Annotated in this window: 90 protein-coding genes and 4 pseudogenes; 52 read left to right on the forward strand and 42 right to left on the reverse strand. The window is 70.8% G+C overall.

What is annotated here, in order from left to right; genetic code table 11:
- Positions 1–147 precede the first annotated feature (147 nt).
- From ACFYML_RS19400 to ACFYML_RS19410, 3 genes are all read left to right on the forward strand, one after another.
- Entirely contained in the window at positions 148–834 is a 687-nt protein-coding gene (locus ACFYML_RS19400; RefSeq protein WP_387421938.1) for an alpha/beta fold hydrolase, read from the forward strand.
- Positions 835–992: 158 nt separating this feature from the next.
- Positions 993–1,559, forward strand: coding sequence for a GNAT family N-acetyltransferase (locus ACFYML_RS19405; protein ID WP_387421939.1), 567 nt, complete (start codon positions 993–995; stop codon positions 1,557–1,559).
- A 31-nt stretch (positions 1,560–1,590) separates the two neighbouring features.
- Positions 1,591–2,385 (forward strand): HEAT repeat domain-containing protein, encoded by a 795-nt coding sequence (locus ACFYML_RS19410; protein WP_387421940.1) that lies wholly within the window; start codon positions 1,591–1,593, stop codon positions 2,383–2,385.
- Positions 2,386–2,462: 77 nt separating this feature from the next.
- Here ACFYML_RS19410 and ACFYML_RS19415 read toward each other — a convergent pair.
- Positions 2,463–2,711 (reverse strand): annotated as a pseudogene (locus tag ACFYML_RS19415) (aldo/keto reductase); the annotation flags it as partial.
- Between the two features lie 219 nt (positions 2,712–2,930).
- On the opposite strand from ACFYML_RS19415, the pseudogene ACFYML_RS19420 reads away from it, so the two are divergent.
- The 3 genes and pseudogenes from ACFYML_RS19420 to ACFYML_RS19430 all read left to right on the forward strand — a co-directional run.
- A pseudogene (locus ACFYML_RS19420) lies at positions 2,931–3,482 on the forward strand (oxidoreductase); the annotation flags it as partial.
- 180 nt (positions 3,483–3,662) lie between these two features.
- Positions 3,663–3,950: a DUF2277 domain-containing protein gene (locus ACFYML_RS19425; protein WP_387421941.1), complete on the forward strand. Its 288-nt coding sequence runs from the start codon at positions 3,663–3,665 to the stop codon at positions 3,948–3,950.
- A 222-nt stretch (positions 3,951–4,172) separates the two neighbouring features.
- Positions 4,173–4,637 carry a hypothetical protein gene (locus ACFYML_RS19430; RefSeq protein WP_387421942.1) on the forward strand — a complete coding sequence of 155 codons (465 nt, stop codon included), beginning with the start codon at positions 4,173–4,175 and terminating at the stop codon, positions 4,635–4,637.
- 89 nt (positions 4,638–4,726) lie between these two features.
- Here the strand turns inward: ACFYML_RS19430 and ACFYML_RS19435 are convergent, their stop codons facing one another.
- The 5 genes from ACFYML_RS19435 to ACFYML_RS19455 form a co-directional block, all read right to left on the reverse strand.
- Positions 4,727–6,538 carry a glycoside hydrolase family 15 protein gene (locus tag ACFYML_RS19435; RefSeq protein ID WP_387421943.1) on the reverse strand — a complete coding sequence of 604 codons (1,812 nt, stop codon included), beginning with the start codon at positions 6,536–6,538 and terminating at the stop codon, positions 4,727–4,729.
- A 1-nt stretch (position 6,539) separates the two neighbouring features.
- On the reverse strand, positions 6,540–7,016 hold the full coding sequence (locus ACFYML_RS19440; protein ID WP_387275750.1) for a hypothetical protein: 477 nt from the start codon (positions 7,014–7,016) through the stop codon (positions 6,540–6,542).
- A gap of 378 nt (positions 7,017–7,394) precedes the next feature.
- A complete protein-coding gene (locus tag ACFYML_RS19445; RefSeq protein WP_387421944.1) occupies positions 7,395–8,582 on the reverse strand; it encodes an ArgE/DapE family deacylase in 1,188 nt (395 codons plus the stop codon).
- Positions 8,583–8,715: 133 nt separating this feature from the next.
- Positions 8,716–9,990, reverse strand: coding sequence for a Zn-dependent hydrolase (locus tag ACFYML_RS19450; RefSeq protein WP_387421945.1), 1,275 nt, complete (start codon positions 9,988–9,990; stop codon positions 8,716–8,718).
- 82 nt (positions 9,991–10,072) lie between these two features.
- Positions 10,073–11,188 (reverse strand): diaminopropionate ammonia-lyase, encoded by a 1,116-nt coding sequence (locus tag ACFYML_RS19455; RefSeq protein ID WP_387421946.1) that lies wholly within the window; start codon positions 11,186–11,188, stop codon positions 10,073–10,075.
- A gap of 111 nt (positions 11,189–11,299) precedes the next feature.
- Between ACFYML_RS19455 and ACFYML_RS19460 the strand changes: the two genes are divergently transcribed.
- On the forward strand, positions 11,300–12,229 hold the full coding sequence (locus ACFYML_RS19460) for a LysR family transcriptional regulator (protein WP_387421947.1): 930 nt from the start codon (positions 11,300–11,302) through the stop codon (positions 12,227–12,229).
- A 149-nt stretch (positions 12,230–12,378) separates the two neighbouring features.
- Here the strand turns inward: ACFYML_RS19460 and ACFYML_RS19465 are convergent, their stop codons facing one another.
- Genes ACFYML_RS19465 through ACFYML_RS19475 form a run of 3 tightly spaced genes read right to left on the reverse strand, consistent with a single transcriptional unit; the run spans position 12,379 to position 15,977 of the window.
- Positions 12,379–13,344, reverse strand: a complete 966-nt coding sequence (locus tag ACFYML_RS19465; RefSeq protein ID WP_387421948.1) for an ROK family protein — start codon at positions 13,342–13,344, stop codon at positions 12,379–12,381.
- A gap of 4 nt (positions 13,345–13,348) precedes the next feature.
- The gene (locus ACFYML_RS19470) at positions 13,349–14,818 is read right to left on the reverse strand and encodes a M81 family metallopeptidase (protein WP_387421949.1); all 1,470 of its coding nucleotides are present in this window, start codon (positions 14,816–14,818) and stop codon (positions 13,349–13,351) included.
- A 13-nt stretch (positions 14,819–14,831) separates the two neighbouring features.
- The gene (locus tag ACFYML_RS19475; RefSeq protein ID WP_387421950.1) at positions 14,832–15,977 is read right to left on the reverse strand and encodes an ROK family transcriptional regulator; all 1,146 of its coding nucleotides are present in this window, start codon (positions 15,975–15,977) and stop codon (positions 14,832–14,834) included.
- A gap of 291 nt (positions 15,978–16,268) precedes the next feature.
- Between ACFYML_RS19475 and ACFYML_RS19480 the strand changes: the two genes are divergently transcribed.
- The 5 genes from ACFYML_RS19480 to ACFYML_RS19500 all read left to right on the forward strand — a co-directional run bounded on the left by ACFYML_RS19480 (position 16,269) and on the right by ACFYML_RS19500 (position 22,868).
- Positions 16,269–18,074, forward strand: a complete 1,806-nt coding sequence (locus ACFYML_RS19480; protein ID WP_387421951.1) for a peptide ABC transporter substrate-binding protein — start codon at positions 16,269–16,271, stop codon at positions 18,072–18,074.
- A 77-nt stretch (positions 18,075–18,151) separates the two neighbouring features.
- Positions 18,152–19,111: an ABC transporter permease gene (locus tag ACFYML_RS19485; RefSeq protein ID WP_387421952.1), complete on the forward strand. Its 960-nt coding sequence runs from the start codon at positions 18,152–18,154 to the stop codon at positions 19,109–19,111.
- Positions 19,108–20,031 (forward strand): ABC transporter permease, encoded by a 924-nt coding sequence (locus ACFYML_RS19490; RefSeq protein ID WP_387421953.1) that lies wholly within the window; start codon positions 19,108–19,110, stop codon positions 20,029–20,031. Before ACFYML_RS19485 ends, ACFYML_RS19490 begins: the two co-directional genes overlap by 4 nt.
- A 12-nt stretch (positions 20,032–20,043) precedes the next feature.
- Positions 20,044–22,158, forward strand: coding sequence for a dipeptide ABC transporter ATP-binding protein (locus ACFYML_RS19495; RefSeq protein ID WP_387421954.1), 2,115 nt, complete (start codon positions 20,044–20,046; stop codon positions 22,156–22,158).
- Positions 22,155–22,868 carry a copper homeostasis protein CutC gene (locus ACFYML_RS19500; RefSeq protein WP_387421955.1) on the forward strand — a complete coding sequence of 238 codons (714 nt, stop codon included), beginning with the start codon at positions 22,155–22,157 and terminating at the stop codon, positions 22,866–22,868. The genes ACFYML_RS19495 and ACFYML_RS19500 overlap by 4 nt, the downstream gene beginning before the upstream one ends.
- 17 nt (positions 22,869–22,885) lie before the next feature.
- On the opposite strand, the gene ACFYML_RS19505 is transcribed toward ACFYML_RS19500, so the two are convergent.
- The 5 genes from ACFYML_RS19505 to ACFYML_RS19525 all read right to left on the reverse strand — a co-directional run bounded on the left by ACFYML_RS19505 (position 22,886) and on the right by ACFYML_RS19525 (position 29,421).
- Positions 22,886–24,937, reverse strand: coding sequence for a glycogen debranching N-terminal domain-containing protein (locus ACFYML_RS19505; protein WP_387421956.1), 2,052 nt, complete (start codon positions 24,935–24,937; stop codon positions 22,886–22,888).
- Positions 24,938–24,939: 2 nt separating this feature from the next.
- Complete coding sequence (locus tag ACFYML_RS19510) at positions 24,940–25,302, reverse strand: SCP2 sterol-binding domain-containing protein (protein WP_387421957.1); 363 nt, start codon at positions 25,300–25,302, stop codon at positions 24,940–24,942.
- 105 nt (positions 25,303–25,407) lie between these two features.
- The gene (locus tag ACFYML_RS19515; protein WP_387421959.1) at positions 25,408–27,861 is read right to left on the reverse strand and encodes a pyruvate dehydrogenase; all 2,454 of its coding nucleotides are present in this window, start codon (positions 27,859–27,861) and stop codon (positions 25,408–25,410) included.
- Entirely contained in the window at positions 27,858–28,535 is a 678-nt protein-coding gene (locus ACFYML_RS19520; protein WP_387421960.1) for a phosphoribosylanthranilate isomerase, read from the reverse strand. Before ACFYML_RS19520 ends, ACFYML_RS19515 begins: the two co-directional genes overlap by 4 nt.
- Positions 28,536–28,563: 28 nt before the next feature.
- A complete protein-coding gene (locus tag ACFYML_RS19525; RefSeq protein ID WP_387275717.1) occupies positions 28,564–29,421 on the reverse strand; it encodes a MurR/RpiR family transcriptional regulator in 858 nt (285 codons plus the stop codon).
- Positions 29,422–29,527: 106 nt separating this feature from the next.
- Here ACFYML_RS19525 and ACFYML_RS19530 point away from each other — a divergent pair, with 106 nt between their 5' ends.
- From ACFYML_RS19530 to ACFYML_RS19580, 11 genes are all read left to right on the forward strand, one after another.
- Complete coding sequence (locus ACFYML_RS19530) at positions 29,528–30,823, forward strand: ABC transporter substrate-binding protein (RefSeq protein ID WP_387421962.1); 1,296 nt, start codon at positions 29,528–29,530, stop codon at positions 30,821–30,823.
- 68 nt (positions 30,824–30,891) lie between these two features.
- Positions 30,892–31,797, forward strand: coding sequence for a carbohydrate ABC transporter permease (locus ACFYML_RS19535; RefSeq protein WP_387421964.1), 906 nt, complete (start codon positions 30,892–30,894; stop codon positions 31,795–31,797).
- On the forward strand, positions 31,794–32,690 hold the full coding sequence (locus tag ACFYML_RS19540) for a carbohydrate ABC transporter permease (RefSeq protein WP_357436170.1): 897 nt from the start codon (positions 31,794–31,796) through the stop codon (positions 32,688–32,690). The genes ACFYML_RS19535 and ACFYML_RS19540 overlap by 4 nt, the downstream gene beginning before the upstream one ends.
- Before the next feature lie 38 nt (positions 32,691–32,728).
- Positions 32,729–33,907, forward strand: coding sequence for a trans-sulfuration enzyme family protein (locus tag ACFYML_RS19545; RefSeq protein ID WP_387421965.1), 1,179 nt, complete (start codon positions 32,729–32,731; stop codon positions 33,905–33,907).
- A gap of 75 nt (positions 33,908–33,982) precedes the next feature.
- Positions 33,983–34,921, forward strand: a complete 939-nt coding sequence (locus tag ACFYML_RS19550; protein ID WP_387421966.1) for a pseudouridine-5'-phosphate glycosidase — start codon at positions 33,983–33,985, stop codon at positions 34,919–34,921.
- A 14-nt stretch (positions 34,922–34,935) separates the two neighbouring features.
- The gene (locus ACFYML_RS19555) at positions 34,936–35,916 is read left to right on the forward strand and encodes a carbohydrate kinase family protein (protein WP_387421967.1); all 981 of its coding nucleotides are present in this window, start codon (positions 34,936–34,938) and stop codon (positions 35,914–35,916) included.
- 221 nt (positions 35,917–36,137) lie between these two features.
- Positions 36,138–36,539: a hypothetical protein gene (locus tag ACFYML_RS19560; protein WP_387421968.1), complete on the forward strand. Its 402-nt coding sequence runs from the start codon at positions 36,138–36,140 to the stop codon at positions 36,537–36,539.
- A 118-nt stretch (positions 36,540–36,657) separates the two neighbouring features.
- On the forward strand, positions 36,658–37,599 hold the full coding sequence (locus ACFYML_RS19565; protein ID WP_387422128.1) for a DUF817 domain-containing protein: 942 nt from the start codon (positions 36,658–36,660) through the stop codon (positions 37,597–37,599).
- Positions 37,600–37,934: 335 nt separating this feature from the next.
- The gene (locus ACFYML_RS19570) at positions 37,935–38,738 is read left to right on the forward strand and encodes a tryptophan 2,3-dioxygenase family protein (protein ID WP_387421969.1); all 804 of its coding nucleotides are present in this window, start codon (positions 37,935–37,937) and stop codon (positions 38,736–38,738) included.
- On the forward strand, positions 38,735–39,865 hold the full coding sequence (locus ACFYML_RS19575) for an aminotransferase class V-fold PLP-dependent enzyme (protein ID WP_387421970.1): 1,131 nt from the start codon (positions 38,735–38,737) through the stop codon (positions 39,863–39,865). The genes ACFYML_RS19570 and ACFYML_RS19575 overlap by 4 nt, the downstream gene beginning before the upstream one ends.
- Positions 39,862–40,884 (forward strand): methyltransferase, encoded by a 1,023-nt coding sequence (locus ACFYML_RS19580; protein WP_387421971.1) that lies wholly within the window; start codon positions 39,862–39,864, stop codon positions 40,882–40,884. Before ACFYML_RS19575 ends, ACFYML_RS19580 begins: the two co-directional genes overlap by 4 nt.
- A gap of 7 nt (positions 40,885–40,891) precedes the next feature.
- Here ACFYML_RS19580 and ACFYML_RS19585 read toward each other — a convergent pair whose 3' ends face one another.
- Genes ACFYML_RS19585 through ACFYML_RS19620 form a run of 8 tightly spaced genes read right to left on the reverse strand, consistent with a single transcriptional unit; the run spans position 40,892 to position 48,961 of the window.
- The gene (locus ACFYML_RS19585; protein ID WP_387421972.1) at positions 40,892–41,617 is read right to left on the reverse strand and encodes an aspartate/glutamate racemase family protein; all 726 of its coding nucleotides are present in this window, start codon (positions 41,615–41,617) and stop codon (positions 40,892–40,894) included.
- The gene (locus ACFYML_RS19590) at positions 41,614–42,891 is read right to left on the reverse strand and encodes an NAD(P)/FAD-dependent oxidoreductase (protein WP_387421973.1); all 1,278 of its coding nucleotides are present in this window, start codon (positions 42,889–42,891) and stop codon (positions 41,614–41,616) included. Before ACFYML_RS19590 ends, ACFYML_RS19585 begins: the two co-directional genes overlap by 4 nt.
- Before the next feature lie 15 nt (positions 42,892–42,906).
- Positions 42,907–43,782 carry a family 3 encapsulin nanocompartment shell protein gene (locus ACFYML_RS19595; RefSeq protein WP_387421974.1) on the reverse strand — a complete coding sequence of 292 codons (876 nt, stop codon included), beginning with the start codon at positions 43,780–43,782 and terminating at the stop codon, positions 42,907–42,909.
- A gap of 18 nt (positions 43,783–43,800) precedes the next feature.
- Complete coding sequence (locus ACFYML_RS19600) at positions 43,801–44,640, reverse strand: class I SAM-dependent methyltransferase (RefSeq protein ID WP_387421975.1); 840 nt, start codon at positions 44,638–44,640, stop codon at positions 43,801–43,803.
- 22 nt (positions 44,641–44,662) lie between these two features.
- Entirely contained in the window at positions 44,663–45,493 is an 831-nt protein-coding gene (locus ACFYML_RS19605) for an SDR family NAD(P)-dependent oxidoreductase (RefSeq protein ID WP_387421977.1), read from the reverse strand.
- 5 nt (positions 45,494–45,498) lie between these two features.
- Positions 45,499–46,473 carry a sulfotransferase domain-containing protein gene (locus tag ACFYML_RS19610; RefSeq protein WP_387421978.1) on the reverse strand — a complete coding sequence of 325 codons (975 nt, stop codon included), beginning with the start codon at positions 46,471–46,473 and terminating at the stop codon, positions 45,499–45,501.
- Positions 46,470–47,642 carry an MFS transporter gene (locus tag ACFYML_RS19615; protein WP_387421979.1) on the reverse strand — a complete coding sequence of 391 codons (1,173 nt, stop codon included), beginning with the start codon at positions 47,640–47,642 and terminating at the stop codon, positions 46,470–46,472. Before ACFYML_RS19615 ends, ACFYML_RS19610 begins: the two co-directional genes overlap by 4 nt.
- Entirely contained in the window at positions 47,639–48,961 is a 1,323-nt protein-coding gene (locus ACFYML_RS19620; protein WP_387421980.1) for a DegT/DnrJ/EryC1/StrS family aminotransferase, read from the reverse strand. The genes ACFYML_RS19615 and ACFYML_RS19620 overlap by 4 nt, the downstream gene beginning before the upstream one ends.
- A gap of 644 nt (positions 48,962–49,605) precedes the next feature.
- Here ACFYML_RS19620 and ACFYML_RS19625 point away from each other — a divergent pair.
- A complete protein-coding gene (locus ACFYML_RS19625; protein WP_387421981.1) occupies positions 49,606–52,845 on the forward strand; it encodes a S8 family serine peptidase in 3,240 nt (1,079 codons plus the stop codon).
- Positions 52,846–52,907: 62 nt separating this feature from the next.
- On the opposite strand, the gene ACFYML_RS19630 is transcribed toward ACFYML_RS19625, so the two are convergent.
- Positions 52,908–53,963: a S8 family peptidase gene (locus tag ACFYML_RS19630; protein WP_387421982.1), complete on the reverse strand. Its 1,056-nt coding sequence runs from the start codon at positions 53,961–53,963 to the stop codon at positions 52,908–52,910.
- Between the two features lie 417 nt (positions 53,964–54,380).
- Positions 54,381–54,953, reverse strand: coding sequence for a histidine phosphatase family protein (locus ACFYML_RS19635; protein ID WP_387421983.1), 573 nt, complete (start codon positions 54,951–54,953; stop codon positions 54,381–54,383).
- A 154-nt stretch (positions 54,954–55,107) separates the two neighbouring features.
- Between ACFYML_RS19635 and ACFYML_RS19640 the strand changes: the two genes are divergently transcribed.
- Complete coding sequence (locus tag ACFYML_RS19640) at positions 55,108–55,845, forward strand: hypothetical protein (RefSeq protein ID WP_387421984.1); 738 nt, start codon at positions 55,108–55,110, stop codon at positions 55,843–55,845.
- 64 nt (positions 55,846–55,909) lie between these two features.
- Here ACFYML_RS19640 and ACFYML_RS19645 read toward each other — a convergent pair whose 3' ends face one another.
- The 4 genes from ACFYML_RS19645 to ACFYML_RS19660 form a co-directional block, all read right to left on the reverse strand.
- Entirely contained in the window at positions 55,910–56,302 is a 393-nt protein-coding gene (locus ACFYML_RS19645) for a phosphotransferase (protein WP_387422129.1), read from the reverse strand.
- Between the two features lie 164 nt (positions 56,303–56,466).
- Positions 56,467–57,369, reverse strand: a complete 903-nt coding sequence (locus ACFYML_RS19650) for a carbohydrate ABC transporter permease (RefSeq protein ID WP_387421985.1) — start codon at positions 57,367–57,369, stop codon at positions 56,467–56,469.
- A complete protein-coding gene (locus ACFYML_RS19655) occupies positions 57,366–58,208 on the reverse strand; it encodes a carbohydrate ABC transporter permease (RefSeq protein WP_387422130.1) in 843 nt (280 codons plus the stop codon). Before ACFYML_RS19655 ends, ACFYML_RS19650 begins: the two co-directional genes overlap by 4 nt.
- Before the next feature lie 183 nt (positions 58,209–58,391).
- A complete protein-coding gene (locus ACFYML_RS19660) occupies positions 58,392–59,657 on the reverse strand; it encodes an ABC transporter substrate-binding protein (protein ID WP_387421986.1) in 1,266 nt (421 codons plus the stop codon).
- A gap of 273 nt (positions 59,658–59,930) precedes the next feature.
- Between ACFYML_RS19660 and ACFYML_RS19665 the strand changes: the two genes are divergently transcribed.
- Positions 59,931–61,097 carry an ROK family protein gene (locus ACFYML_RS19665; RefSeq protein WP_387421988.1) on the forward strand — a complete coding sequence of 389 codons (1,167 nt, stop codon included), beginning with the start codon at positions 59,931–59,933 and terminating at the stop codon, positions 61,095–61,097.
- 6 nt (positions 61,098–61,103) lie between these two features.
- Here ACFYML_RS19665 and msrB read toward each other — a convergent pair whose 3' ends face one another.
- Complete coding sequence (gene msrB, locus ACFYML_RS19670) at positions 61,104–61,547, reverse strand: peptide-methionine (R)-S-oxide reductase MsrB (RefSeq protein WP_387421989.1); 444 nt, start codon at positions 61,545–61,547, stop codon at positions 61,104–61,106.
- A gap of 252 nt (positions 61,548–61,799) precedes the next feature.
- Between msrB and ACFYML_RS19675 the strand changes: the two genes are divergently transcribed.
- Both ACFYML_RS19675 and ACFYML_RS19680 read left to right on the forward strand, forming a co-directional pair.
- The gene (locus ACFYML_RS19675; RefSeq protein WP_387421990.1) at positions 61,800–62,462 is read left to right on the forward strand and encodes a class I SAM-dependent methyltransferase; all 663 of its coding nucleotides are present in this window, start codon (positions 61,800–61,802) and stop codon (positions 62,460–62,462) included.
- 212 nt (positions 62,463–62,674) lie between these two features.
- Positions 62,675–63,841: a hypothetical protein gene (locus tag ACFYML_RS19680; protein WP_387421991.1), complete on the forward strand. Its 1,167-nt coding sequence runs from the start codon at positions 62,675–62,677 to the stop codon at positions 63,839–63,841.
- A gap of 391 nt (positions 63,842–64,232) precedes the next feature.
- Here the strand turns inward: ACFYML_RS19680 and ACFYML_RS19685 are convergent, their stop codons facing one another.
- Both ACFYML_RS19685 and ACFYML_RS19690 read right to left on the reverse strand, forming a co-directional pair.
- A complete protein-coding gene (locus ACFYML_RS19685) occupies positions 64,233–67,424 on the reverse strand; it encodes a patatin-like protein (protein ID WP_387421992.1) in 3,192 nt (1,063 codons plus the stop codon).
- A gap of 237 nt (positions 67,425–67,661) precedes the next feature.
- A complete protein-coding gene (locus ACFYML_RS19690) occupies positions 67,662–69,629 on the reverse strand; it encodes a BTAD domain-containing putative transcriptional regulator (protein ID WP_387421993.1) in 1,968 nt (655 codons plus the stop codon).
- A 98-nt stretch (positions 69,630–69,727) separates the two neighbouring features.
- Between ACFYML_RS19690 and ACFYML_RS19695 the strand changes: the two genes are divergently transcribed.
- The 5 genes from ACFYML_RS19695 (at position 69,728) to ACFYML_RS19715 (ending at position 74,418) form a co-directional block, all read left to right on the forward strand.
- Positions 69,728–70,606, forward strand: a complete 879-nt coding sequence (locus ACFYML_RS19695) for an alpha/beta fold hydrolase (protein WP_387421994.1) — start codon at positions 69,728–69,730, stop codon at positions 70,604–70,606.
- A gap of 65 nt (positions 70,607–70,671) precedes the next feature.
- Positions 70,672–71,121, forward strand: a complete 450-nt coding sequence (locus ACFYML_RS19700; protein WP_387421995.1) for a helix-turn-helix transcriptional regulator — start codon at positions 70,672–70,674, stop codon at positions 71,119–71,121.
- 33 nt (positions 71,122–71,154) lie between these two features.
- On the forward strand, positions 71,155–71,505 hold the full coding sequence (locus ACFYML_RS19705) for a VOC family protein (protein ID WP_357436226.1): 351 nt from the start codon (positions 71,155–71,157) through the stop codon (positions 71,503–71,505).
- On the forward strand, positions 71,502–71,954 hold the full coding sequence (locus tag ACFYML_RS19710) for a pyridoxamine 5'-phosphate oxidase family protein (RefSeq protein ID WP_387421996.1): 453 nt from the start codon (positions 71,502–71,504) through the stop codon (positions 71,952–71,954). Before ACFYML_RS19705 ends, ACFYML_RS19710 begins: the two co-directional genes overlap by 4 nt.
- 64 nt (positions 71,955–72,018) lie before the next feature.
- A complete protein-coding gene (locus ACFYML_RS19715) occupies positions 72,019–74,418 on the forward strand; it encodes an ATP-binding cassette domain-containing protein (protein WP_387421997.1) in 2,400 nt (799 codons plus the stop codon).
- A gap of 148 nt (positions 74,419–74,566) precedes the next feature.
- Here the strand turns inward: ACFYML_RS19715 and ACFYML_RS19720 are convergent, their stop codons facing one another.
- Entirely contained in the window at positions 74,567–75,697 is a 1,131-nt protein-coding gene (locus ACFYML_RS19720) for an FAD-dependent oxidoreductase (protein WP_387421998.1), read from the reverse strand.
- 24 nt (positions 75,698–75,721) lie between these two features.
- Here ACFYML_RS19720 and ACFYML_RS19725 point away from each other — a divergent pair, with 24 nt between their 5' ends.
- The 3 genes from ACFYML_RS19725 to ACFYML_RS19735 all read left to right on the forward strand — a co-directional run bounded on the left by ACFYML_RS19725 (position 75,722) and on the right by ACFYML_RS19735 (position 79,204).
- Positions 75,722–76,447, forward strand: a complete 726-nt coding sequence (locus ACFYML_RS19725) for a TetR/AcrR family transcriptional regulator (protein WP_387421999.1) — start codon at positions 75,722–75,724, stop codon at positions 76,445–76,447.
- 388 nt (positions 76,448–76,835) lie between these two features.
- Positions 76,836–78,260 carry a rifampin monooxygenase gene (gene rox / locus ACFYML_RS19730; RefSeq protein ID WP_387422131.1) on the forward strand — a complete coding sequence of 475 codons (1,425 nt, stop codon included), beginning with the start codon at positions 76,836–76,838 and terminating at the stop codon, positions 78,258–78,260.
- A 95-nt stretch (positions 78,261–78,355) separates the two neighbouring features.
- Positions 78,356–79,204, forward strand: coding sequence for a GNAT family N-acetyltransferase (locus tag ACFYML_RS19735; protein WP_387422000.1), 849 nt, complete (start codon positions 78,356–78,358; stop codon positions 79,202–79,204).
- Here ACFYML_RS19735 and ACFYML_RS19740 read toward each other — a convergent pair.
- Positions 79,140–81,809: an AMP-binding protein gene (locus tag ACFYML_RS19740; protein ID WP_387422001.1), complete on the reverse strand. Its 2,670-nt coding sequence runs from the start codon at positions 81,807–81,809 to the stop codon at positions 79,140–79,142. The genes ACFYML_RS19735 and ACFYML_RS19740 overlap by 65 nt on opposite strands.
- Before the next feature lie 83 nt (positions 81,810–81,892).
- On the opposite strand from ACFYML_RS19740, the gene ACFYML_RS19745 reads away from it, so the two are divergent.
- From ACFYML_RS19745 to ACFYML_RS19755, 3 genes are read left to right on the forward strand one after another with little or no spacing between them, the layout of a single operon-like run.
- Entirely contained in the window at positions 81,893–82,930 is a 1,038-nt protein-coding gene (locus ACFYML_RS19745; RefSeq protein WP_387422002.1) for an iron ABC transporter substrate-binding protein, read from the forward strand.
- Between the two features lie 53 nt (positions 82,931–82,983).
- Entirely contained in the window at positions 82,984–84,504 is a 1,521-nt protein-coding gene (locus tag ACFYML_RS19750) for an ABC transporter permease (protein WP_387422132.1), read from the forward strand.
- Positions 84,501–85,529, forward strand: coding sequence for an ABC transporter ATP-binding protein (locus tag ACFYML_RS19755; protein WP_387422004.1), 1,029 nt, complete (start codon positions 84,501–84,503; stop codon positions 85,527–85,529). The genes ACFYML_RS19750 and ACFYML_RS19755 overlap by 4 nt, the downstream gene beginning before the upstream one ends.
- A gap of 25 nt (positions 85,530–85,554) precedes the next feature.
- On the opposite strand, the gene ACFYML_RS19760 is transcribed toward ACFYML_RS19755, so the two are convergent.
- The 3 genes from ACFYML_RS19760 to ACFYML_RS19770 form a co-directional block, all read right to left on the reverse strand.
- Positions 85,555–86,031, reverse strand: coding sequence for a DUF4279 domain-containing protein (locus tag ACFYML_RS19760; RefSeq protein WP_387422005.1), 477 nt, complete (start codon positions 86,029–86,031; stop codon positions 85,555–85,557).
- Positions 86,032–86,113: 82 nt separating this feature from the next.
- Positions 86,114–86,521 carry a contact-dependent growth inhibition system immunity protein gene (locus ACFYML_RS19765; protein WP_387422006.1) on the reverse strand — a complete coding sequence of 136 codons (408 nt, stop codon included), beginning with the start codon at positions 86,519–86,521 and terminating at the stop codon, positions 86,114–86,116.
- Between the two features lie 140 nt (positions 86,522–86,661).
- Positions 86,662–92,199 (reverse strand): carboxyl transferase domain-containing protein, encoded by a 5,538-nt coding sequence (locus ACFYML_RS19770; RefSeq protein WP_387422007.1) that lies wholly within the window; start codon positions 92,197–92,199, stop codon positions 86,662–86,664.
- A gap of 329 nt (positions 92,200–92,528) precedes the next feature.
- Here ACFYML_RS19770 and ACFYML_RS19775 point away from each other — a divergent pair, with 329 nt between their 5' ends.
- The gene (locus tag ACFYML_RS19775) at positions 92,529–93,089 is read left to right on the forward strand and encodes a GNAT family N-acetyltransferase (RefSeq protein ID WP_387422008.1); all 561 of its coding nucleotides are present in this window, start codon (positions 92,529–92,531) and stop codon (positions 93,087–93,089) included.
- Between the two features lie 13 nt (positions 93,090–93,102).
- Here the strand turns inward: ACFYML_RS19775 and ACFYML_RS19780 are convergent, their stop codons facing one another.
- Positions 93,103–93,960 (reverse strand): hypothetical protein, encoded by an 858-nt coding sequence (locus tag ACFYML_RS19780; protein ID WP_387422009.1) that lies wholly within the window; start codon positions 93,958–93,960, stop codon positions 93,103–93,105.
- 144 nt (positions 93,961–94,104) lie between these two features.
- On the opposite strand from ACFYML_RS19780, the pseudogene ACFYML_RS19785 reads away from it, so the two are divergent.
- The 5 genes and pseudogenes from ACFYML_RS19785 to ACFYML_RS19805 form a co-directional block, all read left to right on the forward strand.
- Positions 94,105–94,937: pseudogene (locus ACFYML_RS19785) on the forward strand (ThuA domain-containing protein); the annotation flags it as partial.
- A gap of 143 nt (positions 94,938–95,080) precedes the next feature.
- Positions 95,081–95,431, forward strand: a complete 351-nt coding sequence (locus tag ACFYML_RS19790) for a YciI family protein (protein ID WP_387422010.1) — start codon at positions 95,081–95,083, stop codon at positions 95,429–95,431.
- Between the two features lie 23 nt (positions 95,432–95,454).
- Entirely contained in the window at positions 95,455–96,708 is a 1,254-nt protein-coding gene (locus ACFYML_RS19795; RefSeq protein WP_387422133.1) for an RNA polymerase sigma factor, read from the forward strand.
- A 4-nt stretch (positions 96,709–96,712) separates the two neighbouring features.
- On the forward strand, positions 96,713–97,849 hold the full coding sequence (locus tag ACFYML_RS19800) for a P1 family peptidase (RefSeq protein ID WP_387422011.1): 1,137 nt from the start codon (positions 96,713–96,715) through the stop codon (positions 97,847–97,849).
- A gap of 117 nt (positions 97,850–97,966) precedes the next feature.
- Positions 97,967–98,719, forward strand: coding sequence for an alpha/beta hydrolase (locus ACFYML_RS19805; protein WP_387422012.1), 753 nt, complete (start codon positions 97,967–97,969; stop codon positions 98,717–98,719).
- A 79-nt stretch (positions 98,720–98,798) separates the two neighbouring features.
- On the opposite strand, the gene ACFYML_RS19810 is transcribed toward ACFYML_RS19805, so the two are convergent.
- On the reverse strand, positions 98,799–99,347 hold the full coding sequence (locus ACFYML_RS19810) for an alpha/beta hydrolase (RefSeq protein WP_387422013.1): 549 nt from the start codon (positions 99,345–99,347) through the stop codon (positions 98,799–98,801).
- A 255-nt stretch (positions 99,348–99,602) separates the two neighbouring features.
- On the opposite strand from ACFYML_RS19810, the gene ACFYML_RS19815 reads away from it, so the two are divergent.
- Positions 99,603–101,006: an N-acetylmuramoyl-L-alanine amidase gene (locus ACFYML_RS19815; RefSeq protein ID WP_387422014.1), complete on the forward strand. Its 1,404-nt coding sequence runs from the start codon at positions 99,603–99,605 to the stop codon at positions 101,004–101,006.
- Between the two features lie 79 nt (positions 101,007–101,085).
- Here ACFYML_RS19815 and rho read toward each other — a convergent pair.
- Positions 101,086–102,225 (reverse strand): annotated as a pseudogene (rho, locus tag ACFYML_RS19820) (transcription termination factor Rho); the annotation flags it as partial.
- Positions 102,226–102,953: 728 nt separating this feature from the next.
- A complete protein-coding gene (locus ACFYML_RS19825) occupies positions 102,954–103,658 on the reverse strand; it encodes an SH3 domain-containing protein (RefSeq protein WP_357436257.1) in 705 nt (234 codons plus the stop codon).
- 109 nt (positions 103,659–103,767) lie between these two features.
- Here ACFYML_RS19825 and ACFYML_RS19830 point away from each other — a divergent pair, with 109 nt between their 5' ends.
- The 3 genes from ACFYML_RS19830 to ACFYML_RS19840 all read left to right on the forward strand — a co-directional run bounded on the left by ACFYML_RS19830 (position 103,768) and on the right by ACFYML_RS19840 (position 108,347).
- The gene (locus ACFYML_RS19830) at positions 103,768–104,496 is read left to right on the forward strand and encodes an NBR1-Ig-like domain-containing protein (protein WP_387422134.1); all 729 of its coding nucleotides are present in this window, start codon (positions 103,768–103,770) and stop codon (positions 104,494–104,496) included.
- Between the two features lie 379 nt (positions 104,497–104,875).
- Positions 104,876–106,261: an FAD-dependent oxidoreductase gene (locus tag ACFYML_RS19835; RefSeq protein WP_387422015.1), complete on the forward strand. Its 1,386-nt coding sequence runs from the start codon at positions 104,876–104,878 to the stop codon at positions 106,259–106,261.
- Between the two features lie 103 nt (positions 106,262–106,364).
- Positions 106,365–108,347: a potassium transporter Kup gene (locus ACFYML_RS19840; RefSeq protein WP_387422016.1), complete on the forward strand. Its 1,983-nt coding sequence runs from the start codon at positions 106,365–106,367 to the stop codon at positions 108,345–108,347.
- A gap of 96 nt (positions 108,348–108,443) precedes the next feature.
- Here ACFYML_RS19840 and ACFYML_RS19845 read toward each other — a convergent pair whose 3' ends face one another.
- On the reverse strand, positions 108,444–109,532 hold the full coding sequence (locus ACFYML_RS19845) for a hypothetical protein (protein ID WP_387422017.1): 1,089 nt from the start codon (positions 109,530–109,532) through the stop codon (positions 108,444–108,446).
- 340 nt (positions 109,533–109,872) lie between these two features.
- Here ACFYML_RS19845 and ACFYML_RS19850 point away from each other — a divergent pair, with 340 nt between their 5' ends.
- The 3 genes from ACFYML_RS19850 to ACFYML_RS19860 all read left to right on the forward strand — a co-directional run bounded on the left by ACFYML_RS19850 (position 109,873) and on the right by ACFYML_RS19860 (position 114,797).
- The gene (locus ACFYML_RS19850; protein WP_241825544.1) at positions 109,873–110,211 is read left to right on the forward strand and encodes a hypothetical protein; all 339 of its coding nucleotides are present in this window, start codon (positions 109,873–109,875) and stop codon (positions 110,209–110,211) included.
- Positions 110,208–111,848, forward strand: a complete 1,641-nt coding sequence (locus tag ACFYML_RS19855) for an amidase (RefSeq protein ID WP_387422018.1) — start codon at positions 110,208–110,210, stop codon at positions 111,846–111,848. The genes ACFYML_RS19850 and ACFYML_RS19855 overlap by 4 nt, the downstream gene beginning before the upstream one ends.
- A gap of 360 nt (positions 111,849–112,208) precedes the next feature.
- Complete coding sequence (locus tag ACFYML_RS19860) at positions 112,209–114,797, forward strand: M14 family zinc carboxypeptidase (protein ID WP_387422019.1); 2,589 nt, start codon at positions 112,209–112,211, stop codon at positions 114,795–114,797.
- Between the two features lie 69 nt (positions 114,798–114,866).
- Here the strand turns inward: ACFYML_RS19860 and ACFYML_RS19865 are convergent, their stop codons facing one another.
- Complete coding sequence (locus ACFYML_RS19865) at positions 114,867–115,301, reverse strand: methyltransferase domain-containing protein (protein ID WP_387422020.1); 435 nt, start codon at positions 115,299–115,301, stop codon at positions 114,867–114,869.
- Between the last annotated feature and the right edge of the window lie 42 nt (positions 115,302–115,343).

Consider the following 115,343-nt stretch of genomic DNA (forward strand, 5'->3'; position numbering starts at 1 on the left):
CGGAAAGATCCACTCGGGCCGGGCTGCGGAGATCACCTGCACCCAAGCATCCTCGATGATCGTCCTTAGCGGACAGACGTCGGGGTTACGAGACGTCCCTTAGCGTGATGTCCGTGATCTGACCGCACCGGAAGAAGGGAACTGATCATGGAGATCCTGCTCGTCGCTGGCCTGTGGCTCGACGGATCCGTCTGGGACGACGTCGCGTCCGCACTCGAGTCACTCGGCCATCGCCCCGTACCGCTCACCCTCGCCGGCCAGGGTGACGGATCCCCGTCCGCCACGCTCGAGGACCAGGTGGCAGCGGTCGTCGCCGCCGTGGACTCGGCATCGGGGAAGCCGATGGTGGTGGGGCATTCCGCCGCCTGCACCCTGGCATGGCTGGCCGCTGACGCGCGACCGGAGCGGGTCGGCAAAGTCGCCCTCATCGGGGGCTTCCCGTCCACCGACGGGGAGGCCTATGCGAACTTCTTCGAGCTGAAGGATGGCGTCATGCCTTTCCCCGGCTGGGGACCATTCGAGGGGCCAGATTCTGCGGACCTCGACGAGGAGGCCAGGCGAGCCATCGCGTCCGCGGCGATTCCGGTCCCCGAGGGGGTGGCCAAGGGCGTGGTGCGGTTGGCCGACGAGCGGCGGTTCGACGTCCCGGTCGTGCTCGTGTGCCCCGAGTTCACCCCTGCTGAAGCCAAGGAGTGGATCGAGGCCGGTGACGTGCCCGAGCTCGCGAAGGCCAAGCACCTTGACTTCGTCGACATCGACTCCGGCCATTGGCCCATGGTGACCAAGCCGGTCGAACTCGCCCGTCTCCTGGCCGCAGCGGCTGCCGAGAGCTGACCACCGCGGCGCGGCGGCTGGACACCTGGCGTGCCCTGCTGCCGGCTTTGGCCGCGTTTCTCGAAGTCATGGCAGTGCATCGACCGACCATGCGGCAAGCGGTCCTGGGCGTTCAGGTCGCGGGCCGGGAAGATGTGACGCGCGAAAGGATCCACCCGATGTCATACACGGTCCGACCCCTGGACGCCTCGACGTGGGACGCATTCGCGGAGCTTGTCGAGCGCAACAACGGAATCTTCGGTGGGTGCTGGTGTATTGGCTACCACCCCGAGTGCGGCCAGAAGGGGATCAGCTACCGCGCGGCCAAGGAGGACCGGGTCCGGACTGGCCGGGCTCATGCCGCGCTCGTCCTCGACGAGGACGGCGCCGCGCAGGGGTGGTGCCAGTACGGCAGCCCCGAGGAACTACCGGGCATCAAACACAGGCGCGAATACGACAAGGCTGCACCGCCGCGCCCGGACTGGCGGATCAGCTGCTTCTACGTCGACAAGAAACATCGCCGGCACGGCATCGCCCGGGCAGCGCTGGAAGGCGCCCTCGACCACATCGCCCATGCCGGCGGCGGCCTCGTCGAGGCTATCTCCGAGGTGACCACCGGCCGTGAGGCACCAGGCCGTTTCCTGTTCAGCGCGACCGTCGAACTGTTCGAGCAGTTCGGATTCACCCGCGGCCGGCAGGTTGGCAAGCACGCATGGGTCGTGAGCAGGGTGGTCGACGCGGTGTGAATATCCGCTTCCGTGGCGCGCTCGAAAATTCGTGATCATCACCGCCGCCGGCCGGCTATCATCCCCGGTGATGGCGGAGTTCGTGCACATCACCACGGCGCGATCGGCTCGACGCATCGCGCGCTCGGGAATCGCCGCGCGCAGCCGTGGGCGGGCCGGTGAACCGGGCGTGTACTGCATGCCGGTGCTGCCGTCGTTCACTCTCACCTATCAGTGGGTGCGCGAGCTGCGGCGTTGGCACTCGGGCGTGCTGGTCGCGGTGCAGCTTCGGCTGCCCGACGACGAGCCGGTCACCGTCGGGCGATACTCTGCCCCACCCCGCGAGGCCACCGCCGCCCAGGCGGTCGCGGCGGTGCGCGAGCTCGACGATCCGCGCGGCTACGAGGTGTTCGTGCCCCGCGCGATCGTCGACACCGAGGTGCGCCGGATCCGTGACGTTCCGCAGGGAGTCGGTTGGCGGTACCTGCCGGCGGCCCACGGCCGGCGGCCCTGCCCGTGTCCCGCCTGTCTGCCGCGCGGTGCGTACAAGGTGGCCAACCTGCGTCGCCGGTTCCCCTACGACGAGCCGCCCAGGCCGAAGAGCGAGCTGATGACGCGGCTGCGGGCGGCGACCACCGCCGACGAGATCATCGACGTGCTCGGTGAGCTGGGCCGTGGCTGGCGCGGCGGTGCCGAGGAGCTGGCGTACCTGGCCGATCATCCCGATCCGGACGTACGCGACACGCTCGAAGGCATCCTGCGGGCGTACCGCGGCCGCGAAGCGCGGCGACTCCGCGAGCGGTTGCAGCTCAGCGGTTCATCGGGGTCAGATCAGAACAGCTGCTGATCTCCGTGCGGCCCAGTCGGGCTCATAGGATGTCAGCAATGGCTAACCGGGGTCGAGTGTCGCCCGGAGCCGCCGAGCGCCCGGGGCCAGTTTCCCTCGGCGTCACGCAATGATCCGACCTTCGTCACGATGTGCAGATCGTCCGGGTATGGGTGCAAGGCTTCCCTGATGATCTCGTTGGTGACGTACGGGCCGTAGAAGTCGGCGGTGTCGATGTGGTTGATGCCCAGCTCGACGGCCTCGCGCAGCACGGCCACCGCCGCGTCTCGGTCGGTCGGCGGGCCGAAGACGTGCGGGCCGGCCAACTGCATCGCGCCGTACCCCATCCGGGCGACCGTCAGATCCCCCAGCGTGAACGTCCCGCCGGGAAGCGTCGATGTCACGAGAAATCCCTCTCCATGTGGTCGCAAATCTTCCCGCCGACGCCGCCACCAAACCGCGGCGGCGTCCAGCCGGCGGTCCTCGGCGCGGTCGCTGGTGCCGGCGCCGACATGGTCGGTCTCGAAGTCATGATTGATACGGTGCCCCCACCTGGCCGGTGCCACGCTCCCGAGCGGCTGCGCCAAGCCGTGCACGACAACCTGGACCACCTCGGGCTCGATGTGCTCGACGTCGTCAACCTGCGCGTCGGCGGGTTCGACCGGCCCACTCCCGGCTCCATCGCCGAGCCGTTCACGGCCCTCGCGCAGCTGCAGCAGGAGGGCCTGATCAAGCATCTCGGTCTCAGCACCGTCAACGGCGAACAGTTCGCCGAGGCGCAGTCCATCGCGCCGGTCGTGTGCGTGCAGAACTACTACAACATCGCAAACCGGGACGACGACACCCTGATCGGCTCCCTGGCCGTGCAGGGCATCGCCTACGTGCCCTACTTCCCGCTCGGCGGCTTCTCCCCATTGCAGTCGGAGGAACTGAACGCTGTCGCCGCCCGCCTCGACGCCACACCGATGGCCGTCGCGCTGGCTTGGCTGCTCAAGCGCTCCCCGAACATCCTGCTCATCCCCGGCACCTCATCCGTCGCGCACCTGCGCGAAAACGTCTCCGCTGCCGCGCTGGCCCTTCCCGAGGACGCGTTGACCGAACTCGACCGGATAGGTTGACACTCAGCGGCGCCACCGCGACGATCTCGGTCAACGCCGCGCTGTGCGAGATCACCGCAAGCCAGCTGGCGATTTCCTGCGGTCCGCGCGGCAGCTCGGGCAGTAGCCGAACAGCGACGCAGACCCGAAACGAAGCCCCAGGGAAGGTCGCGGTGGCCAAGGCCGTGGCATCGTGGAGGCATGTGCCGGAACATTCGAGTGCTCCACAACTTTGAGCCACCTGCGACCGATGACGAGATCGAGGCGGCCGCCATCCAGTACGTGCGCAAGGTCAGCGGCGCGACGCGGCCGTCCGCGGCCAACGAGGAGGCGTTCGACGAGGCGGTCCGCGCTGTCACGGCGGCCACCCGAACCCTGCTGGACACCCTCGTGACGAAGGCGCCTCCCCGCGACCGCGAGGTGGAGGCCGCGAAGGCCAAGGCGCGCGCGGCTGAACGGTACGGGGTTCGAGCGACGGCCTCGGGCTGACGGCCAGGGCGGGCGGATCAGGGTCAGCGTCAATCCGGTTCGGCCGCCATCGACACAGCCAAGGGCAGCCGAAGCCGCGGACGACGCCGAAGATCCGGCCGTCCACCTGTCCACACTCCGGGCGCAACGGCCACCGCAGCACGCTGGCGGTGCGCCGGCATTCTGATGAGCCGCGAAGTGGGTGTTCGAGCAATGTCGCACCCCTGTGGTGGAGTGCTCGCCGTGGGCGTGCTGTTTGACTACTTCCGGGCAAAGGATGACGCTGCGGCTGTCCGAATGATGGAGGATCTCGGTGGCGGGCCGGCCGCCGCCAGCGGAGACGGCGCAGCTGCCGATGCGATTGACCTCAAGGGCATCGAGCCGGCAGTGACCCTCGGCAAGCTCGTGAGCTTCGTTCGAGGGGTCGACTGGGAGGTGAATCTGGTCGATCTCAACCTGCTGTGGAGCGCGGACGACCAGGAAGGACCGTGGCTGGTGTCCCTCGACCGCGCCACGCGGGACGCCCTCGCCTCGATCAACGACGGGCAGGTGCGTGAGTTGTCGGCGCGATGGGGCCGGATCGAAGAGCTGGCGTGGAGCGGCCCGTTGCCTGAGGACGAGATGTCGCCCGTCATCGAGGAGGTCGCCGCCCTTGCCCGGCGTGCGCGAGACGCGGGCGAGGACCTGTACTGCTGGTGCTGCCTGTGACTCGTGCAATCGAGCCGCTCGCCGCCTGATCCGAGGAGTCGCGGACGTAGTCGCTCTGGTCTCGCGCTGGCGAAGGGCGGTTCCAGCGGTCAGCCGGATCCAGGACCAAGTGCGGGGGCGTCTCGAATTGCCAGTGCGGCCTGGACGAGCGCCGCGTGGGTCAGCGTCTGGGGATAGTTGCCGAGGTGGGCGCCGGTCGCGGGGTCCAACTCCTCGGCGTAGAGGCCGAGTGGGCTGGCGTGGTGGAGCATGGTCTGGAACAGTTCCTCCGCTTCGAGGCGGCGTCCGGTACGGGCGAGGGCTTGAACGAGCCAGAACGAGCACGGCAGGAACGCGCCCTCGGTGCCGGGGAAGCCGTCACGCCCCGGCGGGTAGCGGTAGAGGAGCGGACCGCCGGCGGAGAGCCGGTCCCGAATGGCCTCGATGGTGCCCCGCACGCGGGGCGAGTCGACGCTGTCCATGTCCAGCAGCGGCAGGACGAGCACGGCCGCGTCGAGGTCCTGGGAGCCGTAGCTGCGGACGTAGCTGCCCATCGTCGGGTCGAAGCCGTGCGTCCGGACCTTGGCGGCGATGGCGTCTCGTGCCTGCTGCCAGCGTCGACGTTGGCGCTCTGGCAGCGGGTGGGTGTCGGCGATGCGCAGTGCCCGATCCAGGGCGAGCCAGCCCATCAGCTTGGAATGTACGTGTTGGGCGGGCGAGCGGACCTCCCAGATCCCGGCGTCGGGCTCCTGCCAGCACTGGGCGACCAGGTCGGCGAAGCCGCGCACCGCCCGCCACGTCTCCGGGTAGAGGAGGTGCCCGGCCTGCGCGAACGCCCAGGCGGCGTCGATCACCCAGCCGTAGCCGTCGAGTTGGTGTTGGCCGGCGGCACCGTTGCCGAGCCGCACCGGGGCGCTGCCGAGATAGCCGGGCCAGCCCGGTACTTCCCGTTCTGTCGGTACGTGGCGGCCATGAAGGGTGAGCAGTGCCGGCAGGCGTGGCCGCTGCAGTCGGCTGGCGTGCAGCAACCAGGCGAGGAAACCGTGAGCCTCCTCGGGCTTGCCGACGCTGAGGAACGCACTGACGCCGATGCTGGCGTCACGGGGCCAGACATAGCGGTAGTCCCAGTTGCGTACCCCGCCGGGATCCTCGGGCAGTGACGTCGTGGGTGCGGCCACCGGGGCTTGCGAGGGCGAGTAGGTCAACAGCCGCAGGATCAGCAGGCTTCGTGCGACGTGCTCCCGGAAGGGCAGCGATTTGTCGATTTCGGCGGTCCAGGCCCGCCATCGGTTCTCGTCCTCGACGAGCAGTTCCCAGGCCGCTGCCGGCTCGACGTGGATCAGAGGTTCGCGGTGGGCCACGGCCAGCACGAAAGTGACCGGACGGCCTGGCCCGACCGTGATCGAGGCAGGCCGACCCGGTTCGATGGTGAGCCCGGGTGCGCTGCCCAGCGAGACCGCCAGCGACCCCCACTCACACACCAGGGCCTGGCGCCGCTGGTGGACTCGGGGTCGGCGGTGCCGTACGCCGAGGCGGGGATCGAACTCGACGACGGCGTCGACCGTTTCCACCTCGGCCGAGAGGCGCCGCACGATCAGTGTCGTGGGCAGCAGGTGGCCGCTGATCTCGGCCACCATGCCCTCGGTGAGGGTGAGGCGGCCGTTGCCGACCGCCCAGGTCGTCTCCAGAGTGGCGGTGTTCTGCCGGTAGCGCCGTTCGACGACCGCAGCCGGCCGGGCCGGCCCGACTCGGAACGTGCCCGCCTCCGGGCCCCCGACCAGCCGGCCGAACAGGGGCTCACCGTCGAAGCGGGGCACGCAGAGCCAGTCGAGTCGGCCGTCACTGGTGACGAGGGCGGCGGTGCGGGTGTCGCCCAGCAGCCCATAGTCGCTGATCGGCGCCGAGGGCGGAGGGCTCGTCACGTCAATCGGCCTTGAGGAGCAGTCCGAGGACGATCCCGAACATGACGTGGACGACAGCCGTGACCGCGGGAGTCTGGATGCCGTAGTTGAGAGCGAACAGCCCGGGTGGCTCCAGCACGGCGGTGCTGGCCAGGCCGGCCCGCTGCGAGGCCATGCGTGGGTGGACACCCGGAAGCAGCGGCAGGAGCACCGTCAGTGCGATCCCGACGTGGAGCAGCCCGAGCAGCGCGCCGATCCACCAGGTGGCGCGGTGCAGCAGGGCGAACGTGGCCGCGTAGCCGAGGGCGAAGCCCTGGCCGGCGCAGAGGTGGATGAAGAACCCGGCGACCCGGGCCCGGTCGGGATCCTCCGTGACGAGGGTCCCGAGCACCAGGGGAAGGTCGAGGCGAGTGAGGCCGGCGAGTTGAGCGGTGATCAGCGCCGCGGTGAGCGCCGTGGTGGCGACCAGCCCGAACAACGCCCATCCGGCCCAGTCCATCTCAGCGGTGGTCGACGCCGCGGGCGTTCCGCCCGACGAGCCTGCCGACGTGGGCGGCACCAGCATTGGCGATGCCGGGTCGCCCGGCGTCGGTCATGGCGACACCGGCGCCGGTCGGCCGCGCAGATGGCCGGGTCTGAAGTGCCGAGCAGCGGCTGCGCGCCGCGGGCATCGGGCTCGGCGACGTCCTCGCAGTCATCGGTCCACCCTTCGGCTGGACAACGTGAAGGTTCTACTGGCTTGATCGGGACGCCTGCGTCGCCCGCAGCTGCGACTACAGTGGCCATTCCGGCTTTTCACCATAAGCCACCGCACCTGTGACACCGGCCCGCTTGCCGAGATACAACCTGGGATGCGCAGCCGGGGTCTGTCGACGGCTCAGGAACAGAAGTCGGCGATGGTGCTGGTGAGGATGTCGGTGAGGTGGTCCAGGGAGGCGAGGTCGACGTATTCGGTGGCGGCGTGGGCACCGGCGCCGTCGACGCCGAAGAGCAGGCAGGGGATGCCGGCGCGGTCCAGGAGGGCGCAGTCGGTCCAGAAGGCCTCGGCGCGCACCACGGGCGGGTGCCCGAGAATCCTTTCCGCGTGGCGGACCAGGGTGCGGACTACGGGTGCCTCCGGGTCGGCCTCGAAGGGCTCGCGGTGCAGGCCGCGGGTCAGCCGGTAGCGGAAGTCGGGGACCGTGGCGGCCAGGCGGTCGAGCACGGCGGTCAGTTCGCGCTCGACGCGGTCGGGACTCTCGCCCGGGACGGTGCGGCGCTCCAGGGTGAGGCGGCAGTGCGCCGGGTAGGTGGAGGCCTCCTCGCCGCCCTGGATGACGGAGGCGTGCACGGTGCCGGTGCCCAGGAGAGGGTGTGCCGGGCCCGCCATGAGGCGCTGGCCCAGTTCCTCCAGCGCGACCAGGAAGTGCCCGGCTTTGGCGATGGCGTCGATGCCGAGTTCGGGCCGCGAACCGTGGGCGGCGCGGCCCTCGATCTCCACCTCGAACCAGACGAAGCCCTTGTGGGCGAGCGTGACTTCGAGTTGGCTCGGCTCGGTGACGATCGCCGCGTCGGCGGTGACGGACTCCAGCACCTCCTCGGTGCCGGAACTGCCGTGTTCCTCGTCGGCGACGCAGGCGAGTATGACGTCACCGCGCAGTGGCCCGCGGGCGGCGCGGGCCGCGGCGACCATCATGGCCGCGAGGCCGCCCTTCATGTCGAAGGCGCCGCGGCCGAACATCTTGCCGTCGCGGATCTGCGGGTCGAGCGGGTCGCCGTCGTAGTCGGCCGCGCCCACCGTGTCGAGATGGCCGTTGAGCATGAGTGACCGGCCGCCGCCGGTGCCGCGGGCGATCGCGACGAGCGAGGGCCGGCCGGGGCGCTTCTCGAGTCGATGCACCTCGAAGCCGCGAGCGCCCAGCCATGCGTCGCAGAAGTCGGCGATCTCGGTCTCGCCGGCGCCACCGGGAACGAGGTCAGGATTGACGGAGTTGATGGCGATCAGCCTGGCCAGCAGGCCGCTGGGATGATCATCCGGGTCCAGGGCATCGGGGGCCGCGGGAGTGGTGGGAGTCTCGAAAAGCATCGGGGACCTTCCATGGTCATCAGGTTCCGGACGGGCGCTCGGACCTGCAGGTCCGGAGGGAGTCGGAAAGCGTCCGGCGGCTCTTCCCGGACCAGCTGCGCACTGCTCGGGTCGTTGCCGGGGTGGCGGGCGCTCAGTCTTGGTTGGCGAGGCGCAGGAGAGTGGTGGCCAGGACGTCGATGCCGTGGGTGCAGGCCTCGGGGGTGGAGTATTCCCGGGGGTTGTGGCTGATGCCGTCGTACTCGCCGCGGACGAAGATCATGGCGGTGGGGCAGAGCGCGGCGATCTCCTGGGCGTCGTGCCCGGCGCCGGAGAGCAGGGAGACGTGTGCCAGGTCGTGGTCGTCGGCGGCCTGCGCGATGACCTTCTGCACCCCGTCGTCGAAGGGGACGTAGGCGGTCCTGGCCATCCGACGGGTGGTCAGCGACAGGCCCGGCTGGCTGCCTTCCAGGTCGTTCAGGAACGCGGCCAGGGCCTCCTCGGCGCGGGCCATCTGGGCGTCGTCGGGGTTGCGCAGGTCCACGGTCATCTCGGCGCGGGCTGGGACGATGTTGGTCAGGTCCGGGTGGACGATGAGGTGGCCGACGGTGGCCCGCAGGTCGCCGTAGTCGCCGGAGTCGACCAGGGACCGCAGGTGGACGATGATCTGGGCAGCGGCGAGCCCGGCGTCGGCGCGCAGGTGGGTGGGGGTGGTGCCGGCGTGGGCGGCGCGACCGTGGATGGTGATCTCCTGCCAGGAGATGCCCTGGACGCCGGTGACGACGCCGATCTCGACCCCGTGCTCGGCGAGGACGGGGCCCTGTTCGATGTGGCATTCGACGTAGGCGTGCGGCGCGTCGAGGCGTACCTCGACGGGGCCGTCGGAGCCCGTGCGGGCGAGTTCACCGCCGAGGGTGCGGCCGTCGCGGTCCGTCAGCGCGTGGGCGTACTCCACTGTCAGGCGACCGGCGGCGACGGCGCTGCCGAGCATGTCGGTGCCGAAGCGGACGCCCTCCTCCTCGGTGAAGATGCCGACCTCGATGGGGCGGCGGGTGGTGATGCCGCGTTCGTTGAGGATGCGGATGACTTCGATGCCGCCCAGGACGCCGAGACAGCCGTCGAAGGCGCCGGCGGTGGCGACGCTGTCGATGTGTGAGCCGGTCAGTACGGGGGCCGCGGTGGGGTCGGTGCCTTCGCGGCGGCCGTAGATGTTGCCCATCTGGTCGATGCGGACGGCCAGGCCGGCCTGTTCCATCCAGGCGATCACCTGGCGGCGGCCGGCCGCGTCGGCGTCGGTCAGGGCGAGGCGGTTGACGCCGTGCAGGCCGGTGCGCTCGTCGTGGTACGCGCCGATCTCGGCGAGGTCCATCAGCGACTGCCACAGGCGTTCGCCGTTGACGGTGATCTTGCTGGGGGTGAGGCTCGTCAAGGTCTGTCTCCCAGGAGCTGTCAATGACGGTGGAGTTGGGGGGCGAGCGGGTCGACCGGTGGCGGTCGCGGGCTGCGGACGATCAGTGATCGAGCGTGGAGTGCGGGTTGGCGGCCGGGCCCTCGGTGCTCAACAGCACGACCACCGAGGCCGAATCGAGTCCCAGTGCCGTTCGGCGTTCTCCGGCCCCGACGCCGGTGAGCACCGCACGTAGGCCGGCGAGCGCTGCCGCCCCGCAGGGGCCCGCGTAGACACCGACAGCGGCGAGGTCAACGGCCGCGCGGGCGCTGTCGGGGTCGGGGATGGCGACGGCGGCGTCCAGCCCGCTGTGCAGGTAGGGCCAGGCGATGCTGGACGGGGTGCCGCAGTTGAGCCCGGCCATCGTGGTGTCGCCGGTGGTGACGCTGACCGGTGCGCCGTGGGTGAGGCTTTCCAGGACGCAGGCGGCGGCCGCCGGCTCCACCGACAACAGCGCGGGCGCCCGTCCGGACGGGCGGCTGCGGTAGTGGGTGATGACGGCCTGGGCCAGCGACCCGACGCCCACCGGTACCGCGACGAGATCAGGCCCCGCGACGATTCCCTCGGCGGTCAGTTGTTCGTCGATCTCGACGCAGAGGGTGGAGTAGCCCTCGACGATCCAGCCCGGGATCTGCTCATAGCCGGGCCAGGCGGTGTCCTGGACCAGGACCGCCGCCGGCGCGGCAGCGGCCTCCGCCGCCAGGCGGACGGCCTCGTCGTACGGCCCGGCGACCTCGGTCACCTCCGCCTGTTCGGCGACGATGGCCGCCACCGCCTGCGGATGCACACCGTGCGGCACGAACGCGTGGGCGTGGTGCCCGAGCAGGCGCGCCGTGCGGGCCACCGCCCGGCCGTGGTTGCCATCGGTGGCGGTCACCAGGGTGACCGGTTCGTCACCGCGCACGGCCCGCGCGGAGAGTGCGCGGTGGACCGCCCAGGACGAACCCAGCGCCTTGAACGCGGGCAGCCCCAGCCGGCACGACTCGTCCTTGACGAAGACGCGGCCCACCCCCAGCTCCGCTGCCAGCGGCGGGAGTTCGGTCAGCGGCGTGGGCGAGTAGTCGGGCAGGGTGGTGTGGAAGCTCCGCACCTCGGCAGGTGCGGGTGTGCACCTCCAGGCGCGGGCGCCGGGCCGCGCGAGCCACGGCATCAGCCCGGGGGAGGAGACATTCTCGGTCACGGCTCCAGGGTGCGACGGACTCCTATGATCGGTCCAGCGAATGTTTCCGACCTATACTCATCGAGAAAACCGATCGTTGCGGGTTGCTGCGCGACGGCGAGGAGAGCGTCCATGTTCGACCTGCATCGCCTGCGCCTGCTGCGCGAGCTCAAGCACCGCGGCACGCTGGCCGCGGTCGCCGCCGCCCTGTCCTACGCCCCCTCCTCCGTCTCCCAGCAGCTCTCGCAGTTGGAAGCGGAGGTCGGCGTCCGACTGCTGGAACCGGTCGGGCGGCGGGTGAAGCTGACCGAGCAGGCCGAGATCCTCGTCGCTCACACCGAAGCGGTTCTCGAACGCCTGGAGCGTGCGGAGGCGGAGATCGCCGCCTCCCTGACCGAGCTGACCGGGACCCTGCGCATCGCCTCGTTCCAGACCGCCGCCCTGGCCCTGGTCCCGGCCGCGCTCGGCCTGCTGCGCGACCAACACCCGCACCTGCGCGTCCACGTCACGCAGCTGGAACCCGAAAAGGCCCTACCCGCCCTGCAGGCCCGTGACTTCGACCTGGTCGTGGCCGAGGAATATCCCGGCAACCCCAACCTGCGCCCCGCCGAACTCGAACAGGAAGACCTGCTCGACGACCCCCTGCGGCTCGCCCTGCCCGATGACGGCCCGGACACTCACGACCCCATGGCGACGCTGCGCTCACTCGCGGACCACCCCTGGGTGATGGAACCCGAAGGCACCACCGCGCGGCACTGGGCCGTGACCCTGTGCCGCAACGCCGGCTTCGAACCCGACGTACGGTTCGAAACCACCGACCTCCTGCTGCACCTTCGCCTCGTCGAGCAGGGGCACGCTGCCGCCTTCCTGCCCGACCTCGTCTGGAGCGGACAACCGCCAACGGTCACGCTGCGACAACTTCCCCGGGATCAGCGCACCCGCCGGGTCTTCACCGTCGTACGCCGCGGCCGCAGCCGGCACCCCGCCGTCCAGGCGTGCCGGGGCGCCCTCCGTCAGGCGGTCACCCTCCGCTCGAGTCAGGCACCGGGGCGGCAGAGCTGACCGCTGTCCGCTCCGTGGCAGCCACACCCGGGGAGCGGGGCGAGGCGAGGCTGCGGGTCCGGCTGCCGGCCGGGCCGCATCCGGGTGTCAGTCGGCCTGCGCGGGCGTCGCCCCCGGCGTCCACGACGCCGGGTCGCGGTCGGTCGCCGTCACACAACAGGCGGCACGAGCTCGGGTGCGCCCCAGCCGTCAGGAACGGGCAGGCCGGCCTCCCGTCGGGCCATGGCGGCCGCGCCGACCTGTGCGGCCTGGGCACCGAAGGCGGAGCGCAGCACCGGGGGCGGGGTCCGCCAGGCGAGAGCCGCCCGGAGGGCGTCGCGTACCGGGTCGAAGAACAGCGCGCCCGCGTCGGCGAGCCCACCGCCGAGAACGATGCGGGCCGGGTCGAGGGTCAGGGTCAGGGTGGCCAGGGCCGTCCCCAGAGCCTGGGTCGCGTCGTCCCAGACGGCGCGGGCCACCCGATCGGTGGCCACCGCCTCGGCGATGCCCCGGCTGTCCAACCCCGGGGTTCCGCCGAGCCGGGCATAGCGGCGGGCCAGCCCGCCGGCGGAGGCGTACACCTCCAGGCATCCCCGCTGCCCGCAACTGCACGGCTCCCCGCCGGGGTAGACCGGCATGTGGCCGACCTCGCCGGCCGAGCCGGTCGCGCCCGGCACCGGCGCACCATGCACCACCACCGCTGCGGCGATGCCGGTGCCCAGCGGTAGCAGCAGGAAGTTGTCCAGTCCGCGGGCTGCTCCGGCCACCGCCTCGGCGACGCCGGCCGCCCGTGCGTCGTGCCCGACCGCCACCGGCAGACCGAGATCGTCCCCGATGAGGGCGCGTAGCGGCACGTCCCGGAACCGGATGTTGGCGGCGTACCGCACCACCCCGTCGATCTCGTCGACGAGGCCCGGTGTGACCACGCCGATCGCGGCGGGTGTGGTGCCGAGGGCGAGCGCGTCGTCGCGCAGCTGGAGGCACAGCGACCGGACGGCCTTGACCGGGTCGTCGTCCGCCCGCGACGGCACGGTCAGCGAGTGCCGGAACTGGCCGTCCTCGCCGACCACGGCCCCCTTGATGGTCGTGCCACCGACGTCGACGGCGAGGACGCACTGGCCTTCGGGCTGCGTCACGCGATCACCCGGTCACCACGGTGAGGTCCGCGGTGAAGTCGCGGTCCAGGGGAAACACCGGTCGCACCACACGCTGGTACGGCAGCCGCGCGAGGTCCTGGTCGACGCCGCCCGGGGTCAGCGCGAGCAGCCAGTCGCCGGCCGCGTCGAACAGTTCGGGTTCGAGGTAGCCGATCTTCACCACGACGAGATCCATCTCGTCGACCGCGATCCCCAGCCGGGCGTAGGAGTCCAGCAGGCGGTACTGCATCCGGCGGGACGTGACGAAGACGCTCAGCCCGCCGACCCGTACGCTGGCGCACCGCCCACCGTCGGGATCGTCGGCGACCGCCTCAAGGATCCCGTCGAGCGGCAGCGGGCCCGGGTCCCGGGAGTCGATCCGCCCGCCGACCGCCACCCGTACCGGCGAGCCGAGCGGCTGGTCGGCGATCTGCGCCACGGCCTGCGGGTCGACCAGCGAGGCGAACACGGCGCGGCGGGAGCCGTCGCGGATCTCGGGGCGGGCCAGCAGCCGGTCCAGGGCGAAGGTGACGTCGTCGGCACCGCCGGCGCCAGGGTTGTCGCCCGAGTCGCTGATGAAGAAGGGTCGCCGGGCCGGATCCGCGACCGCGGCCAGGGCCGCGTCGAGGCACTCGTCCATCGAGCCGGTGGGGGCGACGAAGGTGAACTCGTCGCGGGCCGCCCAGAAGTGCCCGCCGAGCTCGCGGGCCGCCTCGGTGGTGGCGGTGGCGTCGGTGCCGGTGACGACGACCGCGCCCCGGCAGCGCGGCTGGTCGGCCCAGGCGAATCCGATCCAGATCGCGGCGTCGACGATGCCGTCCCGGGCCTCGACCTCGGGGATTCTCGCGTAGAGCCCCCGGGCCGGCTCCTCGCGGGTGCTGGTCATCTCGCCGGGCAGCAGGATCGGCACGTGGACCAGGGCCTTGTGCGGGCGCCGCTGCCGGCGCAGCGCCTCGACCAGGTTCCGGGCGGCGCGCTCACGGGTCTCCCACACGTCGATGTGCGGGGCGGTGCGATAGCAGGTGAGCAGGTCGCAGGCGTCGAAGAGCACCTGCGAGACGTTGCCGTGCAGGTCCATCGCCGCGGAGACGAACGGCTCCGGCCCGAGCACCGACCGGATGGCGGTGACCAGGTCGCCCTCCGCGTCGTCGCGTCCGACGACGCTCATCGCACCGTGGATGTCCAGCAGCATGCCGTCCACCGGGCCGGCGGCGGCGAGCTGCTCCGCCAGCTCGGTGGCCCAGGCCTCGTACGTCGCCGGGTCGACCGCCCCGCCGGGCAGGGCCCGGGCGTGCACGAGCGGTATCCATTCGACGTCAGCGGCCCAGGGCTGGGCGGGGGAGAGCCAGTCGTAGCGCGCCAGCAGCGCATCGCCCCGGGTGACCTCGAAGTCGTGGGCGGTGCTGAGGTGGGGCGAGAAGGTGCTGGATTCGATGTGGATGCCGCCGATGGCGATGCGGAGGGGACGGGGCACGGGTGGTTGCTCCTCAGGAGGGTCGTACGTCGGCCGTCGTGCGCAGCAGGTGCCCGAGGCCGACCAGGGCCGCATCGGGGCCCGCGACGCTGGCTTCGATGGTCAGGGACTGGGTCATGGACGGTAGGCAGCGCTCGTAGAGCATCCCCCGGGTCGCGGCCACGTAGACGTCGAGGCTGGACAGCGCGCCGCCGATGACGACGGCGTCGGGGTTGAGGAAGTTGACCAGGCCGGAGAGCGCCACGCCGAGCAGCCTGCCGGCGTGACGCACCATGGTCACCACGGTCGGGTCGGCGTCGCTGACCGCTGCCATGATGTCCCGGACGGTGGTCGCCGATGAGCCCTGATCGGCCAACTGGCGGGCCAGGGCGGCGCCGCTGGCGACGGTCTCCAGGCAGCCCCGGCTGCCGCAGGAGCACTCCCGCTCGCCACTGTCCGCCACGCGTACGTGGGTGACATCGCCGCTGAGGCCGCGACCGCCCCGGTAGACCTGTCCGCCGCTGACCAGGCAGGCGCCGATGCCGGTGCCGGCCTTGACGTAGATCATGTCGCCGAACTCGTTTCTCCGGGTGACGTACTCGCCGATCGCCGCCGCCTTGGCGTCGTTGTCGACGGCCACCGGCACCTGGAAGCGCGCGGCGAGGTGGTCCCGCGCGTCGACGCCGCTCCAGCCGGGCATCCGGGCCGGGCCGACCAGCCGGCCGCCGGGGAACTCGACCGGGCCCGGTAGGGCGACGCCGACCCCGAGCAGTTCCTGGCCCGGCGCGGCCGCCGCCTGGAGCCGCGCGAATGTCGCCGCGACGACGTCGAACACCTCTTCGGGCCCGGCGGCGATGTCGAGGGCCACCTCCTCGGTGGTGCGCAGCCCGCCGTCGGGCGTGCACAACCCCACCCGGGCGTGCCGGCCGCCCAGTTCGGCGACGGCGAGGACCCCCTTGGTCTCCCGCAGGCGCAGGATCCGGGGGCGCCGTCCCCCGGTGGACCGGCCCACTCCCTCCTCCAGGATGACGCCCTCCTCGAGCAGGCGGCGTACCACGCTGGTGACGGTCGAGGGGGCGACCTGCAACGCCTCGATGAGGTCGGCGCGCGAGGTGGCCGCGCCGCTGGCCAGCAGGTCGAGGGTCTGGTCGCGCAGGGTGGCGGAGATCGATGGTTCCAAGGTGCTTCTCCTTGTTTGGGCGGTCCTCCGGCGCCGCCTCAGTGTGTCGCAGTGCCACGGCCGGGTGCGCTCCGGAGCCCACGCGAAGAGTATCGGTCGATGCTTCGCCGACTTCGATCGTACCCTGGCCAAAGTTGCCGAATAAAGAGGGTAACTTTCGTTGACTCAGCACTTCGGCGCGGTTACATTCTCCGCGTCGAACGTCGAGGAGCAGCACCTGGCGGCGGGACGCATGCCGATGCCGCCGGCGCCCGGAGACGCGGGGCACGTGCACATCAATCGAGGAGACTCATGAGGAGCAGATTTCCCGGGCGCGCCCTCCGCGGCGCCGTGGCGGTAGCCAGCGCGGTCGCCCTCGGGGCGGGCCTGGTCGCCTGCGGTGGCGGCGGCGGTTCGTCGAAGGCGGGCGGGAGTCAGGGCAAGGACACCGTGACTGTCGCCTTCCGTACCCCCAACTGGATCCTGCCGATCTCGGCACCCGGCTTCACCCAGGGCGAGAACGCCATCTTCGGGCAGGCGCTGTACCGGTCCCTGTACCAGTACAAGCTGGACGGCACCGCGCAGTACAACATCGACCCGCAGCGCTCGATGGCCGAGCCGCCGGTGGTGAGCGACGGCGGCAGGACGCTGACCATCACGCTGAAGGACAACACCTGGTCCGACGGCAAGCCCGTCACCACCAAGGACATCCAGTTCTGGTACGACCTGGTCACGGCGAACAAGGACAAGTGGGCGTCCTACCGGGCCGGCGGCCTCCCGGACAACATCGCGCAGTGGTCGGTCAAGGACGACAAGACCTTCTCGATCACCACGAAGGAGGTGTACAACACCGCCTGGTTCGTGGACAACCAGCTCAACAAGATCACCCCGATGCCGGAGCACGCCTGGGACAAGGACTCCGCCACCGCGGCCGTGAGCAACCTGGCCAGCACGCCGGAGGGCGCGAAGAAGGTCTTCGACTTCCTCACCGCGGCCTCGAAGGACCCCAAGACGTACGACTCCAACGAGCTGTGGAAGGTCAACAGCGGCCCGTGGAAGCTGGCGAAGTACGTGCCGAACGGCGAGGTCACCCTCGCCGCCCAGCCGAACTACTCCGGGGTGGACAAGCCGAAGCTCGCCAAGGTCGTGCTCCGGCCGTTCACCGGCGACGATGCCGAGTTCAACGTGCTGCGTGCCGGTGACATCGACTACGGGTACGTGCCGGCGGCCAACCTGTCCCAGGAGGGCTACCTCAAGTCCAAGGGCTACACGGTCTCCCCCTGGTACGGCTGGTCCGTCACCTACCTGCAGCTGAACTTCAACAACCCGAAGACCGGGGTGCTGTTCAAGCAGCCGTACCTGCGGCAGTCGATGCAGATGCTGATCGATCAGCCGACGATCAGCAAGGTGATCTGGTCCGGCACGGCCGCGCCGACCTGCGGCCCGGTGCCCGCCAAGCCGGGCACCAACGGCACCGACGCCGCCGGCTGTGTGTACTCGTTCGACCCGGCCAAGGCCAAGGAGTTGCTCGAGAGCCACGGCTGGCGGGTGACCCCGGACGGGCAGACCACCTGCCAGACGCCGGGCACCGGACCGAACCAGTGCGGCGAGGGCATCGCCGCCGGCACGGCGCTGAGCCTCACCGTGACCAGCCAGACCGGCTTCGCCGCCACGACCAAGATGTTCGCCGAGATCAAGTCGCAGATGGCCAAGCTCGGCATCCAGCTGACCATCAAGGAGGTGCCCGACTCGGTCGCGGTCACCCCGGCCTGCAAGTCGACGGATGCGACCTGCTCGTGGGACATGTCCTTCTTCGGCTCGCAGGGCAGCTGGTACTACCCGGCCTTCGCCAGCGGCGAGCGGCTCTTCGCCACCGACGCCCCGGTGAACCTGGGCAGCTACAGCAACCCGGAGGCCGACAAGCTCATCGAGGCCACGCAGTTCTCCGGCGACGAGAGCGCGCTCAAGGCGTACAACGACTTCCTCGCCAAGGACCTGCCGGTGCTCTGGATGCCGAACCCGGTGTTCCAGGTCTCGGCGTACCGGGCCGGTCTGCAGGGCGTCGAGCCGCAGGACCCGATGAACTTCATGTACTTCCAGGACTGGTCCTGGAAGTAATCGATCACTGATCGTCCCGGCTCCGGCGGCGCCCACCGCGCCGCCGGGGCCCCGACCGGGGAGGAGGAACCGCCCAGGTGGTCCGGTACCTCATCACGCGCTTGGGTCAGGCCCTCATCGTCGTCGTGCTCGTCACGGTGATCGCGTTCCTCATCCTGCACCTGCTGCCCGGGGGCGCGGCGCGGGCCACCCTCGGCAAGGAGGCGACGCTGCAGCAGTTGGCGGCGTTCAACCACGAGATGGGCTACGACCGGCCCTGGATCCAGCAGTACGGCATGTACGTGCAGCGCCTGCTGCACGGCGATCTCGGCTACTCGTACCAGCTCAACCAGTCGGTCGTCGAGGCGATCAGCCAGCGGCTGCCGAAGACCATGGTGTTGTCGCTGCTGTCGACGCTGCTCGCCATCGTGCTGGCGATCCCGCTCGGGGTGATCCAGGCGGTGCGCCGCAACCGCTGGCCCGACTACACCATCACCTCGCTGTCGCTGCTGGCGTACGCCACGCCCATCTTCTTCATGGGCCTCATGATGATCATCCTCTTCTCGCAGGTCTGGCCGATCCTGCCGCCGGAGGCACCGCAAGGGTTCACGGTGGCGGAGGTGCTCGCCGATCCGGCCGGGCTGGTCCTGCCCACGGTCACACTCGCGATCGTCACCATCGCGGTCTACTCGCGGTACGTACGCTCCGCCATGGTCGACAACCTCAACGAGAACTACGTCCGCACCGCCCGCAGCAAGGGCCTCTCCGAGCGGCGGGTCGTCCTGCGGCACACGCTGCGCAACGGGTTGTTCCCGGTCATCACACTGCTCGGGATGTACCTGCCCGCGCTGTTCAGCGGGGCGTTGGTCGTCGAGTCGCTGTTCAACTTCCCCGGCATGGGGCAGCTGTTCTGGCAGGCGGCGCTGAAGCGTGACTTCCCGATCCTGCTCGGGGTCACCGTCATCATCTCGATCGCGACGGTCGTCGGCGCGCTCGTCGCCGACCTGCTCTACGCCGCCGTCGATCCCCGGGTCCGACTCCGCGGGAGCGCGTCATGACCACCCTCTCCCCGGCGGCCCGTCCAGGCGCCGCCCCCGACCAGCCGGCGGACGCGGCCGAGGCGCCGGTGCGCGGCCTCTGGCGGCAGGGGCTGGTCGTCTTCTGCGAGAACCGGCTCGCCCTGGTGGGCCTGGGCCTGTTCGTCCTGCTGGCCGGGATCTGCTTCCTCGGCCCGCTCTTCTACCACACCGACCAGGTGCACACGGACCTCACCGCCGTACACCTGGCCCCGGGTGAGCAGGGGCATCCGCTCGGCACCGACGGGGTCGGCTACGACCAGTTGGGGCGGCTCATGCTCGGCGGTCAGACCTCGATCATCGTCGGGCTCGCGGCCGGGATCCTCGCCACCGCCGTGGGCACGCTCTGGGGCGCCGTCGCCGGGTTCGTCGGCGGGTGGGCGGATTCGGCGATGATGCGGGTGGTCGACGCGATGATGTCGATCCCGTCGCTGTTCCTCTTCATGCTGCTCGCCGCCATCGTCACCCCGAGCGTGTCGATGCTCATCCTCATCATCGGCGCCTTCGCGTGGCTGGGGCCGGCCCGGCTGGTCCGGGGTGAGGCACTGACGCTGCGCTCCCGCGAGTACGTCCAGGCCATGCGGGCGATGGGCGGCACGGGTGGCCGGGCGGTGCGCCGGCACATCGTGCCGAACGCCATCGGGACCGTGATCGTCAACGCGACCTTCCAGGTCGCCGACGCGATCCTCTACGTCGCGTACCTGTCGTTCCTCGGCCTCGGTGTCCCCCCGCCGGCGGCGAACTGGGGCGGGATGCTCTCCGACGGCCTCGCGGACACCTACAGCGGCCACTGGTGGCTGCTGTATCCGCCCGGAATCGCCATCATCCTCATCGTTCTCGCCTTCAACTTCATCGGCGACGGGCTGAGGGACGCCTTCGAGGTCCGCCTCCGGCGGCGGTAGCAGGAGCAGATAATGAGCGAATCGACCGTTCGGAAGTCGTCGGCCGGGCAGCCGGCAGCGGTTCAGCCCTTGCTGGAACTGCGCGATCTCGACACCGACATCGCGCTGCGCCGCGGCACGGTGCACGCCCTCGACGGGGTCAGTCTCGAGGTCATGCCGGGGGAGACCCTCGGCGTCGTGGGTGAGTCCGGCAGCGGCAAGACGATGACGGCGCTGTCGATCATGGGGCTGCTGCCGCCCGGCGGTCGGGTGTCCGGCGGGCAGATCCTCTTCGAAGGCCGGGACCTGCGATCGTTGCCAGCAGACGAGGTACGCCGGATCCGTGGTGTCCGGATGGGCATGGTCTTCCAGGACCCACTCACCTCGCTCAACCCGACCATGCGGATCGGCGTCCAGGTCGCCGAGCCGCTGCGGGTGCACGAGCGAGTCGGCAGGGCGGAGGCCCGGGAGCGGGCCATCGAGATCCTGCGCCGGGTCGGGATGCCACGCCCGGACCGGATCGTCGACAACTACCCGCACGAGTTGTCCGGCGGGATGCGGCAACGGGTCGCCATCGCGATGGCACTGGTCTGCTCCCCGCGCCTGCTCATCGCCGACGAGCCGACCACGGCGCTCGACGTCACCACGCAGCGGCAGATCCTCGAACTCATCGACGACCTGCGGGAAGAGTTCGGGATGGCCGTCATCCTGGTCACCCATGACCTGGGGGTGATCGCCGGCCGCGCCGACCGGGTCGCCGTCATGTACGCCGGACGGGTGGTGGAGACCGCGGCGACCGAGCAGCTGTTCCGCTCGCCTCGGCACCGCTACACCGAGGCGCTGATGGAGGCGCTCCCCGAGTCGGCGATCCGGGAGAGCGGTGCACACGCCCGGCTCTACAGCATCCCGGGATTGCCGCCGGACCTGTCCCGACCCCTGGCCGGCTGCCGGTTCGCGCCACGCTGCCGGCACGTCACCGACGAGTGCCGGACCACCGAGGTGGCCCTGTCGGTCGGCGAGCACCGGCACGCCTGTCTGCACCCGGTGCCCGCCGCACCGGTCACCCTGCCGCCCCGGGTGCGGGTCGAGCCGGCGCCCGAGCCGGTCGACTCGACGGCCGGAGCGGACCAGCCGGCGGCGGCCCCGGTCCTGTCGGTGCAGGCGCTGGTCAAGAACTACGCGGCGCACGGCCGCGGGCTGCTGCGCCGGTCCGCCGGGCAGGTGAGCGCCGTGGCGGGTGTCTCCTTCGAGGTCGGCCCGGGGGAGACCTTCGGGCTGGTCGGCGAGTCCGGCTGCGGCAAGTCCACCGTGGGACGGCTGGCCGTCGGGCTGGAACGGCCGACCGCCGGGCAGATCCTGCTGGACGGCACGGACATCGCCAGCCTGGCCGGGCGGGAGCGCCGCCGGATGCACCGGCAGGTCCAACTGATGTTCCAGGACAGCTACGCCGCGATGAACCCGCGGATGCGCGTCGACTCAATCCTCGCCGAGCCGCTCGAGATCCAGAAGGTGGGCGACGGGGCAGCGCGGCGGGCGCGGATCGCGACGCTGCTCGACCAGGTGGGGCTGTCGCGGCGGGTCCTGGAGCGCTACCCCCACGAGTTCTCCGGCGGCCAGCTGCAGCGCATCGGGCTGGCCCGGTCGCTGGCCCTGCAACCCCGGCTGATCGTCGGCGACGAACCGGTCAGCGCGCTGGACGTGTCGATCCAGGCGCAGGTCCTCAACCTCATGCGGGACCTGCAGCGTGAGCTCGGCCTGGCGTACGTCTTCATCAGCCACGACCTGTCCGTCGTCGATTACATGGCGGACCGGATCGGCGTCATGTACCTCGGCAAGCTCGTCGAGGTCGGTCCCGCCCGGGACGTGGTCCGGGCCGCCCGGCATCCGTACACGCAGGCGCTCATCGACGCCGTCCCCTCGATCACGCCGAACGCCGCGACCGCTCGCGACGGCGTCACCATCCGAGGCGAGCTGCCCAGCGCGTTGAACCCGCCCACCGGGTGCCGGTTCCGGACCCGCTGCCCGCTGGCGCAGGAGATCTGCGCGACGGAGCCGCCGCTGGCCGGCGACGGGCACCAGGTGGCCTGCCACTTCCCGCTGCGTCCGGAGTCGAGCAGGGCGTCCGCAGGGGCCGGGGCGGCCGCATGACCACGGTGGAGATCTGCGTCAGTGATGTGCCGACCGCACTGGTGGCCGAGGCCGCCGGGGCCGACCGGCTGGAGCTCTGCGCCGATCTCGGCCAGGGCGGCACCACCCCCAGCCTGGGCACCGTCGAGGTCGCCCTGCGGACGTTGCGCCGGGTGGGGGTACGCGTCATGGTCCGTCCCCGGGGCGGTGACTTCCGGTTGAGCGGGATCGAGGAGCAGGTCATGCTCGCCGACATCGCGGCCATCCGGAGCCTGCCCAATCCGCACGGCCTCGCGGTCGGGGTGGTGGTCGGTGCGGTCACCGCCGACGGCGGCCTCGACCTGGCCGTGCTCCGGCGCCTGATCGAGGCGGCGGGGCCGCTGCCGGTGACGGTGCACAAGGCCTTCGACGAGGTCGGCGACCAGCTGGCGGCGATCGAGGAGATCATCGACCTCGGAGCCGACGCGGTGCTCACCTCGGGCGCGGCGCCCACCGCGCTGGCCGGCGCCGCGCGGATCGCTGCGCTGCGGCAGCGGGCCGGCGACCGGTTGCGGGTCATCGCCGGCGGCGGCATCCGGTCGCACAACGTCCGGCAGGTGCTCGCGGAGACCGGGGCGCGGGAGGTGCACCTGCGGGCGCCGGTGCGGCGCGACGGACGCGAGGCCACCGACGGCGACGAGGTACGCCGGGTCGTCGCCGCCACACGCACCCACTCCGGCCCAGGGGAGTGAGCGCTCCGATCGCCGGGTCAGCCGGGTACCGGCAATCGGCCGTGGGCGACGGCGTCCAGCCGTCCCCACGGGCCGGGCACGCCGAGCAGTTCGACGAGCCCGATCGTCTCCGGGACCGCCGGTTCGACCGACAGGTGCCCTGCGCAAGGTTCCACGCCCAGCAGGGTGCGTAGCAGCATGAGCGGGGCTGAGGCAGAGATGGCCTGCGGGGAGCCGATTCGTGGCAGCGTGACCGGGTACCTGGTCAGGCTCCGGCCGTATCCGGCGAACGCGCCGGGTAGTCGTCCGTCGAAACAGCTCGCCGCCGTCAGGATTCCTTCCGCGACCCGGGCCGCCTCCCGGTCATGCCCGTACCGGCGTAGGCCGTAGGCGATCAGCGCGTTGTCGAACGGCCACACCATCCCGGTGTGGGTGCCGATCGGGTTGTAACGATGGTTGTCGCTGGCCAGTGTCCGGATTCCCCAGCCCGAATACAGCCGGTCGCTCATCAGGTGCTCGGCCACCTGGGCCGCTTTCTCCTCGGTGGCGATCCCGCTCCACAGCAGGTGGCCGATGTTCGAGGTGAGCCCGTCCACCTGGGTGCCGTCGGCCTCCAGAGCGACCGCGTAGTAACCGCGATCGGCGATCCAGAAGTCCCGGTTGAACCGGTCCTTCAGGTCTGCGGCCTCCCGCTCCAGGCGATCGGCGTACGCCGGGTCGTCCCAGACCTGCCGGGCCAGCCGGGCACCTCGCAGTTTCGCGTCGTACGCGTAGCCCTGCAGCTCACAGGTGGCGAGGGGATAGCCGGGCAGCCGCCCGTCGCGGTAGGAGATGGCGTCCGGGGTGTTCTTCCAACCCTGGTTGAGGACGCCGCACCGCTGGTTGCGCCGCTGGTACGCCACGTACCCTCGGCCGGTCAGGTCGGCGTACTGGTCGATCCAGGCCAGCGCCTTGCGCGTCTCGTACTCAAGTTCGCGCACCAGGTTCTCGTCGCCGGTCCACCGCTCGTACTCGTCGAGCAGCACCACGAACAGCAGGGTCGTGTCGGCCGCGCTGAAGTCGGCGGCCTGTGGCTGCTCCTCGAAGGCCGCGCTCTCGCCGTACCGGACCTCGTAGAAGACCTTGCCCGGATCCTCTTCCCGGAAGTCGTCCGGCAGGGTGCCGTGCCCGACCGCGCACAACCGCAGGGTGGGCACACTCAGCTGCGGGGTGAACGAGATCGCCTGCAGGCAGGAGATGAGAGCGTCCCGGGCGATCAGGGTCATGTACCAGGGCATCCCGGCCATGGGCAGCCGCTCCCGGTAGGTCCACGTGGAGTAACGCAGCGCACCCAGGTCGATCAAGCTGCGGCGGTAGGTGACGGCCAGCGAGTCCGAGTCGGTGCGCAGCTCTGGTGCCGAGTCGAGCCATTCCTCGAGCTCGCGGCGCATCTCCGGTCGTTTCCGTCCGCGGTGGGACGCGAGGTTGGCCCGAACGTCCCGGCCGTGCGCGCCGCGCAGCACCGCGTCCACCCGCAAGGTGGTTCGCCAGCTGCCGTGCGGTCCGATGGTCACCTCGAACGTCATGCCCCGTTCGTCGACCGCCGCCGGCTCGGACGACGTCACGATCGTCTCCCGGACGAACGACTCCCGCTCGTAGGTCAGCCGCAGGCCGTCGTTGTCGACGCGGACCGAGGTGCGGCCCTGCCGTGGTCCGCCGCCATCGCGGCGCAGCTCCACCGTGTCTGCGAAGTCGTTGCCGATGTCCATCCTGACCCGCATCGTCACGGGTGACTTGTCGTGATTGAGCACGATCAGCTGCTCGTTGAAGGTGCCCTCGATCGAGCGGTGCCGGATCACCGACACCGTCGCGTCCACGTAGTGGGTCGCCGCCCCGGGAACCAGGAAGAACCGCGTCTCGAAGTAGTTCAGCTCGTCCACGGCAAGCAGGTTCAGGCGTTCCCCGTTGACGGTCAGGGCCCACTGATTCAGAAACCGGGTGTCGAAGGAGTACAGCCCGGTCGCAACACCCGCAACGGCGGACATGTCGCCGCGGTTGTCGCTCAGGATGTAGGTGTTGCCGTCCACGGTGCTGACCAGCTTCGGATCCACGTTCAGCCCTCCGGTGTCCGAGCCGCGGTCCGGCCGGCTCGCCGAGCCGCCGGCAGCAGTTCACGCAGCGTGGCCAGCAGGCTGATGTCGCCTTCGACGCTGAGCAGGTTCCGCCACACGGCGGCGTACACACCCTGCTCTCCGGTCAGGATCCGGGCGAACACGTCCCGCCTGACCCGGACAACGGTGTCCGCGTCCCGGCTGTCTCTGCCGACACCCACGTTTCCCGAGTCGAAGATCAACACCCAGTGCTCCGCCACGTGGTCGACGGTCAGGTCGAACCGCATCGTCCCGGCGTACTTCTCGGGAAGATGCGGCCTGCTCCGCTCGATGTCGGCGAAGAACTCCTTGATCGGGTCGGTCATTCGTCCCCCCAGCCGTACGCCGGCAGGGACAGACTCACGGCCGCGAGGGCGAGCCGGCGTCACCCGGATCGGGTGATTTCCGTTGTCGGCCACACCCTGGCGCCATCAGGTTCCCAGGGTCAGGGCGGCCAGTGCCGCGTTCGTGATCGATCCGGGGAGCAGGTCGTGGATCTCGTAGAGGTCGGCGACGCTGCCCGATTGTCCGAACTCGTCGACCCCGAGCGGCACCGCGGGCACGCCGAGCGCGGAGCCGAGCCACGCGAGCGCGTGACTGGAGGCGTCGTGGACGGTCACGAGGGGCGCCCGCGTCGCGAACGCGGTGCGCAACGCGCCGGGGCTGGCCGGTGCGGTCGCGGTCCGGATGCCTTGCCGCAGTGCCCGCTGCCAGGCGGTGAAGAGGCGGTCGGCGGAGGTGATGTCCACGACGTGTGCGGCGATGCCTTCCTCGGCCAGCTCGGTCGCCGCCGCGACCGTCTCGGGCAGGACGGCGCCGCTGGCGGCCAGGTAGACCTGCGGTGCCCCGGTGGCGGCCAATTCGGACGCGTCGACCAGCCGGTACGCACCGGCCAGCACCTGCCGGCGCAGGACCACGTCGCCCAGCCGGCTCCGGACCGCTTCGAACGGTGCCTGGTCGATCGGGCGGGTCGACAGCCGCAGGTAGTACGCCCCGTGGTCGCCGGCGGCGTCCGCCGAGCCCTCGTCACCGGCGGCGATGCGCGACAGGGCGTCGCACATGAGCCAGTCCAGGGCGGTGGCGTATGCGGGCTCCAGGAAGGTCACGCCAGGCAGCTCGATGCCGATGGACGCGGTGATCGTGGACTGATGAGCCCCGCCCTCGGGTGCCAGGGTCACCCCGGACGGCGTGCCGGCCACCAGGAACCGCGAGCCGGAGTAGGCGCCGTGGATGAAGGCGTCCAGCCCCCGGCACACGAACGGGTCATAGACGGTGCCGACCGGCAGCAGCGGTTGGTCGGAGTGGTCCCAGGCCAGGCCGAGCTGCCCGAGCAGCAGGAACAGGTTCATCTCGCTGATGCCGAGCTCGATGTGCTGCCCGGTCGGTCCCTCCGCCCACCTCAGCACCGGGTCGGCGTTCCAGGATCGCCGCTGGGTGGGCGCGAACACGCCGGCCCGGTTGATGAGCCCCGCCAGGTTGGTCGATGTCGCGACGTCCGGCGCGGTGGTCACCAGGTACGGGGCGACTGCTTCGTCGCGCGAGAGGTCCACCAGGATCCGGCCGAAGGCCTCCTGGGTGGACACCGGCCGGGAGACCCGTACCCCGGTGGCGGTCGGCACGGTGACGCCCAGCCGAGCGTTTCGCGGCTGCCGGGCCAGTTGCCGCGCGCGTTCCTCGATCCACCGGCCCTCGGCCGAGTCGGGATCGAAGCGGTCCCATTCCCGGTCGGCGGGTACGCCGCTCTGGGCCCGCAGCGCATCGATCTGCTCACCGGAGAGCAGGGCCGAGTGGTTGCGCGGATTTCCCGCCATGGGCAGGCCCCAGCCCTTGACGGTGTAGGCGAACAGCACCGTCGGTCGGTCCGTCGCGTCGCACTCGGCCAGCCCGTCCAGCACCGCGCTCAGGTCGTGGCCGCCCAGGTCGGTGACCAGCTCGCCCAGGTCGTCGTCGGTGACGTCGGCGACGAGTTCCGCCAGGCCGGCGGGAGCCCCGTCCAGGAGCCGTGCCCGCAGTGCCGGGCCGCTGAGGCCGAACAGCGACTGGTACTGCTCGTTGGGCATCGCGTCGATCCACCCGCGCAGCAGCGGACCGTTGGGACGGGAGAAGAACGCCTGGAGTCGTCGCCCGTACTTGACCTCGACCACGTGCCAGCCGTTGGCCTCGAACGAGGCCCGCCACTGGTCGATCCGGATTCCGGGGACGACCCGGTCCAGGGACTGCCGGTTGAAGTCCACGATCCAGGTGACCCTGCCCAGCCCGTGGGTGGCAGGATCGGCCACCGCTTCCCAGACGTTCCCCTCGTCCAGTTCGGCGTCGCCGAGCAGCGCGATGAACCGTGACCGGGGGCGCGCCCCGAAGTGGGCGTCCACGTAGCGGCGCACGGCCGCCGCGAACAGCGGCGCCGCCGCGCCGAGCCCGACCGAGCCGGTCGAGAAGTCGACCTCGTCGGGATCCTTGGTCCGCGAGGGGTACGACTGCAGCCCGCCCCGTGCGCGCAGCTTCGTCAGGTAGGACCGGTCCAGCTTGCCGAGCAGGTACTGGATCGCGTGGAAGACCGGCGCGGCGTGCGGCTTGACCGCCACCCGGTCCGCCCCGTCCAGGTGCGCGAACCACAGGGCCGTCATCACCGTCACCATCGACGCCGACGACGCCTGGTGGCCCCCCACCTTGACCCCGTCGCCGGTGTCCCGCTCACGGTTGGCCGCGTCCACGATCCGCGTCGCGAGCCACAACACCCGGCGCTGGACGGCGTCCAGGACGTCCAGGTCGACGCGCGGTTCGGCGTCCGGACCAGGCGGGCGTGCGGACACCACGGGGGCGGCGGGGGAGATGCCCGGAGGCTGACCAGGCAATCGGGGGACGGGGTGGTTGACCGTGGTGCTCATGCCGGGACCCGGGCGGCACGCGAGTTGGTGACGAAGTCGGCGACGCGGGTGAGGTCTTTCTCGAAGCCGCCTCCGGGCAGCGCCCGGTTGGTCAGCGTGAGCGAGTCCACGCCCCAGGGCTGCACGGTCGCGATCGCCGCAGCCACGTTCTCGGGCGACAGGCCCCCGGCGAGGATGACCGGAATGCCGACGGACGCGACGATTCGCGCGCTGATGTCCCAGTCGTGCACCACCCCGGCGGCGCCGACGCCCGCGACCTCGTCGGTGTGGGAGTCGAGGATGAGCAGGTCACTGACATCGGCGTAGGCGCGGGCGGTGTCCACCGCCGCGGACCCGGTGACGGCGATGGCCTGCATGATCTTGCAGGCGGGCAGCCGGCGCCGGAGCGACGCGACGGCGGACGGCGGCACGGTGCCGGGCTCGCCGCACAGGTGCAGGATGTCGGGCTGGACCCGTGTGGTCATGCGGACGATCTCGTCGAGGTCACTGGAGACGGACAGGGCCACCGAGACCGCCTTACCGCGCAGCGCACGGACGGCTTCCGCTGCGGTGTCTTCATCGATCTCTCCCGGCAGGCCGAGCTTGGCCGGGGTGAGGCCGACGTGGTCGACTCCTACCTCCGCGAGGGCGAGGGCCTCGCGAGCGGACTGCGCGGTGTAGATCTGGACGATCACTCGGTTCTCCAACTGGTGTCCGAAATAGTCAATAGGAACGCTGTGCGATGGCCTGGTTGAGTCGCTTCTCCTTCTCCAGCACGTCGTCGACGTGCCGCAGCGAGTACGCGACGTAGAGGGCGTCGAGGAGCGCCATCTGGCAGGCCCGGGCGGCCAGGGGCTCGCTGCGGGTCTCGTGGGAGACGCTGACCAGCACGACGTCTCCCTGCCGCGCGACGTGGGAGTCCCGGTTGCCGGTCACGACGAGGGTGGACGCCCCGGCCCGGCGTGCCTGGGCCAGCATGTCGGCCACGTCCTTGGTGGCGCCTGAGTAGGAGATGCCGATCGCGAGATCCCCGGGGCGCAGCAGGGAGGCGTGCATGATCTGCAACTGCGAGTCGACCGGGGCGTCGCAGCGGATCCCCAGCCGGTGGCACCGCTGGTAGAAGGACTGCGCGACGACCCCGGACGTGCCGACGCCGCCGACCAGGACGTGGTCGGCGGCTTCGAGAAGGTCCAGCGCCCGCGCCATGTCCTGGCCGGTCAGCAGATGGTGCGTGTCGCGCAGGGACTGGATGGTGCTGGCGAAGACCTTGGCCGCGACCGTCGCCGCGTCGTCGTCCGGCGTGACGTCGTCGTGGATCAGTTGGGTCGGCGAGGCGAGGTCCTGGGCCAGGCCGAGCTTGAGGTCGGTGAACCCGGCGAAGCCGCTGTTGCGGCACATCCGCAGCACCGTCGTGTCGCTGACGTTGCATGCCCGGGCGACATCCAGCATCGAGCTCTCCAGCAATCCTGCCGGCTGCTCGAGGATCCAGTCCGCGACCTTCCGTTCGGTGTCGGAAAGTGCTGGCCTGGCTGCCCTCAGTCGCGCCAGGGCGCTGGTGCCGTTGGTGGTGGAGTTGGTCATTCCCTCGCCCCGTCTCGAATTGAGCAACACCCTAGACCAGGCTGGCTCGTGGTGGTAGTACTACTACCCACCAAGTTTTCAAGCAGTGGAACCACGGGAGTCTGGGATGCGAATCAGATCTGCATGGCGAGCGGCACTGGCTGCCGGTGCCGCGCTCGTGATGCTGTCGGCGTGCGCAGGCGCCGGTGGCTCGGCTGACACGTCTGGCGGCGGGAAGACCCTGGAGATCTGGCACGCCTACGCAGGCCAGAAGGACAAGGTCGAGTTCATCGAGTACGCGCTGGACACCTTCAAGAAGGCGCATCCCGACATCAAGGTGAAGGAGGTGTCGGCCGAGCAGTCCTCCTACAAGACGAAACTGCAGACGGCCATGGCCTCGGGCAACGCGCCGGATGTCTTCTACACGCTGCCGGGTGGCTACCTGAAGGCCTTCGTCGACAGCGGCCAGGTGCTCCGGCTGGACGACGAACTCGCCAAGCAGGGCTGGCGCGACAGCTTCCTGGAAAGCTCGCTGCCATCGGTCACCTTCGGCGGGTCGACGTACGCGGTTCCGATCGACATCGACGCCGCGCTGGTCTGGTACAACAAGGCACTGTTCGACGCCAAGGGCTGGCAGGTCCCCACCACCTGGCCGGAGTTCCTCGACCTGGCGGAGAAGATCAAGTCAGCCGGCGTGGTGCCGGTCGCGCTCGGCAACAAGGACAGCTGGCCCGCGACCTTCTGGTTCCAGTACGCCGAGATGCGCATGCACGGCAGTGGGGTCATGTCCGGCTTCGGCGCCGGAGACAAGAACGCCACCTTCGGACCGGAGGCCAAGGACGCGGCCGGCGTCCTGCAGACGCTCGCCCAGAAGGGATACCTGCCGAAGGGCGCGAACGGCATGTCCGACGCGGAGGCCAACATCCTCTTCCTCAACGGCAAGGCGGCCATGGTCCTCAACGGCACCTGGCAGATCGGTATGTCCGCGGAGGCCCCGGCCGGCTTCGAGCTCGGCTACTTCCCGTTCCCGACCTTCGCGGCGGGCAAGGGGAACCAGAGCGACGTCCTGGCCGGAGTCGCCGCCAGCTTCGCCGTGTCCGAGAAGGCCAAGGACAAGGAGGCGGCCCTGGCGTTCCTCCGCCACATCACCAGCCCCGAGGTGATGACCAAGTACGTGCAGATCCGCAAGACCATGGTCGCCCGCAAGGGGGCGACCACGCCGGAGGCGGCCGGCCCGCTGCTGGCCGGGGTGGTCCAGGACGTGATCGGCAAGGCCGAGACCCTCGACCCGTTCTACGACACCGCGATGGCCCCCAAGACCACCGAGACGTACTACTCCACCCTCCAAGGGTTGATCGACGGCTCGATCCCGCCGGCGGCCGCGTCCGACGCCATCGAGAACGCCGCCAAGGCCGGCAAGTAACCACTGCGATCCGTTGCCCGAGCGCCCGCCCCGGCTGCGGGCGCTCGGGCGGCGACCCAGGAGGTCTCGTGTCCACATCCACGCGGTCCGTCGCCGCCCGCCGCGACGCCCGGGCAGCACTGCTGTTCCTCGCGCCCGCGGTGCTGTTCCTGGCGGTCTTCGTCGCCTACCCACTGCTCACGGCCGGGGTCCTGTCGTTCCACTCATGGGACGGCGTCTCGCCCCGACAGTGGACCGGCCTGACCAACTACGAGCGGCTGCTCGGCGACCGGATCTTCTGGGGATCACTTCGTAACAACGTCCTGGTCGCGCTCACCGCGATCGTGTTCCAGGTCGGCGTCGGCATGGTCATCGCGTACTGGCTGGTGCGGGTGGTGCCCCGGATCAAGCGGTTCGCCATGTTCGTCTACGTCGTGCCGGTGGTGATCAGCGAGATCTGCATCGGGTTGCTCTGGGGTTTCGTCTACAACCCCTATTTCGGGCTGCTGAACGGCTTCCTCAACGCCGTCGGGCTCGACGAACTCACACGCGGGTGGCTGGGCGACCGGTCGACGGCGATGCCCGCGGTGCTGGTGGTCATGAACCTGACCTACCTGGGGCTGTACATCCTGCTCTTCGTCGCCGCGTTCGAGAACGTCGACGAAGCGGTGTACGACGCGGCGGCCATCGACGGCGCCGGCCACTACCGGACCTTCTTCTCCGTCAGCGTCCCGATGGTCTGGTCGAACGTCCAGGCGACGACCCTGCTGGCGGTCGTCTCCTCCTTCAAGACGTTCTCCCTCGTCTACGTGCTCACCCGAGGGGGACCGAGCAACGCCACCGATGTCGTGTCCACGTACCTCTTCCAGACCGGCTTCGGGAACTTCGAAGCCGGCTACGCGTCCACCATCGGATTCGCCCAGATCCTGCTGACCGCCGCGGTCGGCGTCTTCGTCCTCGGCCTGATGCGCCGCGGGAAGCGAGGAGAGGCGTGAGTTCCTCGACCATCCACGTCACCAGGCAGCACCCGGCGGCCGTTCCGGCAACGACCGGCCGCGGGCGGCCCCGACTCAGCACCGGCACCGCGATCGTGTACCTCATCCTGGCGGTGCACCTGACCGTGGTCATCTTCCCCTTCCTCTGGATGGCCTACAGCTCGCTGAAGAGCAACCAGGATTTCCTGGCGTCCGTCTGGTCGCTGCCCACCGACCCGCAGTGGGCCAACTACGGCAAGGCGCTCGGTGAAGGGAAACTGCTCGTCTACGCCGGAAACTCCCTCGCGGTGACGGTGGTGTCGGTCGCGTTGACCGTCGCCATGGCCACCGCCGCCGGCTACGCCTTCGTCATCTACCGCACCCGTTGGATGCCCTGGGTGGAGATCGCGATGCTGGTCGCGATGGCCATCCCGGCGTACGTCGCACTGGTGCCGCTGGTCGCGACGCTGCGCGACGCGGGCCTCCTGGACACCCGTACCGGGGTGGTCCTGCCCACCGTGGCCTTCAACCTGCCGGTGTCCGTCCTCATCATGCGGGCGTTCTTCAGCACGGTCCCACGGTCCCTGGTCGAGGCAGCCCGGGTCGACGGCGCGTCCGAACTGCGGGCCTTCCTGCGCGTCATGGTGCCGATCGCGCGACCGGCGATGTTCACCACCGCCATCGTCAACACCATCTGGGTCTGGAACGACTTCCTCTTCCCGCTGGTGCTGCTCAACACCCCCAGCAAGAAGACCTTGCCGCTGGGTCTCACCGACTACGTGGGCGAGCGGGTCACCGACTACCCCGTGCTGCTGGCGGCGGTGCTGCTCGCCGCTCTCGGTTCGTTCGTGGTGTACGTCGCCCTCCAGAAGCAGGTCATCGGCGGGCTGACCAGCGGCGCCATCAAGCAGTGACGGCCAGCCCGGCCCGCCCCAACCCAAGGAGACACACCATGGACGACCTCGACTTCGCCAGCCGCGCCGTCTACTACGAGCCCGAGGCCAGCACGCAGTCGATCAGCTATCCGATCTACATGTCGGCCAACTACCAGTACGCCGACGACATCTACGACCAGATCGTCGACGGGGCTCGCAAGGAGGTGAACATCTACAGCCGTTGCGGCAACCCCAGCGAGTACAAGCTCGAGGAGCACGTCGCCCAGCTCGCCGGCGCGACGGCGTGCCTGGCCACCGCCTCCGGGATGGCGGCGATCTCCCATGCCCTACTCGGCCTGCTCAAGGCCGGGGACCACATCGTCGCCGACCTCACCACCTACAGCTCCACGCACGAGTTCTTCGACCACCGCATCCAGGACTTCGGCATCGAGGTCACGTTCGTCGACGCCAGTGACATCGCGGCGGTGGAGGCGGCGATCACCGACCGAACCCGCGTCCTCTACGTGGAGACCATCGCCAACCCGACGATGAAGATCGCGCCCCTTCGCGCCCTCGCGGACCTCGCCCACTCGCGGGGAATCGTCGTCTTCTGCGACAACACCTTCGCCAGCCCGGCGGTCTGCCGGCCCCACGAGCACGGCGTCGACGTGGTGCTCGAGAGCGCCACCAAGTTCATGGGCGGCCACAACGACGCGGTGGGTGGGGTCATCACCCTGCGCTCGGACGTCCTCCCCGCGGACTGGCTGGAGCAGGTCCGCTGGAACACCCTCACCAAGCTCGGCGGGGCGCTGTCCCCGTTCAACGCGTGGCTGCTGCTGCGGGGGTTGCAGACCCTTCCGCTGCGGGTCGAACGGCAGACCCAGAACGCGCTCGCCCTCGCCGAATGGCTGGAGAAGCAGCCTCAGGTCCGCAAGGTGTTCTACCCGGGCCTGCCCAGCCATCCGCAGCACGAACTGACCCAGCGGCAGTTCGACCTGCCGGGTGCGATGCTGGCGTTCAGCCTGGACACCGAGGACCAGGCGGTGCGCGTCCTCAAGGGCCTCAAGCTGGGCTCTTTCGCGGCGAGCCTGGGTGGGGTGCGTACCGTGACCCAGGTACCCGGGACGATGGCCTTCCTCGACATCCCGCCGGCCGAGCGGGAGCAGATGGGCATCACCGACGGCATGATCCGGGTATCCGTCGGCATCGAGTCCGCCCGCGACATCATCCGTGACTTCGAGCAGGCCATGCGGTAGCTCCCGGCCGGCCCGGTCGTTCCGCCCGGGCCGCGTTTTCCCCACCCACCACGAGATCATCAGGACGATCGAGACATGACAACCCCAGCATCCGACCGGTGGGGCGGCCTGCCCGTCGAGGTTCATCCAGAGGTGGCCGAGGCCCTCCGCGACGGCGGGCCCGTCGTCGCGCTGGAGTCCACCATCATCAGCCATGGCCTGCCCCGCGACAGCAACATGCAGGCGGCGCGCGACATCGAGCAGTCGGTGCGATCCGCGGGCGCCGTGCCCGCCACCATCGCCGTCCTGGACGGCCGCGTCCGGGTCGGCCTCGACGAGGATGCCCTCCACCAGATCGCGAGCCGCGACGACGTCAACAAGGCGAGCATCCGTGATGTCGCGGTCACCCTTGCCCGTCGGGTTCCGGGCGCCACGACGGTGGCCTCCACGGCCTGGCTGGCCAGCCTGGTGGGCATCGAGGTCTTCGCCACCGGCGGCCTCGGCGGCGTGCACCGCGGCGCGGCGACCTCGTGGGACGAGTCCGCCGACCTCATGGGGCTCGCGGCCGCGCCGATCGTCGTGGTCTGCGCCGGCGTGAAGTCGATCCTCGACGTGCCGGCGACCCTGGAACGGCTCGAGAGCCTGTCGGTGGGCGTCGTCGGATACCGCACCGACATCTTCCCCGGCTTCTACGTCCGGGAGACCGAGATGGCAGTGCCGTGGCGGGTGGAGACCCCCGAGGAGGTGGCCGGGATCCACGCCGCCAACCGCGCCCTCGGCAACAGTCGGGCCCTGGTTGTCGCGAACCCGATCGAGCCGGAGAGCGAGATGGATCCGGACCTGCACGACGACGTCCTGGCGGCAGGGCTCGCGGCGTTGCGGGAGCAGGACGTGCGAGGCAAGGATGTGACTCCGTTCCTGCTGGCCTTCTTCCATGAGCGGACCGGCGGCGCCAGCCTCAAGGCCAACGTCGACCTGGTGCTGGCGAACGCACGCCTTGCCGGCCGGATCGCGGTGGCCGGGACCGGCGGCTGAGAGGTGACAGCGCAGTGACCGCGAGCCAACTCGTGACAGAGGTCAGTGGGCAGCGGGACGCCGTCGTCCTGCTGCTCGGTGACATCAACGTCGACCTGATTCTCGAGCTCGCCGAGTACCCACGGCCTGGTGGCGACGGCGTCGCATCGTCCCAGCGGATCGGGCTGGGCGGCTCGGCCGCCAACAGCGCCATCATGCTCCGCCGGTTGGGCCTGCGGCCCAGCATGCTCAGCGCGATCGGCGAGGACCGCTGGGCCGAGGTCGCGGTCGAGGCGCTGCGCGCCGAAGGGGTCGGCTTGGAGTACATCGTCCGCGACCCGCACGAGCCGACGTCGCTCAACGTGATCGGCGTGACGCCGGACGGGGAGCGCACCATGATGGCCTACCGCGGAGCGAACCCTCGGTATTCGCCGGCCCACCTGCCGGAAGAGGCGATCGCCGCCTGTGATTTCCTGCACGTGTCCGGCTACGCCTTCCTGCAGGCGCCGCAGTCGCTCGCCGCGGTCCGGGCGATCGAGGTGGCCACCGCGAACGGCGTGTCGGTCTCCCTCGACATCCCGGTGGATCCCGCCCGTCGTGAGCCGGCCACCATCCGGCGGTTGTTGAGGTACACCGATCTGCTGGTCGTCGGCGTTCCGGAGGCGCGGCAACTGGTCGGGACGGCCGAGCCGGCGGAGGCCTGCCGCAGGCTGTGCGACCTGGGGGCCAAGACCGTCGCGCTCAAGGTCGGCCGCGACGGCACCATCATCGCCACCGCCGACGAGTTGGTCGAGCTGCCCGGTCTGTCGGTGCGGACGGTCGACACGACCGGCGCCGGTGACTCGTTCTGCGCCGGCGCCATCGCGGCGGCGCTGGCCGCCCTGCCGCTGGCAAAGATCGGAGCGGTCGCCAACCTGCTCGGCGCCGCCGCCGTCGAGAAACCGGGGGCCGGACGGTCGCTGCCGACCCTCGACGAGTTGCGAACCGTCGAGCGGCGCCAGCCGATCCGTCGGTGAACGAGCACGGCGAGCCCGACCGGCATACTTTGCCGTCGATGTGACCGGCCGTGGCGTGCGGTGCTGCCGCCGGCCAGGTTACTGCGCTGTGTAATGTTGATCATCCGATAAGGGCCAATGGCGCCTGACCCGTGCGTGATCTTCGCGCCAGAGCTTTGGAGGACTGTGTGCGCGTACTAGCGCGACGACTGTCGATTTCGGCACTCTCAGTGGCTGTTGCGGTGGTGACGTTCGGGTCGCCCGCCCGCGCCGCGACGAACCCGTTCACCCCGGCACAAGCCTGCAACAACGACTTCGGCGGCTCGTGGGCCCAGGCTTCCGACGGTCACCGGTCGATCTACTCCGGCGGCACCAAGGTGGGCGACGTCTACCTGATGTACAACAGCGCAACCGGGTACAACTGTGTCGCCACCCTCAAGGCGGTGGCCGTCGGATCGACGACCGGGGTCGCCGCCAGTTTGCGAGTTGAGGGCAGCTCCTGGGCCACCGACTCGGGCAACTACAAGTACTACGCCGCGAAGCAGCGCGCTGCGCGGGACACCTGCGTCATGTACGAGGGAGAAGTCCTGTACGGCACGATGTGGGTGGGCAACGGTAGGTACACCTGGGGTAACTGCGGCTGAGCGGCCGTGAAACTGCGGGTGCGCGTGCGCGTACCCGCAGTCAACCCCGACCCGGGGGCGCGTGAAGCTGGTCGAGACCAAGGCTGCTGACCTGCGCCGACACGATAGCGTCGGGGCGATGCACACCCCTTCCGAACCAGCCGCCATGACCACCGCCGAACGCGCGATCGATGCTCGTTTCCGCGCGATCCTGGCGCGGCTGCCCCAGCGCGGACCGATCGGCTGGCTGATCGAGCTCGCGGTCTTCGGACTCAAACAGGCCTGGGCGTGCGTGTTCGGCGGGGCGATGCTGGCGGTCATCTTCGCGGCGCACCTCTGGTACCCGAGGGACGCGGTGTTCGCCCGCAACGACTTCCTGACTCTCGCCGCGATCGCCATCCAGATCGCCATGGTGGCCGGACGCCTGGAAACCCTGCGGGAACTGCGGGTAGTGGTCCTGTTCCACCTGGTCGGCACAGCCATGGAGTTGTTCAAGACCCACATCGGCTCGTGGTCCTACGCGCCCGACGGGATGCTGCGGCTCGGCGCGGTGCCCCTTTTCAGTGGCTTCATGTATGCCGCGGTCGGCTCCTACCTGGTCCGCGTCAACCGGCTGTTCGACCTGCGTTTCGCGCGCTACCCGAAACGCTGGGTGACGGCTGTCGTGGCCGTCGCCATCTATGCCAACTTCTTCACCAACCACTACGTCTTGGACCTCCGGTGGCTGCTCATCGCCGTCGTCGCCCTCGTGTTCGGGCGCTGTGTCATGCAGTTCCGCATCTTCCGGTTCCGTTGGCGCATGCCGCTCCTGCTCGCCTTCGTCCTCGTCGCCTTCTTCATCTGGCTCGCGGAGAACATCGCCACCTGGTCGCATGCCTGGCTCTACCCCAGCCAGCTGGGCGGTTGGCAGCCGGTTTCGCCGGCGAAGCTGGCCTCGTGGTTCCTCCTCATGATCATCTCGGTCGTGATGGTCACCTGGATCTCACCGCCGCAGCCGCCCGACGACCGGCAGCCGGCCACAGCGGTGGGCGCGGACGTGGCGGAGCTTCCTCCTGTCTCAGCGTCCCGGTCGCCGCGGTAGTCCGGTTCGATCAAGGGGCTGGCTCAGGCAGGACGGCGAAGTGATCCGGGGGAGCAGAGCGTACGCGGTGAGACCGACCGCCCCGCGAGGCCGCGCCGGCGTTGACACCTCGTGACACGATCATCGTGCCGGTGGCCGTACGGCCCACGGGCGCGACGCCCTGCGGCAATTGTCCGCCGATCGATCAAGGCATAGTAGATCGTCAATGTTAAATGGGCAATGCGGTGAGCTTGTGAATCACCTCGCTCAGTGAGGGCTGGTAGCCGAAACTGTTATTTGCTTGACTGTGCGGCGGTGCCGTAGAGAAGCAGCGGCATGACTGGAGGCTGTGCCGCGTGAGCAAACCGGATCCGGAAAAGACAGTCGGCAACGTGCACGAGGCACTCAGCCGGCCGCTGTTCAACCCCGTGTTGAAAGTGACGGTCGGCGAAGGAAAACTCGACTACGAGATCTACCTGCGCACCGCCGATCTGCTGCGGCTGCAGACACCCAGGTCTGAGCTCGTCGACGCGGACGAGCTCATGTTTCAGGTCGTGCATCAGGCGCAGGAACTGTGGCTGAAACTACTCGCCCACGAGGTGGCCGAGGTCGTCGACGATCTCGATGGTGATCGCCTGTGGGAAGTGACCGCCCGGCTGGACCGAGCTGTGCGGATCACGCACTGCCTGTCACATGAGCTTCGCGTGCTGGAGACCCTGACACCCGACACCTACCAGGTGATACGCCGGCATCTCGGTAACGGCAGCGGGCAGGAATCCCCCGGCTACAACGCCGTACGGGTGGCCGCGTCGTACGTCGCTGAGGCCCTGGACCGGCTCCTCGCGCGGCACGAGGTCGCGCTTGCCGATGTGTACGCCGGTCTCCGACCCGAACTGAAGCGGGTCTGCGAGCTCCTCGTCGACCTCGACGAGGGCTACCAGACGTGGCTGTTCACCCACTACTTGCTGGTGCGCCGGACGATCGGGGTGGGCCGGGACGTCGCGGCGCTGGACGGGGTGCCCACCCAGATTCTCGTCGGGCGGATGACCCAGCCACTGTTCCGGGCACTCTGGGCGGTCCGCAACCAGCTCACCGCCGAGTGGCGGCGGGAGGGCGGTCTGCCGCCCGGGGCAGACCGGGAAGCGCGGGTACCGGCGTGACCACCCAGCTACGGCACCACTTCCCTCTGCTCAAGACCTGCGTGTACCTGAACAGCAACTCCACCGGCGCGGTGCCGCGCGGGGCCGAGCCTGTCCTCCACCGGTACTGGGAGACGCTGTGCGGCTGGCGCGACGACGTGTGGGACGAGTGGCTCAACGAGCTGCGGGCCTACGGCGACGCCGTCGCGCGGTTCATTGGCGCTCCGCCGGGCAGCGTGGTCACCGACAGCAACGTCAGCACCCTCCTGGGTCGCATCGCCTCCTGTTTCGACTACCGTCCGCCCCGCAACCGGGTGGTCACGACGCACCTGGAGTTCCCCACGGTGCCGTTCATCTGGCGGGCGTTCGGCCGCTACGGCGCCCGACTCGACGTCGTCGACGCCGGCGGGCCCGGGTTCGACGAGGATGCCCTGGAGCGGCGGATCGACGAACGCACGCTGCTGGTGTGCGTGCCGCACGCCAGCTACGCCACCGGCGCGGTGATCGACCTGCCCCGTCTCGTCAAGCGCGCACACGACGTCGGCGCACTCGTTGTCGTCGACGCCTTCCAGACCATCGGCACGGTGCCGTTCGACGTGGAAGCGCTGGACGTCGACTTCGTCCTCGGCGGCGCACACAAATGGCTGTGCGGCGTCGGGACGGCGTTCCTGTACGTCCGGCCCGAGCTGCTGCCGACCCTGCGGCCGGCGGCGACGGGATGGTTCGCCGGCGACGCCGCGCTGACCTTCCGCCCTTCGTCGGACTGGGCCGGCGACGCCCGCCGGTTCGCCGGTGGAACCCCGTTCCCGCTCAGCGCCCAGATCTCCAGAGTCGGACTGGACCTGCTGGCCGGCGTGGGCATCGACGCCATCCGCGAGCACTCACTGAACTGCACCGAGCGGATAGTGCACCGGGCCACGGCCGCCGGCATCCCCGTGCTCGGCCCCACCGCGCCCGCGCAACGGGGCGGTGTCGTCTGCCTTGCCGTCCCGGACGGTGAGGCGGTCAAGCGCAGCCTCGGCCGGCGGCAGATGATCTGCAGCTGGCGAGGGGCCCTGCGGGTGGCCCCGCACATCTACAACACCCTCGACGAGGTCGACGCGTTCATGGACGCCCTTGAACTGGAGCTCCGGCAGGTCAGATCATGACCGGCACACCGCTGTCCCCCAGGGCACTCATGAGCCTGCTCGCCAACGGCGCCAAGGCCATCGACGTGCTGGAGACCGCCCTGAACATCGGGCTGCTCGACGCGCTGGAACCGGGCCCGGTGCGCCTCGGGCAGCTCAGCGCCCGCCTCGACCTGCGCCCGGGTCGGCTCTACAAGCTCCTTGACTGCCTGGAAAGCCTCGGTTTCGTGCACCGCGACGAGCGGACCGACGACATCAACGACACCGAGTACCGTGCCGTCCCAGGGCTCAAGAACGCCGTCGTCGAGGTGGTCGGGCCCGACGCGATCGAACGCGACCGCGACAAGTACCCGTGGCGGCAGCTGCACGGCAGGCTGGCGGAGACCCTTCGCGGGCAGCTCAGCATCACCGAGAACGACTTCGCCTGGCCACCGAGGACGGCAGCCCAGATCGCCGACTTCGAGAAGAGCATGGCGGCCGGCCTGGGCCCGATCATCGAGGCGTTCCGCACCCACGCACCCCGGCTCTGGCCCGACCGCCACCGGCTGCTGGACGTGGGAGGCGGCGACGGCACCCTCGCCACGTACCTGCTCGCTGATACGCCGGGCCTGGCCGTCGACGTCTACAACCTGCCCCCGGTCCAGCCCCTCGTCGACGAGACCCGGGCACGGTCCGGCCACGGAACCCGGCTCGGGTTCGTCGGCGGGGACTTCCTCACCGAAGCGCTGCCCACCGGCTACGACAGCATCGCGTTCGTCCGCGTCCTGCACGACTGGCCGACGCGCGTCGCCCACCGCCTGATCGAGAACGCCTACCAGGCGTTGCCGTCCGGCGGCCGCCTGCTCATCTGCGAGGAGTTCCGCACCTCGGAGCGGCTGGCCATGCAGTTCTTCTGGTCCTACTTCCTGATCGGCGTCGACAGTTGTGCCAGCCGCCTGCGGGAAACCACCTTCTACATCGGGGCGTTGCGACAGGCCGGCTTCGACGGGATCGAGGTGTTGCCCGGCCGGTTCGAACTGATCTCGGCACGTAAGCCGTGACCGGGCATCACGGCTGCGGCCCCAGGTCGAGGCGGCGGGTGAACGGGCGGCGGGTGAGGCTGTCGTACAACATCCGGGTGAGGGTGACGATGTCGAAGACCGGCACCCCGAGCCGGGCCTGGATCCGGTGCGCGAACGGCACCAGATCCGTGCACTCGATCACCAGCGCGCCGAGCTCCGGGTGGGCCCGGGCAAGGGCGTCCACCTGGTCGTCCACCTCGGCGGCCAGCCGGTCGACGTCGAGGGTGTCGCGGCGTCCCTCCAGCATCACCTCGCGGAACTCGCGTTGACCGGCCATGCCGGTGACCGCGAGTGGCACCTCCCGCGCCCCGACCGCGGCGAGGTGCCGGGGTGTCAGCGCCGCCTCGTCGGCGACCAGCAGCCCGACGGTGCGGTCCGGCCCGATCATCTGGTGCACCAGGGGTAGCTGGATCAGGCTGGAGGACCACAGCGGTACGTCCACCACGGCGGCCAGCTCCGCCTGGAAGAGCACGAGGAAACCGCACGCCCCGGTGATCCCCACGACGCCGGCGGCCTGCAGGTCCCGGGCGGCCTGGAGGAACGGCTCCAGCAGCGTCGGGTCGGCCTCGCGGACCAACCGGCGGGGGGTGGCGCCCCGGACCACCCGGTAGTGGACCGGGAAGTCGAAGGTGGCCGGGTTGCGGATGTGGCCGGGGATCTTGTCGAAGCTGGTGTCGAGGCAGAGCACCCCGATCGCCGGCCCATCGGTCATCGCGTCCTCCCGAACCGGTCCAAGGCGAACGTCTCCAGCGGCAGGTCGGGCGGCACGCCGCCGATGAGCTGGGCGAGCAGTTGGCCGCCGGCGGGGGCGAGGCCCATCCCGATGTGCCCGTGCCCGGTCGCCACGCTGACGTTGCCGTACGCCCCGGCCCGGCCGATCAGCGGCAGGCTGTCCGGGGTGCACGGTCGCAGCCCGCTCCAGACGTGCAGCCGCCGATCGGTGTCCAGCCCCGGCAGATACGCCCGCACCGTGCGCAGGATCCCGTCGACCCGTCGCGGCGACACCGAGGTGTCCAGACCGGACAGTTCCAGGGTGCCGCCGACGCGTACCCGGTCGCCCAGCGGCATCACCGCCACCTTGCCCTCGCTGAGCAGCAGGGGCCGGGTCGGCGTGCCCGGCCCGGCGGCGACGGTGACGGTGTAGCCCTTCGCGGGTTGCAGCATCAGCCCGACGCCGAGCGTACGGGCGCAGGCCAGCGACCACACCCCGGCGGCGATCACCACCTCGGCCGGGCGCAGGTCGCCCTGGCTGGTGCGGACGGCGCGTACCCGCCGCCCGGTCACCTCGAAGCCGCGAACCTCGGCGCCGGTGATGATCTCCACGCCCCGCTCCCGCAGGGCGCGGGCGAAGCCGACCAGGAAGGCGGGGATGCGCAGTGCGGCGCCCTCCTCGTTGAGCAGCGCCCCGGCGATGGCGAAGTCCACCCCGGGTTCCAGCCGGGCCAGCTCCGCCCGGTCCAGTTCGCGCAGCGGCACCCCGCGCTCGACCGCCGCGGGGATGCCGCGCCGGGCCTGCGCGTACCCCTGCTCGGTCTGGCAGGCCAGCACCATGCCGCGGGCGGTGAGGGTGTCGGCGAGGTCGCCGGCGCAGACCTCGTGGAGGATGGCCAGGCCGCGCTGCTTGAGCGCGAGCAGCACCTCGAACCCGGCGCGGGCGTGGCGCTCGGTGCAGTACCGCCGGAAGTGCCACAGCCAGGCGAGCAGCCCGACGTCCGGGCGCGGCCGGACGTGGAACGGGCTTTCCGGGTCGAGCAGCCAGCGCAGCCCTTTCGCCGGTACGCCCGGCTCGGCCAGCGGCGCAGAGCCCTGGGTGCCGACGAAGCCGGTGTTCCCGGCCGAGCAGGCCGCCGGATCGCCGACCTCGCCTCGGTCGACGACCGTGACGGTGTGCCCGGCGGCCCGCAGGAACCAGGCGCAGAACAGGCCGACGACACCCGCGCCGATGACCAGGACGTCAGGGTCGTGCCGGGCGGGCGTCGCCGTCATCGTGCTTCTCGCCCGTCAGATGGTGACGACGAAGAAGCAGGTGGGCAGGTTGACCACGACCCGCTCCCAGATCTGTGCGCACAGCGCCACTCCGGGCTCGGCGAACGTGCCGGGCGGCGGCTCGGCGAACCGGATCACCGACCGGCCGGCGTCGAACAGCAGCGCACCGTGGCCGAAGTCGCCGACGATCGCGGTGCCCGGGTCGACCAGCCGGGTCCGCACGACGAAGACGCCGTTGTCCTCCACGTCCCGCAGCAGGCTCCCGGAACCGAGCAGCCGGTAGTAGTCGGCCGGGTTGATGATCAGCCCGTCGGCGGTGCTGCCCATCTGCTCGACCTCGTTGCAGGCGGCCAGGATGGTGGAGGCGAACGGGCCGGGGTCGGTGAGCCGGCCGATGTCCGGCATGTTCAGCAGCCCGCCCTCGCCGCGGAGGATGGTGTGGTTCTCGGCGGTGGCCAGCCGTACGACGAGCCGGTAGTTGATGAACTGCTCGAAGCTGGCCGGGTCGTCCCAGAGCGTGTCGGGCACCTGCACCCAGGCGGTGGTGGTGAGCAGCGGGGGGATGGGGGAGCGGTGGAAGCGGTTGGCCGCCTCGCGGCGCAGGTCCGCGCCGTCGACGGTGGGGTCACCGGGGCGGGGTGGGCTCTCGTGCCAGTAGTGCTCCTGCGGCTCCCGGGACAGGTCCACCACCTTGAGCATGTTCCGGGACGGGTAGCGGGGCTTGCGCCGTGAGCTGGTCAGCGAGTCGGTGATGGTGACGTCGTAGTCGACGCGGGTGTCGAAGCCGTCCTTGGCGAACGCCTCGACGAACACCCCGCCGGGCGACATCTGGGTCTTCCGTTCGGCGACGACCTCGGCGATCGTCCGCTTGATCGTGTCGGTGCGTTGCATAATCCGGCTTCCCTCCCGTCAGGCCGGCTTGCGGGCGACGAACATGCCCCAGCCGAACTCGTCCCGGTCGATCGCGGCCTGGATCTCGTCGCAGGATTCCGCGAAGTTGCGGATCCAGGTCCGCGCCGCCTGGTCGTCGGTTGCGGCGGCCCGCTCCCGTGCGGTCCGGCCCAGCACCTGGTACGTCTGTCGGATGTGGTGGTCGAGGCTGCGCGCGACCACGTCGACGAAGCCGGCCCGCTGCAGCGCCTCCCGGTAGCCGTCCAGCGAGTAGCCGCTGTTCCAGCGCACCCGGTCGTAGACGTGCCGCCGGGCCGCCTCGCCGATCTCCGGCTTCGGTTGCAGGAAGTCGGCGATGGCCAGCACCCCGCCCGGAGCGAGCACCCGGAACATCTCGGCGTGGCTGCGCGGCTTGTCCGGCACCAGGAACAGCGCGTCCTGGCTGACCACGTGGGTGAAGGCCCCGTCGGCGTACGGCAGGGCGGTGGCCGAGCCGTGCCGGAACGCGACGGGCAGCCCGTCGCCCCGCTCGGCGAGCTTGCCCTGGGCGAAGCGGACCCGCTCGATGCTCAGGTCCAGGCCCGCACCGCGGCATCCGGTCCGCTCGGCCAGGCGCAGCAGGAAGTTCCCGCAGCCGCAGCCGACGTCGAGCACGTTCGCCGCGGCGTCGATGCCGGCGTCGGCGGCGAGGATGTCGGAGGTCCGGTCGGCGGCCGCCGCGTAGTCGGAGTCGGCGTCGTCGGCGAAGTAGCCGGTGTGCAGGACGCCCTCGCTGTCCCAGAAGCTGAGGTACGTCTGCGTGGTCTGGTCGAAGAACTCGGAGACGTCCCGCTCGGTGAACCGGCTGGTCGTGGACATGGGCACTCCTTGCTGCGGCGGGTCAGGCGTAGGTGTCCCTGCGGACCCCGGTCAGGTGGGGCAGCTCGGGACCGGTGGCGGCGGCGCCGCCGTCGATCAGGTGCACCCCGGCGGTCACGTAGGACGCCCGTTCGCTGGCCAGGAAGGCGGCCAGCGCCGCCACCTCCTCGGGGTGGGCCAGCCGGCCCAGCGCGCTGTGGTGCCCCATCGCACGCAGCCGGGCCTCGACGTCGCCGCCGTCACCGGCCAGCCAAGCCGCCGCGCGTTCCATCGGCGGCGTGCGCACCCCGCCGGGGGCGAGCACGTTGACGGTGACCCCGCTGCGGCCGACGTCGACGGCGAGGCCCTGGGCGAACCGCACCAGCGCCGCCCGGGTCACCCCGGACAGCGTCAGCGGACCGATCGGCACGCAGGCGGTCTCCGAGGCGACGAGCAGCAGCCGACCCCAGCCGGCGGCGCGCATGTGTGGCAGCGCGGCCAGCGAGACCCGGACCGCGGGCAGTAGCACCCGGTCGACGGCGTCGCGGTAGTCCGCCGCCTCGAACGCGGTGGCGGTGCCGATCGGCGGGCTGCCGCCGCTGACCAGCAGCACGTGCAGGCCGCCGAGGTCCGCGGCGACCTGGTCGACCCAGTGCGTGGCGGCGTCGGCGTCGGTCAGGTCCACCCGGCTGGCGCTGACCCGCCCGGTGGCGATCGCGGCCAGTTCCCGTTCGGCGGCGGCGAGCCGGTCCGGGTCGCGGCCGCAGACGGCCACGTGCGCGCCCTCGGCGGCGAACTCCCTGGCGCACGCCAGCCCGATGCCGCTGGTGCCGCCGGCGACGAGGGCCACCCGTCCCGTCAGCCCGAGATCCATGTCGGTCACCTCTCCGTCGCGTCGGCCGCCGATGACACCCCGCCGGCGTGCCGGGGCCTGCGGCCCGTCCCGCCGGCCTGGTAGCCGTACCGGGTGAACAGCGGCCAGGCCAGCGCGGTCACCGCCAGCCGTTGGCCGCGGGTCAGCGTCCGCCGCCACGCGTCGTCGGCGTCCCGCACGGTGGTGGGGCCGGTGCGGAACCGGTCCGGGTTGCCGGTCACCGTGTGGTTGCCGTGCAGCTCGACGGTGCGGTCGCGGACCGGGTTGCCGGCCGGGTCGGCCCCGACCAGCCGGAGCAGCGCGTCGACGGTGGCGGCCGGGTCGGCGATGAACTCCTCGTACCGCAGGAACATCGACCGCTGCGGGTGCCGGCGGGTGATCGCCGCCGAGGCCAGGTTGAACCCGTGCCAGTACGCGGTGCTGCGCGCGGCCGACATGGCGTAGACGTACTCTTTCGGCTCGCGCCACGAGTGCGCCACCGCGCGGGGGTCGCGTACCAGGTGCAGGTAGTACGTGGTGATCCCGGGGACGTGCGGCAGCAACGCCGCCTCGCCGGGGATCTTGGTGCTGTCCACGATGACGTGCGCGCCGGTCCGCTCGGCGACCGCCCGGTAGACCCTGCTCATCAGTGCCGCGTGCGTCCGGGTCGGCTCGTCGTACGCGCCCCGGCGCAGCAGCCGCCAGGTGTGCCGGGTGCGGACCCGGGTGCGCTGCCGCCGGATGACCTCGGCGGCGTGCGCCTCCAGCGAGCCGCCGGCGGGCATGCCGATCGGCAGGATCTCGGACCACAGCGGACAGTCGGTCAGTCGGCCACCGCAGCCGCAGCGGTCGTTCACCCCCCGGCCGGTGGCGTTCTTCCACAGAAAGTGCAGTTCGCCGACGTGCAGGAAGCCGGGCACCTCGCCCAGGACGTTGCCGATGATGGTGCTGCCGTTGCGGCACCATCCGGTGATGCTGAGCACGGTCAGCGACTCGTTCATGCGACCACCTCCGCTGTTGGCGCCGGGGCCGGGCGGCCGATCCGTACCGCCATCACCGCCGCCACCGCGGCACACGCCGCCCCGGCGGCGAAGACCGCCGGATAACCGAGCCCGGCGGCGACCAGGCCGGTCAACGGACCCCACACCGCCAGGCCGAGGTCCCAGAAGGACGTGTACGCCCCGATCGCGGCGCCCTGCCGGGCCGGGTCCGTCCGGTTGAGCACCATCAGCGCCAGCGACGGGTGCAGCAGGGAGAACCCGACGCCCATGACGACGCCGCCGGCCACGGCGACGGGCAGGTTCGGCGCAACCGCGATGACCAGCAGGCCGGCCGCCTCGCCGACGCCGCACCACGCGGCCACCCGCCGGGGGCCGAGCCGGTCGGGCAGGTGGCCGATGACCAGACGGGTGCCGGCGTAGACGGCGCTGAAACAGCTCAGCACCACCACGCCGTGCCCGACGCCCCGGGACTGCAGATGCAGCACCACGAACGCGGCCAGGCCGGCGTATCCGGCGGCGCCGAAGGTGAGCGCGACGCCGGGCAGCAGCGCCGGTCGCACGAGCAGCCCGCCGCTCCCGCCCGTCGGAGCGGTCCGCGGCGCCGGCGCCAGGGCGACCAGCCCGGCGGCGAGCAGTGGCGCGGCGGCGCTGAGCGCCCACACCGCCGGATAGCCGGCCGGCTGCACGCTGGCGCCGAGGAAGGTGCCGGCCGCGATGCCGCCCCACATGCTCACCCCGTACAGGCCGATGAGCTGTCCGCGCCGGCTGTGCGGGGCGAGGGAGACGGTCCACACCGCTCCCGCGGTGAACAGCGCGGCCTCGCCGGCACCGAGCAGCAACCGGACCGTCACCAGTGCCGGCACGTTGAGCGGTGCCAGGTAGAGCAGGCCGCCGGCGGCCAGCACGAGCGCTCCGACCAGCATCACGGTGCGGTGCCCGAACCGGTCGGCGAACGCCCCGGCAACCGGACGCACCAGCAGCGCGGTCACCGCGGTGCCGGTGACGACCAGCCCGACGACGAGATCACCGGCCTGGTGGCGCTCGCGCAGGAAGTCGGGGAGCACCGGGATCACCGCGGTCAGCCCGAGGTAGCCGGCGAACAGCCCCCCGAAGATGCCGACCAGGGCCAGCCGGGGCAGGCGGCCCTCCCGCGTGTCTGCGGCGGTCATGGGCGTAGCGGCCGGGCCGGCGCGGCGTCGCGGGCGGCGGCCACCTTGCGGACCGCCCGCACCAGGTCGTCGCAGTCGTCGAGAGTGAGGTTGGAGGACAGCGGCACGTCAACGGTCTCCGCCAGCAGCCGGGCGGTGCATGGCAGCAGCGCCCGGACATCGGCCGGGTCGGCGCCGCCGTACAGGAAGCGCCAGTTCCAGAAGGCGCGGACGTTGAGGTCGTCGTCGGCGCCGATGTTGCGGGCGCCGACGCCCTCCGCCCGCAGCGCGCGGGCGAACCAACCCGCGTCGCCGCCGGGCACCCGGAACACGAACGCCTCGCCAAGGTACGCGCCGGGCGCGACCGGCCGGCGGACCGCGATGCCGGCCAGGTCGGCCAGGGCAGTGGCGACGTGGGCGTAGTTGCGGTGGAACAGGGCCAGCCGTTGGGGCAGCCTGGCCAGTTCGGCGCGGAGCAGGGCGGCCCGGATCTCGTCCATCCGCATGCTGAGCAGGGGCAGGTCGAGGCCGGTGAGCGGCGGTTCGGCGTCCGGGAAATGCCGCCGCAGGCGCCCCTCGTACGCCCCGGACAGGGCGACCGCGCGGGCGAACAGAGTGCTGTCGTCGGTGACCAGGAACCCACCCTCGCCGCAGTTGAGCGCCTTGTCGGACTGGGTGCTGAAGGCTCCGGCGGCGCCGAACGTGCCGAGCTTGCGGCCGTTGAGTTCCGCCCCGAGCGCCGGAACGGCGTCCTCGATCAGCGGCACCCCCATCTCGGCGGCGAAGGCCGCGAGAGCCTCGACGTCTGCGGCGAAGCCGCGCATGTGTACCGCCACGATGGCCCGGATCTCCGGCCGCCACCGCCGGCGCAGGTCATCGAGATCCATCCGCAGGTCCTCGTCGACCTCGACCAGAAACGGCCGGCAGCCGGCCAGCACAATCGCGCTGGGCGTGGCGACGAAAGTGAATCCCGGGCAGGCGACCAATGATCCGTTCGGCACCGTCGCGCCCATGATGGCCAGCGCCAGGGCAGCGGTGCCGCTCGAAACCGCGAGAGCGTGTCGGGTGCCGAAATAGCGGCACAACTCGTCCTCGAACCGGCCGCATTCGGTTTCGTTCTGCGGGCGATGGTCGTATCGGAAGTAGAGATGACTTCGGACGGCACGAAAAGCGGCTTCCTCATCCTCCGGGTGGACGAAGACAGCGCCCTTGTCGTACGTGGGCCAGGCGGTGTGACGGACCGGGCTGCCGCCGTGGAGGGCGAGCTGTCTGCCTGGTTCGGCGCTGTGTGACGCCGGCATCGGCCGGGTCGGCGCGGGAGCTTCGTTGTTCCCGTTCACCAGCGGCTCCTCGGGGCAGCGGCGGCTTTCCGATTCGCGTGACCGGATCTGCCCGCCGCGTCAGGGGCGGGACGAGCCGGGTGGTCGCGGTCGGAGACGCAATCCCGTCGAGGACCAGGAAGCCGCCGGATCCGACATTGACCGGGTCGCAGATCCAGTGACCAATATGATTGCCCTTCGGGTCCGACACGTCAACCATGCATTCACAAAGATGCGCGGCCGGCCGCTCGTCGGACCGCTGCTATGTGGATGCTCGATCGGCCGCGCCGGCGACAAATGCGAATTGTCGCCTGTGGATGCCGAACGCGACCGACGCATCGTGGCGCCGCTCCGCTGCCGGCTCTCGACCCGGGCCCTCGCCTGGCCGAACGCGGCCGACGTCACCCGCCGCGCCAGCGACCAGCCGGTGCTGGCCCCGGGGTCGGATCGGTTCCGGCAGCGGCACGTCGTGGCTCGAGATGCGCGTCGCAGTGACCGGTGGATGGGCCGGCGGAGAGCCATGCCGCGCCCCCCGCACCCCTAGCATTCGGCGGCCTGTCAGGCACCTTCCAAATTGCTCACCTGGTTCAGCAACTTATCGACCCGGCCCGAGCGTCTCTACAAGCGACAGTCAAGGCGGACTGCTCGAATGAACGGGGAGGCCTATGCGTTCCAGCAGAAGCACAAGAGCATTGCTGGCCGGGGGGATCGTCGCTGCGTTGCTGGCGGGCGCGCCCGGCACCGCGGGCGCCAAGCAGGCGGCCGCACCTCAAGCGGCCAAGTCCGCGCCGGCCACGGGAGAGGCTCGGACCGTGACGCTGATCAGCGGTGACCGGGTGACCGTGCTCGGCAACGGCCGCGTCAGCGCCACGCCGCGAAAGGGCGTCACGTTCCACAGCTACCGGACCGGGGGACACCAGTACCTCATCCCGTCCGACGCCGTGCCGCTGCTCCGGGCAGACCGGCTCGACCAGCGGCTGTTCGACCTGACCGAACTGCTCGCAGCGCAGGCCACAAGCCCGTCGTCGCTGCGCCTGATCGTCTCCGGCGCCACCACGGCACCCGGCCTGTCCGCCCAGCGGCGACTTCCCGCGGTGCAGGGCTTCACCGCCGAGACGCCCATCGCGTCGCTCGCCGACCGCTGGCAGGCGACCCGCACCGGCCTGACCAGGGGCAAGATCTGGCTCGACGCCGTACGCAAACCCGCGCTGGACCAGAGCGTCCCGCTGATCGGCGCGCCCGCGGCCTGGTCCGCCGGCTTCGACGGCACCGGCGTCCGCGTCGCCGTACTCGACACTGGCATCGACACCGCGCACCCTGACCTGGCCGGGAAGATCTCCGCACGGCAGAACTTCACCGAGGGCGAGGAGGACGACCGCGACCACGTCGGCCACGGCACCCACGTCGCGTCCACCATCGCGGGCAGCGGCGCCGGCTCCGGCGGGAAGTACAAGGGCGCCGCTCCCGGCGCGTCCCTGCTCGACGGCAAGGTCTGCGTCGAGTTCGGCTGCCTGGAGTCATGGATCGTGGCCGGCATGCAGTGGGCCGCCGAGTCCGGGGCGGACGTGGTCAACATGAGCCTCGGCGGACCGAACACCCCCGAGGTCGACCCGCTCGAGCAGGCCGTCAACAGCCTGACCGCGCAGCACGGCACGCTGTTCGTCATCGCGGCGGGCAACGACGGCGCGGACGACACCGTGGGCTCCCCGGCCACCGCCGAGGCGGCGCTGGCCGTCGCGGCCTTCACCAAGTCCGACGAACTCGCCGAGTTCTCCAGCCGGGGCCCCAGCGCCGACGGCTGGGCCGTCAAGCCCGAGATCGCCGCGCCCGGCGTCGACATCGTCGCAGCGCGCAGCAAGGACGGCTTCCTCGGCGAACCGGGTCAGCTCTACATGCCGCTGGACGGCACCTCGATGGCCACCCCGCACGTCGCGGGCGCGGCCGCGCTGCTGAGCCAGGCGCACCCGCAGTGGACCCCCGCCCAGCTCAAGGCGGCGCTCATGGCCTCCGCCAAGCCGGCCAGCGGCGTCGGCGTGTTCGCGCAGGGAGCGGGTCGGGTGGACGTGGCTCGAGCGATCACCCAACAGGTCACGACCACGCCGACGTCGGTGACGTTCGGGTTGCAGGAGTGGCCGCACGCCGACGACGACGTGCGCAGCAGCGTCGTCACCTACCACAACGGCGGCAACTCCGCGGTGACCCTGCAGCTCGCGCTGACCACCGCCGCGCCGGCCGGAATCTTCTCACTCAGCGCCGACACGGTGACCGTGCCGGCCGGCGGGCAGGCCTCGGTGACGCTCACCGCCGACACCCGCCAGGGCGGCGACGTGACCGGCGGCCTGGGCGGCCAGGTCACCGCGACCGCGGCAGGCGTCTCGGTGCAGACGCCCTTCGGCGTGGTACGCGAGGAGCTCAAGCACCCGGTGAAGGTCACCGCGACCGAGCGTGACGGCGACCCGGCCGAACGCGCGTTCACGGTGATCCTGAGCAAGACCGACCGCCGGGAGTACCTGACCTTCGGCGCGAGCGCCGACCTGCGCCTGCCGCCCGGCGAGTACTTCGCGTTCAGCTGGGTCAACGAGCAGAACGGGGACAGCTACAGCACCTCGCAGCTGGTGTATCCGAAACTCTCGGTCAGCGGACCGGACACGGTGGCGATGGACGCCCGCGGCGCGAAGGGCTTCGACGTCACGGTGCCCGACCCGAAGGCGGTGCCCCTGCTGACGTCGTACGGCGCGAGCTATGTCGAAGGCGCGAACTTCGGCCTGGAAGTCGGGGTCTTGGGCAGCGACTTCACCTCGATGTTCGCCAAACTGGTCGGGCCCAAGCCGGCGAAGGGCCTGAGCTCCCAGCTCACCGGCACCCTGGCCGAGGTGGACGAGCAGGGCGACCCGACCCGTTCGCGGTACGTCTACAACGTCGGCTGGCACAGCAAGAACGACCTGCTCGGCGGGCTGGTCAAGCACCTGCGGCCGCAGGACCTGGCCACAGTGAAGGCCTCGTACGCGGCGGCGGCGGCGGGCACCAACGGCGTGAAGCTGTCCTTCCTCGCCCCACCGGGCGGCAGCGGCGGCTGGGCGACCGGCTGGCCCACCCCGCTCCCGTTCACTCGCACGGAGCTCTACGCGGGTGACGCGCCATGGCAGAACGAGTTGATCGTGGAGCTGCCGGCCGAGGGTGAGGATTGGCCGGAACTGCTGACCGACCAGGGCGCGCTGGCCACGTACCGCGCGGGGGTCACCTATCAGGAGCAGTGGAACAAGGGTGTGTTCGGGCCGAGCGTGGCGCCGTTCTTCCCCGGCGCCGTGCCGGCGCTGCGTGAGGGCGACGTCATGTTCATCTCACCCACGCTGCTCGGCGACGGCCAGGGACGCGCCGGCTTCGGGAGGATCACCTCGGGGCACGGGGCGCTCTACCGCAACGGCACGCTGATCGCCGAGTCCAACCAGGCTCCGAGCGTGTTCGCCGAGGACGTGGCGCCGGGCGGGGCGACGTTCCGCTTCGACGGCAGCCTGGAGCGCGACACGCGCCTGACCACCAAGGTGTCGGTCAGCTGGACGTTCCGCTCAGCGCACACCGACAGGCTCAAGGCGCTGCCGCTGACCGCGGTCAGCTTCGCGCCGCTGCTTGACGACCACAACGTCGGCAAGGCCGGCAACCTGGGCGTCTACCCGGCGACGATCACCCAGACCGAAGGCTCGGGACGTGTGGTCAAGCTGGCCGTGCAGGTGTCGTACGACGACGGGAAAACCTGGACGAAGGCGCCGGTGCTGAACCACGGCGGGTCGTGGCAGGTGTCGGTGCCGCACCCGAAGGCGGGCTTCGTGTCGCTCAAGGCCTCGGGCTCGGACGCGATGGGCAACACCTTCGACCAGACCGTCATCCGGGCGTACGAGCTGCGCTGATCATCCGTACGAAGCGGCCCCGGCGACCATCACCGGTCGCCGGGGCCGCTTCCTCTGCTGGATCAGAAGTTGAGCGTGTAGAGCAGTCGGTTGGGGGTACCGCTGCCCGGCGACGACACCACACCGGTCGTGGCGTTGCTGTTGATTGCCGATGCCACCGTCGCCGGTGACGCCGACGGGTTGTTGGCCAGGTAGAGCGCCGCCGCGCCCGCCACATGCGGCGTTGCCATCGAGGTGCCGCTGATCGTGTTGGTGCCGCTGTCGCCGGAGTTCCAGGACGACGCGATGTCCACACCCGGCGCGAACAGGTCGACGCAGGTGCCGTAGTTCGCCCACGACGCCTTCTTGTCGGTGCTGTCGGTCGCCGAGACCGTCACCGCCTCCAGGACCCGGGCCGGGGAGGAATTGCAGGCGTTCTGCGGCAGGCCGAGGAAGTTGCCGTTACCGGCCGCGATCGCGTACGTCACACCGGCCGCGATCGACCTCCTGACGGCGTTGTCCAGCGTGGTGTCCGCACCGCCGCCGAGAGACATGTTCGCGACCATCGGCTGGCTCGGGTTGCTGTTCTTCTGTGCGGTCACCCAGTCGATACCCGCCACCACACCGGAGGTGCTTCCACTGCCCGAGCAGTTGAGCACCTTGACGGCGATGAGGCTGACGCCCTTGGCCACGCCGTAGGATGCGCCGCCGACCGTACCGGCGACGTGCGTGCCGTGCCCGTTGCAGTCGGTGTTGTTGCCGTCCCCGGTCGTGTTCGTACCCCAGGCCGCCCGGCCGCCGAAGTCGGTGTGGGAGATCCGGATACCGGTGTCGATGATGTACACCTTCACGTTGGTCGCCGTGGTGTTGTAGGTGTAGGAGCCGCTCAACGGCCGGTTGCGCTGGTCGATGCGGTCCAGACCCCACGACGGCGGGCTGGTCTGCGTCGCGGTGCTGGTGAAGACGCCGTCCTGCTGCACGTATGCCACCCGCGGGTCGGCGGCGAGCCGGCGTGCCTGCCGCTCCGACATGCGGCCGGAAAAGCCGTTCAGCACGCTGTGGTACTGGTGGGTCACGGACGCGCCGTGCTTACCGGCGACGGCGCTCGCCTGGTCACCCGCGCCATCTTTCAGCACCACGATGTAGCTACCCGCTACCGACGCACCGGCCGCAGCCCTGACCGTGCCTTCCGCTGGAGCGGCGCTTGCCGCAGTGCCAACGCCGATCGCGGCGGTCGTGACCACCGCAGCGAATCCGACTGCCAGAAACCTCCTGGCGCATGCGGAATCTGCCATCTGCTTCCTCCCCTTCCGGTCCCCTCTGGAGCACCGACCGGCTGATCAGCTACTCAACCAATCGATGGAAGGAAGTTAGCTGTTTGGTCAACGGATCGGAAGACTTGCATGTTGCCGGAGGTGGTCCCACGCGAAGACGGGGGTATATGTCCTGGGCCGCGCTGGCCCAGGGCGAGCGGACGGGGCGCCTGCTTGTTGCAGTGCACACCGCCAGCAATCAGCCACCCGCCGAACCGTGCGCGCTGGCCCGGCGGGATCGGATCAGAGGTGCCCGGTGTCGTTGAAGCAGACCAGGGTCGACGGTCGGTCGGTGTCCCACTGCACGATGGTCAGCCCGCAGTTCTCCTGGTTGAGGCCCATCCACCGCCAGGTCGGAGCGTCGAGGACGTGCCGGACGAACCAGCCGATCACGAAGTTGTGCGTGATCACGAGCTCCTGCCGGTCCTCGCCGTCGGCGGTACCGAAGTGCTCGACGGCGGCCTGCAATCCGGCAGCGTCCTCGTCGCGCTCCTCGCTCGGCACCCGGTCCAGCCAGGGGAGAAAGCGTTCGGGGTACTCGCTGCGGTGTTCGACGGAGGGCACCGGCGTTCGATCCATGGCGAAGTCGCAGCCGTGCCGTGGGACGTCTGGCAGGTAGTCGGCGATCACGTCCGCGGTCTGGACCGCCCGGGGAAGCTGGCTGTGGTGGATCGCCGAGAACGGGATGCCCTTCAGCCGTCGGCCGAGCCGATCTGCCTGATGGCGGCCAAGTTCGGAGAGGCCGCCTTCTGCCGTATGGCCGAGCGTTGGGTCCTGCTCGCCGTGACGAACCAGGTACAAGAGCGTGCGAGCCATCGTTGCTGTCCCTTCGGTCGGGCCGGCGTTCCAGACGATCATGGCAAACGTCAGGTGGATTGGAGGTCAAGCAGCCTCAGGAGGCAGGCCCCGGTCGCCGACGGCAGCCGGCCCTGCCTGAGGGAGTGCCGTGTCGGCAGGCGATGATCGTGCAATGGGCATTCCAGTACCCCTGCGCGAGTCGTTGCACGATCCGGCATTCTGGGCGCGGTACACCTTCGCGGCGGAGGACGGCCCCGGCGCCGATCGGCTCGGCGTCCTAGCGGAGCTGCTCGACGAAGATGACGATGAAGATGACGAGCGGGACAGCGCGCTCAACGTCACCTTCGACGTCGGTGGCGGCCATCTCGTCCTGCTCGACGTCGACACCCGGCTCGGCTCGTACGAGCTGGGCATCACCGGACCGGGTTTCGCCGAGCCTGCCGAGCTGGGGTGGGACGACCTGGCGCACTGGCACCCGTACGCGCTGCGCTGGTCGGAGGTCGACCTGATCTGCAGGGCAGTCGCCGTGCGGGATCCACTGCTGTCGCACCCCGGTGCGCCGATCGCCTTGCTCTGCCGGTTCGCCGCAGTCTTCGAGGACGACGACGTGGACGCCGCCGTTGCCAGCGTGGACGCGGCGTACGGCGCGCTGCGGCCCCGGGGCTGGGACGGCTACTGGCCCAGTGGCGCCGACTGGCTCGAACGCGCCGACTTCCGCGGCCAACAGGTGGTGTGGCACCGCGACGAGGCAGGCAACCGGTGGGCTGAGCAAGACGACGACCACGACGCCGACTTCTACAGCACCCGGGTAACACCGCCAACGGAGGCCGAGGAGCGGTTTCCGCATACCCGGCTCAGGAAGCTGCTGGCCGCCGCCGCGACCACGGTATCGACCGGGTGCCGACCCTAACCCGTTGAAAGCTCCGCGAAGGCCACGCCAGGATGTCGTGCCCTCGCCGGTGCCGAGAGCGCTGTCATGCGCAGGTCAGTGCGGCGGCGAACGTCTCCTGGTTGGCCTCGAAGTAGGCGAGTTCGCGTTGGGTCCAGGCGAGCACTTCGGCAGAGCGTGCGCGCGGGTTCGAGGCCGCTCCGTCCTCGAGGATGTCTCGCCAGAATGCCTCATTGCGGCGCAACCGCCCGCAGATGGCGGCCGGCAGACGGCCACAGTCGGTCGGATCTAGGCCGTAGGCGTCTGCCAGGGTCCGCACCTGGCGGGCCTGTTCTATCGCGGGCCCCCGGTCGGGCCGCGACGAGATGCACCACGCCCACGCCATGTATCCCACGTCCTCCAACGGCTGGCCAGGCGCCGCGAAGTCGAAGTCGATCCACGCGACCGGCTGGCCGTCGCGGAAAACCGTGTTGTTCAGGGCGACGCAGGCGAGGCGGGACGGCGCACCGTGTCGCCAACCCGGACCACACCAGCCGTCAAGCGCCCGCCGGCCAGGGGTTGCTCCACGTCATGCTCACTGCCCGGGCCCATTCCGCGACCCTAACGGCCGCGGACACTGAGTCATCTTGTAGACGGGTGGGCTCAGCTCTTGACCGAGCCTGCCATCAGCCCGCCGATGAACCAGCGGCCCAGCACGATGTACACAAGCAGGGTCGGCAGCGACGTGATGAGCGCCCCTGCCATCGAGGCCGCGTAGTCCGGGGACTGAGCGCCGGCCAGCGCGTTCAGCGCGATGGTGATGGGTCCGTTGCGGGTGTTCGACATGAAGATGGCGAACAGGTAGTCGTTCCAGGCCGAGGTGAACTGCCAGATGATGGTCACCACGAAGCCGGGCGCGGACAGCGGCAGGATCACCGAGGCGAACGTGCGCAGCATCCCGGCCCCGTCGACCCGGCTCGCCTCGATGAGCTCGACCGGCACGGTGGTGGCGTAGTAGTTGCGGAAGATCAGCGTGCAGATCGGGATGCCGTACACGCAGTGGACGAACACCAGCGTCGGGATGCCGGGCGGGAGTCCGATCTCGTGCACGATCTGACGCAGCGGGATCATGACCGCCTGGTAGGGAATGAACATGCCGAACAGGATGAGCGTGAACACCACGTCGGCACCCGGGAACCGCCACCGCGACAGCACGAAGCCGTTGGCCGCGCCGAGCGCCGAGGAGATGAGCGCCACCGGGACCGCCAGCTCGAAGGTCCGGATGAACGACGGCCGCAGCGCGGTCCACGCCTTCTCCCAGGACCCGAACGTCCACTCCGTCGGCAGGTTCCACTGGCCGTTGACGCCGATCTCCCGCCCCGACTTGAGGCTGGTGACCAGCAGTACGTAGGCGGGCATCAGGACGATGACCAGGAAGATGACCAGGAGCGCATACGTCGCGGCGCGGCCCACCGGTGAGCGCCGGTTGATTCCGCCGCGTGGCCTGCGGGCCAGCGGCTTGCTGATCGACGCCTCCGGCGCGGGCGTGACGGTGCTGGCGCTCATGAACGACGCTCCACCCGGTTGTTGTAGACGAGGTAGGGCACGATCACCACGGCGACGAGCAGCAGAAGGATGATCGAGATCGCGGCGGCCTTGGCGTAGTCGCTGGTGAGCAGCGTCTGCCAGACGTAGACCGCGGGGACCTCGGTGATCCACTGGGCGCCCGAGACCGACATGATGAGGTCGAACATCTTCATCGACATGTGCCCGAGGATGATCATGGCGGACAGGGCGGTCGGCGTCAGCTGCGGGAAGATCACGTGCCGGTACAACTGGTAGGTGCTCGCCCCGTCCATCGCCGCCGCTTCGCGCAGGTCGGCCGGGATGCCGCGGAACCCGGACAGGAACAGCGCCATCACGTAGCCCGACAGCTGCCAGATCGCCGGCAGCGCCATGGCCGCCATGCCCCAGTCGGGGTCGGTCCACCACGGGTTCTCCAGGAAGCCCAGGTGCAGGTCGTGGAAGATCCGGTTGAGGCCACCGGCCTGGTCGCCCGTGCCGGAGTTCATCAGCCAGCGCCACACCACGCCGGACGCGACGAACGACACCGCCATCGGAAACAGATACACGGCGCGGAAGAAACCTTCGCCCCGCACGCCCCGCTCCAGCAGGAACGCCCACAGCACGCCCATCAGCAGGGCCCCGACAATGAACACGACGGTGAAGATCAGCAGGTTCTTCAGCGAGTGGGTGAAGCGGCCGTTGATGTCCTCGGTGAACAGGGCGAGGAAGTTCGACAAGCCGACGAAGCCCTTGTTGCCCAGGGCGTCGTGCTCGTCGGACAGTGACAGCTTCACGGTCCAGCCGATCAGCCCGTAGACGAAGACGGCCAGCACGATCAGCGACGGGGAGACCAGCAGCAGACCCGGCAACCAACGGCGCAGTCGGGCCCGCCGTGCTCCCGGGCTCGGTCTCGGTCGGGTCCGCGGCGGCGTCGGCGTGGCGGTTCTCGTGGTCACCGGTCCTCCATCATGGACGACGCGTCGGGACAGGTCGGGGGACCTGTCCCAACGCCGCCGTCGGTTCTACTTGCTCGCGTACTGCTTCGCAGCGGCGACGAGGGCACTCTGCAGCGCCGCGACGTCACCGTCGCTGGAGAACTTGCCCTGCGCCGAGGCCACCGCGCCCTGCCAGCCCTGCGAGCAGGCCGAGCCGTGCGGGCAGGACGGGACGGGCTTGCCCTTGGCCCAGTCGGCGATCGCGGCCTGCTGGTAGGCGGGGTAGTCCGTGGCGTTGGCGTCGGTGCGGGCCGGGATCGAGCCCTTCTTGGTGTTGAAGGCCTTCTGTCCAGCGGCGCTGCCCAGCGTCTTCAGCCAGCACTTGGTGCCCTCGGGGTTCTTCGCGTTCTTGGGCAGCACGAACGAGTCGGCCAGCCATTGGTAGGCGTCGCCGTTGCCCGGGAAGACCGAGTAGTTGTAGTCCTTGAAGCCCTTGGCGTCGAGGTCGGCGGCCTCCCAGTCGCCCATGAGCTGGTAGGCGGCCTTGCCCTCCATGACGAGCTTCTCGGCGTCGGTCCAGTCGAAGGTGTCGCGGTCCTTGTTGCTGTACGACAGCAGCTTCTTGTAGTCATTGATCGCGTCGGTGATGTCCGCGCCGGCCCAGTCGGTCTGGCCGGTCCAGAGGCCGCTGAACTTCTCCGGCCCCAGCTTCGAGATCAGCACCGCCTCGAAGAGCATCTGCTGCGTCCAGTCCTTGCCGAGCGCGAGCGGCGCCGCAATCCCCTTGGCCTTGAGCGTGTCGAGCTGGGAGAAGAACTCCGGCAGCGTCGTCGCCGGGGCGGTGATGCCGGCCTGAGCCAGCACGGTCTTGTTTCCCCACAGCACGTTGGCACGGTGGATGTTGGCCGGCACCGAGTAGATCTTGCCGTCGACGGTCAGGCTGTCGACGAGTCCCTTGGGGAATGCCGAGTCCAGCCCCCACTCCTTGTACTCCGCGCTGAGGTCCTCGATCTGACCGGCCTTGATGTAGTCGGTCAACTCGGCGCCGGCATGGGCCTGGAAGGTGTCCGGCGGGTCGTTCTGTTGCAGCCGTGAGGCCAGGACCTGCTTGGCGTTGGACCCCGCACCGCCCGCGACCGCGCCGTTGACGAACTCGTACTGCGCGCAGTCGGTCTTGAACTGGGCGACCAAGCCGTCGAGGCCGGCCTTCTCGCCGCCGTCGGCCCACCAGGTGAAGACCTCGACCTTCTTGCTGCCGGCTCCGCCGTCGCCGTCGTCGGCGCCGCAGCCGCTCGCCAGCAGGGCGAGCGCCATGCCGGCCGCGGCAACGGCCGTGCGAGTGCGCAAGCGCATACGTCCTCCATCAGGTTCTCGTGGGTGTGGGGCTGTGATGGAACATGTCCAAGCTTGGTAGAAACGTCTACTGTGACCCTCGCGCTGTCGCCTGAGTTGTGTCAACTGTTGGCAATCAAAATGTGATCCCGTGGCAATGCTCCGGCCAGCTCGGCTGGTTTTGTCGATTCTTGACAGAACTCTGGCGCGGACAGGAAGATTCGCGCCGTGGCCAGGCAGCGGATCGACCCGCGGACCCTGTGGCGCCCCGGCGCCCCCGCGATCGTGCGTCGCGTGGCCACGACTCTGCGGGTGTACGGACCGAGCACTCGGGCCGAGTTGGTCGCGCTCAGCGGTCTGTCCCGGACCACCGTCTCGGCTGCCCTGGCCGACCTCGGCGCCGCCGGTCTCATCGGCGAGCGCTCCAGCACGCACGGCCCCTCCGGCGGCGGCCGGCCCGCCTCGGTCGTCCGGCTGACCCGTCGCGCCGGGCTCGCCGCCGGCATCGACATCGGCCGCCGCCACGTCCGGCTTGCCCTCGCCGACCTCGCGCACGAGGTGCTCAGCGAGCACGAGACCCGCACCGACTTCGACCTCGACGACCGGCCGGACGACGCGCTCGCGACGGCCGTCGGCCTGTTCGACGCCGCCCTTGCCGGCATCGCCGCCGGCCGCGACGACATCGTCGCCGTCGGTCTCGGCGTGCCGGCCCCGATCACCCGCGATCGGCGTATCGGCTCTCCACCGATGCTGCCCGGCTGGGCCGGCCTGCGTCCGGCCGACGCGTTCGCCGACCTGCTCGGCCGGCCTGTCCGGGCCGAGAACGACGCCAACCTCGGCGCGCTCGGCGAGTACGTCTGGGGTGCCGGCCGCGGCTGCAGCGATCTCGTCTACGTGAAGCTGGCCACCGGGGTCGGCGCCGGCATCGTGCTGGACGGCCGGTTGTATCGCGGCGCCGCCGGCACGGCCGGGGAGCTCGGTCACGTCACCCTCGACGCCCGGGGCGCAGTCTGCCGCTGCGGCAACCGCGGCTGTGTCGAGCTCGCCGTCGGGGGCCGGGCGCTGCTCGCCCACGCCCGGCAGGCCAAGCCCGAGCTGGCCGACCTCGCCGCGCTCATCGTCGCCGCCCGGGACGGCGACCCCGGCTGCCGCCGGCTCATCGCCGACGCCGGGACGCAGCTCGGCTACGCGCTGGGCAACCTGGTCAACCTCATCAACCCGCAGCGCGTCGTCCTCGGTGACGAACTCGGCACCGCCACCGACCTGCTTCGCGAGCCGTTGCAGCGCGGTCTCGCCGAGACCGCGTTCGCTGCCGCGGCCGAGGCGGTCGAGGTGGTGCAGAGCGACCTGGCGCTGCGGGCGGCGGCGTACGGTGGGATCGCGCTCGCCCTCGGGGTCGACACCGTTGCGTTCGCCACCCTTCGCCCGGCGGAGCCGGCTGACCGACCGGGGGTGCCGTAGCGGTGCTCAGGCAAACAACGCGCGGTACTCGCCGTAGCCTTCACGTTCGAGGTCGTCGCGCGGTATGAACCGAAGCGCCGCCGAGTTCATGCAGTAGCGCAATCCGCCCGCCTCCGGGGGGCCATCGTCGAACACGTGGCCGAGGTGGCTGTCCCCGTGCGCCGACCGGACCTCCGTGCGAGCCATGCCCAGGCTCGACTCCTGTGCCTCGACCACATTCTTCGATTCGATCGGCCTGGTGAAACTCGGCCAGCCGGTACCACTGTCAAACTTGTCGACGGAGGCGAACAGCGGTTCACCGGAGACGACGTCGACGTATATGCCCGGCTCCTTGTTGTCCCAATAGGCGTTGTCGAAGGCCGGCTCTGTCCCAGCTTCCTGAGTGACCCGGTACTGCTCCGGCGACAGCCTGGAAATTGCCTCGGCGCTCTTGCGGTACTCGTGCGGCACGGCGCTTCCTCCGGATATCGGTCAGCGGCAAGAAATCGGTTCATCCGGCCCCGCAGGGCGCGGCCCGAATGCCTACCCCGCGTGCCGTCGAGTAACCACCAATCCCACCGCCGCCACGTCTCGGGCTCCGGTCGGCTGCCACCGCCCACCTCGGCGTTTGCCGAACCGGCAAGATTCCTTGCCGTTTCGTGTCCCGGCGGCGCACCATCGCCCGGTCGGGGCGGCGGGCGTCCGCCCGGCGAGGAGGGCAACATGATCGAGCACGACGCGGACCCGGTGGACCCGGCGGTGGACGACACCACCGCCCGGTTCTGGGACGAGCTGTACCAACAGCGCGAGCGGGTGTGGAGCGGCCGGGCAAACGCCGTCCTGGCCGAGGTGGTGGAGCCGCTGCCGCCCGGCACCGCGCTCGACCTGGGCTGCGGTGAGGGCGGCGACGCGATCTGGCTGGCCGGCCAGGGCTGGCAGGTCACGGCCGTCGACATCTCGACCACCGCCCTGGACCGGCTCGCCGCCGAGGCGGCCCGGGCCGGCGTGGCGTCCCGGATCACCGTGGCCCGGCACGACCTGACCCGGACCTTCCCGGCGGGCCGGTACGACCTGGTCTCGGCGCAGTTCCTCCAGTCCCCGCTGGAACTGCCCCGGGAGGCGGTGCTGCGTGCGGCGGCGCGCGCGGTCGCGCCCGGCGGTCGGCTCCTGGTCGTGGAGCACGGCGCGCCGCCGCCGTGGGCCCGCGACAGCCACCCGCACGCGCGCTTCGCCAGCCCCCAGGAGATCCTCGGCACCCTCGACCTCGAGCCGGACGGCTGGCACACCGAACGGCTCGGGGCCGCGCACCGGACGGGCACGGGCCCGGACGGCGAGACGGGCAACCTCGTCGACCACGTCGTCCTGGTCCGCCGCGAGCAGCGCTGAACCACGCCAGCGAATTCGGACAAAAAAAGATCGCTGCCTGGGGGAGCGGCCTACGCGAAAAGCGTGCGGTCGCAGTTCTGGGCGTACGAGCACTATTCTTGCCCGCCGTACCGGTAAGGCCGGCGCTCAGCGCGAAAATATGGCTGGAAGCGCCGGCCAGGACAAAGCCGTCCGAGACTGCCCCCGATGCGACCGACGCGGCGTGGAGAGACATGACGAAGAAGATGCGAGGTTTGGCCGCTGTCCTGCTCGTTGCCGTTACTGCCGCGATAATCGTCGGCCGTGCCGCCGGCGCGAGCCCGTTCGAAACGGACGTCGCGACAGCGTGGTCCCATAGCGGCGCGCCGGACCCGGATGTGCCGAACAACGACGGGCCGAGGGGCGAGCCGGCCGATCTGTTCAACGGGACGGCAACCCTGAACCAGCCGAGCCGGTCCCCGTTCCCGGAGGCTATCGGCAGTCACGCCGAGAGCACCTCGATCATCTGGAACGGGCAGTACCTGATGTACTACCGGACCTTCATCAGCCCGACCGGGACCACCTGCTCCATTCCGCAAGGCGTGGCGATGGCGACCTCGAACGACCGCGGAGCCACCTGGACACCGGTCAACGGAGGACGTCCGTTGTCGGCCCTGCAGACGGTCCAGCAGGGCCAGAGCTGCCGCTTCGACGACAACGTCACGAGCACCTGGGTGTACTCGCCCGACGTCATCGCCGACGGATCCCGCTTGGTCATGGTGTTTGAGCAGCGTGACCACGACCCGAACTACGTCGCTCCAGGGCAGGGACGGAGCCTGCACTCCGTTCGATATGTCACCAGCACCGACGGGCGTAACTGGTCGAACAGCGCCCTGCTGCTTCGGCCCGGGGCGGTCGGTGCGTGGGACGACGAGGTCGGCACGCCCGATATCGAGAAGGACGGCACCGGCTACCTCCTGACGTTCCACGGGCACGACGCGACCGGGCGCCTGAAGCAGACGCGCGGGGTGGCCCGGCTCGACACGCTGGCCAGTGAATACACCGGCGTCCGTCAGAAGATCCACCTGTCGCCGACCCCGGACTGGGCCAACTTCGGCGTGGGTATGGCGGACATGACCAGGGGGGCCGACGGCTACTGGTACATCGTCTTCGAGGCCTTCTCGGGCGCCAGCGGAGCGTGCGGGCGGACGGACACCAGGACGGTGGTCGGCATCGCGCGTAGCAGTGACGCCGTGATCTGGTCGGTGGCCCCGACGCCGTTGATCTACGGCCGTGACGGGCTCAGCTGCGGTTACGACATGCCCGCCTGGCAGCTCCTCGGTGATGTTCGAGGCATCGTCACGCCCAACGACCCGCCAGAGGGCGGCAGCCTGGTGCGCTGGGACATTCTCGCCAGGTAGCGCCGGGCAAGCCGCCCGCCTGCTCAAGCGGCAACCAGAGGCGAAGCCCCTTGAGCAGCAGGCGGGCGACCGCCACGAACCGAGGAGCGGCCGGCCGCAGCCGCTCGCACAGGCCGATCAACCAGCACGCCGTCGAGAGCGCGACGAGCGCGCCGGCGGTGATGCCCTGTCGGTCGTCCTCTCAGAAGAAGCTGGCGAGGAAATTCAGGGTGGAACCGAGGAGGAGAAACGCCCGAACGCTACGAACGCGCCGCCCGCCGCCGTCGACGTGATCCGCAGCCAGGTGGGGGCACCACTCACTGCCACGACGTCCGCGTCGATCGCCCACCGCCGCATCCGGTCACTGTACGAAGGCAGCACATCGGACGCGTACCGCAAGCGCGGTATCCGCTTATCGCCGGTCGCGTCCGGACCGGCGGGGCTGTGCACGGGCGACCCACCAGCCGAGCAGGACGACGAGCACCGAAACCCCGAGTTTGATCGACAGGCTCCAGATCAGCGCCGCCGAGCCGTTGCGGGCCCAGTCCCACCACAGCACGCCACCGAGAGCGAGGAGGACGACGAGGGCCGCCGCTGCCAGGCGCACACCGACCGGCCTGGCCCGGGGCGAGAGCAGGGCAGCAGCCGAGAAGCCGGCCAGGAGAAGGAGAACAGCGAGCAGGGTCAGGGCGACCGGTACCGCAGGCACCAGCAGTGTGACGGCAAGGAGGACTCCGCCGGCCGCCACCGCGATCTCCACCGCACGCGTACCCACGGCGCTGCCGCGGGTGAGCATGGCCACCATCGCCCAGACGGCGAGGGCGTAGCCGCGGAAGGCGGAGAGGACCGCGGTCACCGGCCTGATGCGAGCCGAGTCCCCGGCGACATTGGCGAGGACGGTGGCGGTGTGCGACACGGTTCGCGCGAACGTGTCACTTCCGACGTCGCCCTCGATGCGTTCCCTGCCGATCTTCGCGGCCTCGTCCCACAGCCGCCACAGTTCCTCGGCCGGCAGGTTCTGACCGGCCTTACGGTCGGCGGCGTCAAAGGACTCCAACCAGCTGCTGCTCGTCCGGGACCGGTCGGTGCCCTCGCCGCGCACCGCGATGGCGAGGCTGGGGAGGTCTTCCCTGAGCACTGCGGTCTGGATCGGTCGGGCCATGGCTCGGGGGCAGGCGCACAACGACGGTGCATCCGGGCCAGCAATGATCTGTTCCACCTCGCGTTCGCATGCCGCCCGGTCCTGTGCCCACTGCTCGGCCAGCCACCGTCGGTCCGGTGACTGGTCGGGAACCGCGCAACGCTCGAGTGCCGCCATGAGCTGGGCCACGGCCTCCGAGGGAGCCGGCCGGGGACCGGCGGTGGCCGCCGAGCCGGGTGTCAGCAGGCACTGCCGCAATCGCTCCGGTGCCAGCAGGATCCGGATGAGCTGTTCGACCGCGTCCATCCGGCCGTGCAGCCAGTCGTTCATTCGCCAGGAGCCGCGGTAGAAGGCGCCGAAATGGTGCAGCTGGATGCCGGTCAGCCGGTCCGGGTTCACCGACGAGACCTTGGCCAGTTCCACCTCCTGCTCCGGCTCGGGGCTGGCGCTGGTGAACGCCAGCTGTACGACGTCGAGGCGGAGCATGTTCTGCAGCACGGTCTCGTCGCTCGCCCGTTCCGCACTGCCGGCAGGGCCCGCATCGGCCGTCACCGTCGGGTGCATCGCCCCGCTCGCGGCCTGGGTGGATTGCGCCGGGACGAGGAAACGGTGGAGTGCGGCAAGCCGCTGCGCCCACTCGCCGTCCGGATCGAGGACGTCGTTTCCTGCCCCGCTCACCGCCCGTACGGCTGGGGCGACCTCGCGGAGGCGCCGGGCCAGTTCGAGGGCCTGCCGGTACAGACGAGCCCGCCGGGCGGCGTCGCCGGGCGCGGGTAGGGCATCCCACGCCACCAACGCGGCTGCGAGCCATCGTTCCAGTTCTGGGAGGTTCTCGGCGGTCTGGTTCAGCGAGCCCCGGCGTGCCGGCATCGGGCCGATGCCGTACCGCGTCGGTCCGGTCGGCGCCGTGGACCAGTAGCGGTTGAGATCTTCCCGGTCGGCGTGGATCTCCTTCAGCGTGGCAGCCACCTCTTCGCGGCAGCGCACGATGGCCGCGCGTTCCGGTGACCCGAGGTGGGCCAGCCACACCGCTCGTTTGAGCAGGTCGACGGTCATGTCTGCCAGCCGTTGGACGGTGGTCTGCCCCCAGTCCCAGCTCACCCCGACTCTGCGGAGCGCCTCCGGGAAGGCGCCCTGCGGGATGAACGACATCGGCTGTCGCCGTAGCGCGGTAAGGAGTTCCTGCCCGCTCCACTGCTCGGCGGGCCGGCCACGTTGCCCGGCCGCCAGCAGCGGGGCCAGCGTTCGGGCCGCGTGCTCGGCGCGAACCTCCAGATAGGCCGGCCACGCCCGTTCGGAAAGCTGGTCGGAGGCGTCCGTCATGGTCGTCGCGAACCGGTCACGTGCCCGGCGGCGCTGCCGCGCACTGGCGTTGCGGTTGCGAATCTCCGTGAGCTCCCGGGAAACGGAGTCCGTCGCCCGCAGGCGGGTGAGGACTCCCAGCAGCACCTCGCGGGCCGACGGCAGCGGCGACGCCGGCCGGTCGGCCGCATCCGGTTCAAGCATCGCGTCGGCTGCGGGGGAGTAGACCTCGCCGGGATCCGGAGCGACGTAAGCGAGCACTCGACGCACCTGAAAGCCGCCGGTCTGCCGGTACACCGCCTCCAGCGCGGGCCTGATCGGCTTGTTGAGCAGGACTCCGCCGTCCACGACGTACTGTGCTTCGCAGAAGTTGGCTCGACCCGCCGCGGACTCCCACCGCAGGTCCCCGGCCGGGGGGCCGGGGTCCACCCGAACGAAATGCGGCTCGAACGCGCCGGGGAAGGAGGAGGTGCATCGCGCTGCGGCGGCCAACTCCCCGAGTACGGCGTCGGCGGCCAGGTCACCGCTGACGGGCCGGCCATCGCGGTAGCCGGCCCGTAGGTCGGCGAACCGGAAGGTGGCGTCGTGGTCGGTTTCGGTGATGGCGACGCCCAGGTCGTCGGTGAACGTCGTGGACCTGCCCTGCCAGAGCGTCCCGGTCAGGACCAACTCGATCGGCACCCGGTCGTCGTCGGTTCGGCTTGCGGGGCGCCGGACCTCCGAGATCACCTTCTCCAGCGCTTCCCTCACCTTCGGCAGGAAGTAGTCGTCGCCCTTGAGCAGGGACTTCGGGTTGCGGGTCAAGGGATCGCGCAACAGTCGGTCCAGGCTGCCGTGCTCGTGCCACAGGTCGCGCATGACGGACAGGTCCCCGCCCCGGGCGAGCCCGAGCGCCAGGAAGGCTCCGTTGAGACCGCCCGCCGACGTCCCTGAGATCACATCAACGCGGACGTCGGCCCGAAGCAGATCCAGCAGCGATGCGTACGCCGATCCCGCGCCTGTGCGGGCCGTGGCCAGCCGAAAGAGTTCAAGAGTGACGCCGCTGATCCAGACTGCCAGGCTGACTCCACCGGTCATGACCGCGGCAAGTCGAATGTCCTGTCGGTCGGCGTCCTGGGCAGTGGACGGCGCCCACTCCTGATCCTCCACGGTCTCGGCCATGTACTACCCGGCAGTGACTGAGTGCGCGGGAACCCGCCCGATTCGTGGAGCCATGTCCGGTATGGTACGGCTGCCTCGGGGCTTTCGAAATCCTGTCCCAGCCGACACGCCGCGCAGGCTGGGCGGGTCATGGGCCTGGCCCGGGCGAATGGCTGATCCCGACGACGGGCAGGCTCTCGTGGCAGCGCGCCCGCGAGAGTCGTGGCGGGTCGCCACGGGGCGGTGGACCGGGACGGCTCATCGACCGCCGAGCGCGGCTGCGAGATCGTTGAGGTGGCCTGAGACGGGGCCGACGGTGAGCATGCCGCTGCCGGCTCCGGCCAGCTCTCTCGCCGCCGGCGCGAGTTCCGTCTGGGCGCGTCGCATCATCGCCCGGTCGTCCAGCGCGATTGCGGCCTGGGCGGTCAGACACCACAGAGCCTCGAAGAGCAGGTCAGGTGGCGGGTTCGGAGTCTGACGCAGGGCCGTGGCGGCGTCGGGTCGACGGTCCCGGGCCAGTAGGAGCAGCGGGCGGGCCCACGGGGCGTACGGGCCCCAGTCAATGTCTTCACCGAAGCCGACCGGGAGACCGCGCCACACCCGCAGGCACAACAGGGCCAGCGGCAGGAGGCCCTGCTCGACCCCGGGCATGCCGGCGCCGGGGAGCTGCGCCCCCGCCTCCCGGTAGGCGGCTTCCGCGTCCGGCGGTGACGCCCCGGTCGCGGCCAGCCGCAACGCGCGGTACCACTGGGTGAACACTCCCACGAGGGGGCGCTCGTGCCGCGCGGCGAGCCGGTCGGCGGCGGCGGCGTGCTGGTCGGCCGTGCGGAAGTCCGCGAGTGCGCTGCGGGCCTGCAGGCGGATGAGGTGCCCGAGGATCTCGAACGAGGCCAGGCCGTGCCGCGCGGAGAGGGCGACGAGGCCGGCGCCGATCTCGTCGCGCTCGGGGGCGAGACCCGCGCGGTGGAAGGTCTGCATGAAGGCGCCGTTGAGGGCGAAGGCCAGCAGTGCCGGGTCGCCCAGGCGGCGGGCGATCCGTTCCGCTTCCCGGGCCGCCTCGGGTCCGCGCGCCGACCGTGTGCCCCGGGACTCCACGGCGATGGTGGCCAGCAGGCCGGCGCGAGTGGCCTCGGGAGAGGTGGGGTGAAGGGCGGCGAGGGCCCGCTCGGCCGCCACCACGATCCGCGCCGCCTGGTCCGGATCATCCGAGCGGGTCCAGATCGCCGGTACGTCGTACCCTCCGATCACCCGCGCGGTGAGTTCGGGATCGCCCAGCTGCTCAGCCGCGGCGATGGCCGCGACCCGTTGTTCCCGCGCCGCCTCCAGCCCGCCCGGCCCGGCCACCGCGAGGCCGCGCAGCAGGCCGACCGTCGACTCGAGCCGAGTCCGCGAGCCGGACGCGACGGCACGGTCGTAGGCCGCCGCGGCGTCCGCCCACACCCGCTCCGGACCCAGCGCGTCGAGAGCGTCAACCGCTCGTTCGGACTGCCGGAGGATGTCGACTTCCAGGCGACGCAGACGGGGGCCCGGATCGACACCGAGCTGCGCCAGGAGCAGGTCGCGGGCTCGGCGCAGCACCGTGAGCGCGTCGCCCTGGCGTCCCGCCCGATACAGGGCCAGCGCGAGCAGCCGCCACGCCTCCTCCCGCCACGGATGCTGCGCCACGTGCGCGTCAAGATCGGGTACGACGTCGGCGGCTCGCCCGAGCGCCAGGAGCGCCTCGGCCCGCCGCTCGACCGCGTTCAGCCGTAGCTGGTCAAGCCGGGAACGCTCCGCGCGCGCCCACGGCTCGTCGTCGAAGCCCGCATAGGCAGGCCCCCGCCACCAACTCAGGGCCCGGTCGAGGCGCTCGAGCGCCTCCTGCGCCGTCGCGCCGGCAGCGGCCGCGACCTCGTCCTCGAACCGCCAGGCGTCCACCGTCTCCGGGGCCGCCCGCAGCACGTAGCCCGGCCCCTCGGTGGTCAACAGCCTGGCCGGTTCGCGCGGCGGCCGCTGCGGCTCCAGCGCGCGCCGCAACGCCGCCACGAACGTGCGGACGGCGCTCACCGCTCCGACGGGCGGCTCCGCCCACAGGTCATCGACGAGGCGGCTGACCGGGACGACCCGGCCGCGCGCGACGATCAGCCGCGCAAGCACCGCCCGGTGGCGGGGCCCCTTCAGGTCGATCGGCGTGCCGGCTTCGTCCCAGGCGTCCACCGGCCCGAGAACACCGAACCTGACCTGCACCGATCGACCACCCTCCCGCGTCTGAGAGCAACGTATCGCGCTCATCGGTTGCTCATCCGCAGGCGGCACGCTGAACGAGCCAACGAGAAAGGACAACCATGACAACCGTCATCCCCGGTTTCGAGTACCAGCGCGTCGCGGTCGCCGACGACGTGACGCTGAACCTGGCGGTGGGCGGCGCCGGCAGCCCGATCGTGCTGCTGCACGGCTTCCCGCAGACCCACCTCATGTGGCGGCACGTCGCCGTCGACCTGGCCACCGAGCACACCGTGATCTGCCCCGACCTGCGCGGCTACGGAGCCAGCGACAAACCCGCCGCGCACCGCCCCGACACGTACGCCAAGCGGACGATGGCCGCCGACGTCGTGGCCCTCGCCCGCCGGCTCGGGCACGACCGCTTCGCCCTCGCCGGACACGACCGCGGTGCCCTCGTGGCCATCCGCGCCGGCCTGGACCACCCCGACGCGATCACCCACCTGGCCGCGCTCGACGTCCTCCCCACCCTGGACATGTGGGACATCCTGCACGGTGCGCCCGCCGCGGTCGCCTTCCACCTCTACCTGATGGCCCAGCCGCCGGGCCTGCCCGAACAGATGATCAGCGCGAGCGCTGATGCCTTCTTCGGCTACTTCCTCGACCTGTGGGCGCAGAACCCGCAGGCCATCCCGGCGGACGTGCGCGCCGAGTACCTGGCCGCCTCGCGCGGGGCGGTCGACACCATCGTCGCCGACTACCGCGCCTCGGCCGGCATCGACATCGAGCACGACCAGGCCGATCGGGCCGCCGGGAACCGGCTGGCCATGCCGGTCGCCGTCGTTGCGCAGGACTGGGGTGCCGCGCTCGGTTACGACGCCGCCGCGCTGTGGCGGGCCTGGGCCCCGGACCTGGAGCACCACACCACGTCCGCGGGGCACTTCATGGCGGAGGAGGCGCCGGCAGAGATCGTCACGAAGCTGCGCTCCCTCCTCACCCGGTAGGCGCTCACGCGGGGCGGAGCCACCGGTGTTGGGCAACTCCGGCGAGGCGTGGCACGATTTCGCAGGTGACCAGCAGATCCGCCGCGGCACAGCGGCTGTTTGACCTTGCCCGGCTGCGTCGCGTGCGTGATCGGATCGACCGGGAGTACGCGCGGCCGTTGGATGTCGAGGCGCTGGCGCGGGGTGTGAACATGTCCGCCGGACACCTCAGCCGTGAGTTCCGGGCTGCTTACGGCGAGTCGCCGTACGCGTATCTGATGACGCGGCGTATCGAGCGTGCGATGGCGCTGCTGCGTCGTGGTGACCTGAGTGTCACCGAGGTCTGTTTCACGGTCGGTTGCGCGTCGCTGGGTACCTTCAGTAGTCGGTTCACCGAGCTGGTCGGTGTGCCGCCGAGCGTGTACCGGCGGCAGGCGGCGGGGGCGGCGGCGGGGATGCCGTCGTGCGTGGCGAAACAGGTGACCAGACCGATCAGGAATCAAGAAGCGGGGGGTCCCGGGCCGCAACTAGCCTGACCGACGTTGCGATCCACGACCTCAGGAGTGACCATGACTGCCACGCAGGGAATCATGACCGTGCTGCATCCCGTGTCCGACCTGGCGGCGGCCAAGGCGGTGTACACCGCCCTGCTCGGCGTACCGCCGCAGACCGACTCGTCCTACTACGTCGGCTTCGAGGCCGCGGGCCAGCAGATCGGGCTGGTGCCGGGCGGTGGACCGCAGGGCATGACCTCACCGGTGGCCTACTGGCACGTGCCGGACATCGAGGCGAAGCTGGCCGAGGTGACCGCGGCGGGTGCCACCGTGAAGGAGCCCGCGCACGACGTCGGTGGGGGCCGCCTGGTGGCCACCGTCACCGACCCCGACGGCAACGTCCTCGGCCTGCTTCAGGACCGATGAGCGCCGCCGCCCGCTCCCGCGTTCAGCGTCGTCACGACACCGAGCATCGGCTCACCCACGACATCGATGTCTGGGTGGCCAGCGCATCGGCGGACGGCGGGCTGTACCTGGTGCCGCTGTCCTTCGACTGGGACGGCGAGGTGCTGCTGATGGCCACGCCGACGGACAGCCCGACCGGGAGGAACCTGGCCGCCACCCGGGCAGTTCGGCTGGGGCTGGGCCACACCCGCGACGTGTCCATGATCGAGGGGGAGGTCGAGGTCCTCGAGATCGACGCGCTGCCGCGGGAGCTGGGCGACCGGTTCGCCGCGCGCACCGGCTTCGACCCGCGTGCGCTGGCCACGCCGTACCGCTGGTTCCGCATCTCCCCGCGCCGCATCCAGGCGTGGCGCGAAGTGAACGAGCTGCCCGACCGCGACCTGATGCGCGACGGCCGCTGGTTGGTCTGACGCCTCGCCAGGCGGCGCCGACGGGAGCCGCGAAGGCGGTCCCCGCCCAACAGATGGAGACACGATGAGCATTGCCACGAGGACGGACTCGCAGTCGCCTGCGCTGAACGTTGCCGACAGCCACGACCTGATCCGCGTGCACGGCGCGCGCGAGAACAACCTCAAGGACGTCACCGTCGAGATCCCGAAGCGCCGGCTGACGGTGTTCACCGGCGTCTCCGGCTCGGGCAAGAGCTCGTTGGTGTTCGCCACGATCGCCGCCGAGTCGCAGCGGATGATCAACGAGACCTACAGCTCCTTCGTGCAGGGCTTCATGCCGACGCTGTCGCGGCCGGAGGTCGACCTGCTGGAGGGCCTGACGACGGCGATCATCGTCGACCAGGAGCGGATGGGCGCCAACCCCCGCTCCACCGTCGGTACCGCCACCGACGCCAACGCGATGCTGCGCATCCTGTTCAGCAGGCTCGGGCAGCCGCACATCGGCTCGCCCAACGCGTACTCGTTCAACGTCCCGTCGGTGACGGCCAGCGGTGCGATCACCGTCGAGCGCGGTGCCGGCAAGACGAAGACCGAGAAGGCGACCTTCCACCGGCTGGGCGGCATGTGTCCGCGCTGCGAGGGCATGGGCTCGGTCAACGACATCGACCTGACCCAGCTCTACGACGACAGCAAGTCGCTCAACGAGGGCGCGCTCACCATCCCCGGCTACAGCATGGACGGCTGGTACGGCCGCATCTTCCGCGGCTGCGGCTTCTTCGATCCGGACAAGCCGATCCGCAAATACAACAAGAGGGAGCTGCACGACCTTCTCTACAAGGAGCCGACCAAGATCAAGGTCGAGGGGATCAACCTGACGTACGCCGGGCTTATCCCGCAGATCCAGAAGTCGTTCCTGTCCAAGGACGTCGACGCGCTGCAGCCGCACATCCGCGCCTTCGTGGAGCGGGCGGTGACGTTCACGACCTGCCCCGAGTGCGACGGCACCCGGCTCAGCAAGGAGGCCCGGTCGTCGAAGATCAAGGGCAAGAGCATCGCCGACGTCTGCGCGATGCAGATCAGCGACCTGGCCGACTGGGTCCGGGGCCTCGACGAGCCGTCCGTCGCCCCGCTGCTCACCGGGCTGCAGCACCTCCTCGACTCGTTCGCGGAGATCGGGTTGGGATACCTCTCGCTCGACCGTCCGGCGGGCACCCTGTCCGGGGGAGAGGCCCAGCGCACCAAGATGATCCGGCACCTCGGCTCGTCGCTGACCGACGTCACCTACGTCTTCGACGAGCCGACGATCGGCCTGCACCCCCATGACATCGAGCGGATGAACAACCTGCTGCTGCGGCTGCGGGACAAGGGCAATACCGTGCTCGTCGTGGAGCACAAGCCTGAGACGATCGCGATCGCCGACCACGTCGTCGACCTCGGCCCCGGCGCCGGCACGGCGGGTGGCACCGTCTGCTTCGAGGGCACCGTCGAGGGGCTGCGGGGAAGCGACACCACCACCGGCCGCCACCTCGACGACCGGGCGGCCCTCAAGAAGTCGGTGCGGTCGTCGTCCGGCGCGCTGGAGGTCCGCGGCGCGTCGACGCACAACCTTCAGGGCGTGAACGTCGACATCCCGCTCGGGGTGCTCTGCGTGGTCACCGGCGTGGCCGGCTCCGGCAAGAGCTCCCTGATCCACGGCTCGGTCGCCGACCGCGACGGCGTGGTGGTGATCGACCAGGGCGCGATCCGCGGTTCGCGGCGCAGCAACCCGGCGACGTACACCGGGCTGCTCGATCCGATCCGCAAGGCGTTCGCGAAGGCCAACGGGGTCAAGCCGGCGCTGTTCAGCTCCAACTCCGAAGGTGCGTGCCCCACCTGCAACGGCGCCGGCGTCATCTACACCGACCTGGGCGTCATGGCCACCGTCGAATCCACCTGCGAGGAGTGCGAGGGCAAGCGCTTCCAGGCGTCAGTGCTGGAGTACACGCTGGGCGGCCGGAACATCGCGGAAGTGCTCGCGATGTCGGTGACCGAGGCCGAGGAGTTCTTCAAGGGCGGCGAGGCGCGTACCCCGGCCGCGCACAAGATCCTCGACCGGCTCGTCGACGTCGGGCTCGGCTACCTCACCCTCGGCCAGCCGCTCACCACGCTGTCCGGCGGCGAGCGGCAGCGGCTCAAGCTGGCCACCCAGATGGCCGAGAAGGGTGACGTCTACGTCCTCGACGAGCCGACCACCGGCCTGCACCTCGCCGACGTCGAACAGCTGCTCGGCCTGCTCGACCGGCTCGTCGACTCCGGCAAGTCGGTCATCGTCATCGAGCACCACCAGGCGGTCATGGCGCACGCCGACTGGATCATCGACCTCGGCCCCGGCGCCGGCCATGACGGTGGCCGGGTCGTCTTCGAGGGCACCCCGGCCGACCTCGTCGCCGCCCGCTCCACCCTCACCGGCGAGCACCTCGCGGCCTACGTCGGCGCCAGCGATTGAGGGGTCAGGAGCGAGAGCTCGCTCTCGCTCCTGACCCGATCGAGCAGGTGAGAGGCGCCAGAGCCCACAGCCCAACTGGGTATTCGTTGTCGCGGATCGTCCAGGGCAGGAGCGTCCATTAGGGCGGGGTCGGCTGCATTGCGTGTTGTCAACCTGCGGGTGCCGGCTCGGTGGGCCGCGGCGCGAAGAAGCGGATGATGTCGTCGGCTGCGGTGGGGGACAGCATCATTGCCTGGACTCGTGCGGACATTTCGGCGATCGGGTGGATTCTGGTGAACATGGCCTCCTCGTACGTCCGGATCGCCGAGTCGGCGTCGGCGGGGTTGGTGGCGAGTTCGGCGGCGAGTTCGGCGGCGTCGAGCATGGCTTGGTTGGCGCCCTCGCCGACCGGCGGCATGAGGTGCGCGGCGTCACCGATGAGGGTGATGCCCGGCTGGTGGGCCCAGCGCGTACCGGCGGGCATCGCCTCGATCCTGCGTGGGCTCGGCGGGCTGTCGCCGGCTTCGATGAGTGCGGTGAGGCTGGGGTCCCAGCCATCGAACATGTCCAGCAGAGCGCGCTTGCTGCGGTAGGTGTCCAGGTGGCGATCGTCCGCGGGTAGGGAGATCCCGACTCGGATGCTGCCGTCGCCGAGGCGTTGCGCGGCCAGGATCTGGTTCACGCCGATGCACCAGAGGTTTCCGGGGCCGACCAGCTCGGCAAGATCCGGGTGGCGCCGGTCGACGTCGCTGATGCTGAGCTCGGCCAACGTGGCCACGGAGGACAGTGTCGCGTCGGTCAGCAGCGACCGGACGACCGAGCGTGCGCCGTCCGCGCCGATGAGGACGTCGCAGTCGGCGCGGTGGCCGCCATCGAACGTCAGCCCGAAGCCTCCGTCGGGTCGCGGCGTCGCCGCGACGAGCCGGTGCTGCCAGGCCACCGCGTCGGCGGGGAGCGAATCGAGCAGAAGATCACGCAGTGCGCTGCGGTCGATCTCGGGGCGTCCGGAGAATGAGCCGGGTTGTGGCTTGTGGTGCACGAGGGTGCGTCCGGCCGGGTCGAGGATGCGATGTTCCTCGCCCTCCGGCCGTGCCTTGGACCGGAATCGGCCGGCGAGACCCGCATCGGCCAGGGCCCGTTGCCCGGACTCCGGGTGCAGGTCGAGCGATCCGCCCTGTGATCGCGCGGATCGGCTTGCCTCGCGTTCGTACACCACCGCGCCGATGCCGTGCCGGTGCAGGATTCGGGCCAGCGTCAGGCCGCCGAGGCCGCCACCGGCGATCGCAATTCGCATCATCATCTCCGTTACCGTACGCTGTACCTCATGGATACGCCGTACGGTAGCGCACCGCTGCCCGTCTGGGAACGGCCCGAGCCTCAGCCGCGGGCGGCGCCGGTTCCGCTGAGCCGCGCGAAGATCGCCGCCACGGCGATCCGCATCGCTGACGCACACGGCCTCGACGGGCTATCGGTACGCAAGATCGCCAAAGAGCTCGGGGTCGGCCCGATGCGGCTCTACGACTACGTGATCAACAGATCCGAACTGCTCGATCTGATGGTCGACGCCGTGTATGCCCAGATCGCCGAGGCCGGCCAGCACTCCGAGTGGCGCACCACGGTGCTGGCCATCGTTCATCGCACCCGCGATGCCGCTCTTGATCATGAGTGGTTCGCCGACCTGCTCGGCGCAAGGCCACACTTGGGACCGCACGCGCTCGCCGTGGGCGAATCGACCGCGGCGGCGCTCAGCCAGGCCCCTGGCGTGCGCGGCATCGACGATCTCCAGCGGGCTGTGGGCGCCCTCAACGCGTTCATCGTCGGAGCACTCCGCAGGGAGATCACCGAGCGACGTACCGCCCGGTTAACCGGCACCGACGTGTCCGCTTGGCAGGCCACCCTCGGGCCCTACCTGACACGCATGCTCGAAACAGGCCGCTACCCCACCATTGCCCGGCTCGTCATCGACGGCGCCCACCTCAACGCCGAGGAAACCTTCCACCACAACCTGATCACCATCCTGGACGGCATCACCAGCCATCCCCACGCCTGACCTGACCGGGACCAGCCGGGCCGCCACGCCGGATTGCCCTGCAACCGCACTGGCCCGTTCGGAAGTCGTGATCACGTGGCGGGGAAAGGACTGGACGGGATGATGCTCAGGCTTGTAACTTGCAGTTGCCCGTGACACCGCCCGAGGAGGTGAGACCCATGAACGCTGTATCGATGTGGGTGCTCCCCCTTCCCGTCACGGTCGGGCGATTGACGTAGGTGTCGCCGGGAGCGCCTCGCCAACAAGGCACTCCCGAAAGGCAACACCCATGCACTCTCTGCAGTTCACCGCCCAGCCCTCATCGACCGATACGGTCGAGCGCGAGTCCACCGCGAGCGACGTTTCCGGACTCCCATCGCCGGCCTCCGGCACCGATCGCGCGCCCCTCATGTTCGACGTGATCATTGCCGGGTGCGGGCCGACTGGTGCGATGCTGGCCGCCGAACTGCGGCTGCACGACGTGCGGGTACTCGTCCTGGAGAAGGAAACCGAGCCCAAGTCGTTCGTCCGCATAGTCGGTCTGCATATTCGCAGTATCGAGCTGATGGCAATGCGCGGACTGCTGGAGCGCATTCGCGAACACGGAAGACAGCGTCCGGCCGGTGGCTTCTTCGCCGCCATCAACAAACCCGCGCCCAAGGGCCTGGATTCCGCGCACGCCTATCTGCTGGGCATCCCGCAGCCGGTCATCGAACGCCTGCTAGAAGAACATGCGATCGCACTGGGTGCGCAGGTCCGGCGCGGTTGTGCGGTGGCCGACTTCGAGCAGGACGACGACGGTGTGACCGTCGAGCTGGCCGACGGGGAACGGCTGCGTTCGCGCTATCTCGTCGGCTGTGACGGCGGGCGCAGTACGGTGCGCAAACTGCTCGGCGTCGGCTTCCCCGGCGAGCCCTCGCGGACCGAGACGCTGATGGGCGAGATGGAGGTGGGTGTGCCGCAGGCGGACATCGCCGCCAAGGTGACCGAAATCAACGAGACCCACAAGCCATTCTGGCTCCGGCCCTTCGGCGCAGGAGTCTACAGCGTCGTCGTCCCTGCAGAGGGAGTCAGCGATCGCGCGGAACCGCCCACCCTCGAGGATTTCAAACAAGCGCTGCACACTATCGCCGGAACCGATTTCGGCGTGCACTCCCCGCGCTGGTTGTCCCGCTTCGGGGATGCCACCCGGCTGGCCGAACGTTATCGGGTCGGGCGGGTGCTGCTGGCCGGCGATGCGGCACACGTCCATCCACCCACCGGCGGACAGGGCCTCAACCTGGGCGTTCAGGACGCGTTCAACCTCGGCTGGAAACTGGCCGCACAGATCCGCGGCTGGGCGCCGGAAACCCTGCTGGACAGCTACCAGGCCGAACGCCATCCGGTCGCCGCGGACGTGCTGGACAACACCCGCGCCCAGATGGAACTGCTGTCCACCGAACCGGGCCCGCAGGCCGTGCGCAGGCTGCTCACCGAACTGATGGACTTCGACGAGGTGAACCGCTATCTGATCGAGAAGATCACCGCGATCGGCATCCGCTACGACTTCGGCGCAGGCCCCGACCTGCTCGGCCGCCGCCTGCGCGACATCGACGTGAAACAGGGCCACCTCTACGGTCTGCTGCATCGCGGCCGCGGCCTGCTGCTGGACCGCACCGAACGCCTGACCGTCGGCGGCTGGTCGGACCGGGTCGATTACCTCGGGGATCCCACTGCGGTACTGGATGTTCCGTGCGTCCTGCTACGCCCCGACGGCCACGTCGCCTGGATCGGCGACGATCAGCAGGACCTGGACGACCACCTCTCTCGCTGGTTCGGCAAGCCCGCCAACTGATTTCGCCTGAGCAACCGAAATGCGCCCTCCAGATCCACTGAATGCCTACGTGCTGGTCGGGCAGGATGTGGCGGATGAGGAGAGATCCTGTCCTGATGGTTCGCGGTGCCACCGATGGTGATCTCGATGCCATCGCGCGTGTCGCGGAGGCGGCGGGTCAGCGAGGCGAATGGACCGGCGCAGACCCCGCGTACGTCGGGCACCTGCTGCGGTACGGGCAAGTCGTTGTCGCGATCGATGACGACCGGGTTGCCGGATTCGGTGCGACCCGGGACATCGCCGGCCGCGCTGGCGTGACCTCGATGCTGTGCGATCTGTTCGTCGACCCGTCGCACCATGGCCGCGGCCATGGCAGGGCGCTGCTCGCCGAGCTGTGGCCCGAGCGAAACACCCTGCGGATGACGTTCAGCAGCCAGCACCCACATGCGCTGCCGCTCTACACGAGTTTCGGTCTGGACGCCTGGTGGCCGCTGCTGTATCTGACCGGCGATGCCCGTACCGTGCGGCCGCCTGCTGGTTGGACTGTCGAGCCGTCCTCGGCGGATACGATCGCTGCGTTCGAGGCGGGCTGGACGGGCCTGGACCGCGCCGACGACCATCACGCATGGGCCCGGCGGCCGAATGGAGAAGCGCTGGTCGCGGCGCTTGACGGCCAGCCACGGGCCGCCGGGACCGCGGCGGGGGAGGGCGCGGGCTACGGCCTGGTGCACCTGGCATCGGACCCGCGTCTCACCGACACCCAGGTTGCCGACAGCGTGCTGGCGGTCCTCGCTTCGCTCGACAGCGTGAACGGGTACGCGCAGTTGTGCCTGCCGGCGCCGCACCCCGCAGTCCGCCTCCTGCTCGCAGCCGGTTGGCGGGTGGCCGAGCTGGACGTGTTCATGGCGACCCGCGTCGACCTGCTGGATGCGCGCCGTGCCGTGCCGTCGCCCGCGCTGGCCTGACTGCCCTGCTGACCGAGTGGAACGGCAACGACGGCGCGAAGCTCCAGCTCTGCGCGGCGCGGGGCGGCAGGGCGTGGGAGCGCACTGATCGGGCCCGCTGTGCGCGGTGGGACGCGCGTAGCCGGCGCGCCGCCAGCCGGGCGAGCGCCGCGCAACCGACCCCGACGGCCAGGGACACGACCAGCGCCGCGCCTCGCGACCACGGGCCGACCAGTGGCATCACCTGCCAGTGGATGAGGTAGATGTACAGCGAACTGCTGGCCAGTAGCCCCGCCACCCGGTTGACGGACCGACTGCTCGGCAGCCTGGGTACCCAGATCAGCAGCGCGAACCCGGCTGCGATGAACGCTTCCCGCAGCGGCTGTCCGAAGAAGCCGGGCACCGTGATCAGCGCGATGGCGGTGACCACCACCCGCTGGCCGGTCGCGCGGGCCCGGGCCGCCGCCCAGCCGAGGGCGAACAGCCAGAACACCAGGATCGCGGACGGGACGTGACCGTGGGAGGTCAGCCCCGGCAGGTCGTACCGGGTGACGAGGCCGAGCGCGGCCAGCGCGAGTGGGAGCCCGAACGGCAGCCGTCGTTCCAACCGGTCCAGTGCCGGGACCGCCAGGAGTGCTGCCGCGGCGAGCAGGATGTACACCAACGCCTCGATGAACCAGAACTGCCACTCGGTGGCCCCGTCGTGCGGGCCGAGGACGCTGTTGAGCAGCAGCACGTTGGTCAGCGTGTAGTCGCCGGTGACGGCGCCGGCCGCGGCGATCCAGGCCACCGACGGCAGCACGATCCGGCCGACCGTGCGCAGGGCGGCGCGTATCCGCTCCTGCCGGGGCGCGGCGGTGAGCTGGAAGCGGGCGAAGTTGAACCCGGCGACGGCGAGCAGCAGGTGCGCGCCGCCCTTGACGGTGAAGAGCGGGATGTGCGAGCCGACGATGACGACGATCGCCAGCGCCCGTAGCGCCACGCCGGTCTCCAGCACCCGACGTGGAGCCGGCCGGTCCGGCACCGGCCGAGCCAGGTCCCGGATGGGGACGGTGTGCCAGTCGGCGGGCAGGTCCCCGAGAAGTTCCTGCAGCCGGATGGACGCCTCCACGTAGGACAGCGAATCGCCGCCGAGGTCGACGAAGCTCTGGTCGGGGCCGACCTCGGGCTGGTCGAGCAGCTCGGCGTAGAGCCGGCAGAGCTGTTCCGGGCCGGTCCCGGTGGGTACGGTGGCCGCCGCCGGCGGCGCGGCGAGGGCACGGACGGCCGCCAGGTCCGGCTTGCCGTTGACCAGCCGGGGCAGCTCGGCCAGCGGGTGCGCGCGGACCACGCGGGCCGGCAGGCCCGCCGCGGCGGCGGCCAGGCGCCGCACCCGGTCGGGGTGGTGGGCGCCGGTCGCGGCGACGACCAGCTCGCGGTCCGTGCCGACGCAGTACGCCTCGACGCCGGCCTGCCGCAGGTGCTCCTCCACGCGGCGCAGGTCGACCCGCAGGCCGAAGATCTTCGCGAAGTCGGCGACCCGTCCGACGATCTCGTAGAGCCCGTCCGGCCCGCGTCGGGCCACGTCCCCGGTGTGCAGTTCCGCCAGGGTGCGCCCGAGGGTCAGGTCGCTCGGCCGCTCGGCGTAGCCGAGCATCACGTTGGGTCCGGCGTAGACCAGCTCGCCGGTGTCCGGTTCGGGGCGGTCCGGCAGGGGACGCAGCCGGAACGAGCCGCCCGGGATCGGCACGCCGATCGCCTCGGGCCGGTGCTCGGCCAGTTCCGGCGGCAGGTACGCCATCCGGGCGGTGGCCTCGGTCTGGCCGTACATGACGAAGAACCGCCAGCCGCGGCGGCGGCCGAGGGCGGCGTATCGGGCCACCCGTTCCGGGTCGAGCCGGCCGCCGGCCTGGGTGAGGTGGCGCAGGTGGGGCAGGGGCACCCGGTCGAAGTCGACCCGGTCCAGCAGGTCGAAGGTGTACGGCACGCCGGCCAGGCTGGTGCCCTGCTCGGCGCGGAACAGCTCCCAGAAGCAGCGGTCGGTGACGGAGAGCCCGGTGAGGATCAGGGCCGCCCCGCGCAGCAGGTGACTGTTCACCACCGACAGGCCGTAGCAGTAGTGCAGCGGCAGGGTGGTGGCGGCCCGGTCGGTGTCCCGGATGTCGAGGAACTCGGCGATCGCTTCGGCGTTGGCCTGCAGGTTCGCCGACGACAGCCGGACCAGCTTGGGGGAGCCGGTCGACCCGGAGGTGCTGAGCAGCAGCGCCAGCTCGGGATGCAGCTCGTGCCGGCTGCCGGGGCGGCGCTCGTCGAGGACGACCTCCCCGTCGACGCGGCGGATCACGACATCCGGGTCGTATGCCCGGGTCAGTTCGGTGGCCGCGGCGTCGTGGTCCCCGGGCACCAGCAGCAGGGGGTGCCCGCCGGCCAGCGCCGCCAGGTACGCGACCAGCTCGTCGACCCGGTTCGCGCCGGCGAGCAGCACCAGCCGGCGGACCGGCCCGAGCCGGGCGGCCAGCGCGTCGACCCGCTCGGCCAGTTCGGCGTAGCTGAGCCGACCGTCGGCGGTGATCACTGCCGGCCGGTCGCCGTGCCCGGCCAGGGCGCGGACGAACGGCGCCGGCCCGGTGTCGGGGAGGACGCGCATGGCCGACAGGTTAGGGGAGCCTCACCTAAATTCCAACGGGGGGTGGTTTGCATCGAAGGGGCTGAGTAAGGTAAGCCTTACCTGTGCGAAAGCGTCTCAGTCTCGTCCTGGCCGGCACCCTCGCCGGCCTGTTGTCCCTGACCGCGTGCGGTGGCTCCGACAGCGACCCGGGCAAGCCCGGCGACAAGCGGCTCACCGTCTACAGCGGCCGCAGCGAAGCCCTCGTCAAGCCGGTGCTGGAGAAGTTCGAAAAGGCCACCGGCATCACCGTCGACGTCCGCTACGGCACCACCTCGCAGATGGCCGCCCAGCTGCTGGAGGAGGGCAAGCGCAGCCCCGCCGACGCGTTCTTCGCCCAGGACGCCGGCGCGCTCGGCGCGGTCAGCAAGGCCGGACTCTTCGCGGTGTTGCCCGCCGAGCAGCTCGACCGGGTCCCGGCCACCTACCGCGACGCCGACGGCCTGTGGGTCGGCGTCAGCGGCCGGTCCCGCGTCCTGGCCTACAACGCCGACCAGGTCCGCGCCGCCGACCTGCCGAAGAGCGTGTTCGAGCTGACCGATCCGAAGTGGCAGGGCAAGATCGGCCTCGCGCCCACCAACGGCTCCTTCCAGGCCTTCGTCACCGCCCTACGGGTGCAGCACGGCGACGCCAAGGCCCGCGAGTTCCTCACCGGCCTCAAGGCCAACCAGCCGCAGGTCCGGGAGGGCAACGTCCAGATCGTCGCCGACATCGACGCCGGCACCCTCGCCGTCGGCCTGGTCAACCACTACTACGTGTACGAGCTGGCCAAGGAGCGCGGCGGCAGCCCCGACGTGCTGAAGGCGAAGCTGCACTTCTTCCCGGACGGCGACACCGGCGGCCTGGTCAACGCCGCCGGCGTCGGCCTGCTGGAGCGGGCCGGCACGGACCCGGACGCCCGGGCGCTGGTCGACTACCTGCTCGGCGTCGAGGCGCAGACCTACTTCGCCACCCAGACCTTCGAGTACCCCCTGGCGGCCGGGGTACCCGCCGCGCCGGGCCTGCCGCAGCTCGCCGCCCTCGAGGCCCCGAAGATCGACCTCAACGACCTCGACACGCTCGACGCCACCGTCACCATGATCAAGGAAGCGGGGCTGGCCTGAGCACCATCCTGGCCGGCGACCGTCGGGGCGCCACCCGACGGTCGCCGCGCCGGCTGATCCGCCGCCCGGCGCTCACCGCCGCCTCGGCCGCCGCCGTCGCGGTCGCCCTGCTACCGCTGGTCTACCTCGCCGTACGGACCGCCGAGGCGGGCGGTGAGCGAATCGTCGCCGAGCTGTTCACCGCCCGGGTCGCCGTGCTCGCCGGACGCAGCCTCGCCCTCGCCGCCGTGGTCACCGCCGCCTGCGCCGTCCTCGGCGTCGGCACCGCGCTCCTGGTGACCCGCACCGACCTGCCCGGCCGGCGGTTCTTCGGCGTCCTCGCCGCGCTGCCGCTGGCCGTCCCCACCTACGTGGCCGGCTTCGCCTGGACCGCCACCGTCACCGGATTCGAAGGCTTCTGGGCCGCCGCCCTGCTGCTCACCGTCTGCTCCTACCCGTACGTGTTCCTGCCCGCCGTCGCCGCCCTCAACCGGACCGACCCCGGCCAGGAAGAGGTGTCCCGGTCACTGGGGAAGGGACCGTGGGCCACCCTCTTCGGCGTCACCCTGCGCCAGATCCGCCCGGCCGTCGCCGCCGGCTCGCTGCTGGTCGCCCTGTACGTGCTCAGCGACTTCGGCGCCGTCTCCATCGTCCGGGTCGACACCTTCACCCGGGCCATCTTCACCGCGTTCAACCTCGGCTTCGACCGCACCGGCGCGCTGGTGCTGTCCACCGTGCTGGTGCTGCTCACCGTCCTGCTGATCGGCGCCGAGCTCACCACCCGCACCCGCGACGCCCGATACGCCAGCACCGCCGTCCGACCCCCCGTACGGCTGCGGCTGGCCCGGTGGCGCGCGCCGGCGCTGGCCGGCCTGCTCGCGGTGAACGGGCTCGCCCTCGGCGTGCCGGCCGCCGGCCTGGCCCGGTGGCTCGCGGCCGGGGTGTCCCGCCCCGGCTCCGTCGCCGAGATCGCCGCCGCCGCCGGCGCGTCCCTGTCGGTCTCCCTCGCCGGCGCCGCGCTGACCATGCTTCTCGCCCTGCCCCTGGGCCTGCTCACCGCCCGAGCCCCGGGACCGGTCGCCACCGCCCTCGACCGGCTCACCTACCTGGCCCACGCCCTGCCCGGCGTGGTGATCGGCCTGTCCCTGGTGTTCTTCGCGGTCAACGTGGCGTACCCGCTCTACCAGAGCGCCTGGCTGCTCGCCCTGGCGTACGCGACGCTCTTCCTGCCGCTGGCCGTCGGCGCGGTGGCCTCCGCCGCCGCGCAGAGCCCGCCCGCCGTCGAGGAGGCCGCCCGGTCCCTCGGGCGCGGCCCGTTCACGGTGTTCCGCACCGTGACCCTGCCGCTCACCCTGCCCGGCGTCGGCGCCGGGGCGGCGCTGACCTTCCTCACCTGCATGAAGGAACTCCCCGCCACCCTGCTGCTGCGCCCGACCGGGATGGACACCCTGGCCACCGAGCTGTGGACCCACACGTCCACCGCCGCGTACGCCGCCGCGGCCCCGTACGCCGCCATCCTCGTCGCGCTCGCCGCCGTGCCCACCTGGCTGCTCGCAGCCCGCACCGGACTCACCCGAACCGGAGCCACCCGATGACCGACAGCATGCTGACCGTAACCGGCCTGGCCAAGTCCTACGGCCCGGTGCCCGCCCTGGCCGGCGTCGACCTCGACGTCACCCGCGGGACGCTGCTGGCGGTGCTGGGACCGTCCGGCTGCGGCAAGACCACCCTGCTGCGCTGCGTGGCAGGATTCGAGCGCGCCGATGCGGGCACGATCGCCGTGGCCGGCCGGACGGTCGCGGGCAACCGGCTGAATGTGCCGCCACACCGGCGCGGCGTGGCCGTCGTCCCACAGGAGGGGGCACTGTTCCCACACCTGTCCGTCGCCGACAACGTCGGCTACGGGCTGGACCGGGCGGCCCGCCGCTCCGGCCGGGTCGAGGAAACGCTCGAGCTGGTCGGTCTCGCCGCGTACGGCGCGCGGATGCCGCACCAGCTGTCGGGCGGCCAGCAGCAACGGGTCGCCATCGCCCGGGCGCTGGCTCCCCGGCCAGCGCTGGTGCTGTTGGATGAGCCGTTCAGCGCCCTGGACGCCCGGCTGCGCGCCGAGCTGCGCGCTGACGTGCGACAGGCGCTGCGCGCCGACGGCGCCACCGGCGTGCTGGTCACCCACGACCAGGGCGAGGCGCTGTCCATGGCGGACGCGGTCGCGGTCATGGACGCCGGGCTGATCGTCCAGTGCGGCGCTCCCGCAGCGGTCTACCGGGACCCGGCCACCCCGTGGGTCGCCCGGTTCGTGGGGGAGGCCGTGCTGCTCCCGGCCACCGTCGACGCCGACGTGGCGACCACCCCGCTCGGCCGGCTGCCGCTGCGCGGGTCCGCCGCCCGGGGCGCGGCGACCGTCCTTGTCCGGCCCGAGCAGATCCGGCTGACCCCGTCCGGCGGGGCGCCGGCGACCGTGGTGCGACAGGACTTTCACGGCCACGACGCGCTGACCACGGTCCGCCTCGACGACGGCACGGTGCTGACCGCGCGGATGCTGGACGAGGACAACGGCCTGACCGCCGGCACCCGGGTCGCCATCACCGTCCGGGGGCAGGTGCGGGCGTACGCGGACTGACATCTGCCACCGTCCCGGCGTGCGGTCAACCGTAGGCGTATTCGTCAATGTCCAACACGGCGTGGGTACGTCGGAGGAAGCTCAGGACTCTGGCGTCGAGGTGCCAGCCGAGAAGCTGGTGTTGCCCGGGTAGCTTCCGCAGGCCTTCGACCGGGCTGGTGAGGTCCTCGTCCTCGCCGTCGGGGTGTTCGAAGACCCGCACGACCTGTAGGACGCTGAAGCCCACGTTCTCGTCGTCTTGAAAGAGCTCGGCCACCAGCTCACCGATGCGGTCGGCATGGTCGGACAGCCGATCAAGAACTTGGTCGATCTGCTCGTCCACCGCCAAGCCAGGCTTGCGGCAGACGATCCGCCAGGTGTGACAGACAGGTACGGGCGGTTCGGTCTGGCGGCTGCCTCGGACGGTCACCTCGTCGGGCTCGACGCCCAGCCTGGCGGTGATCTCGGCGGCTGGAACCTGGCGGGAGGCCAACTTGAAGTAGACGTACTGGTGCACGCGCATGGCGGGACCCTACCGGCTGCCGCGGCCGAGTCGCGCTGTCATTCCGTGGTCTGCAGGCCGACGACGGATTCGCTCTCCGCGATCAGAGAAACCGCAGGATGGCGTCGCGGAGCAGCCGGTCCGGGTCGCGAGGCCTGAGGCCAGGTTCGGAGAACGGGGGACCGGCAACGAGTTCAGCCAGCACCGAGGCCAGTTGCTGCCGTTCCGGTCGTAGCGTCGACCATGCCGAGTCGGGTAGCCGCAGCACGTTGGAGAGCAGGTCGCCCGGATAGTAGTCGCCCTCGGCCAAGGGATCGCGGAGCAGGACCCGCACCGCGAGCGGCAGCAGCGCCGGCACGCCAATCTGCTGACCGAGCATGATGCGCAGGTCTTCGACCGTGAACTCGGCCAACGGCTTGCGTCGTAGCTCGAGGCAGCGTCTCACGAGAAAGGTGTCGTCCGGGCCAGGATCCGGCCAGACGTCCCGCTCAAGCTCCTCGATCGTGGTCACGGCGATCAGGGTAGTTGGCGCCGTAACTCTGCGTCGCCCGCCAGGTTGGCGGACCACCCATGGACCAGCCGACAGCGGCCGCCGCGACGAAGCGGCCCGGCGCGATGATGCGCCGGGCCGCTTGGCGGTGGTTACGCCGATCAGACCCGCTGATGGCGGGGCCGGTTGCCATCGGAGGCGCTGGCGAGGCCGCGCTCGACGGCCGCGATGATCTGCGGGCGCAGTTCCTCCGGCCGGATGATGGCATCCACCGAGCCGACCTCGACCGCTCGCTGAATGCTGTGCACGCCGTCGAACTCGGCGGCCACCTCGCCCAGCTTCTCCGCCCGGACCGTGGCCCGGACGTCCATGAGCTGCGTGATCAGCGCCGCCCGCTCCCCACCGGTCGCCGCGGCGATGCGCGCCTCCAGTTCGGCCACCCGCGGATCCTTTGCCGTCCGGGCGTTGACGTCGCCGGCGAACACCACGGCCGCCGCGGGCGCCCCGCCGATGACGGACGCGAACGAGCCTTCCACCGCGAGCACGGTCATGTTCGGGTTGAGCGCCTTGGAGAACACCACGAACGCGCCGCCGTGATACCGCGAGATCACGCAGAACACGATCGGCCCTTCGAAGTTCACGATCGCCCGGCCGATCTCCGCGCCGTACTCCAGCTGCAACTGCCGCATCGACTCCGGCGAGCCGTCGAACCCGGACAGGTTCGCCAGCACGACCAGCGGCCGGTTCCCGCTCGCCGCGTTGATCGCCCGCGCGGCCTTCTTCGACGAGCGCGGGAACAGCGTGCCCGCGGTGTAGGTGTCCGGGCCGTCGGTGGGCGGGAACCCGCGCCGCGGCACCGACCGGGACTCGATGCCGAGCAGGCAGACCGGGATGCCGCCGAGGTGCACGTCCTGCACCACCGCGGTCTCGGCGTCGGCCATGCCCGCCCAGCGCTCCAGGACCGCGTGATCCTGGTCGGCCAGGGCCCGCATCAGCGTACGGATGTCGAACGCCTTCTTCCGGTCGGGGTTGCGCTCACGGGAGAAGATCTCGCCGACGGTCGTGAAGTCGCTGTCCGGCACCGCGTGCGGGTAGTCGGAGATGTCCCGGTCGACCGGGTCGGCCGTGACCGCCCGCCGCGGCCGGGTCTCGCCGGGCGCGATGTAGGTGTGGTCGTGGTGGGTCATCAGCAGGTTGCGGGCGGCCCGCAGGTCCGGCGCCCAGTACTGGGCCTGGCCGTTGGGGCCCATCACCCGGTCGTAGCCGCCGATGCCGAAGTTGTCCTCGGCCGACACCCCGCCGGAGAAGTCCAGCGACTGCTTGCCGGTCAGCACCATCGCCGAGTCCGGCGTCATCACCAGGATGCCCTTGGTGTGCATGAGCATCGTGGCTTCAGCGTTCCAGTACGGCTGGGCGCCCACGGTGATCCCGGCGACCACGATATTGATCTCGCCGCCCTGCTGGGTGAACTCCACGATCCGCTTGAGCGCGGCGGCCACCCAGTCCATGTTCTCGGTGCCCGAGCTCATCGAGATCCGCGCGCCCGCCGACAGCGCGAACCAGTCGACCGGTACGCGCATCCGCTCGGCCAGGTCGAGTGCGGCGATCACCCGCGCGCATTCCGGCTCGGCCAGCGCGCCCAGCGCCTTGGTCGGATCGCCGAGCAGCACCACCCGCGTGACGCCTTCGGGATACCGTTCGGTCGGCGTGCTCACCACACCGGCGACGATGCCCGCCTTGTTGTGCCCCTTCGGCCGGTCGACCGGGGCCAGCGCGCCGGTGTCGTCCAGGTCGTACTCGGTGAAGGTGCCGCGCTGACCGGCCAGCATCTCGGTCAGCTCGTACGGGTACGTCGTGCCGCGGCGCCGCGCCGAGAGCACCTTCTGCCGGTAGTCGTCCAGCGGCTGGATCGGCTCGTCCGTCGGCTCGGTGACCGACACCCGCATGCCCGCGTCGTAGGAGATCTGGACCGCGATGTCGGTCAGCTCGCCGGTGACCCCGTCGCGTTGCCGGCCGAGGAACAGCACCTCCTCCAGGCCCGCGCCGGCCGTGATCGGCAGCACGCGCTGGGCGACGGCGTCCAGTTCCTCCATGGTCAGCTCGTTCGGCGGCCAGACGTAAATGGTGATCCGGTTGGTGTCGAACCGCTTCTTCGCCGGCCGCTGCGCCTGGACCTTGCGGATCGCGTCGAGACACGCGTCCAGCGCGCCCTCGACCGCGGGCAGCGCGAGGATCCGGCCGTCGGCGTCGCGCAGTGGCGTCAGATCACGGACCTGGGCCATCGCCGCCAGCCGCTCGTCGGCCGGGTTGTCGGGGGCGACGCAATGGAAGAGGTAGACCTCCTCGTCCGCGGACGGCAGCCGGGTCAGGTCGAAGTTCCGCAGCCGCGGCAGCTGCAGGCGCTCGGCGATCAGCGGGTGCAGCCCCCGGATGACCCGGTCCTCGCCCACGCCCGGTCGGAACGTGAACTGGTGGTGCATCGGCGTGCCGTTGCGCCCGGCCACCGACACCGTCACCCGCTGGAGCACGTCCAGCAGTCCGGCGCGGTCGACGATCTCCCGCAGCGTCGCGGCCATCGCCTCCGTCTCGGGCTGGTCGGCCCAGGTCAGGTACACATCGGCGACCGACGGCTCCGGGTCGCGGCGCGCCGTCGGAGACGCCGGGCCAGAGCCGTCGCCGGAGTCCGAGCCGGACAGTTCGGCGACCTTTGCCAGGGTCGCCGGCAGCTCGGCGAAGTCCGTGGCCGCCGCGATCAGCCGGAAGCGCTCGCCGTCGCGGTCGTACTCCGCGGTGAAGAACGAGCGCCCCGTCACCTCGACCGTTCGCGCGTCGCTCGCGCCGCGGTTGCCGTAGTAGCGCCGGCTGAGCACTTCGAGCATCGGGCCGTGGTCGGCACCCGGCTTGCCGACGCGCTGACCGAGCAGCCGGACCAGGGGCTCGGGCGAGGCGACCATCGTCGTGATCCGCTCGGCGCGGTCGGCCGCGTCCGGGTGCCGGTCGAGGTAGCGCAGGTGGCTACGGACGCCCGCGTACACCTCGGCACGCTTGCGGCGCAGCATCGGCTGGGCCGCCCACCGGAACACGATGCTGCGGGCCAGGTCGCCGACCACCGGGAACCGGAGCTGGGTGGCGAAGATCAGATGCTCCAGCGCCTGCCCGACCAGCTCGCGCAGTCCGTCACCGGGCAGCGGCTCGGTCAGCCACTGCTGCAGGAACGTCACGATCACCGAGACATCGGCCGACGCCCGTCGCTGCGCAAGGAAGATCCGGAACACGGCCTCCTCCAGCGCGGCCGTGCGCTCGAAGTCCTTGACGCCGTAGTGGGCGAGCACCCGGGCCAGCCGGTTGCGGAAGGTGTCCGGCAGCGCGGCGCGCTCGACGTCAAGGCACTGCAGGTAGGCGTGGAAGTATTCGCGCGGGCTGTGTACCCGGGTGTCGGCCCTGGTCTCCTCGCCGACCGGCCGGTTGCGGCTGAGCTCGGACAGGTCGGCGAACAGCTGCAGCAGCTCGACCTCTTCCTCCAGCGGAGGCCGGGTGAGCTCGGACCGCGCGGCCAGGTAGTGGGACAGCGCCCGACGCTCGTCGCGGGGGTCGAGGTCGTAGCCGAGCAGCAGGCTGCGCAGGTCGGCGATGCCGCGGGCGACCCGGGCCTCGGCGGACAGGCCGGCCGGCTCGGACGGCAGCTCCAGGTCGACGGCCTCGCCCTCTGCGGCCTCGCCCGGGGCTTCGTCGCCGACCGGTTCCAGGCGCAGCAGCGGGGCGCCGGCCTCCACCTGGCTGCCGACGGAGACCTGGCACTCGCGCAGCTTCGCCCGGAACGGCGCGCGCAGCACGGTCTCCATCTTCATGCTCTCCAGGACGAGCACGGGCGCGCCCGCCTCGACCTCGTCCCCGACTTCGAGTGGGGTGGCGACGACCAGCGCGGGCGCGGGGGAGCGCAGCACGCCGCCCTCGTCGCGGCTGACACGGTGCGTGATGCCATCCACCTCGACCAGGTGGACGGGCCCGTGCGTGTGGGTGACGAGCCGGAACTGCCGGCCGTTCACCAGGATCCGGCCGGTGTGCTCGTCGTACCGATCGAGTTCGGCATCCACCGCGGACGCCTCGCCGATGCCGACCCGGAACCGGTGCGGCCCGGTCTGCGCGACGGTCACCCGGTAGCTCGCGCCGCGGAGCTTGAGGTCGACCGGCCGGCCGCTCTCGTGCTGGACCTGCGGGCGGCCGCCGTGGGCGGTGGACAGCAGCCGCTGCTGCTCGACGAGCGCCTCGTCCTCGTACGCCTCGATCGCCGCCGCGGCCAGCGCGATGCCGGAGTGCTTGGTGGAGACCAGGCGGCCCTGTGCCCGGACCCGGTCGATCCACCCGGTGTCCGCGCTGGCGTCGATCACCTCGGGCTGGTCGAGCAGATCGAGCAGGAAGCTCTTGTTGGTGGCGCCACCCTCGATGATCACGGTGGTCTCGGCCACCGCGCGGCGCAGCCGGCCCAGCGCTTCGTCGCGGGTGCGGCCGTAGGCGATGATCTTGGCGATCATCGAGTCGAAGTCCGCCGGGATCACGTCGCCCTCGCTGACCCCGGTGTCCACCCGGATGCCGGGGCCGCTGGGCAGCGCCAGCCGGACGATCCGGCCGGGCGACGGCGCGAAGTCCCGGTCGGGGTCCTCGGCGTTGAGCCGAGCCTCGACGGCATGGCCGGCCTCGGCCGGGATCCGTTCCCCGAGCCGGCCGCCGGCGGCCACGTGGATCTGGGCCTTGACCAGGTCGAAGTCGGTGGTGGCCTCGGTGATCGGGTGCTCGACCTGCAGCCGGGTGTTGACCTCGAGGAAGGCGAACAGCTGGTCGCCGGGGTGGTAGAGGAACTCGACGGTGCCCGCACCGCGATAGTTCACGGCCAGCGCGAGCCGCTCGGCCGCCGCCTTCAGCTCGCGGGTCTGGTCGGGGGTGAGAATGGGGGAGGCGGACTCCTCGATGACCTTCTGGTTGCGCCGCTGGACCGAGCAGTCCCGGACCCCCAGCGCCCACGCGGTGCCCTGACCGTCGGCGATCACCTGCACCTCGACGTGCCGTGCGCCGGTGACCAGGCGTTCCAGGAACACCACGCCGCTACCGAACGCGCGCTCGGCCTCCAGGCTCGTGCGCTCGTAGGCGTCGGTGAGTTCCTCCTCGCTGCGGACGACCCGGATGCCCCGGCCGCCACCGCCCGCGGTCGCCTTGAGCATCAGCGGGTAGCCGATGTCGGCCGCCGCGCGCTTGGCCGCGTCCAGGCTCTCCACCGCGCCGCGGCTCCACGGCGCCACCGGGACGCCGACCTCCTCGGCGATCAGCTTCGCGCCGATCTTGTCACCGAGCTCACGCATCGCGCCCGCGCTCGGACCGATGAAGGTGACACCGACCTTCTCGCAGAGTTCGGCGAACGCCGGGTCCTCGGCGACGAAGCCCCAGCCCACCCACGCCGCGTCCGCGCGCGTCTCGACCAGCGCACGTTCGAGGATGCTGTGGTTCAGGTACGGGCGCGCCGACGCGGGCCCGAGGCAGTAGCTGTCGTCCGCTTCGCGGACGAAGGTGGCGGTGCGCTCGGCGTCGGTGTAGAGCGCGATGGTCTCGATTGGCGGGGCCCCGGTCTCGGCGTTGAGCTCGCGAACGGCGTGGATCAGCCGCATGGCGGCCTCTCCCCGGTTGACGATGGCGATGCGGCTGAACACCGAGTAAGCCTCCCAAAAGTGCGTTCACAACATGATGGGGGCTCCCTCGGGGCAGGGGTCCCCGTCACAACTTTGTCCGCTACCGGCCGGTAGGCAAATCGTCGGACCCGCCACCGGGGGACGGCGAAAGTTGTGGACATCCGCCAACTGCAGTTGTGGACTCCCGCCAACTTCTAGACATTTCGGTTTCAACACCTGAACAGCTGCCAGGCCCGGCAAGTCAGGCACCAGACCTGCGCGGGCCGGCCGGATCAGCCGGCGCCCCGAGCATTCTGACGAAACGCCGATATCCGGTGGCGGGACCGGCCCACGCCGGTGAAGATCGCGGCGTGAGTGCCTTCCTGGAAACCGAACGGCTCGTGCTGCGCCCGTTCACCGACGCCGACGTCGAACACCTGGTCGCCCTGGACAACGACCCCGACGTCATGCGTTTCATCAACGGTGGCCGGCCGACGAGTCGCGACACCATCCAGGAACGGATCCTGCCGCGCCTCCTGCACGACTACCCGTGCTTCGGTACCCGTGGCTACTGGGCGGCCGAGGAGAAGGCCACCGGCACCTTCCTGGGATGGTTCGAGTTCCGTCCCCTCGACGAGCACAACCCCGAGGTGGTCGAACTCGGCTATCGGCTGAACCAGGCCGCCTGGGGCAAGGGCTACGCCACGGAAGGATCGCGGGCCCTGATCAGCAAAGGGTTCACCGACCTCGGCGTGGAGCGGGTCACCGCGAACACCATGGCGGTCAACAGCCGGTCCCGGCGGGTGATGGCGAAGGCGGGTCTGTCGTTCCTGCGGAACTTCACCGGGGACTGGCCCGACGCGATCGAAGGCTCCGAACACGGCGAGGTCGAGTACGTACTCACCCGCGCCGACTGGGAGCAGCGCCGATAACCGACAGCCGTGCCTATGCCCGGCTGGCGGTGAGCAGCAGCGGGGTGGTGACCCCGTGCCGAGCGCCCAGGTCGGCGAGGAAGCCGCCCAGCCAGCCGAGCGCATCCAGTGACCACTCGGTGAGCGTCCCGTGAAAGGTCACGCGGTGCAGCGGCGGGCCGTTCCAGAGCCTGTCGTCGAACGGGGTCGTCATGGCCAGCGGATGGTGATCGGCCAGGGACTGCGACTCGCACACGAACACGTCCTGGTCCAGCCCGCTCATCCGGTCGCGCATCTCCGAGGCCGCCGAGAGGAAGGACGCCGCCTGGCCGCTGTCGAGCGTGACCCGCACCGGCGTCCTCGACCGCGGGTCACCGCCGCCGAACCACCGGGCGGTGCGGACCGAAGGTATCTGGGCATATTCCGGGCGCGACCCGGGGTCGAGGCCCTGGACGGGTAACAACACCTGCACGGCCCGCAGCTGCAAGGTGCCGATCCGCGCCACGGCGTCGCCGGCGCAGCGGAGGAACGGCTGCACCGGCAGCGGCCGATCGCCGGGCACCGCCTCGACCCCCACCTGGAACCATGCGGCCAGTGACGCCTCTGAAGCGGCGCGCGGGTGAGCTTGCCCGGCGTCGTTCATGCCCCACAGGCCCGCCGCCCCGACCGGTCGCTCCTCGATGCCCCAGGCGGTCTTCCGAAGCACCCCGCCGATGTCGTCGAGCCAGCTCATCGCGAGCGACCTGTCGTAGAACAGCAGGTACGCATCCGGGTCGGCGTCCGGGTTCCGCCACGGATGCGGTGCCAGCTCGCCGTACAGCGCCGCGAACATGGTGCCCACCGGGGAGCGGGCACCGGGTGCCAGGCCAGGGCGGGCTTCCTCGCTGGTCATCGGTTGCCTCTCAAGCTGTCAGGCCACCCCGGCCTGCCTCACCCCCACAAGGGGTGATTCTCCCAGCGTAACGGCGCGCGGAACCGCGCGGCGCATACTGGCGACGTCCCGGCCCGGCACCCCGTACGGCCCCTGGAGAGCGAGATGAGACACCTCCGACCGGCCCTCGGCGCGGCCACCGCTGTCCTCGCCACCGTCGCCTGCACCACCCCGGTCACCCGGACAGCGGCCACCGACGCCCGCTACGACGTGCTGGTGTTCACCAAGACCGCCGGCTTCCGGCACGACTCCATCCCGGCCGGCATCCAGGCCATCCGCGACCTCGGGGCGGCCAACAACTTCACCGTCACCGCCACCGAGGACGCCGCGCAGTTCACCGCCGACAACCTCGCCAGATACGAGGCGGTGGTCTTCCTCAACACCACCGGCGACGTGCTCGACCCCACCCGGCAGGTCGCCTTCGAGTCGTACATCGGCGCCGGCGGCGGCTTCGTCGGGGTGCACGCCGCCGCCGACACCGAGTACGACTGGCCGTTCTACGGCAACCTCGTCGGCGCCTGGTTCGCCTCCCACCCCGCCGTCCAACCGGCCACCATCACCGTCGAGGACCGGACGCATCCCGCCACCGCCCACCTGCCGGCGGCCTGGCTCCGCACCGACGAGTGGTACGACTACCGCACCAACGCCCGCACCACGGCGCACGTGCTCGCCAGCCTGGACGAGTCGTCATACTCCGGCGGCTCGATGGGAAGGGACCACCCGCACGCCTGGTGCAAGTCGTACGCCGGCGGCCGCGCCTTCTACACCGGCGGCGGGCACACCCAGGCCTCCTACGGTGAGGCGGCGTTCCGGGCCTACCTGCTCGGCGGCATCCGCTACGCGGCCGGCCGGACGAAGGCCGACTGCCGCCCCGAGACCGGCTGAGCGCCGCTGGTGAACCGGGACGGACGGGATACTGGCGTGCCTGGCCGGGCAGCCAACTCGGTGACCTCGCCCAAGGAAGCGGAGCGTCTCTGCGAGAAAATTCCTACCGGGCGTGTCCATCAGGCCATGTCCCATCCGTGGTTATGGCGTACGGCGGCCCGCCGTACCCGACAACGGGATAGCAAGGAGTTTGGACATGAAGTACATGCTGCTGATCAACGCCGGGGCGGTCGACGGGGACGGGCAGGCCGCCGGCTGTGATTTCCAGGACTGGATCGCCTTTGACAAGCAGGTGCGGGACGCGGGGATCTTCGTCTCCGGGGAGTCGCTGGCGGACCTGGTCACGGCCACGGTGGTGCGGGTCGGGCAGGACGGCCGGCAGATCGTGACCGACGGCCCGTTCGCCGAGAGCCGGGAGGTGCTCGGCGGCTTCTACGTCATCGACGTACCGGACCTTGACGTCGCTCTGGACTGGGCCGCCCGCTGCCCGGGCGCGCGTGGGGGCGGATCCGTCGTGGTGCGGCCGGTCGCCGAGTTCGGGGTCTGAGGGTGGCGCCTGCTGGCTCCGGGATGGCGGGCGAGGCGTCGCCGGCGTCGGTGGAGGCGGTGTTCCGCGAGGAACACGGCCGGCTGCTGGCGGCGCTCGTCCGCCGGTTCGGCGACCTCGACCTGGCCGAGGAGGCGGCCTCCGAGGCGGTCGAGGCGGCGCTGGCGCACTGGCCGGTCGACGGCGTCCCGCCGAAGCCGGGGGCCTGGTTGATGACCACGGCACGGCGCAGGGCCGTCGATCGGCTGCGGCGCGATCGCGCGTACGCGGCACGGCTCGCGCTGCTGCAGGTGGACGCGGACCGGGCCGATCCCGTCCCACCCGCGGACGCCGGCGGCGAGCTACCGGACGAGCGGCTGCAGTTGTTCTTCACCTGCGCCCACCCGGCCCTTCCCGCCGAGGACCGGGTGGCGTTGACCCTGCGCTGTCTGGCCGGGCTGAGTACGCCCGAGGTGGCGCGGGCCTTCCTCGTGCCGATCGAGACGATGGCGAAGCGGATCACCCGGGCGAAGAAGAAGATCCGCGAGGCCCGTATCCCGTTCCGGGTGCCAGCCGTGGACGAGCTGCCCGAGCGGGTGCCGGTGGTGCTCCAGGCCATCTATTCGATCTTCACGGAGGGGTACGCGGCCAGCTCCGGCCCGAGCCTGCAGCGGCTGGGCCTGGCCGAGGAAGCCATCCGGCTGGCGCGGATCCTGCGCCGGCTGCTGCCCGGCGAGCGGGAGGTCGCCGGGCTGCTCGGGCTGATGCTGCTGGTCCATGCTCGGCGGGAGTCGCGCAGCGGCCCGGACGGCGCGCTGGTGCTGCTGGAGGAGCAGGACCGCGGCCGGTGGGACCGCGCGATGATCGAGGAGGGTCGCGGGCTGGTCGAGGTGGCGCTGACCGGCGGGCCGGCCGGGCCGTACGGGGTGCAGGCCGCGATCGCCGCGCTGCACGACGAGGCGGTCGATTTCGCCAGCACGGACTGGCCGCAGATCGTGGCGCTGTACGAGGTGCTGCACGCGTTGACGCCGTCACCGGTCGTCGCGCTGAACCGGGCCGTCGCGGTGGCCATGCGGGACGGCCCGCAGGCCGGCCTGGCGCTGCTCGACACGCTCGCCGGCGAGCCCCAGCTGCGTGGCCACCATCCCTATCCGGCCGCCCGCGCGGAGCTGCTGCACCGGCTGGGACGCAACGCCGAGGCCGCCGCGGCGTACGCCGCGGCGCTCGCCTTGGCCGGCACCGAACCCGAACGCGCCCTCCTCCGGCGAAAGCTCGACGCGGTCGGGCTGAGAGACTGACCGCGTGGAGCAGGAGGCTGCCGGGCAGCGGACGGCGAGAGCGCGAGCCGGGGCGATCGGGTTCCCCCGGCAGGGCACGAGCGGGCCGTTCGGCGCCATCACCGACGTGCCCGGGGTCGAAGTGGGGATGCGGACGCTCATCTCCGGCGACGGGCCGCTGCGGGTCGGGCACGGGCCCGTACGCACCGGCGTGACCGCCATCCTGCCCCGGGGGCGCTCCGGCGTCCGGGACGGTTGCGCCGCCGGCGTGCATGTCCTCAACGGCAACGGAGAGATGACCGGCACCGCGTGGATCGCCGAGAGCGGTATCCTGGCCACGCCCGTCATCCTGACCAACACGCACGCGGTCGGCGCCGGCCACCGGGGCGCGATCGACTGGATGCTGCGCGAGCGTCCCGACAGCGACGCCTGGCTGCTGCCCGTGGTCGCCGAGACCTTCGACGGTCGCCTCAACGACATCAACGGCGACCACGTCAGGCCGGCGACCGTCGTCGCGGCACTCGATGCCGCCACCGGCGGCCCCGTGCCGGAGGGATCGGTCGGCGGCGGCACCGGAATGACGTGCTACGACTTCAAGGGCGGCACCGGCAGCGCCTCACGGATCGTCCGCTTCGCCGGCGTCACGTACACCGTCGGCGTGCTCGTGCAGGCGAACTTCGGCGCGCGTCCCGAGCTGACGCTCGCCGGCGTGCCCGTCGGGCGGCTGCTCGGCGGTGAGGTGCCCATGCCGGGCGGCGCCCCGCCGCCGGGAGCGGGCTCCGTGATCGTCGTCGTCGCCACCGACGCGCCGCTGCTGCCCGGTCAGTGCACCGCGCTGGCCCGGCGGGTACCGCTGGGTCTGGCCCGTACCGGCACCAGCGGCTCGCACTTCTCCGGGGACCTGTTCCTGGCCTTCTCCACCGCGAACCCCGGCGCGCTCGTCAGCCGCTACCCCGGCCCGTCGACGGAACGGCTCGAGCAGCTCGCCTTCGTCCCGTGGGGGCACCTGGATCCGTTCTACGAGGCGGGTGTCCAGGCGGTCGAGGAAGCCGTCGTCAACGCCCTCGTCGCGGGCACCGACATGACCGGCCGCGACGGGCATTTCGTACCCGGGCTCCCACACCGGCGAGTGGCGGAACTGCTGCGCACCGCCGCCCGCTGACCGCCCCCAGGTCCCGCGACTGACCGCCGTGCAGAGCTGCCAGGCCGAGGTGTTCCTGGCCGGCCGCTCGCCCAATGGGGACAGCGTCCACCGGCCCCTATGTGCCAGACTCTGATCATGGAAGAGGTGCCCGGTTACCTTCGCCCTTTCGTGCTGAGCCCGGCCGAGTGTCGACACGAGCGCGAGTCGAACCTCGACTGGTACCTACCGGAGAGCGACGAGCCGCGGCCCGCCGTGATCCTCGTCCATGGCGGCCCGCTCCCGCCCGAGCTTCACGCGACGCCGCGCGACTGGCCCGTCTATCGCGGCTACGGCAACCTGCTCGCCTCGCTCGGCCTGGTCGCGGTCACCGTGGAGCACCGGATGCGGGTGGTTGCCACCGCGCAGGGCCCGGCCACCGATTGCGCGACCGCTGTCCTCGACGTCGCCTCGGCGGTGGAGCGGGTACGTGCCGACCCGCGCGTCGACCCCGAGCGCATCGCCCTCTGGTTCTTCTCCGGCGGGGGCCTGCTGAGCACGGACTGGCTCCGCGAGCGGCCCGCGTGGTTGCGGGCCGTCGCGCTGACCTACCCGGTCCTCGCGCCGATGCCGGGCTGGGGCGTCGACCCGCGATTCGAGCCGTCCGCCGCGATCACCGAGCCGGGTACGCCCGTACCGCCGCTGCTGCTCACCCGGGTCGGTCTGGAGGCGGACGCGGTGGCCGGGACGGTCGCGGTGTTCCTCAAGGCGGCGGCCGACACCGGCGTGCCGGTGGAGGTGATCGACGTACCGAACGGGCACCACGCGTTCGACATGCTGGACCACACCGACGAGTCTCGGCGGGCGGTCGAGCAGGCGGCCAACTGGGTCTCGGCGAGACTGACCCGGTGAGTGCTCCTGCCGGCCCGGTCCAGGACGGACCGACCGGCGGGGCAGCCGCTGTCGGTTGAGCGCGGGAGCGACGTCGCGGCTACGGCCGCTCGTCGGGCCAGAGAACCCGGTCGAGGAAGTCCTCCACCGCCGTGGCCAGTTCGCCCAGCACCGCTGCCGACCGCGCAAGTGGTCCCGGTACGCGCAGCCCGTGATCAGCACCGTCTGCTTCGAACACGTGCGGAGACAGTTCGCGGGCGAGACCCGGGCGCCAGCTGCTGTCGGCCGTGCCGCCGATCAGCAGGCAGGGCGCGCTGGCCCGGCGAAGGCCCTCGACGACCTCCGGGCGGTGCAGCAACGGCGTGATCCAGATCGCGGGTAGTCCCTGGTCGGCGGCGAGACCGGCGGCAACGGTGCCCAGCGAGCTGGCGATGATCAATGGTCTCGGTAGTCCACGCAGCGCCGCCGCTATCTGTTCGGCCGCCCATGGTCCCCGCGCCTCCGGCGCGGTCGGCACCTCGCCGCGCCACGACACGTGATGCAGCTGCGCACCACGAAGCCGCGCCGCATCGGCCGCGAACAACTGGTGGGGCAGGTGCCAGCAGCCACCGCTGCCCGGGATGACCAACACCGCGCGCTGCGCCGGCACGACGTCCTCCCGCCTGTTGAACCGCTGGCCACAAGCCGTCCTGGCAGGCCGTGGAAGGCCTCGCCAACGGCAACCTACCCGTCGGGCGGCCGGCGGGTTGTCCCTCGTGTCGAGGTACAACCGGGCCTGCTGGAGGTTTTCGCCGGGGCGATCGACATGATCGCAAGAACTATACATCGACGACTGTCACAGTGTACGGTGCGGCCACCCGGCTTTCCCGGCCGGAAACGTCCGGTCATCCGGAAAGGAGCTACTGTGCGCCTTCGGTTCCCGCTGCGCCGACCGAATCGTCTGGTCGGCACCATGCTGATCCTGACCCTCGGGCTGTCCGCCCCGCCCGTCCTGGCCGCCGGGCCTGCCTTCGCCGCACCGGGCGGCGCCGCGGCCAGCCCGCTGAGCGCCGCCTTCGCCACCGCCGCCGCCCGCTACGACGTGCCACGGGACCTGCTCGTCGCGCTCGGCTACGCCGAGACCCGGCTGGACGGGCACGGTGGCACCCCGAGCGCGTCGGGTGGCTACGGCCCGATGCACCTGACCACCAACCCGTCCGTGCGCACCCTCGACGAAGCGGCCACGCTGACGGGACTCGAACGCGCGGCACTGCGCACCGACCCGGCCGCGAACATCACCGGCGCCGCCGCCGTGCTGCGGTCGTACGCCGACCGGGCCGGTCTGACCGCCGCCGACCGCAAGGACATCGGCCGGTGGTACGGCTCAGTCGCCCGGTACGGCGGCGCGACCGACCCGGCAGTCGCCCGGCTCTACGCGGACACCGTCTACGACCTGCTCGTCGCCGGATTCACGTCCAGCAGGGACGGCACGGTGACGGTCACCGGCCGGCGGGTCGTGCCGCAGCGGGGTGAACTGGCCCGGGTGCCGGCCCTCGGCACGGGCGGCGTCGGCACCATGAGCACCGACTACGGGCCCGCCGCCTGGGCGCCCGCCTACTCCGGCAACTACACCGTGGCGAACCGCCCCTCCGACTACCGGATCAACTACGTGGTCATCCACGTCACCCAGGGCTCCTACGCCGGGTCGATCAGCTGGTTCCAGAACCCGTCGGCCAAGGTGAGCGCGCACTACACGTTCCGGTCCTCCGACGGGGCGGTCACCCAGTCGGTCCGGGAGAAGGACATCGCCTGGCATGCCGGCAACTGGACCTACAACACCCAGTCCATCGGCATCGAGCACGAGGGTTACGTCGACGACGCCAGCTGGTTCACCGACGCCATGTACCGCGCCTCGGCGGCGCTGACCCGCAACCTGGCGAACAAGTACGGCATCCCGAAGGATCGGGCGCACATCATCGGCCACATCGAGGTGCCCGGGGCGACGCACACCGATCCCGGCCCGAACTGGAACTGGACGTACTACATGCAGCTGGTGAACGGCGTGACCGGCATCGGCACCGGCACGGTGAACACCGGCGGGGCCGGGACCCTCAACGTCCGCTCCGGGCCCGGGACCAGCTATGCCATCGTCGGCTCCGTCGCCAACGGCGCGAGTGTCAGCATCTACTGCCAGACCACCGGCACCACCGTGACCGGCACCTACGGCACGAGCAACATCTGGAACCGCATCGGCACCAACCGGTACATCGCCGACGCGTACGTGCTCACCGGGCACGACGGCTTCATCCCCAACGTGCCACGCTGCTAGACCGGCCTGCCCGTCCGTCGCCTCGGCAGCGAATCGCCGAGGCGACGGCCACGCCCGCCACCACTGCGGCAGCAGCACTCTAAGCACGAACGACGGTGCCCAGCCGGCCGAGGAAGGCCAGGTTGTCAGAGGTAGCGGCCAGTTGGTGAAGCAGTTGGTCGAGGGCCGGCTGGCGATCCAGTTGGGACAGCGCGGACCGCAGACCGCGCAGCAGGTGCCGCTCGCCGTCGCCCAGCAGCAACTCGTCGCGTCGGGTACCGGAGGCGCGGACGTCGACGGCCGGATACGTACGCCGGTCGGCGAGTGCCCGATCCAACCGCAGCTCGGCGTTGCCGGTGCTCTTGAACTCCTCGTAGATGAGCGTGTCGGCGGCGGAGCCGGTCTCCACCAGCGCGGACGCGAAGATGGTCAGCGAACCGCCTTCTTCGGCCTTGCGGGCAGCGGCGAGCAGCCTTTTCGGCGGGTTGAGCGCGGCGACGTCGACGCCACCCGAGAGCGTACGGCCGGCCGAGCGCACGGAGAGGTTGTAGGCGCGGCCCAGCCGGGTCAGTGAGTCGAGCAGCACGACCACGTCGTGCCCCAGCTCGACCAGGCGCTTCGCCCGCTCGATCGCCAGCTCCGCCACCGTGGTGTGATCCTGCGGCGGACGGTCGAACGTGGCCGCGATGACCTCGCCCTTCACCGACCGCTGCATGTCGGTGACCTCTTCCGGCCGCTCGTCGACCAGCACCACCATCAGGTGGCACTCCGGGTTGTTGCGGGTGATCGCGTTCGCGATCGCCTGCAGCACCATCGTCTTACCGGCCTTCGGCGGCGAGACGATCAACGCCCGCTGACCCTTGCCGATCGGCATCACCAGGTCGATCACCCGGGTGGTCAGGATGTGCGGCTCGGTCTCCAGCCGCAGCCGCTCCTGCGGGTACAGCGGAGTGAGCTTGTAGAACTCCGGCCGGCGCTTCGCCTCATCCGGCTCCATCCCGTTGATGGTGTCCAGCCGGACCAACGGGGCATGTCGGCCCCGGTGCGGTCCGGCGGCGGCTGCGCCGGTGATCAGGTCGCCGCGACGTAGGCCGTAGCGGCGCAGTTGGGCGGCGGTGACGTACGCGTCGGCAGCGGAGGGCAGGTAGCCGTCGACCCGGAGCAGGGCGTGGTCGTCGAGGGTGTCGAGGATGCCGCTGACCGGGACCGGTGAGGTTGACACGGTGTTCATTGGGCGCCTTTCGGTGTGGTGGGGTCCGGTCGCCTGCCGGAGACTGGCGGCGACGGGCTGGAACGGCGGGTTCCGGGCGTGCCGGTGCCAAGGACCGGCGCGACGGTCCCGGCGGGCGGTGAGGGTGAGCAGCCGGGAGCGGAAATGGATGCCGTGCGAGCGGGGAGCGCACCGGCGGACGCTGGCGCGAGCGGAGGTCCGGCCACACCTGGTGGCCACCTCGCCGGCCCGCGACCAGCCGCCTGGTCCGCGAGATGCGGGCGCGTTCGACTACCCGCCTGCTTCGCCACTAGCGGGCTTCATGCGAAGCGACGAATCGCTGAGGGCTCCCGGATCGGCTGCGGCTCAGGAGTTCGGGCCGAGGCGCCCGCAGTGCGGCGGGCGGTGCGCCAGCGGGAAAGTGTGCGGATCGGGCTCCGGGTGGCGCTGCGCGCCGGCATCCGCGCCCGTCGGAAGGCTAACCCAGGGCCGCCGGGGTGGGCAAGCGGGTTGCCCAGGCGAACGCTCCCTGCAGTGCGGGACGCGCCGACGGGGACAGGAGCTCCGTTGACCGGGCGCGGCGTCCGCGCTGGGGCGTGCCGCACCCGTCCGTCGCTGGTCGAGCGCGGGTCGGCTACCGGCCCGGCGCCGCTGCCTCGAGGCGTCGGCGAGGGAGCACAGGCCGCCGTTCGCCCCCAGGGATGCGGTGCGACGGCGACGGGACGGGCGGCGGATCGGCCCGCCGCCCGTCCATCGGGTCAGAAGTTCGGCCAGCTCCAGCCGAGGTAGTTGGCGTAGTAGGGCAGCCGGGCGGAGCCGATCCGCCCGTTCACGCTGGTCGCCACGAAGCTGCCGTCACCGCGGGAGATGCCGACGTGCCCGTACGGGGCGCTGATGTTCCAGAAGACCAGGGCGCCGCGGGGCGCGTTCAGGTCGCCCCGGTGGGCGGTGCCGCGAGCCACGGCGTCGTTCCAGTCCGCCATTGCGGAGGCGTAGATGCCGGTCCGGCCGTACGCGTTCTCGGCTGCCATCTCGCAGTAGCCCTCGTACGCGGTCGACCCGAACCGGGCTTCGTACCAGGCGACCGCGTTGTCAGCCCGACTGCTGGTGCAACTCGGCGCGACCTGGCCGTTGCTGCCGGTGTAGACGAAGCCGTCGGAGACGTACCCGCCGTTGTCCAGCCGGTCCCAGATGTTCGTGGCGCCCCAGTTGCCGTTGATCCACTCGCCGGTCGTCTGGCAGGTGATGTTGACCGTGGCGCCGTTGGCCACGCTGCCGACGACCGAGTAGCCGGTGCCCGGACCGGAGCGGACGTAGAGGCCACCGGATGCCTGGACGGTGCCGGTGGCGGCGAGCGCCGGCGCCGCCAGGCCAAGCGTGGTGGCGGTGGTGACGACCAGTGCCAGGACGGTGCGGGCGAGCCAACGGGTGGTACGTCTTCTCGGCCTCTCCAGCAGTGTCATGCCCTTCCCCCAGATCCATTGATTCCTATATAACGGGCCTGTCTGCCGAGGATCGGGGACGGGTCGCCGGTTGGCGAGGTAGGCAACGGTCGGGGAGGGCGTGACGCACATGCGGGCGGCGCAGGCGCGTGAGGTGATCGGGGCGCGGATGCGGGAGCTGCGTGAGTCGGCGGAGACGTCCCTGACCCGGGCTGCGGACCTGTCCGGGTGGGGAAAGGGACACCTGTCCCGGGTGGAGCGAGGGTTGACCAAGCCCAGCCGCGGCCTGGTGGAGTGGTACGACGCGACGTTCGGGGCGGGGCAGGCTCTGCTCGGCCAGTTCCTGGACCTGGAGGCGGCGGTCCGGGTCGGCCGGGAGACGTCGCTGCGGGACGCCCGGCTACGCCACTTGGGCGGCGTCGCCTGCTTTCCGGCGGTGGCCGGGGGCAGTGTGCCGGTCGACCACGATCCGGCCGACTGCTGCCTGCTCATGGCCGAGGATCCACCGGACGGCACGGTGGTGTCGGTCGGCCAGGCGTTCGACAAGACCTGGACGGTGCGCAACGTCGGCCCGGTGCCCTGGCGCGGGCGGTGGCTGACCCGGCAGGGCGCACCGGGGGTGGCCGGCTGGCTCCAGTCGCCGATCCGGGTGCGACTCGGCGAGGTGGATCCTGGCGCCGAGGCGGTGATCCGGGTTCGGCTGCGCGCACCGCACGTCGAGGCTGCCTGCACGGCATACTTCAAGATCACCGACGCGACGGGGCGGCTCTACTATCCCGGTTCCCAGTCGCTGCCGCTGCACTGCACCATCTACGCCGTGCAGCCGGACTCGCGTCGCGACAGCCGATGGTCACCCTGACGACGGTGCTCGACGGCCGGTTCGGAAGGCCCTGCCAATTTGACGGGGTGCTGACCGTTCGTCGCCGGGGGCAGTTGCCTTTACGCCTTTCGCGGTGCCTGATCGGCCGGGTCGCCGCGTCCTCCTTTCGGTGAGCTGATAGCCGGCAACTACTGACCGGTTGACGACTGAGATGTCGGTCACCACGCCCGCCGCGAGGTCCATCGTTGCGGCCTGAGCAGCGATTTTGTCCGCCGGAAATCGATCGGTCGACAGATCGGAAAGGGTGGAGCCGCTGACGGGAAATTCACTGTCAGCTAGCCGTCCGTCAATTCGCTTTCCCTGCGGCGACGCCGTGCCGCTGACTGTAGACATCCATTTGATTGAAACGGAGTCAACCGTGTCCACCACCAATGAGACCGGGCGGGCGGTCGTCCTCGGCGGCAGCATCGGCGGCCTGCTCGCGGCGCGGGTGCTGAGCGAGTCGTACGCGAAGGTGACCGTCTTCGACCGGGACGAGTTGCCGGCGGAGGCCGCCGACCGCAAGGGTGTGCCGCAGAGCGGGCATTCGCACGGCCTGCTCGCCCGGGGCCGGCAGATCCTGGAGGAGCTCTTCCCCGGTCTGACCGGCGACCTGACCGCCCAGGGGGCCGCCGCCATCGACATCCAACGGGACTGCCTCTGGGTCAACGACGGCCACCGGATCCCCCGGGTCGCCTCCGGGCTGCAGGGACTCTGCGTCAGCCGGCGCGCCCTGGAGGCGTACGTCCGGGAGCGGGTCCGTGCCCTGCCCAACGTGGAGATCCGGGACAGGTGCGAGGCGTTGGGGCTGCTCGTCGACGCCGACGGCGGCAGCGTCACCGGCGCCCGGATCCTGCCTCGAGGTGGGCCGGAGGAGCGCCACGCCGCCGACCTGGTCGTGGACGCGACCGGCCGCGGCAACCGCGGCCCCACCTGGCTCGCCGAACTCGGCTACCAGCCGCCCGTCGACGACCGGGTGGACCCCCACACGGTGTACGTCTCCCGCGACTACCGCCGCACCCCGGGCGAGGCCAACTTCGCCGCCTTCGTCAGCAGCCCGTCGCCGGCCGTCCCGTACGGCGGGGTGGCCATCTCGGCCGAGGGCGACCGGTGGATGGTCACGCTGTTCGGCGTCGGCCCGGACCAGGCCCCGCCGATCGACCCCGAGGGTTACCTCGCCTTCGCCGGGCGGCTGCCCGCCCCGGAGCTGCACGCGTTGCTGAGCCGGGCGGAGCCGCTCGGCCCGCCGAAGCGGATGCGGCTGCCCACCAGTGTGCGCCGCCGCTACGAGCGCCTCGCCCGCCTGCCGGAGGGCTTCATCGCGTTCGCCGACGCGATCTGCAGCTTCAACCCGGCGTACGGGCAGGGCATGACGGTGGCCGCGGCGGAGGCGATGGTGCTGCGCGACTGTCTCCGGCAGGGCCGGCGGGAACTGGCCCGCCGTTTCTTCGCCGGAGCGGCGAAGGTGGTGGACGTGCCGTGGGACATGGCAGTCGGTGCCGACCTGCGCTACCCGGCGGTCGTCGGACCGCGCAGCCGCCGGACCCGCTTCCTCAACGGGTACGTCACCCGGCTGCATGCCGCCGCCGCGCGGCACCCGGTGGTCGGTCGGCGCTTCCTGAGCGTGGCCAACCTGATGACGCCGCCGCCGGGGCTCTTCGGGCCGGGCATCGTCGCCCGGGTGCTGTGGTCCGGCCGGCGCACCACGCCTCAGGTGGTCCACCGCGAACCGGCGGCGCAGGTCGAGGAGTTGGTCGCCGGGTGACCTGGCGTCCATCCCACCGAGTTCGGCGGGCGAAAGAAAATCACGTCCGTGCAGTTCCGGTTTCCCTGGTAGATGGCGGCGTGCGGGTTGGTATGCCTGTGGGGTGTCGGAGCAAGCGAACAACGAGCAGCCTGCGGTAGGCGGCACCGAGCCGACGGAAGACGGTGGAACGGCGTCCCAGACATCGCTGGCGGGCCCGGCGGCGGGAAAAGCGGCGGGGGCGACGTTGCTGCTCGGCGCGTTGGGTGTGGTGTACGGCGACATCGGCACCAGCCCGCTGTACGCGCTGAAGACCGTCTTCACGCTCGACCGGGGCCTGGACCCGGGCTCCCGCGACGTGTTCGGCGTGATCTCGCTGGTCTTCTGGTCGATCACCCTGATCGTGTCGATCAAGTATGTGATCTTCATTCTGCGAGCCGACAACCACGGCGAGGGCGGGGTGATGGCCCTGGCCGCCCTCGCCCGGCAGGCGCTGCGCAACGCCGGCGGAAGGCGCGCCGCCGGCGTGCTGGCGCTCGGGGCGCTCGGCGCCGCCCTGTTCTACGGCGACAGCGTGATCACTCCGGCGATCTCCGTGCTGTCGGCAGTGGAGGGGTTGGAGGTCACGTCCCCGCAGTTGGCGGTGGTCGTACTGCCGGTGTCGGCGGCGATCCTCACCGTGCTGTTCGCCGGGCAGCGGTGGGGCACCGGACGGGTCGGGAACATCTTCGGGCCGATCATGCTGCTCTGGTTCGCCTGCCTGGGCGTGGCCGGCGCGGCCGAGGTGTTCCGCCGCCCGAGCATCCTGGGCGGGCTGTCGCCGACGTATGCCGTTCTGTTCGTCGTCGACCACCCGATCATCGCGTTCGTCGCGATGGGCGCGGTGGTGCTGGCGATCACCGGCGCCGAGGCGCTCTACGCCGACATGGGCCACTTCGGGCGCGCCCCGATCCGCCGGGCCTGGTTCGCCATCGTGTTTCCCGCGTTGACCCTCAACTATCTGGGTCAGGGCGCACTGATCCTACGCGCACCGGACAGCCGGGCCAATCCGTTCTTCCTCCTGATGCCGGAATGGGCGCGGCTGCCGATGGTCGTCCTGGCCACCGTGGCCACCGTGATCGCGTCCCAGGCGGTGATCTCCGGGGCCTTCTCGGTGTCCCGGGAGGCCATGCGGCTGGGGTTCCTGCCGCACCTGCGCATCCGGCAGACGTCCCAGCGCGAGTACGGGCAGATCTACCTGCCCGGAGTGAACTGGAGCCTGTTCGCGGCGGTCCTGGTGGTGGTCTTCGCGTTCGGCTCCTCGACGAAACTCGCCGCGGCCTACGGGGTGGCGGTCACCGGCACCTTCCTGATCACCACGACCCTGGTCCTGGTCGTCGCGCGAGCGCTGTGGCGCTGGTCCGCTCGGCGGGTGGTGCTGTTCGGGGTCGTCTTCGGCAGCATCGAGCTGATCTTCTTCACCGCGAACCTGGCCAAGGTCAGCCACGGTGGCTGGCTGACGCTGCTCATCGCGGTAGCCCTGTTCACGATCCTGATGACCTGGCGGCGCGGAGCCGCGCTGGTCACCCCGCGACGGACCGAACGGGAAGGACCACTGCCGGACTTCATCGACACCCTGCACGCCGCGGACATCCCGCGGGTGCCGGGCACCGCGGTCTTCCCCCACCCGAACAAGGACACCACCCCGCTGGCACTGCGCGCGAACGTCGCGCACAACCATGTCCGGCACGAGCGAATCGTGCTCATTACCGGCCGTACCGCGAACGTCCCGCACATTCCCTGGGATCAGCGGTTGACCCTCGATGACCTCGGCGACCCGAACGACGGCATCATCCACATCACCGCCGTGTTCGGCTTCCAGGATCCCACCGACTTCCCCGAGGTCCTGCGCCGCGCCGCCACCCACCCCCTCGCCAGCGGGATAGACCTCGACGAGGTCTCCTACTTCGTCTCGAGGATCACCTTGCGGTGCACCCCACATCCCGGGCTGGCCACCTGGCGGAAACGCCTGTTCATCGGCCTCGCCCACAACGCCGCCAGCCAGGCCGAGTTCCTCCACCTCCCCGAGGAGAAGACCATCGTCCTCAGCGCCGAAATCCCCGTTTGAGCCCTGTGTCGATCAGGCGCGCGGGCGCCAGGATCCGCGCGACCTGGATGACGGATGGCGCCGGGTCCGAGCCGGACCCGGCGCCATCCGGTCGCACTAGCTGGAGATGTTCCGGACCGTGTTGTACAGGTCGGCCACCTGGTTGCCGTAGTACGGCGAGAACATGTACTGCGGCAGGGTGTTGTACTTGAAGTCGTTGTGTCCGTTGAGGTAACCCCAGTTGCCGTCGAACGACATCAGCCAGCCCCCGCCGGATGAACCACCCGTCATGTAGTTGAGCATGTAGATGGTGCCGCCGCCCCCGTCGTAGGTCGGGCCGTTCTCCGCGGTGAGCACCTCACCGTTGAACGGGGACGCGGCCGGATAGCCGAAGGCGTAGTCGTACTGGCCGATCGGGTAGTTCCAGGCGATTCCCTGTCCGCCGAGGTAGTCGGTGATCCGCCAGCCGTTGCTGCGGGCCATCACCGCCGACCCGACGTCGTTGGCGAAGTCACCGTTGTTGTTGAACCAGGCCGTGGTCGTCCACAACTGGGTGGCGTACCAGTAGCCGTAGGGGGCCGATCCGTTGTTGTAGTTCGGGACGAAGGTCCAGTTGGTCGCCCACGCCCGGTTGCCGGTGAGGCAGTGACCCGCGGTCCACACCTCGGACTTGCCCTCGGTGTTCACGATGGTCGCCGAGCAGACGTAGTTGCCGCCGTTGAGGGTGAAGTAGACCTTGCCGGAGGTGCGGGCCACCGGGTGACCGACCGGGTAGTTGGGGTAGTAGGCCTGCGTCGACATGCCGGGCGAGGTGGCGGTGGATCCGCTGGCCTTCGGTTCGACGGCGGGCGCGGCCGGGGCCACGCTGCCGGACGGCCCCTGCGGGCGGGTGGTGCTGGTCGCCCGGTTCCCGGCGCTGTCGCGCGCGGCGAGCGCCGCCTTCACCGCGGGAATCTCGGTGTCCGGCTTGGCCGCCTTCATTCGGGTCGGGGTCCAGTACGCTGCCAGGGCCCGCTGCCGGGCGTCGGGGCCGTTGCCCGTGGCGGTACGGGCCACCTCCGGGCTGAGCTGTGCGTAGCTTCCGATGACGGCGCTGTTCGACGTGCTGAGGGTGGCCGGGGCGGCGCCCGCGGTCCCCGCCGTGACCAGCGTCGCCGCGGTCGCCAGCGCGAGAGCTGCCAGGCCGCGGAGCAGTCTTGTGGACATGTTCCCTACCTTTCGGATAGCGGGTCGGGAGCCCCAAAATACTGCCGCTGAAGCATTGACAGTCATCACTTGAATATCAAGTAGGCAGATGAAGGAAAATGTAACGAAAGTAGCGACGTCCTACTTATGGCATTGACTTGCCTAGATGTGCGGGGCGTGGTGCCGCGTTCGCCGAAACTCGTGGGAGAGCCGCGGCCGGGGGCCCGGGCAACTCGTCACCCCCAGGCTCGTCACCGTGGCGGCCTTCGTCCACCTCGGACGGGCAGACTCAAGAGTCCCTCAATTTCCATGCCTGAGGTGCCTCCAGGCAGTGTGGCCAGCCTAGGTTCGGCTCACTTCGATGGAACACGGCGACGTGCATCACCAGAGGAGCACCATGGCCCCTACTCCGCCCACCGATGCTGAGCTGAACACCCTGATCCGAGCTCGGCTGGCCACGCTCGGTATCGATCTTGATCAACTTCCGCCAGGAAGCGCCGCCGACCCGGAGACCGGCTCGCCGGGCCGGGATTCGGTGCTCGCCTCGCTGCGCTCGTTTCTGCGCGGCACCGTGGCGGCGCTGGCCGCGTACCAGTTGCCCGCCCCCGACGCCACGGATCCCGAGGTCGGGAGGGCGCTGTCGCAGCAACATGTGCCGATTCTGTACCCCTCGAACAGCACAGAATGGCGGAAGGCATGACTGCCGAACCACTCGACCGTTCGATCGACCGCCGGGTGTTCCTGGCGCGCGCCGCCGCGCTGGCCATCGCCTCCGCGGCAGGTGCCACCGTCGCCTCGCCGTCGTTGGCGCTGGCGGCCGGCCCGCTGTCCGTGGACCCCGGCGCGGGGACCAGGAACCGGGCCCTGGACCAGCCCAACGCCTACACCCAGCCCCGGCCGGAGGCGGTCGCCGATCCGACCGAGCTGACCATCGCCGAGGCGGCCTGGCTCATCCGCGCCAACAAGCTGACCCCCGAACAGCTGCTCGAGGCGTATCTGGCGCGCATCTCCAGGTACGACGGCACCTACCAGGCGTTCAACCTGGTGCTCGCCGAAGCGGCCACCGCGGCGGCACGCGCTGCCGTTCGCGCGCCACGACTCGGCGCGCTCCATGGCATTCCCCTGGCCATCAAGGACAACTACTACACCGAAGGTGTCCTGACCACCGCGAACTCCTTCCTGTTCAAGGACTTCGTGCCGCCGTACGACGCGACCGCGGTGGCCCGGCTCAAGGCGGGCGGCGCGATCGTTCTCGGTAAGACGCAGATGGGTCCGCTGGCCACCACCCGTGCCACCACGCCCGCCGGCGTGATCACCACGGTGAACGCCTGGACGCCGACCAACCGCAACACCGACCCCGGCGGATCGTCCACCGGCACCGCCACCGCGGTGGCCGGCCGGATGGCCACCTCCGGCATCGGCACCCAGACCGGTGGCTCGATCACCGCACCCTCCAACGCCCAGAACCTGACCGGACTCAAGCCGACCATGGGCCGCGTCTCGGCGACCGGCGTCATTCCGCTCAGCTACACCCGGGACCATCCGGGCCCGCTGGCGCGCGATGCCAAGGACGCCGCCATCATGCTGACCGCGATGGCGGGCGAGGACCCGGCGGACCCGCGCAGCCAGGGACTGCCCGACGTGCCCGACCTCATCGACGCGGCCACCCCGGTCTACCAGAGGAACCGGGTCAGGTTGCGGTGGAACACCAGGATCGGAGTGCTGCCCGGCTTCACCAACGGCACCTCGGCCACCGCGGCGGCCCGCCAGGCGTACCTGGCCCAGCTCGCCGAGATACCCGGGGCGACGCTGGTGGACGTGTCGCTGCCGGACGGGTGGAGCCAACTGACCGGCAGCACCTTCAACAACATTCGGCTGCCGGAGCGCAGCGAGCCGTTCATGCCGTACCTGCGGACAGACCTGCGCGGATTCGGCGTGTCGGTGACCAGTTGGCTGCAGGGAGCGTTGCTGGGTGGCAACGAGTTCCTCACCGGCCAGCGAGCCAAGCTGCTGCTGATGGAACGGGTGCTCAACGACCTGTTCGACGTGTGCGACGTGGTGGTGCAGACCGACCCGGTGCCCTTCGACATCCTGGGTCTGCCGGAGATCGCCTTCCCGATCGGGTTCACCGCCGCGGGCGTACCTATCGGCACCATCCTCGGTGGACTGCCGTACGCCGAGGACCGGCTGTTGTCGGTGGTGGCCGCCTACCAGGCGACCACGGACTGGCATCTGCGGCGGCCCGCCGACCCGCCCGCGGCGGCCAGGATGCGCCCTGAAGCTCCTGCGGAGGCGCTTCGGCTGACGGCTGAACAGGTCGCCGAGCTCACCCAGTAGCCCAGACGGAGGGCGGGAAAGCGTTCCCGCCCTCCTTCATTTTCGACGGGTCGCGGGGCGAATATGTGTGCGGTCGTTGCGGAAACCTCGACCGCAATTCTGCCGTGCCATTGAAACGTCCGCCCTCGTTCAATCCCTCACCTGTCGGCGAGCCGGACCGCGGACGCGACGCCAATCAGCCCGGACCAGGCTGTCCGGGGCCGGGTTCGGTAACATCAGCAAGGCTCAAGATTTGCTCAATTGCCGCCGACAGCGTTCCTGAAATTGATCGAAGCCTGTTGAATCGATCTCATCCGATCTGGCGCGGCCGCCCCTGTCGGTCCCTTTTCCGTCGTGCAATGTGCTGTGAAGGGGTGTCAGGTGAAACGAAGACTGTCTCGGACCGCGGTGCCACTCGCCTGCGTACTGACGTTGATCGGTACGCCGGTGCTGACGTCGGGAACCGTCGCCACCGCGGGAGACCGGGTGCCGAAGCCGGAGTCCGTGATCGGCTGGGTGCCCTGTGCGGACTACAAGCTGGCCACGTACGAGCAGATCGCCGACTACTACCGTGCGCTGGACAAGGCCAGCGACCGGATGAAGCTGGTCGAGATCGGCAAGACCAGCGAGGGCCGGCCGCAACTGATGGCCATCGTCTCCTCCGAGAAGAACCTCAAGGACAAGGACCTCGAGCGCTACCGGAAGACCTCGGTACAGCTGTCCCAGGGGGATGCGCTCCCCGCGCCGGAGGCGCGTGACCTGGCGAAGAACGGCAAGGCCATCGCCTGGGTCGACTTCGGCATCCACTCCACCGAGGTGGCCGGTCACCAGACCGCCCCGCAGTTCGCCTACGACCTGGTGACCAGCGAGACGCCCGAGGCGCGCGCGATCCGCGACAACGTCATCACCCTGCTGGTGCCGAACGTCAACCCGGACGGTGGGACCAAGGTCGCCGAGTGGTACCGCCAGAACCTCGGCGGTCCCTACCAGGACGCCGGCTATCCGGAGCTCTACCAGAAGTACGCCGGGCACGACAACAACCGTGACTGGTACATGTTCAACCTGCAGGAGACCCAGAACGTCGGGCGTCAACTGTTCCACGAGTGGATCCCGCAGGTCATGCACAACGTGCACCAGACGGCGGTCTTCCCGGCGCGGATCAGCATCCCGCCGTACGAGGACCCGCTGAACCCGAACATCCACCCCCAGGTGGTCCGCGGCGTCAACCTCGTCGGCGACGCGATGGGGCAACGGCTGGAACGGGAGGACAAGGGCGGCGCGCTGGCGCGCCAGTCGTACGACATCTGGTGGAACGGCGGCGCGCGGACCGCGCCGTATTACCACAACCAGATCGGCATCCTGACCGAGACGGCGCACGCCTCGGCGACGCCCCGGGTGTACGACCCCGCGACGTTCCCGAAGACCTTCGCGGACGGCACCTCGACCAGCGAGCCGTCGGTGTTCTACCCCAGCCCATGGAAGGGCGGTGAGTGGCACCTCTCGCAGAGCTGCGACTACATCAAGACGGCCTCGTGGGCGATGCTGCGCGTGGCCAGCGACGACCGGGAGTCCCTGCTCTACGGGGCGTCGCAGATGGCCCGCGACGGCGCGCGTGACGGCGCCCGCACGACCTACGTGATCCCGGCCGACCAGGCCGACTTCCCGACCGCCACGAAGCTGGTGGACAAGCTGCGGTGGAACAACATCCGGGTCGAGCAGGCGGTGAGCTCGTTCACCGTGGGCAACCGCACCTACCCGGCCGGCAGCTACCTCGTCCGGGAGGCCCAGCCCTACCGGGCGGCGGTCCTGGACCTGCTCAACGCGCAGAAGTACCCGGACCGTCGGCTCTACCCCGGCGGCCCGCTGGAGCCGCCGTACGACATCACCGGTTACACCCTGTCGTTCCAGATGGGCGTCACCGTCGACAAGCTCGACCAGCCGGTCCCGGCCACCACCCGCCAGGTCGACTGGCCGGCCGTGCCGGCCGGGGTGGTGGCGGGCGCACCGAAGTACGCGTACGCCCTCGACCCCCGCGTCAACGACAGCTCGGCCGCGGTGAACTCGCTGCTCGCGGCGGGGGAGAAGGTCTCCCGCAGCGGCGGCGAGGTGACCACCCGAACCGGCACCCTGCCGGCCGGGACCTTCCTGGTCACGCCCGCGGCAGGCACGGACGAGCGAGTGACGTCGCTCGCCACCCGGCTCGGGCTCAGCATCGCGGCGGTGGACGTGAAACCGGCGAAGGTGACCACTCTCGCCGCACCCCGGATCGGCCTGTACGACGGGTTCAACAACTACGACGAGGGTTGGACCCGGCTGATCCTCGACCAGTTCGGCTTCCGCTACGAGAAGCTGACGAACGCGGCGGTTCGGGCTGGCGACCTGCGGGCGAAGTTCGACACGATCGTGCTGCCCGACGCCACGTACAACTCGATGCGCAACGGCCGGGCGGCGGGATCGCTGCCGCCGGAGTACACCGGCGGGATGACCGACGCGGGCGTGGCCAAGCTCAAGGCGTTCGTCGAGGCGGGCGGCACGCTGGTGACCCTGAACAAGGCGGCCCAGCTGCCGATCAAGGCGTTCGGGGTGCCGGTCAAGGACGTCACCGAAGGGGTGGCCGACACCCGGTACAACATCCCGGGATCGGTGCTGAATCTCAACGTCGACTCGACCGACCCGGTCGGCGCCGGGTTCGCCTCGACCGCGTCGGCGTTCGTCGCCAACGGTCCCGCGTTCGAGGTCGAGCAGGGAGCCAAGGACGTCACGGTGGCGGCCAGTTGGCCGAAGACGAACCTGCTGAAGAGCGGTTTCCTCCTCGGTGACGACGTCATCGGCGGGAAGGGGGCCGTGGTCACGGCCAAGGTGGGCGACGGGCAGGTCGTGATGATCGGCTTCAAGCCGCAGCACCGGGCCCAGTCGCACGGCACCTACCGCCTGCTGTTCAACGCGATGTACCTCGGGGGCCAGGGCTGACCTGACCTCGATCCTGGTGGCCGGGCGCGCTGACGCGCCCGGCCACCACGGGACCGCCGGCAGAAGCTCTCACGACCGCGGGATGGGTAGCTCGCGAAGCGGGTCGCCACCGTCGACGAAGAGGCGGGCGTCGGCCCTGGTCGCCACGGCGAGCCGCGGCAACACCCGCTGACCCGCCTGGGGATGCCGCCCGTCGAGGGCGCCGACGCGGACGGCGAACACGATGTCGAACGGTTCTTCGCCGTCCTGCAGGACGAAATCCTCGGCCGCGACCTGGCGGACACTCATGCGGCCGGACGCGATCTCGGGCGCCGCACCGGCCTCCGCCTGTGCGACGGCGCGGGCGGATCGGTCGATGGCCAGGATGTGGCCGGTGGTGAGCCGGACCGCCACGGCTCGTGCGGCGGCCCCGGGCCCGCATCCGATCTCCAGGACGCGGGAGTGCGGCTGGAGGGGAAGGGCGTTCACGATCGCGGCGAGACGGGGCGACAGCGGTGCCGGCACCTCCGGAAGGATACTTGACGATCGGCTCCGACGTCGGGCCCG

The organism is Micromonospora sp. NPDC007230, assembly GCF_042869115.1.
Lineage (GTDB): Bacteria > Actinomycetota > Actinomycetes > Mycobacteriales > Micromonosporaceae > Micromonospora.

Bases quoted from the DNA above. Each gene is read 5' to 3' on its own strand.
- ACFYML_RS19680 (WP_387421991.1), top strand. From the start codon at position 62,675: ATGACGAAGAAGATGCGAGGTTTGGCCGCTGTCCTGCTCGTTGCCGTT.
- ACFYML_RS19695 (WP_387421994.1), top strand. From the start codon at position 69,728: ATGACAACCGTCATCCCCGGTTTCGAGTACCAGCGCGTCGCGGTCGCC.
- ACFYML_RS19580 (WP_387421971.1), top strand. From the start codon at position 39,862: ATGACCGGCACACCGCTGTCCCCCAGGGCACTCATGAGCCTGCTCGCC.
- ACFYML_RS19760 (WP_387422005.1), bottom strand. From the start codon at position 86,031: ATGCGCGTGCACCAGTACGTCTACTTCAAGTTGGCCTCCCGCCAGGTT.
- ACFYML_RS19605 (WP_387421977.1), bottom strand. From the start codon at position 45,493: ATGGATCTCGGGCTGACGGGACGGGTGGCCCTCGTCGCCGGCGGCACC.
- ACFYML_RS19685 (WP_387421992.1), bottom strand. From the start codon at position 67,424: ATGGCCGAGACCGTGGAGGATCAGGAGTGGGCGCCGTCCACTGCCCAG.
- ACFYML_RS19790 (WP_387422010.1), top strand. From the start codon at position 95,081: ATGAAGTACATGCTGCTGATCAACGCCGGGGCGGTCGACGGGGACGGG.
- ACFYML_RS19550 (WP_387421966.1), top strand. From the start codon at position 33,983: ATGACAACCCCAGCATCCGACCGGTGGGGCGGCCTGCCCGTCGAGGTT.
- ACFYML_RS19510 (WP_387421957.1), bottom strand. From the start codon at position 25,302: ATGACCGACCCGATCAAGGAGTTCTTCGCCGACATCGAGCGGAGCAGG.
- ACFYML_RS19715 (WP_387421997.1), top strand. From the start codon at position 72,019: ATGAGCATTGCCACGAGGACGGACTCGCAGTCGCCTGCGCTGAACGTT.
- ACFYML_RS19610 (WP_387421978.1), bottom strand. From the start codon at position 46,473: ATGAACGAGTCGCTGACCGTGCTCAGCATCACCGGATGGTGCCGCAAC.
- ACFYML_RS19740 (WP_387422001.1), bottom strand. From the start codon at position 81,809: ATGCGCGTCCTCCCCGACACCGGGCCGGCGCCGTTCGTCCGCGCCCTG.
- ACFYML_RS19675 (WP_387421990.1), top strand. From the start codon at position 61,800: ATGATCGAGCACGACGCGGACCCGGTGGACCCGGCGGTGGACGACACC.
- ACFYML_RS19855 (WP_387422018.1), top strand. From the start codon at position 110,208: ATGACTGCCGAACCACTCGACCGTTCGATCGACCGCCGGGTGTTCCTG.
- ACFYML_RS19635 (WP_387421983.1), bottom strand. From the start codon at position 54,953: ATGGCTCGCACGCTCTTGTACCTGGTTCGTCACGGCGAGCAGGACCCA.
- ACFYML_RS19780 (WP_387422009.1), bottom strand. From the start codon at position 93,960: ATGACCAGCGAGGAAGCCCGCCCTGGCCTGGCACCCGGTGCCCGCTCC.
- ACFYML_RS19480 (WP_387421951.1), top strand. From the start codon at position 16,269: ATGAGGAGCAGATTTCCCGGGCGCGCCCTCCGCGGCGCCGTGGCGGTA.
- ACFYML_RS19600 (WP_387421975.1), bottom strand. From the start codon at position 44,640: ATGTCCACGACCAGCCGGTTCACCGAGCGGGACGTCTCCGAGTTCTTC.
- ACFYML_RS19460 (WP_387421947.1), top strand. From the start codon at position 11,300: ATGTTCGACCTGCATCGCCTGCGCCTGCTGCGCGAGCTCAAGCACCGC.
- ACFYML_RS19650 (WP_387421985.1), bottom strand. From the start codon at position 57,369: ATGAGCGCCAGCACCGTCACGCCCGCGCCGGAGGCGTCGATCAGCAAG.
- ACFYML_RS19530 (WP_387421962.1), top strand. From the start codon at position 29,528: ATGCGAATCAGATCTGCATGGCGAGCGGCACTGGCTGCCGGTGCCGCG.
- ACFYML_RS19725 (WP_387421999.1), top strand. From the start codon at position 75,722: ATGGATACGCCGTACGGTAGCGCACCGCTGCCCGTCTGGGAACGGCCC.
- ACFYML_RS19440 (WP_387275750.1), bottom strand. From the start codon at position 7,016: ATGGACTGGGCCGGATGGGCGTTGTTCGGGCTGGTCGCCACCACGGCG.
- ACFYML_RS19850 (WP_241825544.1), top strand. From the start codon at position 109,873: ATGGAACACGGCGACGTGCATCACCAGAGGAGCACCATGGCCCCTACT.
- ACFYML_RS19845 (WP_387422017.1), bottom strand. From the start codon at position 109,532: ATGTCCACAAGACTGCTCCGCGGCCTGGCAGCTCTCGCGCTGGCGACC.
- ACFYML_RS19710 (WP_387421996.1), top strand. From the start codon at position 71,502: ATGAGCGCCGCCGCCCGCTCCCGCGTTCAGCGTCGTCACGACACCGAG.
- ACFYML_RS19525 (WP_387275717.1), bottom strand. From the start codon at position 29,421: ATGACCAACTCCACCACCAACGGCACCAGCGCCCTGGCGCGACTGAGG.
- ACFYML_RS19495 (WP_387421954.1), top strand. From the start codon at position 20,044: ATGAGCGAATCGACCGTTCGGAAGTCGTCGGCCGGGCAGCCGGCAGCG.
- ACFYML_RS19735 (WP_387422000.1), top strand. From the start codon at position 78,356: ATGGTTCGCGGTGCCACCGATGGTGATCTCGATGCCATCGCGCGTGTC.
- rox (WP_387422131.1), top strand. From the start codon at position 76,836: ATGTTCGACGTGATCATTGCCGGGTGCGGGCCGACTGGTGCGATGCTG.
- ACFYML_RS19585 (WP_387421972.1), bottom strand. From the start codon at position 41,617: ATGACCGATGGGCCGGCGATCGGGGTGCTCTGCCTCGACACCAGCTTC.
- ACFYML_RS19425 (WP_387421941.1), top strand. From the start codon at position 3,663: ATGTGCCGGAACATTCGAGTGCTCCACAACTTTGAGCCACCTGCGACC.
- ACFYML_RS19640 (WP_387421984.1), top strand. From the start codon at position 55,108: ATGGGCATTCCAGTACCCCTGCGCGAGTCGTTGCACGATCCGGCATTC.
- ACFYML_RS19615 (WP_387421979.1), bottom strand. From the start codon at position 47,642: ATGACCGCCGCAGACACGCGGGAGGGCCGCCTGCCCCGGCTGGCCCTG.
- ACFYML_RS19795 (WP_387422133.1), top strand. From the start codon at position 95,455: ATGGCGGGCGAGGCGTCGCCGGCGTCGGTGGAGGCGGTGTTCCGCGAG.
- ACFYML_RS19590 (WP_387421973.1), bottom strand. From the start codon at position 42,891: ATGACGGCGACGCCCGCCCGGCACGACCCTGACGTCCTGGTCATCGGC.
- ACFYML_RS19660 (WP_387421986.1), bottom strand. From the start codon at position 59,657: ATGCGCTTGCGCACTCGCACGGCCGTTGCCGCGGCCGGCATGGCGCTC.
- ACFYML_RS19625 (WP_387421981.1), top strand. From the start codon at position 49,606: ATGCGTTCCAGCAGAAGCACAAGAGCATTGCTGGCCGGGGGGATCGTC.
- ACFYML_RS19515 (WP_387421959.1), bottom strand. From the start codon at position 27,861: ATGAGCACCACGGTCAACCACCCCGTCCCCCGATTGCCTGGTCAGCCT.
- ACFYML_RS19565 (WP_387422128.1), top strand. From the start codon at position 36,658: ATGCACACCCCTTCCGAACCAGCCGCCATGACCACCGCCGAACGCGCG.
- ACFYML_RS19825 (WP_357436257.1), bottom strand. From the start codon at position 103,658: ATGACACTGCTGGAGAGGCCGAGAAGACGTACCACCCGTTGGCTCGCC.
- ACFYML_RS19400 (WP_387421938.1), top strand. From the start codon at position 148: ATGGAGATCCTGCTCGTCGCTGGCCTGTGGCTCGACGGATCCGTCTGG.
- ACFYML_RS19830 (WP_387422134.1), top strand. From the start codon at position 103,768: ATGCGGGCGGCGCAGGCGCGTGAGGTGATCGGGGCGCGGATGCGGGAG.
- ACFYML_RS19805 (WP_387422012.1), top strand. From the start codon at position 97,967: ATGGAAGAGGTGCCCGGTTACCTTCGCCCTTTCGTGCTGAGCCCGGCC.
- ACFYML_RS19405 (WP_387421939.1), top strand. From the start codon at position 993: ATGTCATACACGGTCCGACCCCTGGACGCCTCGACGTGGGACGCATTC.
- ACFYML_RS19595 (WP_387421974.1), bottom strand. From the start codon at position 43,782: ATGCAACGCACCGACACGATCAAGCGGACGATCGCCGAGGTCGTCGCC.
- ACFYML_RS19705 (WP_357436226.1), top strand. From the start codon at position 71,155: ATGACTGCCACGCAGGGAATCATGACCGTGCTGCATCCCGTGTCCGAC.
- ACFYML_RS19500 (WP_387421955.1), top strand. From the start codon at position 22,155: ATGACCACGGTGGAGATCTGCGTCAGTGATGTGCCGACCGCACTGGTG.
- ACFYML_RS19490 (WP_387421953.1), top strand. From the start codon at position 19,108: ATGACCACCCTCTCCCCGGCGGCCCGTCCAGGCGCCGCCCCCGACCAG.
- ACFYML_RS19445 (WP_387421944.1), bottom strand. From the start codon at position 8,582: ATGCTTTTCGAGACTCCCACCACTCCCGCGGCCCCCGATGCCCTGGAC.
- ACFYML_RS19545 (WP_387421965.1), top strand. From the start codon at position 32,729: ATGGACGACCTCGACTTCGCCAGCCGCGCCGTCTACTACGAGCCCGAG.
- ACFYML_RS19755 (WP_387422004.1), top strand. From the start codon at position 84,501: ATGACCGACAGCATGCTGACCGTAACCGGCCTGGCCAAGTCCTACGGC.
- ACFYML_RS19720 (WP_387421998.1), bottom strand. From the start codon at position 75,697: ATGATGATGCGAATTGCGATCGCCGGTGGCGGCCTCGGCGGCCTGACG.